This window comes from Lentzea tibetensis, assembly GCF_007845675.1.
GTDB lineage: Bacteria > Actinomycetota > Actinomycetes > Mycobacteriales > Pseudonocardiaceae > Lentzea > Lentzea tibetensis.
The window spans coordinates 229191-343743 of record NZ_VOBR01000002.1 but is presented as its reverse complement, the minus strand read 5'-3'; the positions used below and the strand labels follow the sequence as shown (position 1 = coordinate 343743).

The following is a 114553-nucleotide window of genomic DNA, read 5'->3' as shown; positions in this document are numbered from 1 at the left end:
CCGAGCCCATGTCCGGCACACCGCCGCCGGTGATCACCTTGGCGCCCTCGTGTTCGGCGAGCGCGAAGTAGCCGAGCACCTTCTGCCGGTGCAGCTGCGAGATCAGCGGTCCCGTCGTGGTGGCCTCGTCGGACGGGTCGCCCAACCGGAGCTCGCGGGCGCGGTCGGCAAGCCCGGCCGCGACGTCGTCGAAGATCCGGCGGTGCACGTAAACCCGTTCCGTGCACAGGCACACCTGGCCGGTGTTGGTGAACACCGCCCGGCTCAGGCCGGTCACAGCCTCGTCGAGATCCACGTCGTCGAACACGATCGCGGCGTTCTTGCCGCCGAGCTCGAACGACACCGGCCGCACTCGCGGCGCCACGGCTCGCATCACCCTGGCACCGGTCGCGGTCGAGCCGGTGAACGTGACCCCGTCGATGCCGGGATGCCCCGTCAGCAGCTCACCGGTGACTCCCCCGCCGTGCACCACGTTGCACACACCTGCCGGCAGCCCGGCTTCGGCGAGCGCCTCGGCGAACAGCGCGGCCGTCGAAGGCGTGAGCTCACTGGGTTTGACGACCACCGCGTTGCCGCACACCAGTGCGGCCGCGACCTTCCAGGTCAGCAACAGCAGCGGAAGGTTCCACGGGACGATCACCGCGACCACGCCGAGCGGTTTGCGCACGGCGTAGTTCAACGCCCGCCGACCACCGGGCAGCTCGGTCAGAAACGACTCCTGCCCGGCCGTCGAACCGACGTCCGCGAAGGCCCGCACGTTGGCCACCGCCCTGGACACGTCCAGTTCACGCGCGAGTGCGACGGGCTTTCCGGTGTCGGCGACCTCGGCCGCCACGAACTCCTCGAACCGGGCCTCGATCCGGTCGGCGACCCGGCGGAGCAGCTCGGCCCGTTCCCGGACCGGCGTCCGGGCCCACGGGCCGGCAGCCTCCCACGCCGCGGTCACCGCCTGATCCACGGTGGCCTCGTCCGCTTCCTCGACCTCCGCGAAGGTGACACCCGTCGCCGGGTCCACGTTGTCGAAGCGGCGGCCGTGGTCGAGCTCGACGAACTTCCCGCCGACGAAGTTGCGGATCGTTCTCATAGATCCACTGTTGTCGGCCCAGCCATTCCCGACAAATGCACATCTGGGCCCGCGCCATTGTCATATGGGTATATCGGGCGGCGCGGTGTCAGACCGCTGGGGTGTTCCAGCCCGAGACGAACCTCCGGACCGCTCCGGTCGCCGGGTCGTACAGCCGTCGTTCGATGGTGCCGATGTCGGCCCCGTAGACGTGGATCCCGACAGTGGGTATGTCGCCGACGGCTGCGACCGCGTGGACGTCGTCGTCGGTCGTGCAACACACGGTGACCTGTCCGCGCTCCCACACGTGCTCGCCTGCTGGTGTGAGTGGTCCGCCGGACTCGGCGGGTTTGATGTAGCGGATCTCGCGTTCGGCCCCCGAGTAGATGCCGACGACGCCCCAGGTCTCGTGTCCGTGCACGGGCGTGCGCTGACCCGCGTTCCAGACGACGGAGGCCAACGACCACCCGCTGCCGGGAGCGATGTGGAGCGGGTAGTTGACGTGGTGCTCCTCCGACGGCCGCGTGAACTCGGGCGGGAGCCGGTAGCCGCTGGCCAGCAGAGCGGACAAGAGCTCCGCGACCCGCTCGGTGATCTCGTGCTCGTCGTCGGTGGTGCCGACCACGAGCTCCACGTCGTCGATGAAGGTCTGCAGGGCGCCGCTGGGTTCCATGGTCCGCCTTCCGGGTCAGGACAGCACGCGGTAGATCAGGTGCGTGACCGAGGTCGCGGCCCGCGCCGTCACCTGCTCGAGGTTCAGCGGCGGGACGCCGTCGAACAGCCGCGTGCCCGCGCCGAGCACGAGCGGCGCGACGTGCAGCCGGATCTCGTCGATCAGGCCGGCGGCGAGGTACTGGTTCACGGTGGTCGCACCGCCGTGGATGGAGATGTCGCCGTCCCCGGCCGCTTCGCGTGCGCGTTCGAACGCGGCTTCGATTCCGCCGGTGACGAAGTGGAACGTGGTGCCGCCGCCCATCGGCTGCGGGTCGCGCGGGTGGTGGGTCAGCACGAAGACCGGGCCGTGGTACGGCGGATCGTCGCCCCACCAGCCGTTCCACGGCCGGTCCCACTCACCGCGCACCGGGCCGAACATGTTGCGCCCCATGATGAACGCCTTCGCCGTCATCATCCGGGCGAACTCGTCCGGGTGTTCGTCGGGGCCTTCGCCGTACCAGGCGTGCAGCTTGTCGCCCCAGCCGTCGCCGCCGTCGTCGCCGAACGGGCGCTGCTCGGTCTGGTTGAGCCCCGCCGCGTATCCGTCGGCCGAGATCGTGAGGTCACAGGTCACCTTGCCCATGCGGCTCAGCCTGGAGCAGGCGTGGCATGACGTCCAATGCCAGTTCGGCGCAGAACACATTGATATCGTCTATCAATGCTCAGCCTGGTCCACCTCAAGGTCCTGGCCGCGGTGGCCCGGCACGGGTCGGTGACCGAGGCGGCGAGAGAGCTGCACTACTCGCAGCCGTCCGTGAGCCACCACCTGTCCCGCCTGGAGGCGGCCACCGGCGTCAAGCTCCTTCAGCGGGTCGGCCGCGGGGTCCGGCTGACGCCGGAAGGACGGCTGCTGGCCAACCGGGCCGCCGAGATCATGGGACGGGTCGACGCGGCGACCAACGAGCTCGCGGCGCAGGTCGGCCTGCAGGCCGGGCGGGTCCGGCTGGCCGCCAACGCATCCGCGCTGAGCACGATCGTGCCCAGCGCGGCTGCCGAGCTGGCGCGGGCACACCCCGGAGTCGAGCTGAGCCTGTTCGAGCAGCATCCGGTCGAAGCGTTGCAGATGCTGCGGCACGGTGAGGTCGACGTCGCACTCGTCTTCCGCCACGCCGACGCCCCGGTCGAGGACGAGGGATTCCGCCTCCTGCACGTCGACGACGACCCGATCTACCTCATCAGTCAGCACCCTGACGACAGTCTTGCCAACCACCGCCACTCCGCCTGGATCGGCGGGTGCGAACGGTGCCAGAACGAGCTGAAGGCCGTGTGCCGGCACGCGGGTTTCACCCCCCGCATCGCCTCGTTCAGCGACGACATGGTCGTCGTGCAGTCACTGGTGGCCGCCGGCATCGGCGTGACCACCCTGCCCGGACTCGCGCTCCGAGCCCATCGCCGGCCCGATGTCCACGCCACCGAGCTCACCGGCTTCCACCGCCGGATCTACGCCGCCACCTACGGCGACCCACCCGACCCGCCCGCCGTCGCCGCCGTGCTCGCCGCACTCACCGAACACGCTCCTTTGTAGACGCGGCTCGAGCGGCAAAGGTTTTCACCGGACGACCGCGACTGCTCCCCGCGAGTGGACATCGGACCGGGATTTCCGCGGGCCTATGCACTGAAACGTGTTCTAGTTACCCTACAACGCATGATCGCCACAGTGGTGTGGGGCACGGGAAACGTCGGACGTGCCGCCATTCGTGCCGTCGAGGCCCATCCGGCGCTGAAACTGGCGGCCGTGGTCGTCCACAACCCCGACAAGGTCGGCCGTGACGCGGGCGATCTCGCCGGGCTGGACCAGGAACTCGGGATCACGGCGACGAACGACGTCGACGCGGTGCTGGCCGCGAGTCCGCGTGCCGTGGTGTACGCGGCGTCGGGCGACATCCGGCCGGACGACGCACTCGCCGACATCGCCAAGACCATCCGGGCGGGCGCGGTGGTCGTCACGCCCTCCCTGTACGCGCTCTACGACCACCGCAGCGCCCCGCCCGAGCTCAGGGAACCTGTTCTAGCGGCCATCGCGGAGGGCGGCGGCTCGCTGTTCGTCTCCGGCGTCGACCCCGGCTGGGGCAACGACGTGCTGCCGCTGCTGATCAGCGGACTGGGCAGCGAGGTGGACGCGATCCGCTGCCAGGAGATCTTCGACTACTCCACCTACGACCAGCCCGACGCGGTGCGGTGGCTGATCGGCATGGGACAGCCGCTGGACTACCAGGCGCCGATGCTCATGGCGACGGTGCCGACCATGGTGTGGGGCGGGCAGATCCGGCTGATGGCCAGGGCGCTGGGCGTCGAGGTCGACGAGATCCGCGAGACCGTGGACCGGCGCGCGCTCGACGCCGCGGTGACGACCAGGACCATGGGCGACTTCGAGGCGGGCACCCAGGGTGCGATCCGGTTCGAGGTGCAGGGCATCGTCGGCGGCGAGCCGCTCATCGTCATCGAGCACGTCACGCGCATCCACGCGTCGTGCGCGACCGACTGGCCGATGCCGCCCTCCGGCGACGGCGCGCACAAGGTGATCATCGAGGGACGCCCGCGCATCGAGGTCTCGGTCGAGGCCACCGACGAGGGCGAGAACCGTTCCGCTGGCGGCAATGCGACCGCCGTCGGTCGTCTCGTCAACGCCATCGACTGGCTGGCGCAGGCGGATCCCGGACTCTACGACGCGCTCGACGTCCCGTTGCGCCCCGCGGCCGGCAAGCTCGGAAGGAGCACGCGATGAACATCGACATCCCGCAGGGCAAGGACCCGATCGGGTACGTGTGGGGCGAGATGGTGCCCGGCATCGGTGTCGCCGCATCGAAGTTCTCGCTGGCGGTGTACGCCCACACCACACTCGGGCTCCGCGAGTTCGAGGCCGCGCGGCTGCGGATCGCGCAGATCAACGGGTGCGTCTTCTGCCTGGACTGGCGGACCGAAAGGGACGGTCAGAAGGTCGAGGACGAGTTCGCCGACGCGGTGACCCAGTGGCGCACCACCGACGCCTTCGACGACCGCACCAGGTTGGCCGCGGAGTACGCCGAGCGGTACGCACTGGATCACCACGGTCTCGACGACGAGTTCTGGTCTCGGATGACCGCGCACTACAGCCAGCTGGAGATCGTGGAGCTGAGCATGAGCATCGGCGCGTGGCTCGCGTTCGGCAGGCTGAACCACGTGCTGGGCCTCGACACCGCCTGCGTGCTGCCCCGGCTCCGAGCCGGGGCTCCACATCGGACTGTCGTCACAGGTCGGTGGCGATGATCTTCTCGATGTTCCGCTCGGCGAGCGCCGTGATGGTGACGAACGGGTTCACGCTGGTGTTGCCGGGAATCAGCGCTCCGTCGATGACGTACAGACCGGCGTAGCCGTGCAGGCGACCGTAGTTGTCGGTGGCCTTGTTCAGCACCGCGCCGCCGAGGGGGTGGTAGGTCAGGTGGTCACCCCAGATCTTGTAGACGCCGAAGAGGTCGGTCCGGTAGATCGTCCCCTCCTTCGCGTTGATCTTGTCGAAGATCGTCTTGGCGGCGGTGATGGACGTTTGCTTCCAGGCGGTCTGCCAGCTCAGGTCGACCTTGCCCGCGGCGGCGTTCCAGGAGAACTCGGCGCGGTTCGGGTTCTTGGTGATCGACAGGTAGAACGACGCGTAGGTCTCGATCCCGGTCGGCAGCGGCGCCACCTCGGCGAACGCGCCTCCGCTCGCCCAGTTGTCGATACCGGCGGTGGGTATGGACGACTGGAGCGGGCCGGTGGGGTCCCACAGGTGGTTGGCGCGGCCGCACATGACGTTCCCGTTGTCTCCCCAGCCCTTGCCGACCTCGTTGTTCAGGTTCGGCAGCACGCCCGTGGACCTCAGCTTGACCAGCAGCTTGCTGGTGCCGACGCTGCCCGCCGCGAAGAACACCTTGGCCGCGGTCACGGTCTTGGTGGTCAGCGTGTCGCCGGTGGTGTTGATCTGGTCGATGGTCACCGCGTAGCCGCCACCGGCCGCCGGCGCGACCGAGGTGACCTTGTGCAGCGGCGAGATGGTGACCCGGCCGGTCGCCTTGATCTTCGGGAGGTAGGTCTTCTGCAGCGACTTCTTGCCGTAGTTGTTGCCGTAGAGGATCTCGCCGGCCAGCGCCGACTTGGGGACGGTCCCGGCCGCCTCCTGTTTCATGTAGTTCCAGTCGTACACCGTGGGCACGAAGACGAACGGGAAGCCGGACCGCTGGGCGTGCTTGCGACCGACCCTGGCGTACTGGTAGCACGCCGTGGTGTCGAACCAGGCCGGGTCGATGAGGCCGACCCCGAGCTCGGCGTTGGCGCGCGGGTAGTAGACGTTGTACATCTCGTCGGCGTTCACCGAGGACAGGACGTCACTGAAGTGCTCGCGCCTGGGCGTGACCGCCATGCCGCCGTTGACGAGCGACCCGCCACCGACGCCGCGGCCCTGGTAGACGGTGATGCCGCTGAACTCCTCGGCGTCCAGGATCCCGGTGCAGCGCGGGATCGCCTTGTCGATCGGGAACCCCAGGAAGTTGCTCAACGGCTGCTTCGTCCTGGTCCGGAGCCAGAAGGACCGCTGGTCAGGGGTCGTCGTGTTGGCGAAGATCTTGCCGTCCGGGCCGGGGGTGTCCCACGACATGCCCATCTCGACCATGTGGACGTCGACACCCGCCTGCGCGAGGCGCAGCGCTGCCACGCAACCGCCGTATCCGGTACCGATGACCAGAGCAACGACTCCCGCCCCGTCGGCGATCTGAGTGGACGCGGAAACGGCCTCCGCTGGTGCCGCAGAGGCATGGCCGGCGAGGGCCGTGCCGACCAGAATAGAACCTGTTCCTGCAATGAAGGTGCGCCGGGAGGGACCCTTGAAACCGTTGTCACACGTCCTTGTGTGGGTCATGTGATGATCCTCACTCTTGCCGTATGAGAACAAGTTATACCTGGGCTTGCTGAGCAAGTCACTAGTTGGTAGTACCGGTTCATTCCGGGATCCGAGCGGGTGGCGAACAGGCCCCACCCCCGACGTGAAACAAGGCTGATTGCCGGAGGTCTTGTCGCTCTCCGGCGCGCGCGCGTAGTGTGATGTCCCTGCCGCCTGGTAAGCGCTTTCCCGTGCCGTGGAAACACGGCCGAAGCCACGAGGTGGTGGGATGTCCAGACGGTCTTTCCCGGTGCTGGTCGCCACTCTAGTGCTGACGGCCTCCTCGCTGATCCCGGCCGCGGCTCAGCCCGGCCCGGTCTCCGACCCGATCCCCGCGCCCGCACCGTCGGGCCTGGGCGTGACGCTCAAGGAGATCGCGACGCTGCCGAAGTCGGCACCGAGCCCCGCTCCGTCGGACTCACGTCTGAAGCAGTACAACCGGGTCAACTACCTCGGTGAGATCCCGGACGGCTCCGGGCGGTTCTACGTGCCCGACATGAACGGCAAGATGTACACGCTGAACCGCGACGGCAGCGGCCAGCGCACCTATCTCGACATCAAGGCCACCGTCGGCGCTGACAACCACAACCACAAGGGCCTCGGCAGCGGGTTCGGCTTCGTCACGTTCCACCCGCAGTTCGCCACGAACGGCAAGTTCTACACCGTGCACACCGAGGCGGGCAACGCGCTCAAGAACAAGAAGACCGACCTGCCGTCGCCGTCGAACATGGTGGTGCACGGCGTCGTCACCGAGTGGACGGCGACCAACCCGAACGCGGCGACGTTCGCCGGCTCGCGGCGGGAACTGCTGCGCATCGGCTTCGCCATGTACCTGCACGGGTTCCAGGAGATCGGGTTCAACCCGACGGCGCAGCCGGGCAGCGGCGACTACGGCCTGCTGTACCTGGCGGTCGGCGACGGCGGCATCGGGTACAACTCAGGCGTTCCGCAGGACACGAAGGTGCCGCAGGGCAAGATCCTGCGCATCGACCCGGCGGGCACCAACAGCGGGAACAAGAAGTACGGCATTCCCCCGTCGAACCCGTTCATCGGCAGGCCGAACACGCTGGGCGAGATCTACGCGATCGGCCTGCGCGACCCGTACCGGTTCAGCTGGGACCAGGGCGGCACGCACAAGATGTTCCTCGGCCACATCGGCGAGAAGGTCATCGAGTCGGTGTACGAGGTCAAGCCCGGCGCGAACTTCGGCTGGAGCAATCGGGAAGGGCACCTCACCTACAAGAAGGGTGACGCGAAGTGCCAGCTCTACCCGCTCCCCGCGGACGACGCCAAGAACGGCTACACCTATCCCGTCGCCGGCTTCGACCACGCCCGGCCGAACGGCGGCTGCGGTGACAGCGGCAACGCGCTGATCGGCGGGTTCGTCTACCGAGGTTCGGCGATCCCGGCGTTGCAGGGCAAGTACATCTACGGCGAGGGCGTCAAGGGACTGATCTACTACGCCGACGAGAAGGACATGCGCGCGGGCTCCGCGCTCGCGAAGACCTTCGAGCTCGCGGTGTACGACTCGGCGGGCAAGCGCACCACGTTGAAGACGCTCACCGGCAAGAGCCGGGTCGACCTGCGGTTCGGTCAGGACGCCGCGGGCGAGCTGTACGTGCTCGCCAAGGCCAACGGCCGGATCTGGAAGATCACCGGCACCGTCCAGACGTTCGAGGCGTGCGACACCGGCGGTGACACGGTCAGCGGCGTCACCGGCAAGGGCGACTGGAAGGCGATCACGCCGTCGCGGTGGCAGTTCCCCGGCAGCGAGGTCGTGCTCTCGAAGGCGGGCACGCAGCGGCCCGGCCCGCGCAGGCCCAACGAGTACGCCGTCGTCACCAAGGGACCGGTGTTCGGCTCCACGGTCATCGACGCGCAGGTGCGGCTGGACACGCCGGTCTCGCAGAAGGACCGCGACGTGATCATCGTCTTCGGTCACCAGTCGGACACGAAGTTCTACTACGTGCACCTGTCGACGGACAACAGGATCTATCCGCACAACGGGATCTTCCTGGTGAACAACGCCGACCGGCTGCGCATCGACGACCAGTGGGATCCGGAGAACTCGGTCGGCGCGCCGCCCGCGATCAAGGACGCCAAGTGGCACAGCGTGCGCGTGCAGCACTGCGCGGAGACCGGTGACATCGCGGTGTACGTGGACGGAGCCTCGACGCCGTTGATGACCGCGACGAACAAGGTGCTCACCACCGGCCGGGTCGGCTTCGGCTCGTTCGACAACATCGGCCGCGTCCGCGACCTGAAGATCACCGGGAAGGGACAGTCGTGAAGAGGAAAATGCTGCCGGCAGCGGGATTGGCGCTGATGCTGGGCACCGCGCTCGCGGCTCCGGCGCAGTCTCAGCCTCCGTCGGAGGTGTTCCCCGGCATCGCGTCCGCGGTGGTGCACCACTACGACTTCGAACACCCGGTCGCCGGCGACGCGGCGAAGGAGCAGGACCTCGGCCGCACGGGGTCCTCCACCCCGATCCAGCTGATCAACGGCGGCGCGGCCATGCGCACCGCGGACGGCGCGTTCCCTGGCAGCAAGACGTCGATGCAACTCAAGCAGGTCCGCCCGAACAACAAGAGCAACGACGACTGGAAGGCCGGGGTCTACGACTCCAAGGGCGTGTCTTCCATGAAGGCGTTCAACAAGGTGCGCGGCCTGTCGATCATGACGTGGATCAAGGTCACCGGCGAGGCACCCGCCAGGAACTCCAACAGCTCCGGCACGGGCGACTTCTACGGCGCGATCGGCTTCGCGGGCGTGCTGTCCGGCGACTCCGACGGCCACGCCGCGCGCGCACTGCTGGAGACCGAGAACGACAAGGGCGCGATGCGGCTGATCGCACTCGCCCGCCGCGTGGACGGCAGCGACAAGCAGTACTTCCTGTCCAACGCCGACTGGAAGACGCTGGTGCCGCCCAACAAGTGGGTGTTCATCGCGGGCACCTTCGACTTCGACACCGGCGCGATCGGCCTCTACGTCGACGGGAAGCCCGTCGACGGCTACTTCGCGGTCAAGGGCGACCCGTGGAAGATCGTCGGCCCGCCGGAGCCGGACTTCTCGTCCGCGACCAACCCGCGCGGCATCAAGATCGGCGGCAGCCACCCGCAGAACAACCGCGAGACCAACGCCTGCAACTGCCGGATGGACGGCCTGATGTTCCTCGACCGGGCCGCGACGGCGGACGAGGTGCGCGGCCAGTACGAGTGGGTGACCAAGCAGCCTCGATGACGGCGCACTGACCGATCTACAGGAAACTGCCAGGAAACTCGCAGCCCTCCTACAGCTTCACGGGCCACGATCTCAGCCCATGACACGTAGACGCACGCGCCGTGCGTGGATCATCAACGGACTGCTCGCTGTGGTGCTCCTCGGCGCGGGCGTCGCGGGCTACCTGGTGTTCTTCGGCTCGTCCGGGAGCGCCCAGCCCGCGACCACGCGCACCGCGGCGGCGGCCAACCGGGACGTCGCCGAGGTGGTGACCGCGGCTGGGACCGTGCAGAGCTCCTACACGGCCGCGGCGTCGTTCAGCGCCAGCGGCACGGTGACCAAGATCGACGTGAAGGTCGGCGACACCGTCACCAAGGGGCAGCCGCTCGCGAAGCTCGACAGCAGACAGGCCCAGCTGCAGGTCGACGTCGCGCAGGGCAACGTCGACGCGGCGCTCGCCAAGGGCACCGGCACGACCGCGCTGCTCACCGCCTACAACCAGGCGCAGCTCGCGCTCGCCCAGGCGCAGGACGCGCTGGCGGGCACCACGCTGACCGCGCCCGGCGACGGCACGATCACCTCCATCACCGGCTCCGTCGGGCAGAAGGTCGGCAGCGGGAACAGCAGCAGCTCGAGCACCACGACCACGACCGCCCCGAGCGGGTTCGTCGTGGTCACCGACCTGAAGAACCTCGTGGTGCACGCGAACGTCTCGGAGAGCGACGTCAGCAAGCTCAAGGGCGACCAGGCGGCGACCGTGACCGTCAACGCGATGCCCGCGCAGCCCATCCAGGCCAAGGTCACGCAGATCGACCTCACGCCGACGACCTCCAACAACGTCGTGCAGTACGGCGTGACGCTGGCGTTGACGAGTCCGCCCGACGGCCTCAAACCCGGCCAGTCGGCGAGCGTCGAGATCACGGTCAACCAGGCCGCCAACGCGCTGGCGGTGCCCGCGGCCGCCGTGCAGACGGTCGGCGGCGCGAGCTCCGTGCAGGTGCTGGAGAACGGTCAGGAGACGCGCAAGACCGTCGAGGTCGGGGTGCGCGGCGACCAGTACGTGCAGATCACCTCGGGTCTCAACGCCGGTGAGGAGGTCGTTCTCCCCCAGGTCACGACGAACCAGAACACCAACCGCCCCACCGGGACCGGCAACTTCCCCGGCGCCGGGCGCAACGGCGGTTTCGGCGGCACCGGGAACGGGCGATGACCCCGGTCATCGAGGTCGAGGGTCTCCGCAAGGTCTACGGCGCGGGCGACACGGCCGTGCACGCGTTGCGCGGCCTCGACCTGACCGTCCAGCGCGGCGAATACATCGCGATCATGGGTGCCTCCGGGTCGGGCAAGTCGACGCTGCTCAACATCCTGGGCTGCCTCGACGTGCCGTCCGCCGGCACGTACCGGCTCGACGGCATCGACACGAGCGACTTCGCCGAGCAGCAGCTCTCGTTGCTGCGCAACAGGAAGATCGGGTTCGTCTTCCAGTCCTTCAACCTCGTGCCGCGCACGACGGCACTCGCGAACGTCGAGCTCCCGCTGGTGTACGCGGGAGTTCGACGTGCGGAACGCAAGGCACGTGCGCTGGCCGCGCTGGAGCTCGTCGGGCTGACCGACCGGAGCACCCACCGGCCCAACGAGCTGAGCGGCGGCCAGCAGCAGCGCGTCGCGATCGCGCGGGCGCTCGTCACGTCACCGGCGATCGTGCTCGCCGACGAGCCGACCGGGAACCTCGACACCGACTCCAGCCGTGAGGTGCTGGGCATCTTCGACCGGCTCAACGCCAGCGGGCGCACAGTCGTGCTGATCACGCACGAGGACGACGTCGCGGCGCACGCCACGCGCACGGTCCGGGTCGTCGACGGCCGGGTCGCGGGGGTGCTCGTATGAGGCTCTTCGAGATCGCCGCGTTCGCGGTGCGCGGCCTGACCGCGAACAAGATGCGTTCCGGCCTCACCACGCTGGGCATCCTGATCGGCGTCGCGTCGGTGATCCTGCTGATCGCGGTCGGCAACGGCGCGTCCAGCGCGGTGCAGCAGAGCATCGCCGGGCTGGGCACGAACATCCTGACGATCAGTCAGCAGCGGGCGCAGCAGGGCAGTCCGGTCAAGCCGTTGACGACGGCCGACGCGGCCGCGCTCGTCGGTGCCGACTCCCCCGGCATCAGGCACGCCTCGCCGGTGGTGTCCGCTCAGGCGACCGCCAGCTTCCAGGGCACCAGCTACGCCATCGGGCAGTTCCTCGGCACCGACCCGCGCTACTTCGAGACCACGAACAGCGGTGTCGCGCAGGGGAACCTGTTCTCCGACAACGACGTCCAGCAGGCGCGCAAGGTCGTGGTGATCGGCGCGACCGTCGCCACCCAGCTCTTCCCCGGTCTCGACCCGGTCGGGAAGTCCGTGCTGGTCAACAACATCCCGTTCACCGTGGTCGGCGTGCTCACGTCCAAGGGCTCGAGTGGACTGCAGGACGCCGACGACATGGCCGTGGCGCCGCTGACCACGACGCAGAACGCGTTGACCGGGTACGGGAGCCTGAACCAGATCGTCGTCCAGGCGGTGTCGGCCGACGCGCTGCCACGGGCGCAGGCGGAAGCCACGACGATACTGAACGGCCGGCACCGCATCGGCGAGGGCGCCACCGCGGACTACCGGATCCTGAGCCAGGACCAGCTGCTCACCGCCCGGACGGCGACGACCGAGACGTTCACCGTGCTGCTCGCGTCGGTGGCCGCGATCTCGTTGCTGGTCGGCGGCATCGGCATCACGAACATCATGCTGGTCACGGTCACCGAGCGGATCCGGGAGATCGGCATCCGCAAAGCTGTCGGCGCCCCGAGGTCGTCGATACTCGGCCAGTTCCTCATCGAGGCCACGCTGCTGAGCCTCTTCGGCGGCGCGCTCGGCGTCGCGGCGGGTGTCATCGGCAGCCAGTTCACGATCGCGGGCATCCAGCCGGTGCTCGTGCCGTCGTCGGTGCTGCTCGCGTTCGCGGTGTCGGCGCTGATCGGCCTGTTCTTCGGCAGCTACCCGGCGTCCCGCGCGGCGAAGCTGCGCCCCATCGAAGCCTTGCGGCACGAATAGGAGATCGACGTTGAACCCCCTCGACCAACCGCTGAACCAGGGCGACATCACCACCGAGCTGAAGCAGGCGAAGAGCGGCATCGGCAGGACCACGATCATCCTCGGGGTCGCCGTGCTCGCCGTCGTCGCGTTCGTCGGCGGCATCCTGGTGCAGAAGTCCTTCGGCTCCACCGCCAACTCGGCACGCCAGAACGCGTCCGGCCGCCAGTTCCCGCAGCGGGGTGACGGCAGCACGCCGCCGTCGGGCGCCAATCGCGCGGGCGGTTTCGGCCGCGGCACGGTGGGCACGATCGACCACGTCGACGGCGCCACGATCTACGTGAAGACGCAGAACGGCACGGTCGTCAAGGTGTCCACTTCGGACAAGACCCGGGTTCAGGTGACTCAGGATGGGAAGCTGGGCGACCTCAAGGCGGGCACCCAGGTCGTCGTGCAGGGCCAGCAGGGCGACGACGGTTCGGTGACCGCGCAGACCGTCACGCAGCGGCCGCCGACCGGCTGATGCAGGATCGTGGCGTGGACCGCGGCCAGCTGCTCGTCGTCGAGGACGAGCCGAGCATCCGCGAACTGCTGTGCGCCAGCCTGCGGTTCGCGGGGTTCGCCGTGGACAGCGCGGCGACCGGCGGCGAGGCGCTGCGCGCGGTGTCGTCCCACGCGCCCGACCTGGTCCTGCTCGACGTGATGCTGCCCGACCGGGACGGCTTCGAGGTGCTGCGCCGCCTGCGGACGGCCGGAACGCAGGTGCCGGTGCTGTTCCTGACGGCCCGTGACGCGTCCGACGACAAGATCACCGGCCTGACCATCGGCGGCGACGACTACATCACCAAGCCGTTCAGCCTGGAGGAGGTCATCGCCCGCGTCACCGCGGTGCTGCGCCGCACCCGTCCCGATTTCACGGGTGAGCGGCTGCACTGCGCGGACCTGTCGCTCGACGTGGAGAGCCACGTCGTGCGGCGCGGCGACCGGATCGTCGACCTCTCGCCGACCGAGTTCAAGCTGCTGCACTACCTGCTGCGCAACACCGGCCGCGTGCTGTCCAAGGCGCAGATCCTCGACCAGGTGTGGAGCTACGACTTCGACGGCGAGGCCGGTGTCGTCGAGTCCTACATCTCCTACCTGCGCCGCAAGGTCGACACGGTGGAGCCGCGGCTGATCCACACCGTCCGCGGCATCGGGTACGTGCTCCGCCCATGACGCTGCGCCTGCGCCTGGTGATCGTGCTCGTGGCCCTCCTCGCCGCGGGCCTGTTCGGCACGTGGCTGGTCGGCTCGCAGGTGATGGAGCACTACCTGCTCGGCCAGCTCGACGCCCGGCTCGACCGCCTCGCGTCCGCGCCCCGCTGGGTCCCGACCCGCGACACGGTCGTGCTGCGGGACTCCTCCTCCGTCCTCTCCGGCACCGCCTTCGCGGGCCTGCCCGCCTACGGCACGCTGACGCCCGGTGAGCACGTCACGGTCGGCTCGTACCGGGTGCTGATGCGCCCGATCGGCGACGACGAGCTGATCGTCGCATTAGATCAGTCCGATGTGGACGCCGCCGTCGACGACCTGCGCATCACGTTCCTGTTGATCAGCCTCGGCGCGCTGGCACTGGTGGCTGGCCTGGGTTACGTGCTCGTGCGGTCGTCGACGCGGGCGCTCGAGGAGGTCGAGTCGGTGGCGCAGGAGATCGCCGCGGGCGACCTCTCCCGCCGAGTGCCCGTGCGCAGGCCGGGCAGCGAGGTCGGCAGGCTCGCGTCGGCGCTGAACGTGATGCTCGGCCAGATCGAGCAGGCGTTCGCCGTGCGCGTCCGCTCGGAGTCGCGCATGCGCCAGTTCGTCGCCGACGCGTCGCACGAGCTGCGCACCCCGCTGACGTCGATCCGCGGTTACGCGGAGCTCTACCGCCAGGGAGCCGCGGCCGACCCGGCTCTCGTGCTGCGGCGGATCGAGGACCAGGCGGCCAGGATGGGCCTGCTCGTCGAGGACCTGCTGCAACTGGCCCGCCTGGACTCCGACCGCCCGCTCGCGCTGTCGCCGGTCGACCTCGTCGTGCTGGTCGTGGACGCGGTGGAGGACGCCCGCGCCATCGCACCCGACCGGACCGTGTCGGTGCGGCTGCCGTCCGGGCCCGTCGTGGTGCTCGGCGACGAGGCCAGGCTGCGGCAGGTGCTGAGCAACCTGATCGACAACGCGGTGACGCACACACCCGGCAGCTCACCGATCGACGTCCGGCTGCTCGACACGGCGGTCGTCGAGGTGGCCGACCACGGGCCGGGGCTGGCGCCCGAGCAGGCCGAGCGCGTGTTCGAGCGGTTCTACCGGTCCGACTCCGCGCGGAGCCGGGAGAACGGCGGCACCGGCCTCGGTCTCGCGATCGTCGCGGCTCTCGTGGCGGCGCACGGAGGCCGGGTCGAGCTCGACACGGCGCCGGCCGAGGGCGCGGTGTTCCGCGTCGTGCTGCCGGGCGTTCGTGACGAGGACCACTGACGTCGTCTGCCCGATCGGCCAGTACTCCCGCCCGAAGGGACATCACGCGCTCGTGCTTGCCGCCCCGGTGCCGCGAGACGTGGTACCGATGATCACGCGCATCAGCTCAGCGGGCATCTTGCTCGCCCTCACCGCGTTGCTCTCGGCCTGCACCTGCCAGCACAACTCGGCACCCTTACCCACGAGCACCCGAGCTCGTCCACCGCGGCGACGCCACCTGCCTCGTCGTCATCCGCGTCCACCGGCGACGTCAACTGCAGCACGCTGGGCGGGAAGGTGGGACCGGTCGGCGGCACCCAGGTGCCGGAGTCACAGCTCAGCCAGTCGGGTGTGAGCTCGTGAGCCGTCCTGCTGGAGCCACGCCGCGAACTCGTCGGCGGGCAGCGGCTTGCTGAGGTAGAAGCCCTGGACGATGCCGCACCCCAGTTCGGCGAGGGCGGCCCACGTTTCGCCGTCCTCCACGCCCTCGGCGACGACCTGCAACTCGAAGGCGTGCGCGAGCTCGAGCAAGGTCCGCACGATCGCGTTGTTGCGGGGGTTCGAACACAGCTCGGTGACGAAGAGGCGGTCGAGCTTCATCTCGTGCACCCGCATGCTCTGCAGGTAGGCGATCGAGGAGTAGCCCGTGCCGAAGTCGTCGATGGAGAGCGACACACCGCTGTCGGCGAGCTCGCCGAGCACGAGGTTGGCGCGCGCGGGGTCGGCGACGATCGCGCTCTCGGTGATCTCCAGCGTGAGCATGTGCGGGGGCACCTGGTGGCGGTCGAGCAAGCCGGCGACCTGGTCGGGGAACGTCGGGTCGAGCAGGCACTGGGCGCCGACGTTGACCGAGACGGGCATGGTGCACCCGTCCATCAGCCAGGCGTGGCACTGGCGCAGCGCCGAGCTCAGCACGTACCTGGTCAACGATCCGATCAGACCGTTCTCCTCGGCCGCCGGGATGAACTCGCCGGGGCCGAGCAGTCCGCGCCGCGGATGCTGCCACCGGGCGAGCGCCTCCACGCCGCAGATCGCGCCGCTGCACGTCACGGCTTTCGGCTGGTAGTGCAGCACCAGCTCGCCGTGGTCGATCGCGCGGCGAAGCTCGCTGACCACCGCGAGCCGGGCGGTGGAGTGCTCGTCGAGGCTGGGCTCGTAGCGGGCCACCCCGAGGTGGTTGCGCTTGGCGGCGTACATCGCGATGTCGGCGTACTTGAGCAGCTCGTCGGCGTCCGTGGAGTCCAGCGGGTAGACGGCGATGCCGATGCTGCCGTCGACCTCCACGGACAGCCCGTCCAGATCGACCGGACCACCGAGCGCCGCGTGCATTCGCTCAGCCACCTCCGCCGCGCCCGTCACCGAGCTGATCCGCGGGAGCAGCACTGCGAACTCGTCGCCGCCCAGGCGCGCCACGGTGTCGTCCTGCCGCACCGCGTCCGCGAGGCGAGCCGCCACGCGCTGCAACAGCCGGTCGCCGCACACGTGCCCTAGCGTGTCGTTGACCTCCTTGAAGCGGTTGAGGTCCACCAGCAGCAGACCGACCGGTTCGCCGCTCCCCCGAGACCGCTCGATGGCCTCCTCGGTGCGTTGCGCCAGCAGCGTGCGGTTGGCCAGGCCGGTCAGCGCGTCGTGCAGCGCCTCGTGCTCGTTTCTGGCGACCTGCCGGAGGATCCTGCGCCGATAGCTGATCAGGACGGCCGCGCACAGGCCGACCAGGCCGAGGTTGAGGCCGAACGCGGCGAAGGTGGCGACCTGCAGGCCGCGGTTCTTCTGGTCGGCCTCGTCGAGGTACTCCGCCGTGTGCACGCGTTTGACCTGGATGATCGCGGACAGCTGCTTGCGCAGTGAGATCAGGGCGAGCTTCGCCTCGTCGCCCTGGAGCTCCAGCCTGCCGAGGTCCTGGCGGTCACCGGACGTGAGGATCTCCTGCTGGATCGTGGTGTAGGTCCGGTACAGCTCGCGCACCCGCGTGACCGTCGCGACGTCATCGGGCGCGCCGTGGGATTCCAGCCACGCCAGGTGTTCCAGCGCGGAGCCCGCAGCTGACGCGAGGGGTTGCCGCAGCACGTCGTTGCCGCGGGACCGGAGGTAGTCGCTCATCGCGTGGTCTTCCACGTCGACGCGCTGGAGTATCTGGTTCCACTGGTCGCTCACGTCGTTGAGCGCGTCGAGCCGCGACGTCGCCCGCTGCATGCTGATGTTGCCCCACAACGACAACCCGGTCAGGCCGATGAGTCCGAGGGCGAGGCCGACCACCGCTCCCCGTGCGATGCTCCGTGCCTCGAGCATCTTCGTCAGCATCGTGCCGCTCCGCCGTTAGAGGGCCTCCGTACTCCGATCCGTGATCGGAGATCGGGCTCAAACAATCTAGATAGCGCTTTCCCGCAGGTCAACGAAAATCATGGATCAAGCACAGATCGAACATCACGTCACCGAACCGGACGTGTCTCGTAACAGTCCGGTTCGGCGAACGTCAGTACCTGGCCTGGTCGAGTGGCCGCACGAGCTGGGCCGAACCGGTGATCTGCTGGGTCTGCGACCTCAACCACGCCTGCTTGTCGGTGTCCGAGGACTGGCGCCGCATGATCTCGTCCACATTGGACGAGGTGATCACCAGGCCGGGGGTGGCCAGCCACCCCTCCGGCAACGGCCGGGTGCCCTTGGCGTGCTCGGCCAGCAGCCACCCGGTCATGGCTCCCTTGAGGAGGTGCTCCGGGGACACCGCCGCGAACATGTGGCCGTCCTTGACGTTCTGCAGCACCTGTGACGCGATGCTGCACACTCCGGCCAACCAGGTGCCCTTGGTGCTGATGCGCACCTTGGCGATGTTGGCCGCATCGGTGTCACCGGTGCCCAGGAACGCGACGGCGTCCGGGTTGGCCGCGACGAGCAGCTGCCAGGCGGCCAGGTTGGACGCTTCCTCGCGCTGCGTGTCGAACGGCCCCAGCACCCGCACGTTCGGCAGTCGTTTGACGAACTCGTCGCGCATGCCCGTCGCCCGCTGGGCCAGCGCGGGGTGAGCCGGGATGTCGGCGCCGAGGACGACCTTGCCCGCGGTGTCCGGCGGCAGCCGCTTGATCGCCTCGGCGGCCAGCATCTTGCCGAGCTCGTAGTTGTCGTTCTCGACGAGCAGCTTCACCTGCGAGGACGGCAGGGGGCGCGCGGCCGACACGAGCAGCGGGATCCCGGCGGCGGACGCCTCGGCGAGCGGGCCCGCGAACATCGCCTGGTCCGAGGCCGACACCGCGATGCCGCCCTTCGCGCTGGCGGTCAGCTCCTTGAACATCTCGATCTGCTTGTACACGTCGTTCGTGGGCGGGCCGGTCACGTCGGTGTCGACGCCACCGGCGATCTGCGCACCGGCGTGGAAGCCCGCACCCATCTCCCGCGCGAAGTGGAACGTGTTGTTCGACAGCACGTAGCCGATCTTGGGGCGCTCTTCCGGCGCCCCCGCACATCCGCTCGCTCCGAGCGCGAGCACCAACTCGAACGACAAGGCCGCGGCCAAGACGAAGCGAGGAGAGCGTCTCATGATCACCTGATCCTGCTTGCCGGTGAAATCCTTGCGGCAGCACCGAACGGTGGCGCGAACGGACGAGAAGCACGCGCACGCTGTTGATCTCGTTTGGCGCTGAGCGGGCCGGAGCCTAGCAGGCGCCCGACCTCACCGGCTCACGGAATCGGCGACCGGCACGCCGATGTCGAGCAGGAGTGCGACCGCTTCCTGCCGGTAGCCGCGGCCGGCCGCGGTGTGCCGGAGCGCGTTGCCGAGCACCAGGAGTGCCTGGGCCTGGCCGAGGCGGTGGCCGGTGCCGCGGTGGACGGACAGGGCCCGGCGGGCGTGCCGGACGGCCCGGTCGGTGTCGTGCTGGGCGAGCTCGATCGCGGCGAGAACCGTGTGCGCCTTGCCCTCCAGCACGCGGTAGCCGACCTCACCGCTGATCACGAGTGCTCGGCGGGCGTGGTCGCGGGCCCGGTCGAGCTGGTCGAGGCACAGCCCCGCATCGGCCAGTCCGATGAGTGCCTCGGCCTCGGGGTACCGGGTCTCGGTCTCCTGCGCGACGCTCAGCGCGAGCCGGTACTGCTCGACGGCTCGACGGTGCCTGCCGAGCCGCAGGTGAATGGAGGCAACGGTGTTGAGCGCGTCCGCTTCGAGGCGTCGTTCGCCGGTCTCGCGGGTCATGGCCACCGCCGCGGTGGCGAGCTCGTCCGCGCGCGGGTAGTCGCCGCGGTCGCGGTGCACGGCGGCGAGAACGTCCAACGTGCCGGCTTCGTTGCTGCGGTCGCCGACCTCGCGGTGCAACGCCAGTGCGCGGGACAGGTGGTCGAGTGCGTCGTCGAACCGGCCGAGGTCGTGGCAGATCTTGCTGAGGTTGCACAGGTTGACCGCCTCCCCCATGCGCGTCCCGCACTCCCGGAACAGGGCGAGTCCTCTGCGCGAGTGGTCGGCGGCCTCGGCCAGCCGCCCCAGCTGGCGGTAGACGATGCCCAGGCTGTCGAGATTGGCGGCCTGGTTCGCGCGGCGGCCGGTCCGCTGGTCGAGAGCAAGAGCCTCCGCGAAGTTCTCGGCGGCGTCGGTCAACCGTCCCGACCACCAGCCCACGTTGCCCAGCTGGCTGAGCACCGTCGCCTGTCCTTCCAGCCAACCGATCCGCCGGGTCAACGCCAGCACCACCCCGTACTGCTCGGACGCCTGCCCGTACCGGCTCAGTCCACTGTGGAAGTTGCCGAGGCTGAGCCTGGACGCGGCCTGGGCGTGCAGGTCGCCCTCCGCCGTCGCGGCCGCCAGACCGGCTTGCGCGATGGTCAGCCAGTCGACGGTGTGCATGCCCGTCCACAGATAGCCGCGCAGGATGTCGGCCAGCAGCCATGCGACGCGCTTCGGCCCGTGCAGGGCGGTGTGCTTGACGATGGCGAGCACGTTGACCCGTTCCGCGTCCAGCCACGCCAGCGCCTCGTGGTGGCTCTCGAAACCGAGTGGACGGGTCGTGCTCGCGGCGGCGGGAAGTGGCAGCCGGAGCATCTCCGGATACAGCAATCGCGCCGCCGCGGCCCCTGTTTGCACGTACCAGTCATAGAAACGTTCGATGGCTGCTTCGCGTTCGGTCTCCGTTTCCTCGTGGAGGGCGTGTTCGGCCGCATACAGGCGAAGGAGGTCGTGCAGGCCGTACCGGCCGGGCGAGTGGTGGTCGACCAGGTGTGCGGCGGCCAGTCCGTTCAGCAGCGACGTCGCCCGCTCCGCAACGATGTCCGTCAGCGTCGCGGCGGATGCCGGGGTGAAGTCCACCACCGGTGCGGCCCCCAGCAGCCGGAACAACCGCTGGAGCTCGGGCGGCAGCCTGGCGCGGGAGAGGTCGAACGCACCGCGCACGGCGCTCTGCTCGTCGCCGTCGACCGCCAACGAGGTCAACCTGTCCCCCTCGCGCAACTCGGTCACGTAGTCGGCGATTCGGGGACGGGTGCCGTGGACGAGGTTGGCGGCGGCGATGCGCAGTGCCAGCGGCAGAAAGGCGCACAGCCTGGCGAGTTCCGCGGCGGCCTGCGGTTCGGCTTCGACGCGGTCGTGGCCGATGATGCTCGCCAACAGCTCCCGCGCTTCGGACGCGCTGAGGACGTCCAGGTCGAGGCTGACGGCACCCTCGCGGGCGGTCAGACCGGTCAGGCGGTGCCTGCTGGTGACGAGCACGAGGCAGCCGGGACTCGCCGGCAGCAGTGGACGGACCTGGTCCGCGCTGGCGGCGTTGTCCAGCAGCACCAGCACCCGCTGGTCCGCCAGCAGGCTGCGGAACCGGCCCGCTGCTTCCTCGACCTCGATCGGCACCTGATCGGCCGGAACCCCCAGCGAGCGCAGGAACCGCGCGAGCGCCTCGACGGGCGGCACCGGCGGGCCGGTGTCGTAGCCGCGGAGGTTGATGTGCAGCTGGCCGTCGGGAAACCGATCGCGGACGCGGTGCCCCCAGTGCACGGCGAGGGCGGTCTTCCCGATTCCCGCGGCTCCGGCGATCGCGGAGATCACCACCGCCCGAGCGGAGCGGGCACCGCCGGGCAGCAGGTCGTCCAGTGCGGCCAGCGACGCGGCTCGTCCGGTGAACGTCGCGACGTCAGCCGGCAGCTCCGCCGGGGACGACGGCCTCGGCGGCGCTACCCAGTCCAGAGCTGGGTCCTGGCGCAGGATAGCGCTTTCCAACTCGCGGAGAGCGCCGTCGGGTTCGATGCCGCGGTCTCCGGCCAGCAGTGCGTACGTCGTGCGGTAGACCTCCAGCGCTTCGGCCTGCCGTCCACTGCGGTACAGCGCCAGCATCCGGTGCGCCGACAACCGTTCCCGCAGCGGATGCTCGGCGACCAGCACCTCGAGCTCGCTCAAGAGTTCACCGTGCCTGCCGAGCCCGAGGTCCGCCTCGACGCGAGCCTCGATCGCCGCCTGCCGCAGCTGTTCCAGCCTGGCGCAGTGCGCTCTGGCCCAGGACTCCCCCGCCAGGTCGGCCAAGGCGGGGCCGCGCCACAACCCGAGCGCCGCCCGCAGCACCGAGGCTGCTTCGCCGGGATCACCGCCCTGCAACGACCTGCGGCCGTCGGCCAGCGCGCGTTCGAACCTGTCCGCGTCGACCTGGTCGGGTTCGACCTCCAGCTGATAACCCGACGGCCGGGTGATGAGCGGACCCGGCGTCGCAACACCGCAGTCCGTCAACGACTTCCGCAGGTGCGACACATATCCCCGCAACGTGCTCTCCGCCGCACGCGGCGGGTCACCGGCCCACAACGCGTCGACCAGGCGATCGACCGGCACCACCTGTCCCGCGTTCAACAGCAGCAGGGCCAGCACCGAACGCTGACGCGGCCCGCCCAGCCGCACCGCCCTGGCACCCACCATCACTTCGAACGGTCCCAACACGTTGAGCTCGAGACGTTCCTCCGGCACGTGGCGCACGAACCCACGCTATCGACACATTCGTCGTGAGTTCCAACAGATCTCCAACCGCTCTCCAAGATCTACATGATCACCTTGCGCCGCTCGACTCAGGCGATTTGGGAGGAATCAAGTGAAACTACGAGCATTCGCGGTCGCGGTGTCCGTGCTGGCGCTGGTCGCACTGGCCGGAACCGGTGTGGCGGCAGCACAACCCACCATCCCGGGTGAGGTGTCGACGCAGTCCGCGGCGTTCAGTCAGCCACCCCAGTTCACCGGCTACTTCCAGTGCTTCAACGGCCACGTGTTCGCCGACTTCACCGACCCCGACGGCGACGACACCCGGCTCAACGCCACGCTCGCGGTCTGGAGAGCCAGTGCCGGAGGCTGGACCCTGCACCCGATGACCAACACCGGCGACACCGTGCACGGCGTCTTCTTCTTCATCAAGTTGTCCGACCACGGAATCAACGCGGCGGACGTCGACTGGTACGCGGTCGGCGCAACCGACCAGGCGGGCGACTGGTCCGGCTGGAGCATGGCGGATCGCAACTGCAAGCTCCTGTAACGGAATCCGGCACCCAGGCCGAGCTCTCGGCCTGGGTGCTAGTCGAACACGAGCCCGAGCTCCTCGCTCAGCCGCCGCGCCTGCTCGGCGGACGCGAGCACGTACACGCTGTCGTCACCGGACTCCTGCTGCGGCATCGAGTGGAACGTCCGCTCGTCGTCCGGTTCCAGCAGGTGCACGAACTCGAAGCACGCCAGATGGTCGAGGTAGGCGTCGGACAGGTGCTCGACGTGCCACGACACCGGCTCGCCGTCCCGCCGCCAGTGCAGCTCGCCGCCGTCGAGGCGGATGTCGTGAATCCGCACGCCGGCGACCCGGCCCGCGTCCTGCAGGACGCTCCGATAGCTCTCCTCGAGGTCGTCGACGTCGTAGCCGGGCACGACGAACGCCACCCCAAGATCGGCGAGCGTCTCACCGATCTCGTCGTCCTCGACGGGCTGGTCGACGTCCGCCCCCGCCACCCTCGCGCTCGCCTCCTCGAAGGAGAGCACGCCCACCTCGACGAGAACCTGTGCGATACCGCGGTAACTGTTCCCCACGCGGGAATTCTGACAGCCCGCCGATCACCGCGTCCCGGAAACGGATCACGTCACGCGGCGGTGCACCGCGTGCGAGGATGACCGCGATGGCGTCATACGTCGAACGCCCGCCGGTGCCGGAGTTGGCAGGGGTGGTGCGAACAGTCTGGATCCAGCGCACAGGTGAGGCGCCGTACGTGCAACGGCACCTGCCGACGGGCGGGGTCGAGATCCACTTCCCGATCGGTGGTGATCCCCAGCTGGTCGGTCCGCTGACCGGTCCGGAGATCGAGGTCATTCCGGCGCACACCACCGTCGTGGGTGTGCGGTTCCAGCCGGGGACGGCGCCGCCCCTCCCGGCGGTGCTGGACGACCTGGTGGACCAGCGCCTGGGTCTGGCGGAGCTGTGGCGCGGTTCGGCGGACCGGCTCGTGGAGACGATGGCCGTGGCCGCGACGCCCGAGCGGGCGCTCATGCTGTTGCAGACCCACCTCCTGCGGGAGTTCCGGAGTTCGGTCCGGGTGGATCCGCTGGTGGGGGAAGCCGTGCGGGCGCTGATGCCGTGGCACCCGGTCAGCATCGACGCGCTGGCCACCCACCTGGCGCTCTCGGCGAGCCAGCTGCGCCGCCGTTGCCTGCACGCGGTGGGGATGACTCCCAAGGTTCTCCAGCGGACGTTGCGGTTCCAGGGCTTCCTCGCGCTGGCCCAGGCAGGCGCCACCGCCTCGGGCCGCCGTGGTGCGGACGGCATGGCGGGACTGGCGGTCGACCTGGGCTACGCCGACCAAGCGCACCTCAGCCGGGAGTGCCTGCGCCTGACCGGACTCACCCCGCGCCAGCTCCTCGGCGGCGACATCGACCGATGCGCCTGCGGTCACGAGCACTCCGCCTCCTACCAGCCGTTCCTCGCCACCCGCGGCAGGCCGCCGCTGCGGCTCTGACCCTGCGCGATTCGTTCAAGACCCCGGCGGCACACCGCTCGTAGGTTCGACGTCGTGACCGATCTGACCGCGTTCCGCACCTCGCTCGACGGTGAGGTGTTCAGCCCTGACTCGGCGGGCTACGAAGCGATCCGCCGGCCGGTCAACCCCAGGTACGCCGGGGTGCGTCCCCGGCTCGTGGTCCGGTGCCGTTCGGTCTCGGACGTCGCCCGCGCCGTGACGTACGCGGCGGCCACCGGGGACCGCATCGTCCCTCGTGGCGGCGGCCACTGCTTCGCGGGTCGGTCGTCGACGGACGGGATCGTGCTCGACACGTCCGGCCTCGACGGCATCTCCGTGGCGGAAGACGGGATCGCCACGATCGGAGCCGGTGCCCGCCAGGGACGGGTGTACGCGGCGCTGCACGCGTCCGGCCGGACCCTGCCCGCCGGGTGCGGCCCCACCGTCGGCATCGCGGGCCTCACCCTCGGCGGTGGGATCGGCCTGCTCGGGCGCGGGCACGGGCTGACCTGCGACCGCCTCGTCGGCGCGCAGGTCGTGCTGGCGGACGGCAGCGTCGTGGAGTGCGACCACGACCGCCAACCGGACCTGTTCTGGGGTCTGCGCGGCGCGGGCGGCGGCCAGTTCGGCGTGGTCACGTCACTGCGGTTCGACACCGTCCCCGAGCCGATCACCACCCGCGTCGAGGCGCACTGGTCGGACGTCGATGCCGAACGACTGGTCTCCGCCTGGCAGGACTGGGCACCGGACGCCCCGGACGAGCTCACCGCCGACCTCACCCTGGTGGCCGAGCCCGGCGCGCCGGTCCAGGTGACCCTCTTCGGCGCTTCCACCGCCGGCGAGCGACCGACCTGGGAGCTGCTGCGGGAGTTCATCGATCAGGCTGGCGCGGCTCCCGCGATCGAGTTGCGCGCCGACCTGCCGTACCACCATCTGAAGGGCACCTTCGCCGACTCGCCGGACGTACCCGAACGCGCCCTGCGGTTCAGGTCGGAGTTCTTCTCCCGCTCGATGGCCGAGGGCACCCTCACGTCGCTGCTGGCCCAGCTCGCCGACCCGAGGACCACGGGCCGGCGGGAGATCACCTTCATCGCGATGGGCGGGGCGTACAACAGGGTCGCCGAGGACGCCACGGCGTTCGCCCATCGCGGCGAACGCTTCCTGCTGCAGCACATCGCCGGCGCGGCCGACCCCTGGATCGACCGCTCCTGGGCGACCGCCCACGCCGACGGGTCGGGGCGCGTCTACCCCAACTTCCCCGACCCCGAGCTCGACGACTGGGCCGCGGCGTACCACGCGGGCAACCACCCCCGGCTGGTCGCGGTGAAGAGAGCCTACGACCCGCACCGGTTCTTCGACTTCCCCCAAGCCATCTGAGCGAAGGAGAGCAATGAGCAAGGTCATCGCCGCCCACGCCGTCTCGGTCGACGGCTACATCAGCGGTCGCACGCCCGACGGCGAGGAGGAGTTCGGACGCGGTCTCGGTGACGCTCCCATGCTCTTCGACTGGTACTTCAACGGGGACACGCCGAGCCGGGTGTTCGACGGGTTCAAGCTCAGCGAGCCCAGCGCCCGGTTCTTCGACGCACTCGCCGCGCGCGACGGAGCGGCGGTCGCGGGGCGCACCACCTACGAGCACTCCAGCCGCTTCGGCGGCGGCAGCCCGCACCCGACGGCACCGCTCGTCGTACTCAGCCACGGGCCCTTGCCCGAAATCAGCGACGCGCAGACCCTCGTCACCACCGGCATCGAGGACGCCATCGCCGCGGCCCGGAAGATCGCAGGCGACAAGGACATCGGCCTGATGGGTGGCGGTGTGGCCACCGAGGCGCTCAAGGCCGGGCTCGTCGACGAGCTCGTCCTCCACCAGGTCCCCGTCCTGCTGGGCGGCGGCCGCAGGTTCTTCAACGAGCTCCCGGAACACGTGCATCTCCGTCTGCTGCAGGCGATCCCGGCACCCGGCGTGACGCACCTCCACTACGAGGTGATCCGATGATCCTCGTCACCGGCGGGCTCGGCATGATCGGCGCCCACACCGCACGCGCGCTCATCGACCTCGGACACGACGTCGTCGTCACCGCACACCGTCGCGGTGAGATCCCGTCGTTCCTCGTCGGCAAGGTCACCGTGGAATCGCTCGACGTCACCGACCGGGATGCCTTCCTGGCGCTCGGCGAGCGCCACGACATCAGCGACATCGTCCACCTCGCGGGCAGCATCCCCGGCTCCGACCCGGTCCGCTTCTTCCGCACGGACACGACCGGTCTGCTCAACGCTCTGGACGCCGCCGGCGCCTGGCGCGTCCGCAGGTTCGCCGTCGCCAGCAGCCTCGGCGTCTACATCGGCCGGTCCGAGAACCCGTGGCACGAGGACCTCGCGCTGCCGACCGCGGCGCTGCCGCACCTGATCATCGCCTTCAAGAAGGCCGTCGAACCACTGACCACGCACAGCCTCCAGGGCAGCGGCGTCCAGCCGGTCGTGCTCAGGATCGGGACCATCTGGGGACCCCTCGTCGATCCGGAGTCGCCGTTCTTCCACATCCCGCCGTACATCAGCTCCGTGCTCCGCGGTGAGCAGCCGCGGCCGCTGCACGCCGACGACGGCGGTGACTGCTGCTACGCACCCGACGCCGGGCGCGCGATCGCACTCCTCACCACCGCGCGGACCCTGCGGCACGACACCTACAACGTCTCCAGCGGCCGGCCGTTCACCAACCGCGAGTTCGCGGACGCGCTGCGGACGATCAACCCCGGCGTGCAGCTCGATCTGCTGCCCGGACGGCAGAATGGCCCTGGCGACGACCCTTACCTCGACATCACCCGGCTTCGCCGCGACACCGGCTTCGCGCCGGCTTTCGACGTCGCGGCGGCGGTCGCCGACTACGTCACGTGGCGCGCCGACAACCCTCGCTGAGCAGCCCGCGGAAATGTATGCACGCGGTCGCTACCCTGCCGCGGGTGTCTCGATCTTCCTTTGTGGACCCGAACCTCGGTCTTGCCGTCCTCCAGTCCCTGATCAGCGAGAAGGTGGTGACCGCACCGGACTGGGAGGCGGTGACGGCGGCGCATCCGCCAACCCGCAGCCACCCCAACGAGCCCGCGCGGGCCGCGCTGCTGGACGTTCTGGCCGGGTACTCGGCGGACGTGTCGGGCCTGACCCGCCTGCGGCTGAACAGGTGGACGTACGCCATGACGTCGGCCTGCTCCGGCCAGTACTCGTCCGGCTTCGGCCAGGTCTTCGACCTGACGTCGCTGGCAGGCATCGAGCTGTGCCCTGAGCTCCGGTCCATCGAGGTGGCGTCGGCGTTCCGGGTGGCCGACCTGGAGCCGCTGACCGGACTGGGGCACCTGGAGTCCATCAGCATCGAACACGCCCCGGACGTGACCGACTGGAGTCCGCTGCTGCGCATCCCGGCGCTGCGCAGGGTGACGGCGCCGGTCGACGCCGAGGTGGCGGCGCAACTCGTCGAGCGCGGCGTGGAGGTGTCCCGACCCGGTTGGCTGGCCCCGCTGATGGCGCACCCCGGCTGGCCCGCGGATCCGGTGCAGGCCGCGAAGCTGCTGAGGGTGCCCGCTGCCGACGGCGAGCACACGTCGGATCCGTTCCCGGACGACAACCTCGGGCTCGCCGTCCTCCATTCGCTGATCATCGAAGGGCGGGTGTCCACACCCGACTGGGGTGCGCTGAAGGCGGCGAACGCCGACTTGGACGACGACGACGAGTACGACGAAGACGAGGACTACGACAGCGACTACGAGCTCAACACCGGTGTCCTCATCGACGTCCTCGGCCTGCTCGCCGAGCAACGAGCCCTGTTTCCGGACCTGACGGAACTCACCTGGGAGGCGGCGCAGGACATCCAGTTCGCCTGCTACACCTACTGGAACGGCGAGTGCGACACGTTCCACCTCAAGTCGCTGGCCGGCATCGAGCAGTGCTTCGGCCTGCGCTCACTCGACCTGGAGCTGTTCGGCGTCGCGGACCTGGAACCGCTGACCCGGCTGCCGCGGTTGGAGAAGGTCCAGATCGACTACGCCCCGAACGTGACCGACTGGAGTCCGCTGCTGCGGATTCCGACCCTGCGCGTGGTGAAGGCATCGCTGGACGAGGCCACCGCGGCGGAGTTGCTCAGCCGGGGTGTGCGGGTATTGGACGACTTCGGTCTGCTCGTGGGCACCGCGGATCCCCGGCTGGCGGAGCTCCGCCTGAGCAGGCTCGAAGCCGGTCTGCTCCACAAGGAGCCCGACGACCAGCAGGAGTGGATCCGGGTCCACGACCGGATCGACGCGCCCGCCGACATCGACACCGCCGAGGCGGTCGTGGTGGCGCGGTACCGGCTGGCCGAGGAAGGCGCGGAACCGCGGCTCGCCGACGCGTTGGTGCGGCTCGGCACCATGCAGGCCGCGCGGGAGCACTGGTACGCCGCCGAGCCCGCGCTGCGACAGGCGATCGAGATCCTCCGCCGGCTGACGGAAGCTGATCAGGTCACCCGCGGTCCGGAACTCGGTGCGGCGCTGGAGGCGCTCGGCGAGCAGTACTGGCTGCGGGACGAGGCATGGGGTGAGGCCATCGCGGTGTACCGCGGGCTGGCCGACATCGACCTCCCGCGGTTCGGCCCGCGGCTCGCCGACCTGTGCGGCAGGCTGGCGGCCGGCCGCACGACGGCGTTCGCCCTCGAGCGCGTGGAGGTGCTGCGCCGACTGGTCGCCGCCGATCCCGAGTACACCGCAGACCTCGCCGCCTCCTGCGACGCGTTGTCCGAGGTGATCAGAACGTCCAGCCGCGACGACGAGACGATGGCCGCCCATAGCGAACTGCTGGCGACGTACCGGTCGCTGGCCGACGCCGACCCGGACGGCGACCACACCAAGCTGGTCGACGAACTGCTCCGGCTCGCCCAGTGGCTGACCCCTCAGGGCCGCAACGAGGAGGCCCTGGCCGCGCAGACGGAAGCGGCGGCCGTCTGCCAGCGGCTGGCCGACCGCGACTTCGCCCGGCACGCGGGCACCCTCCGCTCGGTACTGGCCCGCCTCGGCGTCATGTTGAGCGAGTTCGGCCACCCCGACGAGGCGCTGGCCACCCAGGAACGGGTGGTCGCGGTCTGCCGGCGCAACGACTCCACTGAACCGGACACCGAACTCGACCAGGCCCTGCACACTCTCGCCAACCGGCTGACCGATGTGGGCCGCCACCAGGACGCGCTCGCCGTCCAGGAGCACCGGGTGACCACCCATCGGGAGTGCGCGAACGACCAGAACGATCTCGCGTCCGCGTTGACGGCGTACGGCCGCTGCCTGGCGCACCTGGGGCGTGCCGACGACGCGATGGCTGCCTGGCAGGACTCGCTGGCGATCTGGCGGCGGCTGGCGGAGCTCGAACCTGATCGGTACCGCGACAACCTGGTGTCGGCCTTGATCAGCGTCAGCGTGGGCCTGGGCGAGCTGGGGCGCGAGGATGACGCGCTCCCGTTCAAGGTCGAGGTGGTGGACATCCTCGACCAGCCGGAGCAGGACTCACCCGGAGTGCTCGGTCTGGCGCTGAACAACCTCGCCTGCGGACTGTCCGACCTCGGCAGGCACGACGAGGCGCTGCCGACGAGCACCCGCGCGGTGACGGTGCTGCGCGGGGAGGAGGGCGCGGCGTCGCCGAACAGGTTCACGCTGGCACTCGCGCTGGCCAGTGCCGCCGAGGTCCGCCTGGCGGCGCGGCGCGATCTCGACGCCGCACTCGACTCGGTGACCGAGGCGGTGACGATGTACGAGGAGTTCGCCGTCCGCTGGCCGGGCCGGTTCAGCACAGGCCTGGCCGAGCGCCGCGCCACCCTGGCCGGTGTGCTCGACGCGCTCGGACGTGGCGAACCGGTCGGTCAGCGCTAGTACTGGATGTACCGCTTGATCGAGGCGGCGCGCTCGGCACCGGCGAAGCGGGACACCAGGTGCAGGGCCATGTCGATGCCCGCGGACACGCCGGCAGCGGTGATGACGTCGCCGTCGTCGACGAAGCGGTCGTCCTCGCGGACCTCGATGGTGGGGTCGATGACCTCGAGGAACTCCAGCGTCGACCAGTGCGACGTCGCCGGGCGGCCGGACAGCAGCCCGGCGGCGGCGTACACCAGGGAGCCCGTGCACACGCTGGTCATCAGCGACGCCGTGGCGCGCTGCGCGCGCACCCAGTCGAGGTGCTCCTCGTCCTTCACCAGCAGTTCGGTGCCCTCACCGCCGGGGTGGACCACCACGTCCCACGCGGGCGCGTCCGCGAACGAGTGCTGCGGAGCAAGGGGCATGCCCTTCGCGCACGTCACGGGCTCGCCGTCGCGGGAAACAGTGGCCACGCGGTAGCCGTCGGCCGGATGCTGCTGCGTCCACGCGGCGAGCACCTCCCACGGGCCCACCACGTCGAGCTCCTCCACGCCGTCGAACAACAGGATGCCGATGTTCATGCCGGACAGGATGCCGCCGAGCGGTTACGTAACCGGATGAGAACCGGGCGTTCCTACGGTCGTCGGCATGAGCAGCCCGAAGATCGTCGCCATCCACGGTTCCGAGCGCAGCCGCGGCAACACCGCCGACGTGCTCGAGTTCGTCGGCAAGGTGCTGGCGGCCCGCGGCGTCGAGCTGGAGGTCATCCGGCTCGGCGACCTGCGCATGTCGCCCTGCGGACCCTGTGGCGACTGCAACTCGCGAACCACCCCGTGTGAGCTGCGGGACGACGTTCCCGGTGTCGTGGAACGCATGGCGCGGGCGGACGGGATCCTGTACGCCGCGCCGGTGCACGGGTTCGGGACCGGCGCGCTGATGCAGGCGTTCATCGAACGCTCCGGCGTGGGCTACATGCGGTTCGACCGGCCGCTCACCAACAAGGTCGGCGGCGTCATCGTCATCGGCAGGCGGTACAGCCACACCGAGGTCTACAGCCATCTCGTCACCAACGTGCTGCTCAACCGCATGATCCTGGTCGGCAGCGGGTTCCCGTCGATCGTCTACGGCAACCAGCCCGGCGACGTGCTGCACGACGACGAGGGGCTGCAGATGGTCGAGCGCATGGTGAACCGGATGGCCGACATGATCGACGTGCTGCGCGAGCACCGGGAGCTCACCGGGCGCGACGGCATGGACACCGAGCTGGCCAACGAGCGCGACGACAAGTGGTTCGCCGCGCGCCACTCCCCGATCGGATGAGCCATGGACCACCAGGAGCTGTGCCGCCGCTACTACGCCGACCAACTGTCCGAAGTGGACTGGCAGGACTGGTACGCGGAACGGTTGTCGACGGTGCTGCGGCACGTCCGGAAGAAGTCCGACTTCTACCGCAGGCACCTCGGCGACCACACCGAGTTCGGCGAGCTGCCGTTCACCACCAAGGCCGATCTGCGCCGGGAGATGCACGCCGTGCTGAGCGGCGGTGTCGACGAGGCCGCGATCTACTACGAGACCACCGGCACCACCGGCCCGCCGACGCCGTGTCCGCGCAGCGCCAAGGACATCGAGTGGAGCAACCTCCACGTCGAACGGTCGTGGCGCGACATGTTCGCGCACCACTTCGGTGAGCGCATGCCCGTCATCGGGCTGATGGGACCGTCCGAGCTGTACGCGTTCGGCGACACGTTCGGCGACGTCGCACAGCGCCTCGGCGCCTGTCACGCCAAGATCTGGCCGGAGTCGAGCCGGGTCGGCTTCGCGAAGGCGTTGCGGCTCATCAAGGAGCTGAACGTCGAGGTGATCGCGTGCGCGCCCACGCTGTGCCTCAACCTGGCGAAGGCCGCGCTGCACCACGGGTACGACCTCGGCGAGTTCGGCGTGAAGATGTTCCTGGTGCTGGGCGAGATCTGCACACCGGAGTTCGCCGCCAACGTGAAGTCCATCTGGGGCGCGGACGTCCTGCCCGGCCTGTACGGCTCGCAGGAGGCGCTCGCGATCGCGACCGGGTGCGTGCGCAACCGGCTGCACCTGTCCGATCCCAACTACCTCGTCGAGGTGATCGACCCGGACACGCTCGAACCCGCCGGCGGCGCGGGCGAGCTGTGCCTCACGATGCTGATCGACGGGATCAAGCCGCTGATCCGCTACCGCACCGGCGACCTGGTGCGGGTCGGCGGATCGTGCGACTGCGGCATGCCCGGCAGGCTCGTCGAGGTGATCGGGCGGGTCGACGACCGCATCGCGCTGGGCGGCGGGAGGTTCCAGCCCTCCGAGATCGAGTCCGCGGTGCTGAACGGGGTCACGGGCTGTCTCGGCTACCAGGTCGAGATCGACCCCGGTGACCGCGTGACGGTCCGGCTGGAGCTGCTCGACGGCGACGCGACCGGGGCCGTGCGGGGCATCGTCCGGCGCCTGCGGGAACGGTTCGGCGTGGGCGCGGACATCGCGGTCGACGCCGAGCTCGACCCGATCACCAACACCGGCGCGTTCGTGAGCTGGAAGGCCGCGCGCATCAAGGACAACCGCATCGGACCGGACCACGTCGTCGAGGCCGCCCGCGAAGCCGCGGCACGGCATTCGTACACCACCTGATCGGGAGGCCGCGATGGTGTCCACCGAGCGCCGGGCGTTGCCGGCACTCGACCCGCTGACCGCCTACCTCGCGCTCGCCGAACGGTTCGGCGACGACGAGATCTACCTGCTCGAGTCCCCGTCCGGACCAGCGACCGACCGCCGCCACGCGGTGGTCGGTTTCGGTGTGCTGCTGACCATCTCGGTCACCGGCACCGACGTGCGGATCACCGGGGAGCCGGACGTCGTGGCCGCCGTGCGGGCACGCGTCTCGTTGCCGCTGACCGACCGGCGCGGGGTGTGGGACCTGTTGCGCGACGCGCAGAGCGCGTTCCCGCGGACACCGGGCTTCGGCTTCCTGTCGTTCTTCGGCTACGACACCGCGCACTACGTCGAGGACCTGCCGAGGACCATCCCCGGCGAACCGGGGGCACCGGACGTGTGCGTGGTGCTGCACCGGGGCCGGATCCGGTTCGACGTCGCGTCCGGTGAGGCCGAGCTCCTGCTGCACCACAGCGAGCTGTGGCCCGACCTGGAGCCGGACGCCGTGCTGGACGCGCTTCGCGTCGCGCCGGAACCCGCCGACGCGCGGGTGCCGCCCGCTGTCTGCGTCGACGAGACCGACGAGCCGACGTTCCGGCGCAACGTGCGCCGCGCGCTGGGCCACATCGCGATCGGCGACATCTACCAGGTGCAGATCGGGCACGAGCTGCGCATCACGAGCGAGCTCGCGCCCGTCGACGTCTACCGGCGACTGCGGGAACGCAACCCCTCGCCGTACATGTACCTCGCCCGGCTCGCCGGCGACACCGTCATCGGCGCGAGCCCGGAACTGTTCGTCCGCTTCGAGGACGGTGTCGCGACCATGCGCCCGATCGCGGGCACGATCCCGCTCGACGCCGGACCGCAGGCCGCGGCGAGACTGCGCGCCGACCCCAAGGAGATCGCCGAGCACGTCATGCTGGTCGACCTGTGCCGCAACGACATCGGCCGGGTCTGCGACCGCGACACGCTCGACGTGCCCGACATGCTGGCCGTTGACCGCTACTCGCACGTGGCGCACCTCGTGTCGACGGTCGTCGGACGGGTGTCCGAAGTGGATTCCTACGAAGTGGTGCGCGCGCTGTTCCCGTCCGGCACGATGACCGGCGCGCCGAAGATCCGCGCCATGGAGATCATCGAGTCGATCGAGTCCAGCCGCCGCGGCCTCTACGCGGGTGCGCTCGGGCTGATCGACTTCGACGGCGCGCTGAACCTCGCGTTGTGCATCCGCAGCCTCACGCACGCCGGGAACACCTACCGCACCAGGGCGTCCGCCGGCGTCGTCGCGGACTCCGATCCGGGCGCCGAGTGGCGGGAGACCCTGGCCAAGATGAGCGCCGCCTACTGGGCGGTCACCGGGAAGGAGCTGGTCTCGTGAGGACGCTCGTGATCGACGCGTACGACAGCTTCGTGCACATCATCCGGCAGTACCTCGACTCGGTGGACGCCGGACCGAGGGTCGTCCGGTCGAACGAGCTGACGCACGACGACATCAGCGCCGTGCGGCCGGACCTGATCGTGCTCGGTCCCGGACCGGGGCATCCGGCGGCGTCCGGGCACGTCGAGCTCGTGCACCGGTTCGCCGATGAGGTGCCGATGCTCGGCGTGTGCCTCGGCCACCAGGCGATCGGGCTGGCGCACGGCGCCGACGTCCGGCCGGCCGCGCATCTCGTGCACGGCAAGACGAGCCCGGTCCGCAACGACGGCAAGGGCGTGTTCCGCGGGCTGCCCAACCCCTTCGACGCCACCCGCTACCACTCGCTGATCGTCGTCGAGGACACCGTTCCCGACTGCCTCGAGGTGACCGCGCACGCGGAGGACGACGGCTACGTCATGGGGCTGCGGCACCGCGTGCTGCCCGTCGAGTCGGTGCAGTTCCACCCCGAGAGCATCACCACCGACCACGGCCCGCGCCTCTTCGCGAACTTCGTCAGAACGTGGGCGGCAGCGCGAATCGCATGACGAAGGGGGCGGCTCCGCGGAGCCGCCCCCTTCTCCGTCGTCTCACACCACCTTGACCGGCATGTGCTTGGTGCCGAGCATGAAGTTGGACCGCAGCCGCTCGATCGGGCCGTCCAGCTCGAACCGCACTCCGCGCTCCCGCAGGTGCTCGAACAGGATCGTGATCTCCTGACGGGCCACGGTCTGGCCGATGCACCGGTGGTTGCCCACGCCGAACGCGATGTGGTGGTTCGGCGTCCGCGTGACGTCGAACCGGTCTGCGTCGGGGAAGACGTCCTCGTCGCGGTTCGCCGAGGCGTTCCACAGGGTCAGCTTCTGCCCCTTCGCGATCGGCACGCCCCTGATCGTCGCGTCACGGGTCGCCGTGCGCTGGACGTAGGCGTTCGTCGACGTCCAGCGCAGGATCTCGTCCACGGCCGTGGGCAGCACGGACGGGTCGGCGTAGAACCGGTCGGCCTGGTCGCCGAACTCGGCGAACGCCGCGACGCCCGCGCACGCGGTGTACGGCGTGGTCTCGTTGCCGCCGACCACGACGTTGAGCGTGTTGTAGAGGATCTCCGCGTCGCTCATCGGACGGCCGTTGACGCACGAGCTCAGCAGCATGCTCACCAGGTCGTCACCCGGCCGGTCCTTGCGCTCCTCCGCCAGGTCGGCGAGGAAGTCGAAGATCTCCACCTGCGCGGTGACCAGTGCGAGCTCGCCCTCCCGGTACTCGCCGTCCTCGGACCCGATCATGTTGCGGGTCAGTGCCAGCAGGTGATGCGCGTCCTCCGCGGGCAGGCCGAACATCGCGGCCAGCACGCCGGCCGGCAGCTCGGGCGCCACCTCGACGGCGAAGTCGCCACCTCCCTGCGCCACGATGCGGTCGACGGCGCGGTGCGCGTAGCGGCGCACGCTCTCGCCGATCACCTTCAGCATGGCGTTGGCGAAGCCCTGCTTGACCTGCTGACGCAGCAGGCGGTGCTCGGGCGGATCGGCGCAGATGAGCATCTGGCCGGTGGCGGTGTCCTGCTCGCTGCCGAACGACCCGCCCATCACGGTGCCCTGCTCCGAGCTGAACGTGCCCGGATCGACGTACACGTCGTGGATGTCGGCGTACTTCGTCAGCGACCAGAACCCGCTGTCACCCGAGGGGTTCCAGTGCACCGGCTCGGTGCGGCGCAGGTGCGCCCACACCTCGTGCGGGTCGCCGTGCACGAACAGATCGGTGTCGGTGAGATCGATCGGCCGGGTGGTGGTCACGAGATCAGCACCTCCTCACGCGTGCGGTCGACCAGCTGCGCCAGCTCCTCCAGCACGCTCGACTCGAACACGGCGCGGGGCTTGAGCTTCACGCCGAGCTCCTTGCGCACCACCGACCGGACCCGCACCGCCAGCAGCGAGTGCCCGCCCAGCACGAAGAAGTCGTCGTGCACGCCGACGTGCTCCACGGTCAGCAGGCGCTCCCACAGGTCGGCGAGGTAGCGCTCGGTCTCGGTGCGGGGCTCCACGAAGTCGGGGCGCTGGCGCATCCGGGTGGACGCGGTGTGCCCGAGGTCCTCCCAGTCGCGCTTGCCGTGCGCGTCGGTCGGCATCGCCGGCAGCACGATGAACTCGCTGGGCACCAGGAAGTCCGCGACCCGGCGTTCGAGATCGGCCCGCAGCTCCTTGAGCGACAACGTGTCCACGGCGGGCACGAGGAACGCGACGAGCCGCTTGTCGCCCACCTCGCCGACCGCGATCACGGCCGCCTCGCGCACGTCCGGGTTGGCGCAGATCGCCCGTTCGACCTCACCGGGCTCGACCCGGTAGCCGCGGATCTTGACCTGCGTGTCGACCCGGCCGAGGTACTCCAGCACCCCGTCGCCGCGGTCGCGGACGCGGTCGCCGGTGCGGTACATCGCGCCGCCCTCGCCGGAGAACGCGTCCGGCACGAACCGCTCCGCGGTCAGCTCCGGCCGGTTGAGGTAGCCGCGGCTGACGCCCGCACCGCCGACGTACAGCTCACCGGGTTCGCCGACGGGAACCCGCTTGAAGCCGGCGTCCAGCACGTACAGGTGGTAGCCGTCGAACGCGCTCCCGATCGGCACGCTCTCCGCGTCGTCGTCGATCCCGGTCACCTCGTGCGCGGTGCAGGCCGTGGTCGTCTCCGCCGGGCCGTACAGGTTGAACAGCCGCCCGGAGAACCGGCCCGCGAGCAGGTCCCGGCACGTGGACGGCAGCAGCACGTCGCCACCGGAGTGCAGGATCCGCAGCGGCGCGAACGAGTCGCGGTCGACCTTGACCGCGTGGTTGATCGCGATGGCGGGCGCCAGCATCACGGTGATCTTGCGGCGCTTCAGCTCGCGCTGGATGTCCGAGTCGAGCAGCTCGGGGATCGACGGCAGCACCACGAGCTCGGCGCCCGCGGCCAGCGTGCACCAGATCTCGAAGTTGGCCGGGTCGAACGAGATGCTGGCCACCTGGGCGGTGCGGTCGTCCGGCGTGAGCTCGGGCAGCACGGGGTTGAGCGTGAACGCGATCATCTGCCGGTGTTCCAGCACGATCGCCTTGGGCTGCCCGGTGGAGCCCGACGTGTAGAGGACGCACGCGGCGTCGTGCGGCGCGGGCGGCGGCAGCGGCTCGCCTGCCCGCTCCGCGGGTTCGCTGCGCCAGCGCAGCACGTCGTCGGGTGGCAGGTCGTCGGCGAGGTCGGGTTCGGTGATGACCAGCCGCACCCGCCCCTCGGTGATCATGTAGTTCCGCCTGCCCTCGCCGTACCGCGTGTCGATCGGCAGGTAGGCCGCACCGGCTTTGAGCACGCCGAGCACGGCCACCACGACGTCCACGCCGCGGCGCAGGTGCACCGCGACCCGGTCCTCCCGCACGACTCCGAGCTCGACGAGCCGGTGCGCCAGCGCGTCCGACCGCGCGTCCAGCTCGCGGTAGCTGAGCTGCTGCTCGTCGTCGGTGACCGCTGCCGCGTCGGGGTGGGACCGCACGCTCTGCGCGAACAGTTCCACGAGCGTCTTGCTGCTCACGATTTCCGCCTCATTCCTTGAAGTCCCGTGCGATGACGTCACGAAGTTCCGTCGGCGCGCTGAGGAAGTCGAAGAAGTCGCCCTTCAGCACGTGGTGGGTCACAGCGCCGTACTCGGTCCACTCCCCCATGTCGGTCGCGGGCACGATCGTGTCGCCCGCCCACCCGATCGTCGTGATCGGACACTTCACCGGCCGCGCGGGCGGCGCGTACTCGAAGCACAGGTCGATGTCGTTGCGCAGCAACATGACGGAGAGCTCCAGCAGTTCCGGCAACGGATCCGGGTCGCCGAGCCGGACGGAGATGGCGCGCAGCTCGCCGGACAGCTGGTCGTCGCTCATGTCCGGGTGGAACGGCTTGGAGACGCCGAGGTACGGCACGTACGACGACGACACGAACAGCCGTTGCGGCTTCCGGTCGAGCCGGTCGGCGACGGCGTGCGCGAGCAGTGCTCCCATGCAGTGGCCGAAGAACGCGAACGGCCGGTCGAGGTAGGGGTCGAGCTCCCGGACGGCGTCCTCGGCGAACGCGTCGAAGTCGGTGTACGCGGGCTCGCGCATCCGGTTCTCCCTGCCGGGCAGCTGCACCGGGCAGATCTCGATGTCACCGATCCGCCCCGGCCAGTCGCGGAACGCCGCGGCGCCCACGCCCGCGAACGGGAAGCAGAACAGCCGCTTGGTGGCGTCCGGATCGGGTTCCAGCAGCAACCAGCGTCCCATCGATCACTCCATTCCCTCGCTGCGTTCGTCCTCAACGGGGCGCATGTCGCGCCACAGTTCGGCAACCTGGTTCAGGCACGCCTGCCTGGTGCCGGAGAACCCGGTCGGGCGCCATCCCGCGGGCACGGCGACGTCGGTGGGCCAGATGCTGTAGCGGCCTTCCTCGTTCACCACGACACGGAAGTACAAGCCGCAGTCGGCCTGTGCCATGAGACCTCCCGAACCTGCGTGGCAGCAGAACCTACGAGCGGTGGGTTAGCACGGGGTTATGCCTGGCCGGGCGTAACCCCGTGCTAACTGGGCGTCCGTAGGTTCCGTTGCTCACCGACCCGGCTCACCGGAGGAACGCATGTCGCAACGGACCAAGTGGCTGCTGCGCGATCCGTCGCCCGAGGCGGAAGCCCGGCTCTTCTGCCTGCCCTACAGCGGGGTGGGCGCGTCGGTGTTCCGCAGGTGGCCGTCGCACATCGGGCCGCTGGAGGTCTGCCCGCTGCAACTGCCCGGCCGGGAGAACCGCATCGGGCAACCGGCGTACGGGGACTTCCCCGCGTTCGCGGCCGACGCGGCCGACGCGCTGGCGGACCACCTCGACCGGCCGTACGCCGTCTTCGGTCACTGCATGGGCTCGATCCTGGCCCACGCACTGGTCACCGAGCTGCGCTCGCGCGACGTCCGGCAGCCCGAGCGGCTGTTCGTCTCGTCGTCACGGGTCCCGCACTGGCCGCCGGACAGGCGGTACCGGATGCCGGCACCCGGCGCGGTCGGCGTGTACCACCCGTCGATGACCGAGGAGCAGCTCGCCGACGAGGTGAGCCGGGTGTCGCGCACGGTCGGCGGCACCGACCTGCACCCGGACCTGCTGCCGCTCGCGTTGCGGGTGCTGCGCTCCGACCTGGAGATGTGCTTCGGCTACGCGCCCGCACTGGCGCCGACGGGCTGTCCGATCAGCACGATCGGCTGGTCCGACGACGCCGACGTGCCGCCCGCCGAGATGGGAGTGTGGCAGGAGTGCGGGCCGGTCACGCACCACGTGCTGCCCGGAGACAAGTTGACGTTCCTCGAGGCTCCTGCCGAGCTGCAGGAGGTCGTCGAGAAGGACTTCAGGGGTTGACCATGACTCAGACGCTGGACATCGAACGCGAGCTGTGCGGCCACGCCGCGGTCGGCGAGGCGGCGGTCACCGTGGACGGCGACCGCGTGGTCGCGTTCGTCGTGCCCGCCGGCGGCGGCCTCTCACTGCGCGAGCTCCGGGCGGAACTCGGCACCGAGCCGGACGAGTTCGTCGTGCTCACCGCGTTGCCGCTCGCCGAGGACGGGCAACCCGACTGGGCCGAACTCTCCCGTTCCCGCAAGGACCTCACGCGCAGGCGCATGCCGTACACCGCGCCGCGCACCGACACCGAGCGCTACCTCGCCGCGTTGTGGGAGGACCTGATCGGTGTCGAGGACATCGGCGCGGACGACGACTTCTTCACGCTCGGCGGGCATTCACTGCTGGCCGTGCGGATCCGCATGCGGCTGCAGCGCGACCACGGCGTCACGGTCGCGCCCGAGGCGTTGTTCGAGAACAGCGTGCTGTCCGAACAGGCCGCGGTCGTCGACCGGACGCGGGAGGCGTGAGATGACCCGCACGCTCGACGACATCGACCTCACCGACCGCGTCCTGCACTCCACCGAGGACCTCTCGGAGTTCTGGCGGGACCTGCGGCACACCAAACCCGTGCACTGGCACCAGCCCGCGGACGGCGGCACCGGCTTCTGGGTGCTCACCGCGTACGAGCACATCAGCGCGGTGTACCGCGACACCAAGCACTTCACGTCCGAGCGCGGCAACGTGATGGACGCGCTGCGCGCGGGCGGCGACTCGGCGGCGAAGCGGATGTTGTCGCTGACCGACGGCCGGCGCCACACCGACGTCCGGTCGATCCTGATGAAGACCTTCTCCAAGCGGGGTGTCGAGCAGGTCGGGGAACGCATCCGCGGCATCACCCGCGGTCTGGTCGAGCAGGCACTGGAGCGCGGCACGTGCGACTTCGCCATGGACGTCGCGGCGCCGATCCCCTTGATGGCGATCTGCGACCTGCTGGGCGTGCCGGAGGAGGACCGCTGGCGCATCTTCGACCTGACGTCCTCGATGGTCGCCTCCGAAACCCCTGAGCACACGCAGAAGGACGCGTGGCGCAACAAGAACGAGGTCCTGTTCTACTTCGCGAACATGGCTGAGGGACGCCGTGTCGAACCGCGCGACGACATCGTCAGCCTGCTGACCGGCGCGCAGATCTCCGGCTCGGGGCTGACCGAGGACGAGATCATCTTCAACTGCTACAGCCTGATCCTCGGTGGCGGCGAGACGACGCGGATGTCCATCGGCGGCGCGGTGGTCGCTCTGGTGCAGCACCCGGACCAGTGGCGTGCACTGAAGAACGGCGACGTGTCCGTGGACTCCGCGGTCGAGGAGGTGCTGCGGTGGACGACGCCGTCCATGCACATGGCGCGCACCGCCGTCGCGGACGTCGAGATCGGCGGGTCGTCGATCCGCGCGGGCGACATCGTGACGCTGTGGAACGTCTCGGCCAACCGCGACGAGAAGGCCTTCGAGCTGCCCGACGCGTTCAACCTCGCCCGGTCGCCCAACAAGCACGTCACGCTCGGCGGCGGGTCGCACTTCTGCCTCGGCGCACACCTGGCCCGCCTCGAGATCAACTCGGTGCTGACCTCGTTGCGGGACCTCGTGTCCGAGATCGAGCCCGTCGGCGAGCCGCGGCGGATCTACTCCAACTTCCTCGGCGGCGTCTGCCACGTGCCGGTGGCGCTGCGTTAGTGCTCCTTGTGCTCCATGACAGAACGCACCGACGCCACCAGGGTCTTGGTGTCGACCACTCCCGTCGACACCAAGGCCCGCTCCAACGCCGTCAGCCAGTGTTCGTAGTACCGGTATGGCGCATCGGGATCCCGCCCGGCGATCGCGTCGACCAGCTCGGCCCGGAAGTCGTCCCACTGCAACGCGCCGGCATCAGCCAGCGCGACGGCAAGACCGAAAGCCCTGCTCTCCCAGGGGAACTCGAACAGCAGCTCGCCGTTGCTCCTCGGCACGTCCGCAGGCAACTCGGTCGTCACAGCACCGCCACCCCCACCATCGACTCGCGGGTCACGATGCCCGCGAGCCTTTCCTCGTCCCAGTCCTCGGTGCCCGCGGGTCGTTGCGGCAGCGTGAAATAACGCACCTCGGCGCTCGAGTCCTGCACGCGGATCTCCACGTCCTCACCCAGCGGAAGGCCGAAGTCCTCGGCCAGCACGCGGCGCGGTTCGGCGACCATGCGAGCGCGGTATTCGGGGCTCTTGTACCAGTTCGGCGGAATTCCCAGCACCGGCCACGGATAACACGAGCACAACGTGCACACGACGACGTGGTGCACGGTGTCGGTGTTCTCCACCGCGACCAGTTTCTCGCCTTGCAGGCCACCGATGTCGAGTTCCCAGCACGCGGCCGTGGCGTCGGCGAGCAGGCGTTCCCGGAATTCCTCGTCCACCCATGCTCTCGCGACCACCTGAGCCCCCAGCAGCGGCCCGATCTCGGACTCGTAGACCTCCACGATCTGGTCGACGGTGTCCGTGCCGATCAGGCCTCGTTCGACGAGCAGGGACTCCAGCGCTTTCACCCGTGCGCGGAGCTCGGCGTCGTCCGACACGATCCCCTCCCCCGAGAAGTCGGTTCAGTCAGCGGGTTCCAGGTAGCTCTCCCAGACGTCCACCCGAACCTCGTGATCTCCCTTTTCCCACAAGTCATGAGCGTTAAACGCGACGTTGTAGGTGTGTTCCGGGTGCTCGCCCTCGTGGTGCGCGTTCGTGTCCGGCAGCACGAACGCCGGGTCGACGCGGCGCACCACGCCGAGATGGCCGCGCACGTACGCGGGCAGCCTGGTGTGGCCCGGTTTCGCCGACGAGACCGCGCGCACGTGGTCTCCCACGGCGTACCGCGGTGGGGTCGGCACGGGGCGGTCCAGCGAGGCGCCGAACTCCAGCGTGTCGCGGAACAGCTCGAACAGGTCGGGTTGCGCCTTGCCGCGCACCTCTTCGTCCGGCGCGGCCAGGAACTCCTCGACGCGGGCGCGCAACGTCGCCGCGTCCAGCACGCCGAGCTCGGTCAGGTTCGTCTCCATCGCGACGAGCCACTGCTCGAAGTAGCCGGTGGCGCGATAGTCCGCCGCCGGCATGCGCTCGCGGGCGTGGCGGTTCTCGTCGCGGTTGTAGAGGCCGATCGTCGACGTGGCCATCGTGAGACCGAAGACCTTGCGCTGCCAGTCGTGGTCGAACAGGGGTTCGTCCGGATCGAACCGCACGGGTCCGAAGCCGGGCGCACCGCCCAGGTCGTGGGGACCGTCCATCACCCCATCGTGGCACCGCGCGGTTACGTGGCGAGCCCGATCCGGTCCGCTTCGGTGAGCCACAGGTCGTCCGGCCTGGTGAAGCCGGTGGTGAACGCGTCGAGCAGCTTCGGCAGCAGCGGGTGCTCGCGCCCACGCGGCCACACCAGCGACCACGGGTACGCGGGCGTCGGGTCGACGATGTAGACGACGTTCGCCCGTTCAGCGGACGGCAGCTCCATCCTGCTGCCCACCAGCGTCGCCACGTCCGGGCGTGCGCCGACCTCGTCCACCAGGTAGTCCAGGCTCAGCGCCGGCCCGGAGAAGTCGAGGTCGAGCCGCCACGCCGCCGCGAACTCGCGCAGGAACTCCGCCCACTCCCCCACGGCACCGCCGATCGGCACCCACAGCGGGACGCCGCGCAGGTCGTCGAGCCGGATGGACTCGGCCGCGGCGAGCTCGTGGTCCCGGCTCACCAGCAGCGCCAGCGGTTCCAGCAGCACCAGGCGGTGCGCCAGCTCGGCGAGCGCGGACGCGGGCAGCGAGTGCACCCGCCCGAACGCCGCGTCGGCCTCGCCGGTGCGCAGCGCGGGCAGCGTGTTCGGCAGGCCGTGCCGCATGCTCACCTCGAGCGGGACGTCCTCCAGGTGGCGAACGGCGTGCCGCACCAGCTGCATCGGCGCCAGGCGCTCGTCCAGCACGTCGATCCGGATGGTCTGCGTGGTCTCGCGGATCGACGCGATCGCGGCGTCCGCAGCGGAAAGAGCGTCAATCGCATAAGGGAGAAAACGCTCACCGACCGGTGTCAGCTCAACCTTTTGGGTGGACCTGTCGAACAGGCGTGCCGACAACGTCTCCTCGAGCTTTCCGATCCGCTTGGAAAGTGCTTGCTGGCTCAGGTAAAGGCGTTCGGCAGCACGTCCGAAGTGCAGTTCTTCGGCCGCGGTGACGAACGCACGCACCTGCGCCATGTCCAGTTCCATTGGTTCATCTTGGGTAACAACCGTTGGTTGTCAAGTGAGGAGTGATTGTTGTTGGACGGGGTAACCCCGGGGAGGTTTCCTGGAGTAGACCCGTTTTTCAACAGTCCCACGGGAGTCCAAGATGTCCACTGTGGAGAATCGTCGCCGCGAGAGGGAGACAGCCCCCGAGGCGAATCCTCGCCGGTGGCAAGCGTTGGCCGTACTGGCGCTGGTGCAGTTCATGATCGTCATCGACAACACGATCGTGAACATCGCCCTGCCGTCGATCCGGAACGATCTCGGGACCTCGCAGGCGGGTCTCGCCTGGGTGGTCAACGGCTACCTGCTCACCGCCGGTGGTCTGCTGCTGCTCGGCGGTCGCTTCGCCGACCTGCTGGGGCGCAAGAAGATCTTCGTCATCGGTACCTCCGTCTTCGCGCTCGCGTCGCTGACCAGCGGTGCGGCCTGGAACTCGGGTGTGCTGATCGTCAGCCGGTTCATGCAGGGCGTCGGTGAGGCACTGGCCTCACCCGCGGCGCTCGCGCTGATCGTGCTGATGTTCACGACGCCCAAGGAGCGCGCGAAGGCGCTGGGCATCTGGGGTGGTCTGGCCGGTCTCGGCGCCACCGTCGGTGTGCTTCTCTCCGGTGTGATCGTCGACTTCGCGAGCTGGCGCTGGGTGTTCTTCATCAACCTGCCGGTCGCCGCGATCGCGCTCGTCCTGTGCGCCAAGCTGGTTCAGGACGCGCCCGCCGTCGGCGTCAAGCGCAAGCTCGACATCCCCGGCGGTCTGCTGGTCACCGGTGGTCTGATCCTGGTGGTGAACGGCCTGCTGAGCGCGGCCGAGCACCCGTGGAGCAGCTTCGGCGTGTGGGGTTCCTTCCTGGCCGGCTTCGTGCTGCTGGGCCTGTTCGTGCTCGTGGAGTCGCGGACCGAGGACCCGATGATGCCGCTGCGGTTCTTCGCGAACCGGACGCGCGTGTCGGCGAACGCCACGACGGTCCTGCTGACCAGCGCGATGGCCGCGATGTTCTTCATCGTGACGCTGTACGTGCAGCAGGTGCTCGGGTACTCGCCGCTGCAGTCCGGTCTGGCTTACCTCCCGTTCTGCATCGCGTTCATCCCCGGCATGATCCTGTCGACGCAGCTGGTGACCCGGTTCGGTCCGAAGACCGCCATCATCATCGGCTTCGTGGTGAGCGCGGTGGGCATGTTGCTGCTGGCCCGCATCGACGCGCAGGGTTCGTTCTGGGGCCAGCTGGTTCCGGCGACGATGGTGCTCGCGTTCGGTCTCGCCATCGGCCTGCCCGCGCTGCAGAACGCCGCACTGCACGAGCTGTCCGGTGAGGACGCCGGTCTCGGTTCCGGTGTGCAGACCTCGGTGCAGCAGCTCGGTAGTGCGCTCGGCCTCGCGGTGCTGACCACGGTCGCGTTGACGCACACCACCGGCGTGCTGGCGACCGGCGTGCCGCAGAACGAGGCCATCGTGTCCGGTTACCGCTTCGCGTTCGTCATCGCGGCGATCGTGCTGGCCGCGGGTGCGGCTCTGGTGGCCGTGTTCATGCAGAAGGTGAAGGCGCAGGATCCCAACACCGTTGGCGCGCCTGCGTGAGTCCACGAACAAGAAGGGGGAGCCGATCGGCTCCCCCTTCTTCTCGTTGTCTCACATCGATGCGCGGTACATCGCGGCTATGTCGTCCACAGTGGCCTCGAACCTCCAGTTGGCGCGCACGGGTCCGTAGTGCAGTGCATCGCAGGCGAGTTCGTCCGGGTCGCAGACGGGCAGACCGAGTGGGACGCCGACGCGCTCGAGCAACAACGTGAGGCCGTCGGCGAACTCCGGTGCGCCAAGGCATTCCGCGAGGTCGCTGTCCCGCTGTTCCTGCGCGTGCCTGCTGGCCCGCAGCACCGCGGGCGCGACGAGGGCGTTGGCGATGCCGTGCACGACGCCGTGCCGTTCGGTGAGCGGGTAGCCCAGCGCGTGCACGAGGCCGGCGTTGGCCTGTGCCATCGCCAGGTTCGCCTGCAGGCAGCCGAGGCTCAGCTCGTGGCGATCCAGCGACGGCAGGGCCGCCGCGATCCGGCGCACGCCCGGCAGCGCCAGCGCGTCGCTGAACGGCGTCGCGGCGCGGGCCAGGTAGGCCTCGGCGCCGTGCATCAACGCGTCGAGCGCGCACGCGACCGTGGCGTCGCGCGGTAGGGACTCGGCCAGCGTTGGATCGATGACGGCCGCGCGCGGCACCAGGCAGGCTCCGCTCACGGCGTGCCGCTTGCCCTGATCGGTCACGACCGCGTGGGAGGAGACCTCGCCGCCGCTGCCCGGTGTCGTGGGCACCGCGATGACCGGTAGGGCCGTTCCGAGCACCCTGTCGAGTCCGTAGACGTCCTGGAGCCGTGTCCCCGCACTGCGCAGCGCCACCGCCGCCTTGGCGACGTCGATGACGCTGCCCCCACCGACGGCGACGACCCCGTCGGCTCCGTCCAGCGCAGAGCCGCACGCGGTGACCTGGTCGGCCGTGGGTCGCCCAGCGACGAAGACGTCGTGCGGGACGTCGAGCTCGGCACGGACCCTCTCCACAACACCAGCGGCGAGCACTCCGTGGTCGGTGACCACGAGTGCTCGCCGCACACCGCACTCCCTCAGGGAGTCGGAGAGGTGGGTGATGGATCCGGCGCCGAACCGCACACTGGGCGGCAGGCGCAGTCTCATCGCACTCGACCTCCCGAGACCGCGAGCCGGGTGTTCGCCGCGGCGGGTCGCTCGAACCCGCTGACCGCCCAGTCCAGCGCGGTCAGGATGTCGAAGATCGGCACGGGGACACCGGCCCGCACGTCGTCCAGCACGGCGGGCAGCATCGTGCACTCGCAGACGATCGCGCCGAGCTCGGGTTCGCGCGCCAGCATGTCCTCGACGACGGCGAGCAGGTCCGCGCGCATCCGTTCACGCAGCCGCGGCGTGACCTCCTTGGTCTCCAGGAACTCGAGCCACGACGCGTGTTCGCCGACGCCACCGAGCACGACCGGGATGTCGGCGGAGCTCCAGCCGCTGGCGCGGAAGTTGCGCTCTCCCACCGCCGAGGTGAAGAACGTGAGCACGCCGACCGGCCGCTCGCCGACCAGTTTCCTGATCGCCGGCACCATGGTCAGGCTGGACGTCACCACGGGCACCCGGACCGCGGCCGCCAGCTCGTTCTGCAGCAACGCGATGAGCCCGCAGTTGGCGGTGATCACCGTGGCGCCCTCGGCCTCCAGCTCGCGCGCCGCCGCGACGTACAGCGGCAGCATGGCTTCGGCCTCCTCCTGGCTGCGCGGCGTGCGCGAGCCCCGCACGACGTGGCGGATCACGGGGTACGGGAAGGTCTCCGCCGACGCCATGCAGCCCGGCACGTCAGCCATCTTCCCCTCCAGCATGAGGATTCCTAGTACGCCCACGCCCGCACCTCCCGCTCGATCCCGGCCGCGTCCAACCCGTGGCGCCGCAACTGTTCGGCGTAGTCGCCGATCTCCTTCACGAAGGCGTCCGGCAGCCCGATCATCCGCAACGGCACCGGCGCGTCCTCGGCCAGCACCTCCGCGACCGCGCTGCCCAGCCCGCCGATCGTCGAGTGCTCCTCGACCGTGACGACCCGGCCGGTCCGCTCGGCCGACTGCCTGAGCAGCTCGCGGTCGATCGGCTTGATCGTCGGCATGTCGACGACCCGCACGTCACCGAGCCGGTCGGCAGCGGCGAGCACCTCCGGCACGATCGTCACGCCGCACGTGACGATCGTGAGCGATCCTCCTTCGCGCAGCACGCGGCCGCGGCCGATCTCGAACCGGTCGTGGCCCGCGTAGACCTGGGGGCCGGGCTCCACCCCGAGCCTCAGGTACACCGGCGCGTTGTGCTCCAGCGCGGCCCTGGTGGCGTCGTAGGCCTGCAGGGCGTCCGCCGGTGCGATGACGGTGAGGTTCGGCAGCGCCCTGGCCACCGAGACGTCCTCGATCGCGTGGTGCGTCGGGCCGGAGAACCCGGCCGCGATGCCGGTGAACATGCCCGCGATCACCACCGGCGCCCGGTGGTAGCAGATGTCGAGGCGCACCTGTTCGGCCGCGCGCATCAGCGCGAACGTGCCGAACGTGTTGAGGAACGGGCGTTTGCCCGCCATCGCCAGCCCCGCGGCCGCGCCCACCGCGCTCGCCTCGGCGATGCCGAAGTCGAGGAAGCGGTCCGGCAGGGACTCGCGGAACTTCAGGCCCCAGCAGTCGCCGAGGTCGGCCTCGACGGAGACGATGCGCGGGTCCTCGAGCGCCAGGTCGAGCTGCGCCATCCGGCACGCCTCGAACGCGGTCGTGGTGGCCGGGTCGAACCGCAGCCCCTCCCGGATGTCGGCCAGCGCCGTCATCGCACACCTCCCAGCTCCCGCAGCGCCTGCTCCTTCAGTTCCTCCGAGAGGTGCCCGTAGTGCCAGGTGTTCGTGTTCTCGGAGAACGACAAACCCTTGCCCTTCACCGTCTTCGCGATGACGACCGTCGGCCTGCCCCAGGTGAGCGGCACCTCGTGCAGCACGGTGCTGAGCTCACCGACGTCGTGCCCGTCGACCTCGACGGTCGCCCAGCCGAACGCGCGCCACTTGTCGGCGAACGGCTCCAACGCCATGATCTCCTCGGTCGGCCCGTCCTCCTGGATGCCGTTGCGGTCGACGATCACGACCAGGTTGTCGAGTCCGTAGTGGGCGGCGGCCATCGCGGCCTCCCACATCGAGCCCTCCTGGCACTCGCCGTCGCCGACGATCACGAACACCCTGCCGGGCGAGCGGTCGGCCGACGCGGCCATGGCGAGGCCGACGCCGACCGGCAGGCCGTGGCCGAGTGAGCCGGTGGCGAGCTCGACACCGGGAATGCCGGTGTGCGGGTGGCCGGCGAGCCTGCTGCCCGTCTTCTTGTAGGTGTCCAGTTCGGACACCGGGAAGAAGCCCGCCTCGGCCAGCGCGGCGTAGTAGGCCGCGCTGGAGTGGCCCTTGCTGAAGATGAGCCGATCCCGGTCGGGAGCGGACGGGTTGGCCGGGTCGACCCGCAGCACGCCGTCGAAGTACAGCGCGGTCAGGATCTCCACGGCCGACATCGAGCCGCCGACGTGCGCGCCGGGCGAGTCGGCTGCCAGGTGCACGACGTGCTTGCGCAGCATTCGTGCCTTCTCGGCGAGGTCGTTCACCATCGCGGGTTCCTCCCGTGTGCTCCGGCCGCCCGCAGCAGCGAACGGTTGATCTTCGAGGTGGGGGTCATCGGCAGTCGGTCGACGACGTGCACGCGGTGCGGCACCTTGAACGCGGCCAGGCGGGTGCGGCACCACGCCAGCACGCCGTCCTCGTCGAGCCGGGAACCGGGCAGCGGCACCACGAACGCGGCCACGTCCTCGTCGGACAGCTCGGTCGGCACGCCGACCACCGCGCCCAGCAGCACCTGCGGGTGCTCGGCCAGCGCCTCCTCGACCTCGGCCGGGTCGATGTTCTCGCCGCGCCTGCGGATGACGTCCACGCGGCGCGCGGCGAAGTGCACGTGCCCGTCGTCGTCCATCCAGCCGAGGTCGCCGGTCCGCAGCCAGGACGACGCCAGCGCGGCACGGGTGCGTTCGGGGTCGCGGTGGTAGCCCTTCATCAGGCCCGGCCCGCGCACCTGGATCTCGCCGATCTCCCCCGGAGTCGCCGCCACGCGCACCTCGGCCGGCGGCAACGGCGTGCCCATGGAACCGGGTCGTGGCAGGTACGGATCACCGCACAGCACCGTGTTCGTCTCGCTCATCCCGTAGCCCTCGACCACGGTGACGCCGAACCGCGCGGTGAACTCCCGCGCCACGTCGGGGCGGGCGCCGCCGCCGTACACGAGGCGCAGCCCGTGCCCGGCGGGCGGCGTCACCGGGCTGCGCAGGATCAACGTCAGCATCTCGCCGAGGTGGCGGAACGCGGTGGCGCGGAAGTCGTCGACATGTCCCCAGAAGCCGGACGCGCTGAACCGCGGGACGACAGCGAGCGACGCGCCCGCCTGCAGCGCGCTGACCGCGAACGACTGCCCCGCCATGTGGAACAGCGGCAGGCACGCGAGCAGCCGGTCATCCGCCTCCAGCCCGAGCCGCGTCACGAACGCGGGCGCGGGCGCGGTGTACGAGGTGTGGCTGAGCACGCATCCCTTGGGCGATCCGGTCGTGCCGGACGTGTAGAGGACCGTCACCGGATCATCCGCCCGGACCGACGCATGCGGCGCCGACGAACTGGTGGCGGCGAGCATCGAGGGAGCGACGACCCGGTGACCGGGGATCGGCCGGTCCGCGACGACGAGCACGGCGCCGGAGTGCGTGAGCAGTGGCGCGAGCTCCGCGTCACGTAGCGCCGGGTTCAGCGGCACGAACACCGCTCCCAGTTTGGCCGCCGCGAGCCACAGCGTCAGCACCAGCGGAGAGTTCGGCAGCACCGCCGCCACCGCGTCTCCCCTGCCGACACCCATGTTCCACAGCACGCAGGCGCATCCGTTGACGCGCGAGGCGAAGTCCGCGTACGAGACGTCGGGGCCGAGCAGCAGCGGCCGGTCGCCGAACCGGTCGACGGCGGTGTCGAACAACGCGCCGAGCGTCATGACCGACCTCGGTGCAGCACGTAGGTGGGCGGGGCACCGCGTTCGTGCACCCGGAGCCCGACGGCCCGGTAGCCGCGGCCGAGGTAGCCGCCGAGCAGGTCGCGCCCGGTGTGCCGCCACGAGATCGCCAGCTCGCGGTCGCGGGCGCTGATCGCGTAGACGTCCCACGGCACCTTGAGCAGCACGGTGTGGTCGTCGCAGTCCGGTGTGGACCACGCGGGCACGGGGAGGTCGTGGCGGTTGAAGCGGATGTCGTTGACCGGTGTGCCACCGCCCTGGTCACGTTGCCGCGGCACCGGCGGAACGTGCCACGCGACGAGCAGCCGGTCGGTCTCCAGTCCCGCGTTCAGCCCGAGTCCGACACCGTAGGCGTTCACCACGTAGTCGACGCCGACCGCGCCGAGCTTGTTGAGGTTGAACACGACGTTGCGCCCGGAGAGCGGGTCGAACGTCCAGGTGATCAGGCGGAACCCGTGCCGGGCGGCGAGCCGGGCCTGGTACTGCTTGAGCTGGTAGCCCAGGCCGAGGTTCTGGAACTCCGGCGCGACCGCGGCGAGCACGGAACACTGCTTGACCTCGCCGTCGGAGGTCACGCCGGGGAACGAGAAGACGAACCCGGCGAGGTCGCCGTCCGCGGTGAAGGCGCCGAGCACGTACCCGCCGTTCTCCTGCGCCGTCACCATGTCCAGCAACGGCACGCGGGCGATGTCCTCCTCTCCCCAGATCCTGCGCTGCAGCTCCTCGCACGCCTGGTACTCGAGGTGCCCGTGCACGCGGCGCAGCAGGATCCGTTCCGCGCCGACCGAGATCACCTCGAGGTCGGCGGCGACAGGCGTGATCGTCATGGCAACTCCGCGAGTTCGAGGCCGGACAACGCGGTCACGACCCGGCCGAGGCGGTCGAGCCCCTCGGTGAGCAGGTCGACCGGACGGGCGTAGGAGATCCGGACGTAGCCGGGTGCGCCGAAGACGTCACCGGGCATCAGCAGCAGCCGCTCGCGGTCGAGCAGCTCGGTGCACAGGTCCCACGACGACGTGCCGGGCAGGTCGACGCGGCAGCACACGTACGGCGTGCCCTGCGGCGGCAACGGCCGCAGCTGGGGGTGGTCGGACGCCCAGTCGCGGAACACCCGCCAGCCGTCGGCGAGCCGCTGCTGGTAAGCCGCGAGGTAGGTCTCGCGCCTGCCCAGCACGGCGAGGCCCAGGTCCTCGAGCAACGGCGAGTTGCTGATGGTCGTGTAGCGCCGGTAGTTCACGCACTTCTCGACCACCTCGGGCGGGCCGACGAGCCAGCCGAGCCGCAGTCCGGGGAACCCGTACACCTTGGACAGCGAGCTGACCGAGCACGATCCGGGCACGTGGTGCACGACGCTGCGGCCGAAGTCGGTCAGGTACTCCTCGTCGTTGACCACCAGGGTGTCCGTCGCGGCGAGCGGTTCCCACTGGTGGTCCGCGAACGTCAGCCCGGTGGGGTTGTGCGGGCTGTTCAGCACGACCATCCGCGTCCGCGGCCCGACCGCCTCCGCGACCCGTTCGCCGCCGCGCGCGTCGCCGTCGGTCAGGTCGTAGTCGACCGACACCGTCGTGGCGCCGAAGCGCGCGGGCAGGTCGAGCGTCTGCTGCCAGCCGGGCGCGCGGGCGACGACCTCGTCACCCGGTTCGAGCAGCGCCGCGTACAGCAGGTACAGCGCCTCCTGGGCACCGTGGGTGATCAGCACCTGCTCGGCGGGCACGCCGTAGCACTCGGCCACGGCCGCGCGGAGCTTTCCGGCGCCGCGGTCGACGTCGTAGCCGGCCTTCGTGGTCATCTCGGGCAGCAACGGCTCGACGCTCTGCGACTCCATGCCGCTGACGGCGAGGTCGACGTCGTACCGGCCCGCGGCCACGTCGAACAGCCATTCCTGGGACCGGTAAGGGGGAACGGGCATTGCTACCTCCTTCAGGCGCGGGACCGCAGCCGCTGCAGGGCGGCGGCGACCTCGTCGTCGGACATCCGCTCGACGGTGCCGGCGAGATCTGGCGTGTCCTCCGGCGCCTCGTCGGGTTGGTCCTCGATCACCTTCGCCAGCGACGCGACCGTGCTGGCCTGGAAGAGCTCGACGACCGAGATGCGGGAACCGAGCCGCGCGTTGATGTCGTTCACCAGCTCGGTGGCGAGGAACGAATGGCCGCCCAGCCCGAAGAAGTCGTCGTCGCGGCCGACCCGGTCGACGTCGAGCCTGCTCGCCCACAACGCGGTCAGCTCGTCCTCCAGCGGCGACACCTCGTCCGTGCTGCGGCGGGCCTGCTCGGGAATGGACTCGTCGGGCTCCCACCGCGGCAGCTCGGGCGCGGGCAGCTTCGACAACGGCAGTTCGGGCGCGTCCACGGCCGCGGCGAGAATCTCCTGGTACGCCGCGCAGATCAGCTCGGCGCTGCGCCGGTCGATCCAGTCGGCGTTGTACTCGAAGCGGGCGCACAGTCCTTCGGGCTTCTCGTCGAGCACCAGCTCGAAGTCGAAGCGCACGGTGTCGTTCGACATCCCGTCGCAGCGCAGCCTGGCGTTCGGCCCGAACGCCGTCTCACCGCGCATGAGCGGTGTGCCGCCGTAGCTGAAAATGGTCTGCGTGATGGGGTTCGACTGACCGTTGCGCGCGGGCCGCACCACCTCGACGAGCTTGCCGAACGGCAGGTCCTGGTGCTTCAGCGCGTCGAACGTCACGTCCCGCACGCGGTCGACCAGCTCGCCGAACGACGGGTCGCCGTCGAGCGCGGTGCGCAGCACCACGGTGTTCGTGAGCGATCCCGCGACCCGCTCGAACTCGGGCCGGTCGCGGCCGGCGAGCGGCGTGGCGACCGCGATGTCGTCCCGGCCGCTCAACCGCATGAGCAGCACCTGGTAGGTCGCGAGGAGCACCATGAACGCCGACGAGCCGCGTTCTCTCGCCAGCTCGGTGATGCGGGCGGCGACCGTCGGTGCGACCTGGAACGTGACCGTGCGGCCGTCGAGCGCGATGCCGGGCTGCTTCGGGTGGTCGTAGGACAGGCCGAGCCCCGCGTAGCCGTGCACCTGGTCGCGCCAGTAGGAGAGCAGCTCGGCGACCCGGTCGTCGGTGAGCCACTGCCGTTGCCACGCCGCGAAGTCGCCGAACTGCACGGGGTTCTCGGTGAGCGTCGCCTGCCTGCCGGTGACCCGGCCCGCGTAGCACGCCGCCAGCTCGGACAGCACGACACCGATCGAGCCGCCGTCGGCAATGGCGTGCGAGGCGATCCACACCAGCACGTGCCGCCGCTCGGACAACCGCTGCAGCTCAACGGTCCACAGTGGACCTTCTTCGAGGTCGAACACGGCGCGCGCGAGGTCGAAGGCACGTGCGTCGGCCAGTCCGTCCGGGTCCTCATACCCGCTGAGGTCGCGCACGGCGAGCTCGCGACGGTCGTGCGGACGCACGATCTGCCGCAGACCGTCCGGCGCGGCGGTGAGCGTGGTGCGCAGCACGTCGTGGCGTGCCACCACGTCGTTGAGCGCGGCGGTCAGCGCCTCGACGTCGAGCGGCCCGTCCAGTGCGAAGCGGAACGGGACGTTGTAGTTCGGCACACCCGGCGCCAGCCTGCTCAGGAACCACAGCTGCTCCTGCGCGAACGACGCGGGAATCGGCCCGCTCGGATCGACGCGCGGGACCAGGCTCCGCGGTGGCGGCGTGCCCTTTCGAGCTCGGGCGACCAGTCGCGCTCGCTGCTCCGGTGAAAGGCGGGCGAGCCTGGCGACGGAATCGTTCACGGTTCCTCCTCGGCCAGTTCTGCTCAGTGGCTGCGAACCTAGGCGTGCGGAGTTAGGGACCGGTTACGGCACAACGACTTCGGCTGGCAGCTGGGTACCGAACAGCACGTGCGCGCCGATCTGCGCGGATGCCCGGTCCCGCGTCGTCCGCAACGTCTTGAAGGCGGCGGCGAAGTCGCCGTCCGCCAGCTCTCGCAACAGCTTCCGGTCCGCGTCACCCGGTTCCCTCGCAGCCAGGTTCCTGGTGATGGACTCGACCTGCTGCGGGTTGTGGACGGGTATGTCGGTGACGACGCCGGGTGTGGCGCTCGTACCGAGTTCCGCCAGTGCCGCGCGCGCCCACAGGAGGTCCTTCGCGACGGCGTCGGCGGTCGCGATCACGGTGGCGTCCGGGTCGGCGAGCAGCGTGTTCAGCAGGTCTTCGTTCGGGTGGTGCCTGCCGATTCCGGGCAGCGAGATCGGCTCGGCGTGGCCCGCCGCGCACAGCTCGTCGAGGTACCGCTGCGCGGCCTCGTCGTGCGGTTGCCCGGTGCGCAGCGAGACGCCCTGTTTGATCACCGGTGGCGCAGGCCACGTCGCGGGGTCGGCCGTCGGTGGCTGGTCCGCCAGGGCGAACCGCACCGGCAGGCCGACCTCGCGGGCGAACTCGAGGTCGACCTCCGAGTGGGCCGGGTTCACGACGACCGCGCCGGTGCCGAAGTCCGGTTTCACCCAGTCCGTCGTCCACACCGGCAGGAGATCGCCGGTCAGCGGATGGCGGGCGAACCGTCCCGTGAACCCGTCGCCCGCCAGCTCGTGTCCGGGGTGGACGGCGATGGCGCACGCCCCGGGCAGCGGCGACCAGTCGGTGATGAAGGTGTCGACCGCGCCGCCGCCGACGAGCGGGAAGTGGATGATGGCGCCGGGGATGCGGCGGATCGCCTTGCGGTGCTTGGCGTCCACCCTCTCGCCCCACGACGGGCCCGCCATTGCTCGTTCGATCGCCCGCCAGCCCGGCGTCACGTCGGCGGGAGCGCGCGGCGGCTCCTTCGGTCCCGATGCGCGGAACAACGCCTCGCGACGCCGGTGCGCGTCGGCGAGTGCGCTCATCCGGCTCCGGTGCGCGTCGTCGGACGGTGCGCCGACGGTGATGACAGCCATTGCTCTCCCTCCAAGCGTTCCAGCATCGCCGCGAGCCACGCTCCGCGCCTCGGGATGTCGCTGAGCACCACGTGTTCGTCCACGCTGTGCGCGCCACCCCCGGCAGCGCCGAGCCCGTCGATCGTCGGCACGCCCGCGGCCGCGGTGACGTTGCCGTCGCTCACGCCGCCGACCGCCATCTCGGTGATCGGCCAGTCCGCGCAGGAGTCCGCCAGCTCGACCAGCGCCGCGACCACGGGGCCGCGTTCCATCGGCGCCTTGTGCACGCCACCGCTGATGGTCAGCGATGCCCGCGGGTCAACCGCACGCAGCCGCCGCACCGCGCGGTCCACCTCCGCGCCTTCCTCCGCCGTCCAGAACCGGCTCTCGAACAGCGCGGTGGCCCGTTCCGCCACGACGTTGCGCCCGGTGCCGCCGGTGATCCTGCCGACGTTCACGGTCGTCTCGCCGTCGGTCAGCGCGGCGATCTCGGTGACCTGGTGCGCCAGCTCGACCACGGCGTTCACGCCCGCGGCGAAGTCGAGTCCCGGATGGGTGGCGCGGCCGGCCACCTCCAGCGTGTACATGCCGATGCCCTTGCGCCGCGTCTTGAGCGCTCCGCCGGGACCGCACGGCTCCAGCACCATGGCGCACCTGCTCCGCTCGGCCTCCCGCATGATCAAGTCTTGCGAGCCTGGACTGCCCAGCTCCTCGTCGGCGTTGAGCAGCACGGTCACGTCCGGCTGGTCGAGCGCGGCCAGCGCGGTGACGATCTGCACCAGCCCGGCCTTCATGTCGAAGCAGCCGGGACCGGTGGCGACGTCACCGTCCACTGTGAACGGACGTTCTGCCAGCGTGCCCTTGGGCCACACGGTGTCGACGTGCCCGAGCAGCAGCGCGGGTGCGCGCTGGGCGCCGAACCGCGCGATCAGGACGGGTGTCCCGGTCGTGCCGGTGACGCGCTCGACGCGGCCGCCCGCCTGCCGCAGGAGGTCGCCGAGCACGTCCTGCACGGCGAGGCAACCGAAGTGGTCGTCGGACGGCGACTCGAGCTCCACCAGGCGCCGCAACAGGTCCGTGGTCGTCATCGCAGCCTCCCGATGATCCCGTCGTACACGTCCGACGCACCGAGCCCGTGCAGGTCGAGGATCTGCTCGTAGTCGTCGCTGCGCGTGCAGAACACGTCCGGCACGCCGAACCGCAGCACCGGCGCGGGCGCGTGCTCGAGCACCACGCCGGCGACCGCGCTGCCGAGACCGCCCAGCGCGTTGTGGTCCTCGTAGGTGACGACCAGGCCGGTCTCCCGCGCGGCGGCGATGATCGCGGCCGTGTCGAGCGGCTTGATCGTGTGCATGTTCACCACGCGGCAGGAGATCCCGCGTTCCGCCAGCCGGTCCGCGACCTCCAGCGCGCGCGGCACGATCAGGCAGCCGGTCGCGATGATCGTGACGTCCGAGCCTTCGCGCAGGGTCACCGCCTCACCGATGCGGAAGTCGTACTCCTCGCGGTGGACCATCGGCGTGTCGCCGCGGCTGGCCCGCAGGTACACCGGGCCGTTGATGTCGGCGGCGGCCTTGGTCGCGAGGAACGCTTCGTAGGCGTCCGCGGGCGACAGCACGGTGAACCCCGGCAACGCCCTGGTCACCGCGATGTCCTCGGTGCTGTGGTGGGTCGGCCCGGCGAAGCCACCGGAGAGTCCGGTGTAGTAGCCGACGACCTTGACTCCTGCCTTCGGGTACGACAGGTCGACCCGCAGCTGCTCGCACGCGCGCATGGTGGCGAACACGGCGAACGTGTTGACGTACGGGATGCGCCCGGACTGCGCGAGCCCGGCGGCGACGCCCATGAGGTTGGCCTCGGCGATGCCGATCTGCCGGTAGCGGTCGGGGAACTCCGTCCCGAACGGCACCGACGGCAGCGCGAGGTCGTTCTCCAGCGAGAGGATCCGGTCGTCGGAGCGAGCCAGCTCGAGCTGGGCGACGCGGCAGGTGGTGCGGCTCGACGTGCCGTGCTCGGCGACCCAGGTGTCCAGTGTCATCACGACCTCGCAAGTGCGGTGTGCAGGATGCGGCGGGTGTCGTCCACCGTGACCGGCACGGGGTTGAGCCCGAGGTGGAAGCCGTCGGACTGGACCTTGTCCACGAGTGCGGGCACGTCGTTCTCCGTCACGCCGATCGCGGGCAGGGTCGGGATGGGGCAGTCGGCGACCAGCGAGCGGACGACCTCGATGCCCGCCCGGCCCAGCGCGATCGCGTCGTCCGTCGCGGACCGCACGCCGAGTGCGCGCGCCACGACGGCGAAGCGGTCCGGCATGTGCGGCAGGTTGTGCTCCATGGCGTCGGCGAGGAACAGTGCGACGCCCACGCCGTGGTGCACGTCGAAGAGCGCGTTGACGGCGTGGGCGAACGCGTGGTCCGCGGCGCCGCCGCCCTTCATCGAGATGCCCGCGGCCAGCGCGCCGGTCATCATCTGGTCGCGTGCGCGCAAGTCGTCCCCGCGCGCCACCGCGTCGGGCAGCCAGCGGCGGATCAGCGCGATCGCGTGCACCGCCATGGCGTCGGCGAGCGGCTGGCGTTCGCTGGAGGTGTAGGCGCCGATCGCGTGTGCCAGCGCGTCGATCCCGGAGGCCGCCGTCGGCCCCGCGGGCAACGTCAGCGTCAGCTCGGGGTCGCACAGCGCGACCTGCGCGGGCACGGCGACGACGTGCATCTTGAACATCCGGCTGCTGTCGGTGATGATCGCGCCCGCGACGACCTCGCTGCCGGTTCCCGCCGTCGTGGGCACCTGCACCAGCGGCGGAGGCGTCCCGGTCACGGCACGCGCACCGTCCTCGTAGGACGTGATGCGGCCACCGTCGGCGATGATCACGGCCGCGGACTTGGCCACGTCGAGCGAGCTTCCGCCGCCGACGCCGAGAATGCCGTCGCACCCGACGGACTGGTACAGGTAGGCCGCCGCGGCGACGTGCTGTTCGGTCGGGTTCGTGCGGAGGTCGGAGAAGACCGTGAACGCGATGCCCGCGTCCTTGACCGACTTCAGCACCGGGTCGATCACGCCCGCGTCCAGCACGCCCTGGTCCGTCACCACCAGCACGTGGCGGACACCGAGATCGCGCAGCGCGGCACCGGCCCGCGTCGCCGAGCCGGGTCCGTAGTGGACCTGCGGCACGAGGTGGAAGAAGTTCACCACAACCTGCTTTCCCGCTGCCACGGCTCGACGTAGTCGATCGTCGACGCGTACTCGCGCAGCTCGTCGATGTTCGAAAGGACCTTGGTGAACGCGTCGCGGTAGCGCTCGACGGAGTCCGGGTCGCGCAACGACGCCATGCACAGTCGTTTGCCGACCACGAGCGAGGACCGGATGACCTCCAAGGTCTCCGGGTAGTCCTCGACGCGGTAGGTGTGGTCACGGGTCGTCTTGCCGCACGTCCACGGACAACCCTGCCCGTAGCCGGTCTTCTGCTGGAACAGCGTCTGTCCCGGCAGCGGCCGGTTCTGGTACTCGGTGACCGGGACGCCCTCGGCCAGCAACGCGTCGTGGACGGCCTGGCGGAACACGCCGTTCGGCAGGCCGGCGACCGCTCCGTCCAGCAGCACGCGGAAGTGGTGGTAGACGTGCGTGCGGTCGTCGGGCACGTGCGGTGGCGCCACACCGGGCACGTCGGCCAGCGCCTTGGTCAGCGCCCGCGCGCCCTCTTGAACCTCGGCCGTGTAGCCGTCGAGCCGGTCGATCTGCGTGCACGTGAACGCGGCGACGATCGAGCTGAGCCGGTAGTTCCAGCCCATCGTGTGCGCGTTGTAGTCGCGGCTGCCGTCGGCGCCGATCCTCTCGCCGAACATCTTCACCGCGTCCGCGCGGTTGCGCAGGTGCGCCGACGACGTCGTGAGCAGACCGCCTTCCCCCGCGGTGGCGAGGTTCTTGCCGGCCATCACGCTGAACGCCGCCAGGTCGCCGAGCGATCCGGTGCGGCGGCCGCGGTAGGTGGCGGCGTGCGCCTGCGCGGCGTCCTCGATCACGACGAGGTCGTGCTCGCGGGCGAACCGCACGATCGGGTCCATGTCGGCGGGCAGGCCGTGCAGGTGCACCGCGATGATCGCCTTCGTGCGGTCGGTGAGCTTCTCCCCCAGCTTCGCCGGGTCGATCGTGAACGTGCGGGGGTCGATGTCCACGAACACCGGGATGCCCTGGTGGTGCAGCACGCACGACGCGGAGGCGAGGAAGCTCAACGAGGGCACGAGCACCTCGTCGCCCGGTCCGACGCCCGCGGCGGCCACGGCCGCGTGCAGCGCCGCAGTTCCGCTGTTCACCGCGATGCAGTGATCCGCGCCGACGTAGTCCGCCCATCTCCGTTCCAGCGCGGGCACCCTGGTGTCGTTGAGCCAGCTCAGCTGTCCACTGAGGAGCGTGTCGGTGACCGCCTCGACGTCGCTCGGCTCGACCATCGGCCAGCGGCTCTCGTCGACGCCGTCCGGCACGGCCTGCCGGCCACCGAGCACGGCGAGCGCGCTCACGACAGCACCTGCAGCTCGCGCGGCACCCTCTTGTCCGTCAGCACCTCGCAGCCGTTCTCGGTGACGACCACGGTCTCGCTGAACCCGACGTGGCCGTTCAACTCGGGCACGATCAGCGACGGCACCAGGTGGAAGACCATGTTGGGCCGCAACACCGTGTCGTCGCCGGGGTGCAGGTTCATGATGTGGCTCTCGTTCCAGCCGGGCGGGTAGCACACGCCGATCGAGTAGCCGGTCTCGTGCGTGTGGTCGCCGAAGCCGTGCGCGCCAATGGCCTTGCGAGCAGCCGCGTCCACCTCTCCGGAGGTGGCGCCGGGCCGGATCGTGGCGATCGCGGTCTCCAGCGCGTCGACCACCGCGGTGGCGCGGCCCGTCACCGACTGCGGCGGCGTGCCGAGGAACGCGGTGCGCATCATGGCCGCGCTGTACCGCTTGACGCAGCCGGAGAACTCGAGGAACACGATGTCGCCGTCCCGCAGCTCACGACCCTCCCAGGTGCCGTGCGGCAGTCCGGAGCGCTCGCCGCTGATCACGTACGGCGGGCTGCCCGGATACTCGCTGCCGTGCCGCAGCGTCGCGGCGTAGACGGCCGCGGCGACGTCGTTCTCCGTCTTGCCGGGACGCGCTTCGGCGAGCGCGTCGACCATGCCCGCCATCGTGGCGGTGGCCGCGCGGCGGATGAAGCCCAGCTCGGCGTCGGACTTGACCAGCCGGGCGGACTCGACGAGCCCGGTCCCGTCGACCCACCGCACGTCGCCGAGCGACTCGACGAGCCTGCGGTAGGTGCGGATCGGGAAGAAGTAGCCGCCCTCCTCGATGGAGAGCGTCCTGCCCGCGACGCCGAGGCCGCGCACGGTGTCGACGGTAACCGCGATCGGGTCGTCGGTGACCGTGTAGTCGACGTGCCTGTCCAACCAGGACAAGCGTTCGACGTTGATGCGCTCCTCGCGGTAGGTGAGCAGCAGCGGCTCGTCGTCGATCGGCACCATCAGCACCTGGTACATGTAGTACCCGAGCGTGGTGTAGCCGGTCAGGTAGTAGATGTTCTCCGGAACGCTGACCAGGGCGATGTCGACACCCCGCTCGGCCATTCCCTTGCGCACGGTGTCCAGCCGTTCCCGGTACTCGTCCACGGTGAACGCCAGGTTGTCGTTGTCGCGCATGCCAGCCTTCCCTGTCAGATCCTGCTGAACTCAAGAAAGTTGTGTCGCGGTCCGTCGCGCCGGACGAACTGCTCGTCCTGCCACTCCCACACCCAGCCCGACCGCCTGCGCCCGCCGTAGGGCGCGAGCGGGTGCCTGCGCCGCTGCGACAGCCAGGTCTGTTCGGCGAACACCTGGCCGTGGCTGTGCACCAGCCGTTCCGCGACGCCTTCGACGCGGCCGAACGTCGTCGCGGACAGCCCGTACGGCGAGTCCTCGGCGAGCTCCAGCGCCTCGTGGATCGACGCCGCGCGCTGGATCGCGATGACCGGGCCGAACGTCTCCTCGCGCATCAACGTCATCCGGTGGTCGGTGCCCGCGACGACGATCGGCGGCACGAGGACGCGTTCCTCGCCGTTGACGGTCATCGGGCGGGCCATCCCGGTGTTGAGCACCACGGCGCCCTTGCTGATGGCGTCGCGCACCTGTGCGTCGAGACGGTGTGCGACAACGGGAGCCAGCGGCCCGATCTGGGTCTGCGGGTCGTCGGGATCGCCGACGTTCAGCTCCCGCACCAGGTCGATGACGCGTTCCACGAAGTCGTCGTAGGCGGCGGGCACGACGTAGAAGCGCTCCGGCGAGGTGCACGCCTGTCCGGCGTTGAACATGCCCGCCTCGACCGCGGCGCGCGCGGCCTCGTCGACGAGTGCCGGGCACAGCACGAGGAACGGGTCCTTGCCCGGTCCCTCGAAGACGAACTTCGTCCCCGTCGTGCGGGCCACCATCTCGTAGTCCGCGGCCCAGCTGTCGTCGCCGAACACCATGATCGCGTCCACGTCGGGCTGACGCATGGCGTGGTCGATGAACCCGCTGCCGCCGAAGTCGACGAACTCGGCGGCCTCGCCGACGAGCGCGCTGAGCACGGCCGCCCATTCACGCCGTTGCCGCGGCATCCGCACCAGCGTCTTGTTGCCCGCCAGGTGCGAGGCCGCGATGGTGGCGAGCGGATTGCTCAGAATCGCGTTGCCGGGCAACGCGAGCGCGACCCTGCCGAGCGGCCTGCGCCCGGCCAGCCGCGGTGTCACCGTCGCGAACGCCTCCAGCCTGCTCGCCGCCAGCGCCAGGTCCGCGCGGATCACCTGCCGCGGGAAGGGAAGCAGTCGCACGGCGGCGTCCTCCAGATCAGCCGCCCGGTCCAGCACCCGTTGGCAGATCGTGGAAATGACGTCCAAGCGAGAGGCCGTGTCCAGTGTCGGGCTCACGACCACCACCTCCTCGTCCCTCGGCTCGTAGCCGGACCGTAGGAGCTCGCAGTTAGCCAGGGGTTATGGGCCTGAGGCGTAACCCGGTGCTAACTGGCCGGATCTACGTTGCGCCGTCACTGGTATCCGTGTGCGGAAAGGTGGACATGTCGTGCCGGAACGACAGCTGTACTTCCACGAGCTCGTAGAGCAGGCGGCCCGCCGTGATCCCCGCGCGGTCGCCGTCGAACAGAACACCGGCCACGACAAGGCCGCGATCGACTTCGCCCACCTCGACGGGTTCGCGAACCGGCTCGCGCAGCACCTGCGCGCGCTCGGTGTGACCGCGGGCTCCCGAGTCGGACTGTGCCTGGAGCGCGGCACCGCGAGCCTGGTCGCCCAGCTCGCGATCTTCAAACTCGGCGCCGCCGTCGTGCTGCTCGATCCCGAGTACCCGGAGGCGCGGCTGGCGTTCATGCTGGACAACGCCGAAGCCGTCGCGCTGGTGACCAGGGAGGAACTGCTCAACAGGATCAGCCTGGACCGCGAGTTCCCGGTCGTGCTGACCGAGAGCGACGAGTGGCGCAACGCCCCCGAGGTGAACCCCGGCGCCGATGTCGACGACGACACGGTGTGCCACGTCGCCTACACCTCCGGCTCCACCGGCGTCCCGAAGGCCGTACTGCTGCGACACGGTCCACTGAGGACGCTCATCGGCACGCTCGTCGACCAGTGCGGCATCACCGATCGCACGCGCGGCACGTGGCTCTCCTCCCCCGGTGCCGGACTGGTCGAGGTCGACTGCTTCCCCGTGCTCGCCGCCGGCGGCACGGTGTGCATCCCCGCGTCCGACATCGCCGCGAAGGCCGACGCGCTGCAGCAGTGGCTCGTCGCCGAGGAGGTGACGCACGCGCTGCTGCTCACCGCGACCGCGGAACGCACCTGGACGCTGGACTGGCCCGCGGAGACCGAGCTGCGCAACGTCCGCATCGCGGGTGAGCGGCTGCGCTCGTGGCCGCCGGACCACCTGCCGTTCGAGGTCGTCAACGTCTACGGCTCGTCCGAGGCGACGGTCGTGACGACGTGCAACCTGTCCGCCATCGGCCGCACGCTCACCGCCGACGAACGCGCGCACCGGGCCCCTCCCGTCGGTCTGCCGGTGCCCGGCGTGCGGGTCCACGTGCTGGACGACGAGTTCCACCCCGTGCCCACCGGCACGCCCGGTGAGCTGTTCGTGTCCGGCGCCAGCCTGTCGCAGGGCTACCTCAACCGGCCCGACGCCAACGACGAGAAGTTCCTGTCGAACCCTTTGGACGACGACCCGAACCCGGTGCTCTACCGCACCGGTGACGTCGCGCGCCGCTGGCCGGACGGGATCATCGAGGTCGTCGGCCGCACCGACAACGAGGTGAAGATCCGCGGCTACCGCGTGCACCTCGGCGAGATCGAGTCCGTGCTCTCCCAGCAACCCGGTGTGCGGCAGTCCGCCGTGACGGCGTACGAGCACGTCGAGGGCGAGCGCAAGCTCGTCGGCTACGTCGAGCCGGACCGCACCGCGCCGCCGCTGCTCGCCGCGGTGCGCAAGGCGTTGCGCCAGCAGCTGCCGCACTACATGGTGCCCGCGGTGCTGGTCGTCGTCGACGACATGCCGATCTCGGCCAACGGCAAGATCGACCGCGCCGCGCTACCGCCGCCTCCGCGCACGCGCCCCGAGCTGGACGTCGAGCTGGTCGAGCCGCGTGACGACCTCGAACGCGCGCTCGCCGCGGTGTGGGGTGACGTGCTGGCGATGGACGAGGTCGGTGTGCTGGACAACTTCTTCGACCTCGGCGGCGACTCGCTGAACGCGATCAGGCTGCTCAGCCGGATCACCGACGAGCTGCACGTCGAGCTCGGCCTGACCGATCTCGTGCAGGCGCCGAGCATCGCGCAGGTGGCGCGCAAGGTCGAGACGCTGCGCGCGCAGGGCATCGCGCCCGAGGAGTTCCCCACCGTGCGGGCCGACGAGTCCGCTCGGTACGAGCCGTTCCCGCTCACCGAGACCCAGCAGGCGCTGTGGATCGGCCGCGGCAGCGCGGTCGACTTCGGCAACGTCGGCTGCCACGGCTACTTCGAGTGGGAACGCGACGGGCTCGACGTCGACCGGTTCCGCGCAGCGTGGCGGAAGCTGGTGCGCCGCCACGACATGCTGCGCGCGGTCGTGCTGCCCGACGGCACGCAGCGGGTGCTGCCCGAAACCGACGGCGAGGACATCCGCGTCGCCGACCTGCGTGATCTGCCCGCGGACGAGGCCGAGGCGCACGCGCTCGCGACCCGCGAGGAGATGTCACACCAGGTGCTCGACTCCGACCGCTGGCCGCTCTACGACATCCGGCTCACCCTGCTGGACGACGAGAAGGTCCGCCTGCACGTCGGCATCGACCTGCTGATCATGGATGCCTGGAGCGCGTTCCAGGTGCTCTTCCCTGACCTGATCGAACTCTACGAGAACCCGCCCGCCGAGGCGAGTACCCCAGCCGAGGCGGCATCCAACTCCGATGAACTACCGCCGTTGGACATCACGTTCCGCGACTACGTGCTGCAGTCCAAGGCGGCGCTGGAAAACTCCGACGCCTACCGCAGGTCGCGCGAGTACTGGGTGTCGCGGGTGCCGAACCTGCCCGCCGCGCCGGACCTGCCGATGGTGACCAACCCGCGGGGCGAGGTGAAGTTCGACCGGCGCGCGCACGACGTGCTGCCGGACGAGTGGGACCGCTTGAAGGAGCGCGCGAAGAAGGCGGGCGTGACGCCGTCGGGCATCCTCGTCGCGGCGTTCGCCGAGGTGCTGCGGACGTGGTGCAAGAACGACCGCTTCACCATCAACTTCCCCATCTTCGACCGGCTGCCGATGCACGCGGAGATCGACCGGTTGCTCGGCGACTTCACCAACACGCTGCTCGTCGCGGTCGAGAAGACCGACGGCACGTTCGCCGAGCGGGCGCGCGACATCCAGGAGCAGATGTGGAGCGACCTGGAGCACCGGCACTTCAACGGGGTGCAGGTGCTGCGGGAACTGGTGCGGCAGCGGCAGTTCGCCGGGCTGCGGCCGGCCATGCCGATCGTGGTGACGAGCCTGCTGGGCCACCCACCGCGACGCCAGGTGTCCGCGCTGGGCAGGGAGACCTACGGCATCTCGCAGACCCCGCAGGTGCTGCTGGACTTCCAGATCCGCGAGATCGACGGAATCCTGCACCTCAAGTGGGACTTCCTGGACGCGATGTTCCCGCCCGGCCTGATCGACGCGATGTTCGCCGCGTACGTGCGGCTGATCGAGCGGCTGATCCACGACGAGGCGCAGTGGCACGTCGAGCAGCCGGAGCTCGTGCCGGGTGCGGACCTCGCCGTGCGGGCCCATGTGAACCGGACCGCCGCCGAGGTGCCATCCGTGCTGTTGCACGAGTTGCTGCCCTCGTCCGGCGGGCCTGCGGTGATCGCCGCGGATCGCACGCTGACGTTCCCCGAGCTGCGCGGGTGCGCCACCCGGATCGGCCGCGGCCTGCGGGAGGCGGGTGCACGGCCGAACGAGCTGGTCGCGATCGTCATGGAGAAGGGGTGGGAGCAGTACGCAGCGGTGTACGGCGTGCTCACCTCCGGCGCGGCCTACCTGCCGATCGACCCGGCCGTGCCCGACGAGCGGCTGCGCTTCCTGCTGCGTGACGGCGACGTCCGGTTCGTCCTGACACAGCGGGGTTTGCGCGAGTTCCCGCAGGACGTCCGGACGTTCACCGTCGACGACTTCACCGGCTTCCCGGAGGAGGAGCTGGAGAGCGTCCAGTCCCCCACCGATCTCGCGTACGTCATCTACACCTCCGGCTCGACCGGCAGGCCCAAGGGCGTGATGGTCGACCACCGCGGTGTGGTGAACATGCTGTCCGACATCAACTCCCGGCTCGGGGTCGGGCCGGACGACCGCGCGTTCGCCATCTCCGGGCTGCACTTCGACCTGTCCGTGTACGACCTGTTCGGCGTTCTCGCCGCCGGTGGCTGCGCCGTGGTGCCGGAGTCGAGCGAACGGCCCGATCCCGCGCGCTGGCTGGAGCTGGTGCGCGGCACCGGTGTCACCTTCTGGAACTCGGTGCCCGCGCTGGTCGAGTTGCTCGTCGACGACGCCTCCCCCGGAGACCTGGACTCGCTGCGCACGGTCGTGATGGCGGGCGACTGGATCCCGTTGACGCTGCCGGACCGGCTGCGCGCGCTGGCGCCGGACGTCCGGGTGATCGGCTCCGGCGGGCCGACCGAGACGATCTGCTGGTCGGTGATCAATCCGATCGGCGAGATCTCGCCGGAGTGGACGTCGATCCCGTACGGCAGGCCGATGACCAACCACCGCTACCACGTGCTCGACCAGCGCTGGCAGGACCGTCCGACCTGGGTGCCGGGCCAGATCGTGGTCGGCAGCGACGTCGGTCTCGCGCACGGCTACTGGCACGACGACGAGCGGACCAGGGAGAAGTTCTTCCGGCTGCCGTCGACGGGCGAGCGGGTGTACGCGACCGGCGACCTCGGGCGCTACCTGCCGGACGGCTCGATCGAGATCCTCGGTCGCGACGACTTCCAGGTCCAGGTCAACGGGCACCGCATCGAGCTCGGTGAGATCGAGGCGTGCGCGGAACGCCACCCGGACGTGCAGTCCTGCGTCGTGGTCGCGCCCGAGTCCGCGAGCGGGGCGAGGCGGCTGGTGTGCTTCGTCGTCGGGTCGCCGGAGATCGAGGAGTTCCTGCGGTCGCAGCTGCCCGGCTACATGGTGCCGGCGGACGTCCGCGCGCTGGACGCGTTCCCGTTGACCGGCAACGGAAAGGTCGACCGGCTCGCGCTCACCTCGCGCGCCGCGCAGGTGGCCGTGTCCGAGACCGCGGTGGCGTGCGGGCCGCTGGAGGCACTGGTGACCGGGGTGTGCGCCGAGGTGCTGGAGCTGCCCGCGGTCGGCGTGCGGGACAACTTCTTCCAGCTCGGCGGCGATTCGCTGACCGGGACGCGGTTCGCGAACAAGCTCAACGAGACGTTCGACGTGGCGTTGTCCGTGCGGGACGTGTTCACCACGCCCACCTGCGCGCAGCTCGCCGAGGAGCTGGCGCGGGACCCGCGGATCGTGGACTTCGCCGAGGCCGTCGCGGATCTGGTGGACGAGGAGTTCGAAGGCGTTCCCGTCGCCGGGAACTGACCCCTGCCGGGAAGGCGGTCCTCACACGTCGGTGAGGACCGCCTTCGCGACTTCGGAGCGGGCGTCGTCCAGGTAGAAGTGGCCGCCGTCGAAGAGCCGCAGCCGGAACGCGCCCGAGGTGTGCTCGGCCCAGCTCGCCACGGTCGCCGGTGGCACCTCCTCGTCGGCGCGCCCGCCGTACGCGGCGATGTCGCACGGCAGCCGCGGTTCGGGGTGGTGGCGGTAGGTCTCGACGACCTCGAAGTCCGCCCGCAGCGTGGGCAGGAACATCCGCAGCAGCTCGGGGTCCGCGAGCAGCTCGTCCGGCGTGCCCGCGTACCCGCGCAGCCGTCGCACCAGCCGGTCCTCCGGCAGGTCGTGCACGAATTCGTACCCCGGCGGGTACGGCACGTGCGGCGCGGGCCTGCCGGACACGACCAGCTTGTCCGGCAGCCTGGCTCCGGTGCGGCGCAGGTGCCTGGCCAGCTCGAACGCCACCAGCGCGCCCATGCTGTGCCCGAAGAACGCGAGCCTTCGCGCGCCGACGTCCAGGCACGGCGCCAGCTCGTCCGCGAGCGCGGGCACGAGCTCACCGAGCTTCCGGTGCGGTTCCTCGGCGATCCGAGCCTCGCGGCCGGGCAGCCGCACGATCGTCAGCTCGACCTCCGGCGCCAGCAGCGGCGCGAACGCGCGGTACGCGGCCGCGCCGGAGCCCGCGTTGGGGAAGCACACGAGCCGCACCGGCGCGTCCGGATTCTCCTTCGGTGTCAACAGGTTCATCGTGCGGGTGTAGCGCGGCGCGGTTACGTAACCGGTGACGAACCGCGTTCGGTGACCCTGGTGGCGTGACTTCGTCCGACGAACGACGCGAGCTGCTCGCGCTGCTGACGGCGCGCAAGCCGACGACGCCGGGACAGCTGCGCTTCTGGCGGCTGAACCAGGCCGACCCCGCGGACCCGGCGTACAGCTGGCCGTGGGCGTTGCGGCTGCCCTCGCCCGTGGACCTGACTCGGCTGCGCCGCGCGGTGCACGAGGTGCTCGACCGGCACGACGTGCTGACCTCGGCGTTCGGCTGGGACGACGGCGCGTTGTGGCACGAGTCCTGTGGTCACACCGAGCTGCGCGTCGTCGACACGGACGTCCAGACGGCGCTGCGCGAGGACAACCTGCGGCCGTTCCGACTCGATGAGGAGCCGCCGATCAGGGTGGGCCTCGTGGACGACGTGCTGCTGGTGAACATCCACAACATCGCCAACGACGGCTGGTCGATGCGCGTGTTCGTCGACGAGCTGACCCGCGCGTACCGGGGCGAAGCGCTGCCGGAGGCGCCGCTGCAGTACCACCAGCACGCGGCGCGTCTGGGCAGGTGGCTCGGCTCACGCCAGGCCGAGCAGCAGATCGCGTACTGGCGGCGCAGGCTCGACGGGCTCGAACCCCGCAGCGGCAGGTCGTGTCAGTCCACTGTGGAGCGGGTGCGGATCCCTCAGGAGACAGCGGATCTCGTGCGCTCACTGGGACGACGGTTCCGCGCCACGCCGTTCATGACGTTGTTCGCCCTCTTCGCCCGCCTGCACGGCACGCGGACCGGCCGGGACGACGTCGCCATCGGCACATCGGTCTCCGGCCGCTCCCCCGACGTGGAGCGCACCATCGGCTACTTCGTCAACCGGATCGTGCTGCGCATGAACACCAGCGGCACGGTCGAGGACCTGGTCCGCCGCGCCCGCACGACCGCGCTGGAGGCGTTCGCGCACAGCCAGGTGCCGTTCGAGCACCTCGTCGAACGCCTGTACCCCACCGAGTACCTGGCGGCCGCACCGCTGGTCGACGTCATGTTCGTGCTCGACTCGGGCACCGGCCCGGTGGTCGAGCCGGAGTACCGCACCTCGAAGTTCACCTTGGTCGTGAACGTCCAGCCGGACGCAGGCGGCGGCCTGGTGATCGAGGCGCACCACCCGGCCGGCGCCGAGCACGGCGTGCTGCAGGACTACGCCCGTCTACTGAAGGGTTTGACCACATGATCGTCATCATGCTGAGCGAGGCGTGCGCGCCCGTCGACCGGCGCCGGATCATCGACCTCGTGCAGTTCGCGGGCACCGGCCTGCGCGTGCACACCCCGGCACTGCTGTCGTTGTCCGGCAACCGCGACGAGATCGCCGCGCTGCTGGCCGACGAGCCGTGCGTGCTGGACGTCGCCAAGCTCCCGGCCGCGTACCCCCGTTCCGCCCGCCTCGCGGGCCGCCCCGCCGTCACGCCGGTGCCTCTAGGGTCCGCCGAGATCGGTGGCCCGTCCTTCACCGTGATCGCGGGCCCGTGTTCGGTGGAGAACCGCAGCCAGCTGCTCACGATCGCCTCCGCGGTGCGCGCATCGGGAGCGGATGCGTTGCGGGCAGGCGCTTTCAAGCCGCGCACCTCGCCGTACTCGTTCCACGGCCTCGGCGTGCCGGGCCTGCGGCTGATCGCCGAGGCCCGCGAGCTCACCGGCCTGCCGGTGGTGACCGAGGTCGTCGACGTCCGCGACCTGGACGTGGTGGCCGAGTCCGTCGACATGATCCAGATCGGCGCGCGCAACATGCAGAACTACACGCTGCTGCGCGAGGCCGGCCGGACACGGGTGCCGGTCCTGCTCAAGCGCGGTCTGGCGGCGACGGTCGACGAGCTGCTGCTCGCGTCCGAGTACCTGCTGGACGGCGGGAACACGCAGGTGGTGCTGTGCGAGCGCGGTATCCGCACGTTCGAGACCAGCTACCGCTTCACGCTGGACCTCGCCGCTGTCACCGTGCTGAAGGAACGCACGCACCTGCCGGTGATCGTCGACCCGAGCCACGCGGCGGGTGCGCGCGGACGCGTCGTGCCGCTGGCGCTGGCCGCGGCCGCCGTCGGCGCGGACGGGATCATCGTGGAGAGCCACCACGATCCCGCTTCGGCGTTGTGCGACGGGGCTCAGGCGTTGCCCGTCGAGGAGCTGCCCGACCTGATGCGACGGCTCGAGCACGCGTGCGCGGCGGCGGGCCGCACCACGCGGACCGGCGCACCGCTCACTGCGACTCCAGGCCGCTGATCAGGTTGGCCGCGGCGGCCTTCTTGATGGCGTCGACCCGCGAGACGGCGTCGAGCTTGCCGTAGATGTTGGTGAGGTGGCGCTTCACCGTGCCCTCGCTGATGAACAGCGCGGCCGCGATCTGCGCGTTGCTCATCGCCTTGGCCACCAGCCGCAGCACGTCGAGCTCGCGGGCCGACAGCGGGTTCTCCTGCGCCTCAGGGGGTTCCAGCGCGTCCATGGTCTCGCGCGGGATGGACAGCACCACGTTCTCCCGGTTGCGGCTCACCGAGCGGACCGCCGCGACGAGCTGGTCCCGTGCGATGTTCTTGACCAGGTAGGCCGCGGCGCCGCTCTGCAGCAGGTCGCGCACCATTCCCGCGCCCTCGTGCATGGTCAGGACGATCACGTTGATGTCCGGATGTCCCGCACGCAGCGACTGGATCACCGCTTTCGCGCCGGGGCCGGGCATCTCCACGTCGAGCAGCAAGACATCAGGGTGGTGATGGTCGACGAGCGCGATCGCCTCGTCGCCGCTGGCGCCCTCACCGACCACCTCGAAGTCCGGGTCGGTGGACAGCAGCTCGCGCAGGCCCTCGCGGAACAGGGTGTGGTCGTCCGCCAGGACGATGCGCACCTTCATTCCGCGTCCAGCCAGGGCAGTGAGACCGTGACCGTGGTGCCCGCACCGGGTGCGCTGGCCACGACGAGCGTGCCGCCGAGCAGTTCCACCCGTTCCCGCATGGAATCAAGGCCCATGCCCTCCGCCCGGTCCACGCCGTCCACGTCGAACCCGCACCCGTCGTCCCGCACGCCGGCCCGCACCGATGTGTCGCCCACCTCGATCTCGACGTCGACGCGTTGCGGCGCCGCGTGCAGCAACGCGTTGCGGGCCGCCTCGCGCAGCACGAGGTACAGCTCCTCGACGACCTCGGCGGGCAGTCGCAGCACGGTGCCGTGCACGAGGACGGTGTGCACCATGCCGAACGGCGCGTGCGCGTCGAGGTAGTTCGACAGCGCGACCTCCAGGCCGCCTGCCTCCACCGCGGACTCGCGCAGCTCGGTGGCGAGGTGGCGGATGACGTCGAACGCGTCGTTCAGCACCTCCTGGGCGGCCTTGAGCTTCGCGCGCGCCCGGTCCGGGTCGTCCAGCACGTACACGTCGTGCAGCTGCAGGTGCTGCAGCGCGTTGCCGACGGCGTGCGCGACGCGGTCGTGCAGTTCGCGGGCGATGCGGTGGCGCTCGTCCTCGTGCGAGCTGTTGACCTTCTTCAGCAGGTAGCTCGCGTACGACACCGAGCCCTGCGCGATGCGCGACATGATCGACCGGTGCAGTGCCGTGCCCGCCGCGAGCAGCTCCGTCTCGTCGTGGCCGCCCGCGCGCAGCTCGTCGATCACGACGGGCAGCGCGACCTCGAACAACGCGGTGGCGGCGCGGACCGATTCGATGGGGTGAATGGCGTGCAGCGCCCGGTTGACGCCGATCTCCCGCATCAGCACGGGCTGCGGCGCGACGGGACGTCTGGTGACGGCGGCTTCCACGTCGGCGAGCACCGTCGCGGCCTGGCGGACCAACTGCTCGCGGACATCGGACAGGACAATGAGCGGACTGCGTTCCCGGTGAAGGCGAGCGGTAAAGGCTTCAACTACTTCTTGATGCACTTCAGCGCGAAACCCCCGACGCTGTTCCTCTAATCGACCGTCCGTCACCGCCGGACCTCCCCCAGACAATCCGTGGCCGCCCCACCACTCTGCGTGACACCGTCATCGTGCGACGCCCGTCACACTAACATCGGAGATTGCTATTTCAAGATCATGGACATCAGCAGCACCAGATGAGCGGCGTACTGGGTAATCATGAAGACGCGGTACGGACGCCGGCGGGAGAAGCGATCCCCCTGACTCACCGCGCTGGTCACCACGATCGCGAGCACGATCGAACCCGCGCACACCACGAACCCGGCCTGCGCGAGCGACGGCATCCACAGCAGACTCGCGAGGAGAAATCCCCACCCGACCAGACTCGCGCCAATCGCCATCGCGGCACGTGCGGCCCGATCGCCGAGCACCACGGGCAACGTGCGACGTCCGGCAATTTGATCCCCGGCCGTATCGGAAAGATCCTTGGTGGCGCCGCCGAACCCCATCCAGAGCGACATCGCCGCTCCGAACAGCACCAACGGCGCGTCGACGTGACCAGCTCCCGCGGCATACCACCCGGCGAGATAGGTTAGGCAACCCAAAGCGACAACCGCGCCGAAAAAACCCGGCACATTTCCCTTGAGCGGACGCGGTCCCATCGAGTACGCGTATCCCACCGCGAGCAAGGCCAGGACCAGCGCGCACACCACCGGAGAGATGAGCGCCGCTGAGCCGATTGCGAGCACGCAGAGCGCGCTCGCAACGGCCTTCGCGGAACGCAGCGGCAGAACACCCTGTGCAATGGGACGGGCGGAGCCGTTTTCGCGATCCTCGACGATGTCCGCGATGCCGTTGATGACGTACACCGCCCACATGGCCGCGATCCAGCACGCCATTACCGCGATCACGCGCGGCCAAACTACTCCATCAGTGTGATAATCGGCGAGCAGTGCGCCGCAGATGAACCTCAGCGTGAAGATGCCCTGCACCGCGGGCCGCGCTTCGAGCCAACTCAGCCAGATATGCTTGGCCGCGACCCGGTCTGCCACCCGAATTTCGTGTTCCACTAGCATGTGGACCCCTCTGGTTCGGCTCGGCCGGGGTAACGGCGCCGCCTCTCGCAGCCTATCCAAATGAACTGGTCAGGCAACCCGGGACGTATTCGACAAATACTGTTGCGACCTAGGTCGTAGTGCTGCTACGACCTTCCGCACATCATCAGCCTTCCAGTGGAACCCCACTTGAGCAGCAGTGACGCACGCCATAACGTCGAGGAAAACATCAGCTCGGCAGGAAAGGCGTCGCCACAATGCTGCAGAAAACGACAGGCCCCGCCGTGGCAGCACGATTCTTCGGCGATTTCTCGGTGCACGTGGGCGGACGCCCCGTCGAGCGCTGGCGGGCGGGCAAGGCCCGGAGCCTGTTCCAGTACCTGCTGGTCAACCGGGGTCGCGTGGTGCCGAGGGACAAGCTGTACCAGGTGTTGTGGCCGACGCAGGAATGGTCACCGACCGGCAGCTCCCTCAAGGTGGCCATGCACGGCGTGCGCCAGGTCCTGCAGTCGTTGCCGCCCGATTCAGCGCACCCCGCGGTGGAAATCGTGAACCGCGATCACGGCTACCTGCTGAAAGCGCACGACGTGTGGCTCGACCTCGACGACTTCTCGTCCGCGATAGACACGGCACGAGCCGCCGAAGTCGCGGGCGACCACCCGAACGCGCACCGCCACTACACCCGTGCGGTCGAGCTGTACTGCGGCGACTTCCTGGCCGTCGAGTCCGCCGACTGGATCGACGAGCAGCGCGCGTGCAGCAAGGCACTCGTCCTGCAGGCGCTGAACTACCTGCGCGCGGACGCGTTGCGCCGCGGCGATCACCTGGCGGCCGTGCGGCTGTGCCAGCAGCTGCTCGCGGTGGACCCGTACCAGGAGGAGCTGTACCAGACGCTGATGCTCGTGCACGGCAAGCAGGGACAGCTGGGCCAGGTGCGGCTCTGGTACGACATCTGCCTGCGCCGCCTGCACGACGAGCTCGACGTCGAGCCGACCGACACGACCTACCGCATCTTCGCGCGCGCCGTCCGCGGCGAGCTGCGCGACCGCGCGCGACTCAACCTGGTGGCATGAAACGAGGAGGATGATGACGATGAACACGGAGCCCGTGCAACCGGACACCGCCGAGCTGACCATCCCGCACCAGATGACCGACCTCGAGGGCTGGGCGCTGTCGGGTCACCTGCTCGGCGCGGAGACCGAGGCCGATCCGCACATCCTGCGCGGCATCGAGTAGTTCCATCTCAGTGGGGTTCAAGTCGCGGACGACTTGAACCCCGTTCTCGTGCTGGGGATCGTCATGATCGGTGCGCTAGCCTTCGGCATGCTGGCTCGTCGATCCCTCCCCGGTGATTTCGTGCTCGGCGGGACGCTGCACCTCCGGGGCGACCGCAAACTGTGGCTCAAGATCTCCCTGCTGTCGCTGCCGTGGGGAGTCGTGTCGGTCGCCGGTATCGCGCTGCTCGCCTCGCTCGTTCGCCCGCAGGGCTGGGTGTTCGACGTCGAGCACGTGTCGGCCCCGGTGATCATCGGGATCCTCGTCGGCGGGCTGATCGTCACGTACGTGCTCACGATCGTCGTGCACGAGGCCGTGCACGGAGTGCTGCTGTGGCTGTTCACCAGGACGCGTCCGGTGTTCGGGTTCAAGGGCTGGTACGCGTACACCGACGCGCCGGGCTGGTACCTGCCGCGCTGGCCGATGATCGCGGTGCTCGCGGCGCCGATGACGGTCCTGCCGGTGCTCGGCCTGCCGGTACTCGCTTTCGCGCCGGCCGGGCTGTCCTCGTTCGTCCTCCTCGGTCTGATCATGAACTCGGTCGCCGCCGTCGGCGACGTGTACATGATCGGTATCGCGCTGCGGGTTCGCGGACCGGTCTACTTCGGCGACGCACCGGAAGCCGCGCCGGGCGAGGCAGGCAGCTGGTACGTACTGGCCCCGTGAAAGTCGGCCCTGAACAGCTCGATCGTCCTATGTGGACAAAGAGCTCAAGTGAGTTGTCGCTGCCGCGGTGTCGTGGGACAGTGCGCCGTGCTGTCACACCGGGAGCAGGTGAACCAGGCTCGGCGGATCGCGGTGCGCGCGCTGACCGAGTATCCGCTGACCGATCCGACGTTGCGGTTCGTCGCACACGGTGAGAACACGACGTTCCAGGTTCGTGCGCGGACCGACGGGGGCGCGGTCGAACGGTTCCTGCTGCGCGTGCACCGGCCGATGCGCCACGGGCGGTTCATCGACTCCACCGCCGCCATCGCCTCCGAGCTGCGCTGGTCGATGGCGTTGCGGGCGCAGGCAGACCTGTTGACACCCCAGCCTCTGCCCACCCGCGAGGGTGAGCTGACCACCACGACCTCGGCTCCCGGTGCACCGCAGCCGCGCACCTGCTCGGTCCTGCGCTGGATGGACGGCCGCAGACACACCCGCTCACCCCGGCCGGTGCACCTGCACCGGCTGGGCGCTGCCATGGCCCGGCTGCACAACCACGCCGACACCTGGCCGCACCCCGCGGGCTTCGTCCGGACCCGGTGGGACTGGGAGACCTTCTTCGGCGACACCATGCAGTACGGCGGGATCAACGCCGCCCAGGTCTGGGACCTGCTGCCGGACGATCTCCGCCGAGCCTTCGACCGGGTCGCCGCGGCAGCGCGGCGAGCCATGACGCAGCTGGGCGAAGGTCCCGAGACCTTCGGCCTCATCCACGCCGATCTGCACCTGGACAACGCGCTGTTCGCGGGCGACGTGGTCAAGCTGATCGACTTCGACGACTGCGGGATCGGCCACCGCATCTACGACGTCGCCGTGGCGCTGTGGGAGCTGCGTCATCGCGGCGACTACCCGGCACTGCGGACCGCGCTGATCGACGGCTACACCGCGCACCGGCCACTGCCGCAGGCCCACCTCGACCACCTGGACATGTTCATCGCCATCCGCGAGGTCGCGTTCGGACTGTGGTTCGTCGGCACCGCGCAGACCAACCCCGTCTTCCAGGACAAGCTCCCCCGCGAGCTCGGCGCCATCAGAAGGTCGTTGGAGACTCTGCAGTCGCTCTGACCAGTCGGGCCACGACTACGCCACGGCGTCCGGTGCGAAGTAGTCGCGGATCAAGGAGATCTGCCCGTCGCGCAGCCGGAAGATCTGCACCAGCGACATGGTCGTGGGCCCGCTCGGCGTGGTGAACGCGGTGTCGATCTCGACGATGAACACGTCCGGGTCGGCGGTGTCGTGCAGCACGTACCGGGACTTCTCGAAGTCGACCTGGCGTTCCGTGTCGGCGGGCCGCAGGTAGTACGCGGCGAGCTGCTCGCGGATCTCCCCGCGCCCCTCCATGCGCGTGGGGAAGGCTCCCCCGGCGGGCACGAGCGGCGCCTCGATCACGCCGTCGTCGGTGAAGAGCCCGGCCACCGCGTCGGCGTCCTGGCTGATCGTGGCCCTGAGGTAGCGCTTGTACAGGTCGTCATGAGATGTGGACACACTTCAATGATCCAGGAATCGGTCCATCAGCGCGTTCGAATTCACGAGCTGCGCAGTGACCACGCGGCGATCTCGGTCCTGGTGCGCAACCCCAGCTTGGCCAGGACACTGCGGACGTGCGTCTCGACGGTGCGTTCGGACAGCACGAGGCGGCTCGCGATCTGGCGGTTGGTGAGCGCCTGCGCGATCAGCTCCACGACCTCGGACTCGCGTGGTGACAACGGATCCGAGGTCCGCTCTTCGGTACCGATGCGGCGCAGCAGGCGGTCGGCGGCGGCCAGCCGGACCGGGAGGTCGAGCGCGCGGAACTCCGCCGCTGCCTGGGTCGCGAGTGTCCGGGCGGCGGGGAGGTCGCCCTCGGTGACGAGGGCCTGCGCGAGCCCGAGTCTGCTGAGCGCCAGGAACGGACGGGCGCCGATGCGGGCGTTCATCTCGACGGCCGTGCGGTAGTGGTCGATGGCCACGGCGGTTCGGCCGCAGGTCATCGCGAGGTCGCCGAGCAGGTGCGGTGAGGCGGCCCGGCAGAACACGACGCCCGACCCGTCCGCAGAGAAGTCCGGGTCCAGTGTGGACAGTCTGCGGTAGACGAGGTCGGCGGTGGCCGCGTCGTCGAGCATGCAGGCCACCTCACCGATCTGGCTGAGCAGCGGAGCCCACATCGGCCCGACCTCGACGGCGTCGGGCATCGCGCGGAACTCCTCGAACGTGGCGCGCGCCTGGTCGAGGTCGCCGAGCAGGGCGTGCACGAACGGCACGTACACGCGGGCCAGCGCAACGTCGCCGACCAGGCTCAGCACGGCGAGCGACTCCTCCGCGGACGCGGCGTCGATGGTGCCGCTGATCTGCGCCAGCCCGTGCCGGAACGCGTGGTACATGCCCTTCGCCGCGGGTGCGCCGATCCGCTCGGCCAGCGCGCGGGCGGTCTCGTTGTGCTCCCGCGCGGCGTCCAGTTTGCCGACCAGTGCCGCCTTGGTGGCCCGCAGCCGGTGCAGGTGCCACCAGGCCACGGCGTGCTGCCGCGCTGCGGCGAACTGCTCGATCAGCGCCAGCTCGCGGTCGACGGCGGCGAGGTCGCCCGCCTGGAACGCCGCGTCGACCAGCCACACGTGCCCCCACAGCGAGGCGTGCGGTTGCCGGGCGGTGTCGGCCAGCGCCACGGCCCGGTTGGCGAGTGCCACTCGTTCAGCGAGGAACTGCGGGGCGCACAGCGCGAGGTGGCGGGCGTGGATGCCGTCGAGCTCCGCGTCCGGGTCTCCGCTGCGCTCGGCGAGGTCGAGCGCGTCGGCGGACAACTCGCGGGCGAGGTCGAACGCACCCGCGGCGGTCACCGCCATGGCGCGGCGGGCGAGCAGCCGGGCGCGCGGAGCGGTGGCGTCCGGCGGGAGGTGCCGCAGCGCCGTCGTGCACAGCTGCCCCACCGCGGTGAGCAGCACCGGGTCACCGAGTCCGGTGATCACGAGCGCCGCGTCGGCGATCAGCTCGGGCGCCTCCGCGTCCTCGGCCAGCCGGGCCACCGCGCGGCAGTGGTCGAGGCTGGCGTCCACCTCTCCGGTCAGGAACTCGGCCCTGGCCAGGTCGAGCGTGAGCACGGCGCGGTCCCGCACGGGGGCGTGCTCGGCTGCGGCTAGGGCGAGCGCAGCGAACCGGAGTGCCTCGTCGTAGGCGAGCTCGGCGGTGGCCGCGCGTGCGGCGACCGTCGCCCACCGGGTGCATTCGCCGGCGGCGTCCGGTCCGTCCGCGCGCCGCCAGTGGGTCGCGATGCGGCCGGGGGCACCCCCGGTGGCGGCGAGGGCCAGCGCGCACCGCCGGTGCAGATCGGCACGGGCGGAGGGCGCCAGCTCCTGGTAGGCCGCGTCGCGGACGAGCGCGTGCGTGAACGCCAGTACGTCGCCGTCGACCTGCAGCGCTCGGGCGGCGACGGCCTCGTCGAGCAGTGCGGCGGGCTCCTCCCCGGTGACGGCCGCGAGCAGCGCCGGTTCGATCCGCTCCCCCAGCACGCTGGCCGCGTCGAGCACATCCCGTGCGCGCAGGCTCAGGCCGTCCAGCCTCGCCAGCATCAGCCGGTGCAGCTCCGGGTGACCGGTGACCTCGCCGCTGTCGGTGATGCGGTCCAGCAGCATCCGCACGTAGAGCGGGTTGCCGCCGGTTCCGTCGGTGAGCCGGGTCGCCAGCTCGTCGGGGTCGGCGACGCTGGTGGTGCGCCGCACCCAGCCCGCGACGTCCTCACGGGTCAGGCCGGCGAGCCGGACCGTGCGGGTCGCCGGGGCGCGCACCAGGTCGGGCAATGCGTCCGCGAACGCGCCGTCCGCGTCGCGGTAGGTGGCGACGACGAGGATCCGGGCGGTGTCGAGCTCGCTCGCGACGTGGGCGAGCAGCCGCAACGACGTCCGGTCCGCCCAATGCATGTCCTCCAGCACGACCAGCAGACCGGTGGACGCGGCCGCGGCGACCAGCGCGTCGGTGGCGTCGGCGAGCATGGCGAACCGCGCTGTCGCCGAGCCTTCCGCGTCAGCCGGGTCGAAGCGCGTGTCGGTGAGGACTCGGTGCAGTGCGGCTACGTCACGGGCGAGCCTGCGCCACGGCCACAGCGGCGGCATGCCGGGGTCGTCGACGGCCTGGCCGCGTGCGACCGGGACGCCGTACTCGGCGGCCATGGCCGTCGCGGCGACCGCGAGCCGCGTCTTGCCGATGCCCGCGTCCCCGCCGACCAGCACCAACCTGCCCGAGCCACCCGCCGCCGCCACGAGCCCCGCGCGCAGTTCGGCGAGCTCGCGGTCGCGTCCGACGATCGGAGCCTCCACCTCAGGAGTATCTCCGATCAGTGGCGATCCGGTACCGCACTGCGTACTGGCACTGATCCGCGCCGGGCCCGCCCGGCCAAGACTCGGCGGCGACACCAAGTCCGCACGAAGAGAGGAGACGGGCCATGCACGCGCAGCTCACGTACTTCGACCGGCCACGCACCCCGGAACAGCTGGCGGCGGCGGACTTCGCCGCACAGGAGCGGATCAAGCCCGCGGCCACGTCGGTGCCCGGCAACATCAGGACCTACGTGCTGCGGCGACCCGACGGCTCGGAGGTCGTCGTGTCGATCGCCGAGTCCGAGCAGGCGCTCATCGACACCCAGAAGGCGATCATGAGCACCTCGTTGCTGCCCGGTGAGGACCCGGCGCTGCTGCCGGGTGCCGACCGGGTCGAGATGTACCCCGTCCACGAGGTTTTCGACCACACCGGAGCGCAGTCATGACCACCACCACCAAGACGCTGGCCGCCGGCACCTGGCGGGCCGACCTCACGCGCTGCACCGCGTCGTTCAAGATCGGTAACCTGGGTCGCGTCGCCAACGGGACCGTGCCCGTCACCGCAGGAACCGTCGAGATCGGCGCGGACGGCGCGCTGCTGGCCGTGCACGGCACCCTGGACCTCAGCGCCATCGACACGGGGATCGCCAAGCGCGACCTGGATCTGCGCAAGCCGAGCCTGCTCGACCTGGACCGGCACCCCACGATGACGTTCACCGCGACGTCGGCGTCTCCCGTCGAAGGCGGCTGGCAGGTCGCGGGCACCCTCACCGCGAGGGGCACCTCCACCGAGCTGAGCGGCGTCGTCGAACTGTCCACCGCGGACGGCGAACCGGCGATGACCGCGACCGCACGGCTGGACCGCAGGACGCTGGGCATCCGCGCGCCGAGGTTCATGATCGGCCGGTACGTCGACATCACCGTGACGGCCGTCATTCGGTCCACCTAGTGGCGTTGTCGACGGAGCAGACCGGTGAGCGTGCCGACGGTGACGAAGTTGGCGATCATCAGCCAGCCGCGCTCGTCCTTCGCGTCGGTGAGAGTCGCGTAGGTAGGCGGACGGCCGGGAATGATCGCGGCTCGCGAGGTGTTGATCGTGGGCATGGCAGACGTTGAGCTCAGCCCCACCGAGTGGGTGCAGAACCAGACGCGGAAGATCCTCGAGACCGGGACGACCGAGGGCATCAAGGTCCTCGGCAAGCCGATCGTGCTGCTCACGCTGCGCGGCGCGAAGACCGGCAAGCTGCGCTACACCCCCGTGATGCGGGTGGAGCACGACGGCAGGTACGCGGTCGTGGCCTCCAAGGGCGGTGCTCCTGAGCACCCCACCTGGTACTACAACATCGAGGCGCACCCCGAGATCGCGCTGCAGGACGGGACCGTGACCGGTGACTACGTCGCCCGCGAGGTCGACGGCGCCGAGCGGGCCGAGTGGTGGGAGCGGGCCGTCGCGGCCTACCCGTCCTACGCCGACTACCAGGAGAAGACCGACCGGCAGATCCCGGTGTTCGTGCTCGACCCGAAGTGACGGACGGGGAGTGCTTATCCAGCCCGTATTCGCGGCTGGATTCACTCCCTCCGTGACTGATCTCAATCGACGCGCCGTGATCCGCGGCGGCGCCGCTCTCGCGTTGCTGACCACGTTCAGCGGTGGCCTGCCGACCTGGGCATCGGGCCGGATCGGCCCGGACACGCCGGTGCGGCCTCCGGACTTCGACTCACCGGTGTGGCGCGCCCTGCCCTTACCGGACCGTCAGTTGTTCACGATCCTGAGCCAGATCCACTCGACGTTCAGCGAGCACTCAGGGCAGATCTGGAACGGCTACCGGCCCGACCGCGGCCCCATGATCTGCGGTCACTTCCCCGGTGCGGACGCCCCGGTCGACTACGCCTACGTGCTCAACTCGCGCGACCCTGCGAAGGTCGGCGACGCACAGCCGGTGGATCTTCCGCGAGCGCTGTGCCTGCCGCGGGTGCACCGCATCACGCGCGGTCCGGGCGTCGAAGCGGCGCAGGATCCGGGCGGCACGGTCGGCGCACGGGAGGTCGCGGGCGAGCTGACCTGGCTGGTCGGCTTCAGCACCGCGGTGGGCTGGGTGCTCGATCCGAGCACGTGGTTGTTCGGCCGCATCGCGGTCCACGAGGCGTTCCACGTCCACCAGGCCGGGTGGGACCACGGGGACGGTGTCCAGTACTGGCCGAACGACTACCCGCGCGACGTCGAGAACGCGGCGCTGGCCCTGCTCGAGGACGCGGTGCTCACCCTGCCGCCCGGCCAGCGGCCTTCGACCGCGCGCACGGCCCTGCTCACCTATCTCGCGATCCGCGCCACCCGCCACGACCGGCTGCCGGAGACCCGCAAGCGCGAACACATGTACCACCTCATCGAGGGCACGGCCCGGTTCGTCGAAGAGCGGTACGTGCGGCTGGGCGGGCACGGGCCACTGGACCGCTCGCTGGACCTCACGGTCGGCAAGCTGTTGCTGGTCTGGATCGCCAGGTCACGCGGCTACCGCGCCGGCGCGGACTGCGCTGAGCTGCTGGACTCCGCCGCCGGGCCGGGCTGGCGCCTGCGGGCTCCGCAGGGCAAGGCTCCGGCCGACGTGGCTGGCGAGGTACTCGGCGTGCCTGGCGGGGAGGAACGCGACCGGTTGGTCGCGAAGGCCAAGGCGGACTTCGACTACGCGAAGCTGCTGGCGAAGGTCGAACGGGCCGACCTGCCCCACGCCGTCTACCCGTAGCGAGGCAAGGGGGCCTGCGCCTTCCGCGGGCCCCCTTGCCGCCCTGTTCAGAGACGCCGCAGAACCGTCACCACTTTGCCGAGGATCGTGGCGTCGTCACTGTCGATCGGCTCATGGTCGCGGTTGTGCGGCGACAGCCACACGTGCCCGTCCTCACGCTTGAACGTCCTCACCACCGCCTCGCCGTTGATCACCGCGGCGGCGATCTCGCCGTTGTCCACGGTCGGCTGCCTGCGGATGACGACCCAGTCGCCGTCGGCGATGGCCGCGTCGACCATCGAGTCACCGACGACGCGCAGCAGGAACAGCTCGCCCTCACCGACGATCTCGCGCGGCAGCGGGAACACGTCTTCGATCGACTCCTCGGCCAGGATCGGCCCCCCGGCCGCGATGCGGCCGAGCACCGGTACGTAGGCGGGCGTCGACTTGGACGCGGGGGCGACCTCTGCGGGCAGCATGCCGATCGCGCGCGGCTGGTTCGGATCACGCCGCAGGTAGCCCTTCCGCTCCAGTTCCCGCAGTTGAACGGCAACTGAGGACGTCGAGGTCAGCCCGACCGCCTCGCCGATCTCGCGCACGCTCGGCGGGTAGCCGAACCTGTCGACCCAGTCCCTGATGACGTCCAGGACCTTCCGCTGGCGCAGCGTGAGGCCCGCGGTTACCGGATTCACGGTGACCAGCAATGGCAAGGCCGATGTTTGATAAGCCACCGGACGACGTGCTGAGACGGTCAGCCCGGTGTCGAGGTGTAGGTCTTGCTCGTCTGGTGTGTCGTCCGGTTCGAAGGCAGGCGCCTCGTGCTGCTCAGAAGTCGACATCTGGCCCTGTGCAGCCACGTCGATGTCCATTCGGGCCAGTTCCTCGATGATGGCCGGCGTGCGCCTGCCGGTCCTGCGGTCCAGCACGACCCGGAGACGCGCGGCGGCGACCTGCTCGGCATCGGGATGCAGTGACTCAGTCATCGCGACCTCGCCCCTCGTCATCCGGGAGCTCCGGCGTTGCCGAAGCAAGATCGTCCTTCTCGATCTCGCGAAGGAGTGGATTCAGCACACGGTCGGTCAGTGCGTACATCAGCTTGCGCTCATCCGGGCCCGCGAGCTCCGAGTCGGCCAGCGCCGCCAAGAGCTCGAGACCCGCGGTGCGCTTGCGCGGAGACTCGTCAACGGCGTAGGCGAGGATCTCGAGAAAACGCTTGGACCACTCCTCCCGGCGCCCCTGCGCTTCGCGTTGCTCGGTGGCGCGATCGCCGGCACCCGTGTTCATACGAGCTCCGAGGAGCGCACCCCCTGCGGTGCAGACCGCGGCCAGCAGCGCCGCGGCGACCGGCAACCACGGATTCATCCACACCTTCCTGCGCCGAGGATCGGCATCCGCCGAATGGTAGGCACAAGCACGCGGGCCGAGGGGTGGCACACGTCCAGAGATACCGGTATGTAGCAACGCCCAGTGGCTGGTTGAATCGGTGGTGTGCAGGCTGAGCACGTGAGTCGCGTGTGGACGCGGGAGCCGGGGTTGTTGCCGCCCCAGCTGCCCGTGCCCTCCGTCGACCTCGTGCGGTTGCCGGACGGGTCGTTCCTGCTCACCGGGCCGGAGACGGTGGCACGGCGCGGGATGCTGCCGATGCCGCTCAGCGGGTTTCACCTGCGGCCGGGGGCGTGCCGGGCGTTGTTCGGCATCGCGGCCGACGAGGTGCCGGTCGACGGTGTGCCGGTGTCGTCGCCCCGGTCCGCCGAGCTCGAACCGGACGCCGTCGTGGCTCGCGCGATCGCGGCGATCCGTGCGACGCCCGGTGTCGCGATCACCGAGCTGGCGGGGCTGGTGGGGCTCTCCGAACGGCAGTTGAGGCGGCGGTTCGCGGTCGAGGTCGGGTTGCGGCCCAAGGAGTACGCGCGGGTCGTCCGGCTGCACCGGGCGGTCGCGTCGCGGGGGCGATGGGCCGACATCGCGGTGCGGTGCGGGTGCTACGACCAGGCGCACCTGCTCGCGGAGTTCCGCAAGGCCGGGTGCTCGCCCGCGGATGTCCGTTTTCTCCAAGCCGCAGGCAAAGCGAGCGGATCAGGCTCGACGCATGATCTTCGAATGGCACGAGCGGACGGCGCGCGAAGGACTGCGTGACCCGGTTCGCCGGGAGCACGGCGCGTGGTTCGTGCACCGGTACGCCGACGCACGACGAGTGCTGACCGACCACGACACGTTCTCGTCGGACGAGCTGCGGTACAACCCGCAAGCACCGCATGCCGCGAACCCCGTGCTGCGCAGCCTGATCGCGACCGACCCGCCGAGGCACGCGGCGCTCAGAGCCGTGGTCGCCCAGCAGTTCACCAAGAGGGTCCTCGATCGAACTCGCGAGAGGATCGGTCACGACGCCGCCCAGCTCGCGAACGAGCTGCACGAAGGCGCGGACTTCATCGAGACGTTCGCGCGTCCACTTCCGACCCGCACGATCTGCCACCTGCTCGGCATCGAGCCCGACCCCCGCTTCGCCCGCTGGACCGACGCCGTGACGACGTTCATCGGCACCCGCGCGACCCACGACACGCAGCGGACGTTCGCCGAGATCGCGGACTACTTCCGCACGTGGCGGCGCACCAGCGACACCCCGTTGGCGCGCAGCGACCTCACCGACCAGGAGGTCGCGGACTTCTGCACCCTCCTCCTCACCAACGGCACCGAAACGACGACAACCCTGCTGGCGAGCGCCGTTCTCGTCCGTGACCGCTTCCCCGGCGCACCGGACGACGTCGAAGAACTGCTGCGACTCTTGCCACCGGCCGGAGGAACGGACCGCTTCGCCACCCGCGACACCACCATCGGTCGCCACCGGATCCGACGCGGCGACCGCGTCGTGGCGATGGTCGTCTCGGCGAACAGGGACCCCGACGTCTTCGCCGATCCCCACGTCCACCGGCCGGGACGAAACCCCAACCCGCACCTCGGATTCGGGCGCGGCACCCACTTCTGCCTCGGCGCACACCTCACTCGCGCACAGGTCGCCGTCGCGCTCGCCCAACTCCCGCGCACATGGCGACCGTTGGATCTCAAGGTCGACGGCACCCCGGTCGGGCCGCAGATCGCGGCGCTCAGGGTCACCTCCGGGAGCTGAACTACCCGGCCATGCGGCGGGTCAGCCAGCGCTGGTACACGCCCGCCCTGGCGGCGCTGTCCCAGTAGCCCGCGTCGGCGGCCTCCAGCAACGCGGCGGTGTGCACGGCCACCGGGCTGTCCGCGGCGATGGCGAGCACGTGCCGCAGCTCGGTCTTCACGTCGGCGATGGGCAGCACGGCCACGCCGTCGCCGAATGTGCTGGTGGCCTGCGCGAGCGCCACGGCCAGCCCGCGCCGCAGGACGTCACGCGCGGTGAAGCCGCCGAGCCGGTAGCCGATGGTGGGCGTGAACCCGGCGCGCTGGCACACCAGGTGCAGGTACTCGGAGCACTGCACTTCGAGTTCCTCGGGCAGGATCCACGACTGCTCGGCCAGGTCGGCGAGCCTGATCTCGCTGCGGTCGGCCAGCGGGCCGGTCGCGGCCATGGCGACGAACAACGGCTCCGTGACGATCTCGTGCAGGACGACGCCGTCCGGCCGGGGCAGCGGGAGCTCCGGGTGTTCGAGCACCGTGGCGAGCTCGAGGTTGCTGGCGGCTATCAGCTCCAGGATCTCCCGGCCGCTGCGCTGCTGGCGGACCACGAGCTCGCTGCCGGGCAGCAGCTCGCCGAGGCGCTGGACCACGGGCGCGGCCACCGGGGACGGCTGGGACGCCATCCGGACCAGGCTGGGCACGTCCGCGCCGGTCTCGGTGCGCAGGCGGGTCTCGCTGACGAGCTTGTCCAGCGACGGCAACAGGGTTCGCGCGTAGTTGAGCACCAGCTCACCGAGTGCGGTGGGGCGGGTGCCGCGCCGGTCGCGCACGAACAACGCACCGCCGAACATGCGCTCGGCGCGTTGCAGCTGGTAGGTCAGCGCGGGCTGGGTGATGTTCAGCTCGGCCGCGGCTCTCGTCATGCTGCCGGACTTGACGATCTGGCAGATCATCCGCAGCTGACGTACCTCGACCTCCATGTCACCGCAGCCTACGCGATGTTGTTTGGTTTTAAACTACCTGCGCGCGCGTCAACCGTTGACATCAAGAACCTTGATGACCTCCTTTTATTAGACAACGCATTGTGGTCGTTCGATACTTCAATCGTGACGGAAGAACGCACAGCACGCAGAATCCTGTCCATTCTTCTCACACATCGGCGCCGCGCACGCCATGGCGGCGAATGTTTCTCCGAACACTGCCCCGACTGCCTGCGACCGCACCTTGACCAGGTTGTTCAGCAGGTCCGCGACGGTCGCCCGGTAGAGCTGTCGCTGCCCGCTTTCCCGGCGAAGTCGCCGAACCGGAACAAGGTCCTCGGCCCTCTTCCGGACAAGGCCGAAGAAATCGCGGTGCGTTTTCTCGCCGGGCTGTGCGACCAGATCTCCGCGGTGTACGAACCGGGAGCGCGCATCACGATCTGCGCGGACGGGCGGGTTTTCGCCGATCTGATCGGGGTGCCGGACGCCCACGTCAGCGCGTACCAGCGGGCGATGGCTCGGCTGGTGGCCCGCGAGGCACCGGACGCGCTGCGGCTGTTCACCCTCGACGACGCGGCGGCCGGGCTGTGCCCGGACCAACTGCGGCGTGACCTGGACAGCCGGTACAGCGAGAGCCTCGAGCAGCTGCGCGCGGAGATCCGCGCGAACGAGAACACCAGAGCGACCTATCTGGGCATCGTGCGCTTCCTCGTGGAGGACCGGCTCGGCCCGGACTACCAGGGCACCCGCTCGGCGCTGCAGCGCGAGAGCCGGGACCGCGCCTACGGCGTGGTGGCGCGCAGCCGTGCGTGGGGCCGGCTGGTCGGCGACCGGTTCCCGCACGCCGTGCGGCTGTCGATCCATCCGCAGCCCTGCGGCTCGGCCAAGCTCGGCATCCTGCTCGGCGGCGGAGCTGACAGCTGGCTGACGCCGTGGCACTCGGTGGCCGTTCAGGGCGGCGGCCGCTTCCAGCTGATGAAGCGGGCCGAGGCCGAACGGCTGGGCGCCGTGCTCGTGCTCGACCGCGGCCGGCCGAGTCACTTCGTGCTGACCAACTCCTGCACCTGACCAACTTCTGCACCTGATCACACTCTGGGCGTGAAAGAGGCTGTTGATGATCCACCTGGAACCGTTCGGCGCGCGGGTCTCCGCCTCCTCGCTGACGCACCGGCAGGTGCGTGAGCTGGTCCGCGAACACCACATCGTCGTGCTGGACGACTTCGGCGCGCCCGGCAGCGCCGAGGCGTTCAGCACCTGGTGCGAGGGACTCGGCGAGATCATGATGTGGCCGTTCGGCCCGGTGCTGGAGCTGGTCGAGGCCGACTCCCCCACCGACCACATCTTCGACCACAGCTACGTGCCGATGCACTGGGACGGCATGTACAAGCCGCTCATCCCGGAGTTCCAGGTCTTCCAGTGCGTGAGCGAGCCGGGGCCGGGGCACGGGGGCCGCACGACCTTCTGCGACACGACGAGGCTGCTGCGCGAACTGGACGAGCAGACGCTCGCCAGGTGGCGGGAGATCGTGGTGACGTACCGGATCCAGAACGTCGTGCACTACGGCGGCAAGGCGGTGTCCCCGCTCGTCGTGCCGCACCCCAGGACCGGCGAACCCACCCTCCGGTACAACGAACCGCCCGTCGACGGCGACGAGTCGTTCCTGAACAAGCCGCTGCACGAGTTCGCGGGCGTCGAGGACGTGGTGGCGCTCAAGGAAGAGCTGCGCAAGGCGTTGTACGACCCGCGCTACTTCTACGCGCACGACTGGCGGGCCGGGGACGTGGTCATCACCGACAACTACGGGCTGCTGCACGGACGTGAGGCGTTCACCCACCGGGCACCGCGGCACCTGCGCCGCGTGCACGTGCTGGGCGACCCGCACTTCGTCAACCCGGCTGTCACCTCGTGACGCGGTGGCTGGTCGCCGGTCTCACCACCTTGGCGTTCGCGCTCGCGTACTGGGCGGTGGGCCAGGTGGACCCGCACTACTACTACACGGTCGCGGTGCGGGCGATGAGCACGAGCTGGCACGATTTCCTCTACGGCGCCTACGATCCGGCCGGGTCGATCTCCGTGGACAAGATTCCCGGAGCGCTGTGGGTGCAGGCGTTGTTCGTGCGGGTGCTGGGTTTCCACCCGTGGGTGGTGCTGCTGCCGCAGGCACTCGCCTTCGCCGCCACGGTGCCGGTGCTCTACGACGCGGTGCGGCGGTGGTCGGGTGAGCGTGCCGCGATCATCGCGGCGGTGGCCTTCACACTGACGCCCATCTCCGTGGTGCTGGCGCGGGTGAACATCCCGGACACCCTGTTCGTCCTGTTGCTCGTCTGCGCGACGAACGCGATGACCAGGGCGGTCGCCGACGGCCGCTGGCGGCCACTGCTGCTGGCCGGCCTCTGGGTCGGGCTGGCGTTCCAGGTCAAGATGGCGCAGGCGTTCCTGGTGCTGCCGGGGTTGTTCGCCGCCTACCTGCTCAGCGCGCACGGCACCCTGCTCGCCAGGATCGGCCGGACCGCGGTGTCCGCTGTCGTCACCCTGGTGGTCAGCGGCTCGTGGATCCTCCTGGTCGCGATGACGCCTGCCGGCGCCCGGCCGTACGTCGACGGCAGCACGCACAACTCCGTGTGGGAGATGGTGTTCGTCTACAACGGGTTCGGACGCCTGTGGCACGGCGACGCACCCAGCGGCCAGCTGACGAGCATGCTGACGGACTTCGGCGGGCCGCCCGGCCTCGGCCGGGTCCTCAGCCCCGGAGTGGGCTGGTTGTTGCCGGTGGCGTTGATCGCGCTGGTGCACGGCCTGGCGCGTGGCGGCCGCGCCGAACGACCCGGCTGGGTGTTGTGGGCCGGCTGGCTCCTCGGGCACCTGGCGGTCTTCTCCGCGGCCACCGGCATCCACCCGTACTACACGGCGGCACTGGCGCCCGCCGTGGCGGCCTTGGCCGGTGCCGGACTGGCCCGGTTGCCATCGCCTCGCTGGGCGGTCGTGGCCACCGCGCTCGTGCTGATCGTTCCGGGCGGCCTCGCCGTGACCGCGTCCGCCAAGCCGATCGACGGCCTGGACGGCATCAATCCCGTGGTGGGACAGGCGGTCGCATTGCCCGCCGCGGGCATGGCCGCCATGCACGGGCTGCCGTCCGACGCGAAGATGCCGCCCGGCCTCGGTGACATGCACATGCTCACGCCGAACCAGGCGCTGCTGGATCACGTTCGCGCACACCACCGGTCGGAGCAGTACCTGATGGCGGTGCCGACGGCGAACACCGCCGCGCCCTACCTGGCCGCCGGCGAGTCGGTGCTGCCGATGGGCGGGTTCACCGGCGCGGCACCGTTCCCCTCCACGGACCAGCTCCAGTCCCTTGTGGACAGCGGCAGGCTCCGGTTCGTGATGGTGGGCGGGTTCCACGGGATGATGGGCGGCCCCATCGCCCAGGAACGCCAGGCGTGGGTGACCGCGCACTGCAAGCCGGTGGACGTTCAGGCGCCACCTGAACAACTCTTCGACTGCGGGTGAGCGGCATGCGCGTGGGACTGGTCGTGGCCGGATCACTGGCGCTGGCGGCGGTGGTGTCGGTGTTGCACCACCACGTCACCAGCTACCTGGTGATGAGCGGGTTCCTCGACCTCGAGGTGTACCGGGCGGGCGCGCAGGCGTTCCTGGCCGGGCAGCCGCTCTACGACGGCAAGATCGCGGGTGGCGCGTTCGCCTTCACCTATCCGCCCTTCGCCGCCGTGCTGTTCACCCCGCTGGCGCTCGGACCGGTCCAGCTGTGGCAGGCACTGGTGTTCCTGGCCAACCTGGCACTCCTCTGCACGGCCGTGCGGCTGTGCCTGCGCACAGCGCGGCGTCTGGAAGTGCTGGGGCTCAGCGCGGTGCTGTTCTGGCTGGAACCGGTGTCCTGGACCGTCTACCTGGGACAGATCAACCTTCTGCTGCTGGTGCTCCTGTTGTGGGACCTGGGATCGGACCGGCCGGGCCGCTGGCGCGGCATCGGCGTGGGCATCGCGGCCGGCCTCAAGCTGACTCCGCTGATCTTCGTGGTCTACCTGCTGGTGACCCGACAGTTCCGCGCGGCGCTGGTCGCTGCGGCGACCACGGCCGTCACCGTCCTCATCGGACTCGTGTTCGCCCCCGCGGACACGCTTCGCTACTGGTCGGGGACGTTCCTGCGGGCCGAGCGGGTCGGCGAGGTGGCCTCGGCCATGAACCAGTCGATCAACGGCGTGCTCGCCAGGCTGCTCGCGGTGCCGCAGCCGCCCACGTGGCTCTGGCTGGCCGTCGCGGTGCCCGTCGCCGTGCTCGGGCTGCTCGTCGCCGCACGGGCACACCGCGGTGGCGACCAGTTGCTCGCGATCACGGTGTGCGGGCTCACCGGCGCGGCTGTGTCCCCGATCTCGTGGAGCCACCACTGGGTGTGGTTCGTGCCGCTGGCGATCCTGCTGTACCAGCGTTCGCCTCGGCTGGCCGCGGGGCTCGTGCTGGTGCTGTTCGCCTGGCCGGTGCACTTCCTGACCGGGCACCGGATGGACGTCCCCGCGCTCGGATTGATCGGACTGCCCGCGTGGCACGGGCTCGAGCTGATCTGGGCCAACCTGTACCTCTTGGTGCTCGGCGCCACGTTCTGGATGGTCCGAGGTTCCACGTGGCAGGCCCGGCGGGGGTCACCCTCGGCCACGAGCACCGCGCAGCCCTACCTGGACGCCTGAGTCACCGGCGCCGCATCGCCTTCAGCGTCCTGTGTGGACTCGTGCCGGTCCAGCCACGCGACGAACTCCTCGGCGGGGAGCGGCTTGCTGAGGCAGTACCCCTGCACGATGTCGCACCCGAGCGCCGCGAGCACGCGCCACGTCTCGTGGTCCTCCACGCCCTCGGCGACCACCTCGAGCTCGAGGTTGTGCGCGAGCCCGAGCAGGGAACGCGTGATGGCGTTGCTGCTGGCGTCGGTGAGCATGTTCGTCGTGAACGAACGGTCGATCTTCATCTCGTGCACGGGCATGGTGCGCAGGTAGGCGATCGAGGAGTAGCCGGTGCCGAAGTCGTCGATCGACAGCCGCACGCCGAGGTCCCGCAGCCTGCCGAGCACCTCGGTCGCGCACTGCGGGTCGGCGATGATCGCGCTCTCGGTGATCTCCAGCGTGAGCGTCTCCACCGGTCGTCCGTAGCGCGCCAGCACCGCCTCGACCTGGTCCGGGAACGTCCGGTTGTGCAGGCACTGAGCGCCGACGTTCACCGAGACCGGCACGTCCCAGCCGCTCGTGTGCCAGGCGTGGCACTGCGCGAGCGCCCGATCGAGCACGTACTGGGTGAGCGGTTCGATCAGGCCGCTGTCCTCGGCCGCCGGGATGAACTGGTCCGGTCCGAGCAGGCCGCGCTGCGGGTGCTGCCAGCGCGTCAGCACCTCCACGCCGCAGACCGCACCGCTGCGCACCGTCGCCTTGGGCTGGTAGTGCAGGACCAGCTCGCCGTGGTCGAGCGCGTGCCGGAGATCGCTGATGACGGTGAGCTGGGCGGTGCTGTACTCGTCGAGCACCGGTTCGTAGACCGCCGTGCCCAGCCGGCCGCGCTTGGCCGCGTACATCGCGATGTCGGCGTGCTTGAGCAACTCGTTCGCGTTGACCGAGTCGGCCGGGTACACGGCGATCCCGATGCTGCCGCTGACCTCCAGTGAGAGCCCGTCGAGGTCGACCGGGGACGCGAGCGCCTCGTGCATCCGTTCGGCCACGCGCACCGCGTTGGCCACGGCGTGCACCCCCGGCAGCAGCACCGCGAACTCGTCGCCGCCCAGCCGGGCCACCGTGTCGAGGTCGCGGACCGTCGTCGTCAGGCGGGCCGCCACGTGCTGCAGCAGCCGGTCGCCGAACGAGTGGCCCAGCGTGTCGTTGACGGGCTTGAAGCGGTCGAGGTCGATCAGGAGCAGTGCGAGCGGGTGGTCGTCGTCGGCGCGCTGGATGGCCTGTTCGGTGCGTTGCGCGAGCAGGGTCCGGTTGGCCAGCCCGGTCAGCGAGTCGTGCGTCGCGTCGTGCTCGCTGCTGGCGGCCTGCCGCAGGACCTTGCGCCGGTGGCCGAGCAGCACCATCCCGCACAGGCCGACCAGTGCGAGGTCGACGACGGACGCCACCAGCGCGGCCAGCCGCAGCTGGTGGTTCCGCCGGTCGGCCAGCTTGAGGTACTCGGTGGTCTCCAGCCGCTTCAGCTGCACCACCGAGGCCAACTGCTTGCGCAGCGACCCCGCGGTGAGCTCGGCCTGGGCCGCGTTCAGCCGCAGGCCCTCGGTGTCGCCGCGGTCGCCGAGTGCGAGCATCTCCTTCAGCAGGGTCGTGTAGTCGCCGTACAACCTGCCGATCTTCGCCGACGCCCTGACATCGGACGGCGTCCCGTTGTCCGCCAGCCAGCGCAGGTTCTCGTCGTCCGCACCAGCCGCCGTGGCGAGGGGTTCGCGCATGATGTCGGTGCCTGCGAGCAGGTAGTCGCCCATCGCGTGGTCCGCGACGTCGACGCGCTGGACGACCTGGCCCCAGCGGTCGCTGGTCTCGGTGAGCTCGCGGAGGTGGGCGTTCGTGCTCTGCATGCTCATGCTGGTCCACAGAGCCACACCGGCCAGTACGACCAAGCCGATCGACAGACCGGCCACCGCTGCCCGCGCGGTGGCCCGAGCCTCGATCCACTTCCAGAGCATCTGTTTGATCCCGTGTCACGCGGACATGGACGCGTGATCGTAGCAACTCGGCGCAATACGGCGCCCGTTTCGCCGCGCGGCTAGCCGGAATCGGGGAATGGCAGCCGAATCTCGTCACTCGTCGTGGTCGAGTACCGTCGGCCGCCGCGAACAATCAGGATTGGCGGCTGATGACGCTTCATTCACGTTCCGTCGCGGTAACTGTTTCGTCCGGCCTGGTGCTGGCACTCACCCTGAGCGGATGCGGCGACGAGAAAACATCCAATGATCGGCCCACGATCGGTTTCGTGTCCCAGAACACGAGCCGGGACTTCTCGAACGAGATGAGCGACGGCTTCACCGCGGGCGCGCAGATCGCGGGTGGAGTCGAGTTCGTGGTGACCGGTCCGCCCACCCACGACGGACTCAAGCAGGTCGAGCTGTTCCGGGAGCTCACCACGAAGGCGAAGGGCGGGATCGGCGTCTCGGCGGTGGCGCCGGAGCTGCTCGCGGCCCCGATGGGCAAGGTGACCGAGAGCGGCATACCGGTGATCGCCGTGGCAGGCGGTCAGATCGCGCCGGGAGCGGGCGTGAAGCTGCTGCTCGAGAACGACAACTACGAGCTCGGCCAGATGCTCGCCGACGAGGCGATCAAGCGGCTGCCCGCCGCCAGCACCGGCAAGGTCGTGCTCGGCAGCAACTCCCCCGCCCAGCCCGCGCTGGACCAACGGGCGCAAGGCATGCGGGACCGGTTCGCCGAGAAGCTGCCGTCCGTGCGGGTGATCGGCCCGCTGGACACCCAGCGCGACGCGCCGCCGAACCTGGTCGCCTGGCGGACGCTCGCCGACGCCAACCCGGACGCCGTCGCGTTCCTGGGCACCGGTGACATCGACGCGGTCAACCTCGCCACCGTGCGCGCCGACACCAAGGGGAAGTGGCTGGCAGGCGGGTTCAGCCTCGACCCTCGTGCATTGCAGGGCATCAAGGACGGCAACCTGTTCGCGTCGGTCTCCGCCGAGCACTTCGTCAAGGGCGCGGCGGCCGGGTGGCTGCTGGCCCAGCACGCGAAGGACGTCCGGCAGCTGCCCGAGGGCTGGCTGGTCACGCCCGGTCTCGTGGTCTCTTCGTCCAATGTGGACGAAATCGCGCAACGTCAGGCGGCGAAGGACAAGCAGTCGTGGTTCCGGCCGCAGGTCGACGCGGTGATCACCGACGTCGAGAAGCATTTGCGACCACTGGACCAAGTCAGATGATCATGACGCATACCTCTGCCGGTTAGGGTGCGGGCACACGTGTGCCGACTCCCCCTGACAGAGGTGGCAGATGATCAACCGCAGGACTCTGACGAAGGCGCTGGGCGCGGCGGCCGTGGTCACCACGGCGAGCGGAGCGGGCATCGCACAGGCGGATCCCGCTCCGCACGAACCACCCGGCCGCCGGGGCAGGTACCTCATCAAAGGCGGATCGGTGGTGACCGTCGATCCGGCACTCGGGACCCTGCCCCGAGGTGACGTCCTCGTCGACGACGGCCGGATCGAAGCCGTCGGCCGCAACTTGCCCGCACGCGGCGCCAAGATCATCGACGCGACGGACATGATCGTCATGCCCGGCTTCGTCAACACGCATTACCACATGTGGAGCGCGCTCGGCCGGAACTACATCGCGGACGGATTCGGTTACTTCGCGGCGAAACGGGCCACGTCGACGCATTACGAGCCGCGCGATTTCTACAACAGCGTCCTGCTCGGCCTCGTCGAACTGGTGAACGCGGGCGTCACCACGGTGCACAACTGGTCGAACAACACCCGCACACCGGCACACGCGGACGCCGAGTTGCGCGCACATCGGGACGCGATGGTGCGCGCCCGGTACTCCTACGGTCACATCGACCAAATGCCGCGGGAACAGCCGGTCGATTTCACCGACCTGGACCGGGTGCGGCGGCAGTACTTCCCCGGCGGCACCGCGTTCGACGGCCTCGTCCATTTCGGCATCAACCTGCGCGGACTCTCGCAGAGCACCGAGGCCGCCTTCATCACTGACATGGAAGCGGCGATGGGGCGCGGGCTGCCCGTCGCGATCCACGCGGGCCAGGCACCACCCCGGATCGTCGACGCCGCCGACTACGAGCGACGCGGGTGGCTCGGCCCGAACGTGCTGCTCTGCCACTACATCACCGCACTCGACAGCGACATGGAGATCCTGGCCAGGACCAGGACGCCGCTGGCCTGGTCCACGCACTCGGAGTTCCGGCTCGGCAGCGCGGGCGATCCCCGCGACACGCTGCTGCGCCTGCGCAGGGCCGGGGTCAGCGTCTCCCTGTCGTCCGACGCGACCTCGATCGCGCCGCCCGACATGTTCGAGACCATGCGGCTCACCTGGAACACCGGAATCCCGTGGCAGGGCACGCCGTCCGCGACGCTGCCCGAGATCGGCTTCCGGGACGTCCTCACCATGGCCACGATCAACGGCGCGCGGGCGCTGGGACTCGGCGACGCGACGGGGTCGCTCACCGTCGGCAAGCGCGCGGACATCATCCTCATCCGCACCAACGACGTGAACATCGCGCCGATCGCCAACATCGAGACCACCGTCGTGCAGTCCGCCACGCCGGCGAACGTCGACACCGTCCTCGTGGACGGCCGCATCCTCAAGCGCGGCGGCAAGCTCGTCGCCTACGACGTCGACAAGCTGGTCCGCAACGTCAAGGCGTCCTCGCTGCGCATCCGCACGGCGGCGGGCGGCATCCTGACACCACCACCGGAGGCCTGACCGCAAGGCGGACAACGAGGTCCAGCCCGCGCGGGCTGGACCTCGTCGCGCCCGACGGCGGTCAGGAATCGAACGACGGTGGTGCGTCGGCGGGCGAACTGCCCCACGACGTGTTCGGCTTCGACCCCAGTGTGAAGCCGACCGTGCCACCTCTCTGCACCAGCGACTCGGGCAGCCACGCCTTGGTCGACGCGGCCCCGTTCACCGCCAGGCTCTGGACGTACTTCGTGTCCGCCGACGCCCCCGGAGCGGTGATCGTCAGCATGACGCCGTTGCTCCGCTTCACGACGATCCGCTCGAACAGCGGGCTCGCCAGCAGCATCTCGGCGCGGCCGGGGGTGAGCGGGTGCATGCCCATCGCGCCGAAGACGTACCAAGCGGACATCGCGCCGAGGTCGTCCTGGCCGGGAATGCCGCTGGGAGCCGCCGACCACAGGGTGTTGACGATCTCGCGGATCGTCTCCTGGGTCTTGTACGGGCTGCCCGCGAAGCTGTACATCCACGGCGCGGTGATCGACGGCTCGTTGGCCATCTCCGCCTTGAGCCCGCCCTTGCCGCTCAACGCCCAGGTGCCGTCGACGTTGTGGAAGAAGTTGTCCAGCCTGGCGGTCGCCTCGGCGTTGCCTCCCATCATGGTGATCAGCGCCTTGCCGTTGTGCGGCACCATCCACGTGTACTGCGCCGAGCTGCCCTCGGCGAAACCGGCTCCGCTCGCCGGGTCGTGCGCGGGCCAGGTGCCGTCTGCCTCGCGGTTCTGGACGTACTTGCGCGCCGGGTGGAAGACGTTCTTCCAGTACTGGCCGCGCTTGATGAACTCGGAGTACCGGCCGGTGTCACCGAGCTTGCGCGCGAACTGGCTGAGCGAGAAGTCGGCGATGGACTCCTCCAGCGTCTCCGCCGCGCCGCCCCACGCGTTGCCGTTCGCCGGGATGTAGTGGATCGACAGCCACTTGTCGAGCGACGGGCGTTCCCCGACGACCATGACGTTCCAGCCGTCGCGGCTCAGGTCCTCGGGGGTGACGGTGGTCGCCGAGTGCACCATCGACGCGAGCGCGGCCCGCGTGTCGAAGCGGGTGCCGCCGAACGCGTGGATGCTGGGCAGCGCGGCGTGCGCGGGGTCGCCGTTCATGACGTGCGTGCCGCCCTGGTTGTGCGTCCACCTGTCCCACACGCCGTTGTTCTGGGTGGCCTGGTTGAGCAACGACTGCGCGATGTCGGAGCCGGCGTCCGGACGGAGCAGTGTCACCAGCTGCAGCTGGCCGCGGTAGACGTCCCAGCCGGAGAAGTTCGCGTACTGCGCCCGCTGCCCGGCGGACACCGTGTGCACCTTTTGATCCATGCCGGTGTACTGGCCGTTGACGTCGCTGAACACGTTGGGGTGCAACAACGAGTGGTACGCCGCCGTGTAGAACGTCGTCAGCTGGGCGGGGGTGCCGCCGGTGACCTCGAGCCTGCCCAGCTCGGTGTTCCAGGCGGTGAACGCTCGCTGCTTGACCGCGTCGAACGTCGTGCCCGCCGGGTTCTCGGCCGCGAGGTTGGCCCGCGCGTTGGCGGCGCTGACGTACGAGATGCCCACCCGCGCGTTGACCGTGCGACCGGAGCTGAGGTCGAACGTCACGTACCCGCCGGAGCCCTTGCCCGGTTCCGGCCAGCCCGCGGTGCCGTAGGTCGTGCCACCGGAGGCGCTGGTCGTGCCCGGCCGCACCACGTCGTTCTCCCACGTTCCCGTGGTGGAGAACGGTTTGTCGAAGGTGACGGTGAAGTGCAGCGTGTAGTAGCTGCGCCTGCCGATCGGGTTGATGTAGCCGCAGAAGTTGCCGCTGGTGACCGAGCCGCTGATCGTGCGGGTGGCCGGGTCGATGCTGGTGACCGCGGCGCCGCTGCCGACCTCGGAGCTGGATGTGCGCAGCAGCATGCTGGCCGTGCCCGCCGGGTAGGTGAACCGGCCGGAGCCCGTCCGGGTCGTCGCGCTCAGCTCGACGTCCACGCCGGAGTCGAGCTTCACCCGGTAGCTCCCGGCCTTGCCGGACTCGTTGGCGTGCGCGAAGTTCGTGGCGTAGACGGCATCGGTGGTGTCCGCCGTCGGCGACGTGGTCACCGTGCCCGCGTACGGCAGGAACGGGATGTCGCCGGACGCGCCCGCGCACCCGGTGCCGGACAGGTGGGTCAACGCGAACCCGCGGATCCTCGTGGCCTTGTAGTCGTAACCACCCGGCGAGGGCGTGCGGTTCTGGTTGCCCCTCGTGTTCTCCGGGCTCCACTGCACCATGCCGAACGGGGTGTCCGCGCCCGGCCACGTCTCGCCACGGCCCTCGGTGCCGATGAGCGTGTCGACGTAGCTCGCGGGGTTCGCCACCGGAGCCGCCTGTGCCGGCACCGGAACAACGGTCCCGGCGACCAGAGCGCTGATGGCGATCGCCTGCCGGAGCCGGGTCCTGAAACGCGCGGGCATGCGTTTCCGCCTCTCGTCGTCCGCGACGGGCGGCGGTGCGCGCGGGTACAGGTAGGTCCTACTCCTTCGCGGCGCCGCGAACCGTTCCGGAGTTTCGGATGTTGACGCGGGGGCCGGCGCCTCGAAGACTGGATCTTTCGGCCTGGTGCTGGTTTCGCGGTGGCCAGAGGGTGCATGATCGGTCGCGTGCCGGGGCCGTTCCACGTCGTGCTGCGGGAGGCGATCCACCAGCGTGGCCTGCCGCTCGAACGGCTGCGCTCACGGTTGGCGCAACAGGGAATCCGGGTCGGCCTCGCCACGCTCAGCGACTGGCAGCACGGCCGCACCTCACCGCGGCGGCCCCACTCGCTGAAGGCCGTCGGCGCGCTCGAGGAGATACTCGAACTGCCTCCCCGGACGCTGACCGGACTGCTCCGCGCGCCCCGGCTGGGCGTCGACGAACGCAGCGGCGCGCTGGGCGAACTGCTGCAGGCCGTGCCCCGCGCCTACTCCTGGGACCTGGAACCGATCACCGTCGAGCACACCGTCACCGTCGGCGCGGACCGCCGCACGGCCACGCTCGGCATCCGAAGTCTCGTCCGCGCCCGCCGCGACGGCGTGGACCGCACGACCCTGCGGTACTTCGGCGCGCAGGACGGCGTCATCGACCAGGTCGCCGTGCGGCCGGTGCGCAACTGCGCCACCGGCAGGCTGCTGCGGCACGACCCCGGTGGCGCGCTGGTCGTCGAGGTGCTGTTCGGTCAGCCGCTCGCGGCAGGCGAGACGTGGCTGTACGAGTGCGAGGTGCACAACCCTGCGGCGAGCACGGACTTCGCGCACGGCTTCCGCCAGCCGGAGGGCACGTTCCTGCTGGAGGTCCGGTTCCACCCCGACGCGTTGCCCGCGGTCGTGCGCGGGTACTACCGGGCGGACCTGTACGACGGCAGGCACCGGGTCACCGAGCTGCCGCTCAACACCCACCACGCCGTGCACATCACGGCCGAGGGCATGGCGGCGGGCGTCGTCGGCATCAACTGGGAATGGCAGAGGTCGCCGGACGGCGACCCCTGATCCCATCCGCGGTGACTCAGCGGGCGAGCCAGTCCGCGAGGCTCGTCGACGAGAGCTCGGCACCGTCGCCCGGCACCAGCGAGTCCTGCTCCAGCAGGGTGCCGAAGTACTGCGCGCTCGGGTCCGTGACGACCTGGCGCGCGTCGGCGCGGGCGGTGAGCACGGTGCGGATCCACTCGTCCATCCCGAAGACCTCCGGGCCGCCGATCTCCAGCACGCCGTCGAGCGGCGCACCCGCCGCGGTGCGTCCCACGACCGAGGCGACGTCTTCGGCCGCGATCGGCTGCACACCACCGTCGGGCAACCGCACGACGCCGTCCGAGGTCGCCGAGTCCGCGATCCTGACCGCGAACTCGAAGAACTGGGTGGCGCGCACGATCGAGTGACGCAGGCCGGACTCCTCGATCAGCTTCTCCTGGACCACCTTCGCGCGGAGGTACCCGGAGTCGGGCAGCCGCTCGGCGCCGACCACCGACAGCGCGACGTAGTGGCCCACACCGGCGCTGCGAGCCGCCTCGACCAGGTTGCCCGTCGCGGTGCGGAAGAAGCTCATGACGTCGTCGTCCGCGAACGAAGGCGAGTTCGACACGTCGACCAGCACGTCCGCGCCCTGCAGCACCTCCTTCACGCCCTCGCCGGTGATCGTGTCGACGCCGCTCGCCGGGGACGCGGGCACGGCGTCGTGGCCGTGCTCGCCGAGCCTGGTCACGACCTGCGAGCCGATCAGCCCGGTGCCGCCGATGACAACGATCCTCATGGTCCGTCCCTTCGTGGGCCCGCCGGTGCGCGGGCGTTCACGAGCTGAGACCGGACAGCGGGCGCAGGTGTGACAGGACCTGCGTCACACGGTGCGGAACGCGCCGATCTTGGCGGGGTTCACCAGCCACATCACCTGGTCGATGCCTTCCGCCGACGCCGTCACGGTCACCAGGGCGTGCGTGTCGCCGTCCCGGCCCACCGCGACGGCGGCCAGCCCGTTCACCTCGACGAAGGACACGTCCGCCCCGGTCCAGAACTTCGGTGCCCACGAGGCGAACACCCTCGCCAGGTTCCGCGCGCCGACCAGCGGGACCCGCGCCGCGCGCGCCACGCCACCGCTGTCGGAGTAGCTGACCACGTCGTCGCTGAACAGCCGCTCCAGCTCGGCCAGCTCGCCCGCCTGCGCGGCGGCCACGAACGCGGACAGCAGCCGCCGCTGCTCGGCGGAGTCCACCGGCGCCCGCCGTTCGTCCGCGAGGTGCTTGCGCGCCCGGCTGACCAGCTGCCGTGCCGCGACCTCGGTGGTCCGCACGATCTCGGCGATCTCCCGGTACGGGTAGTCGAACGCCTCGCGCAGCACGTACGCGGCCCGTTCGGTCGGGGTGAGCTTCTCCAGCAGCATCAGCACGGCCAGCTCCAGCACCGCGCCCCGCTCGGCACCGAGCTGCGGGTCCGCGGCGGTGTCCACCGGCTCCGGAAGCCACGGCCCCACGTACGTTTCGCGGCGCGCCCGCGCGGTCTGGCTCTCGTTGATCGCCAGCCGGGTGATCGCCGTCGCCAGGTACGCCTCCGGGTTGACCACGGCTGCCCGGTCCGCGGTCTGCCAGCGCACCCAGACCTCCTGCACGAGGTCCTCGGCGTCGGCGACGCTGCCCGACATCCGGTACGCGATGCCGAACAGCCTCGGCCGGGCCGCGGTGAACTCGGACTCGGCGTGGTCCAGCTGCGACATCAGCCACTCCGTTTCTCTCCACGGCCACCGTAGCGCCGGACGGCGCCCGGCTAGTCGGCGACTAGCGCCGTCGAACCTCCGTGGTACCAGGTCGTCGAACCGAGCAACGGGTACCCCACCCGGCCGGAGGTGCGGCGTTCCCGCTGACGCCGCACCAGCCACCGCCCCGGCGCGACGCCGGTGCCGCCGTGTTCCGGGTGCACCAGGTAGACCGGCGCGGAGTTCTCGAACACCGCGATGCCCAGCCCCGCCGCGTCGTGCACGTTCTGGTGGTACCGGCAGATGTCCGGGTCGGCGACGAGCGTGTGCGGGTTGTTGCCCGCGGCGCCGCGGACGAGCTCCGCGCCGCTCGGCGGGACCGCTCGCCAGCCGGCCGCTCGGACCTGCGCGGTGGTCATGTCGAGCGGGATGACGACGAGGTCGCCCTGCCCCTGCAGGCCGTCGATCACCGGGATGGTCAGTTGTCGTTCCAGGTGGTCCACGGCGTCCATGCCGGACCGGTCGAGCAGTTGCGCGAGATTCACGTGATCACCTCGTGAGGTCAGGTCCGGCGCCGCAGCTGGGCGTACTGGGCTCCGCTGAGCCCGTACGTCCAGCCCGCCGCGTCGATCGGGTTGTCGAAGTGGGACGGGACGAGCAGGCCGTAGCGGCGCCGCGTGCCGTCCCGTTCGAAGGAGCCGTTGACGGCCAGCAGGAGTCGCGTGTGGACACCCCACACGTCCGACGGCAGGTCGTACAGGAGCAGTGCGCTGTCGGGGTTTCCGGGATCAGCCGACTGGCCGGCGAGCCGCAACGAGGCTCCGTCGATGAACGCGGCCCAGCCGATGTGCTCGATCGCGCACCGGCGCACCTCGACGTTGCGCTCCGCCGCGATGCGGTCCACGGTCGGTGCCTCGACGACCCAGCCCGGCACCGGGGTGCCGTGCCAGGCGTACACCGACCAGCCGTCCGGGAACTCGATCGCCTTGCCGTGCAGGCGAATCTCGTCGTCGAACGTGCCGGGCACGGGTTCGGTGCCGAACGCCGACGGGCGTTCGGCGATCACGCACACGTCCTCCCGCGGCCACCACCAGCCGCAGCTGCGGGCGACCGTCGCCCACAGCTCGAACTGGGCCTCGTCCTCGGGATCGTGGCGCGCGCCGAGCACCCTGCGGTGCACGTCGTGGTGCGCGATCCAGTCGGCTTCCTGCTGGCCGTACCAATGCAGGCCGAGACCGTCGCGCAGTTCGGAGCGGATGCGGCGCGTGATCGGTTCCAGCTGTGCGCGCAGCACCGTGCGGACTCCCCCGCGTTCCGGCCACAGGTTCGGTGCACCGCGGATGCCGTGGTCGAGCCGGTCCCGCAACGCAGACCCCAGCGTGGCCAGCTCGCTCTCGAACGGCCACGGCCCGTCCGCGGACAGCGCGTTGACCGTCGGTGGCACGAGTGACGCGGCGATCGCGGGCGAGCCGGTCCAGTCGAACCGGGGCTTCGGCCTGCCGGCCAGTGCGTAGAGGGAGGTGATGGCGCGTTCGGCGGCCTCGCGGTCAGCCGGTTCGGCGCGCAGGGCGTGACCCTGCCATTCGGTGCGGATGTCGACGGCGGTGAGCCACAGGTCGAGTGCTCGGGCCGGATCGGCGACGTGCCGGGACGTGCGCCGGCGACGTGCGCTCATCGCGCGAGGGCGAACACGCCCTTTCGATCGGTGGACATGCCCCCATGATCACAGCACGGCCCGCGTTCGCGCAAGGCCGTGCCGTGATCACCGGGTTCGGCGCTACTTCTTGGTCGCCTGGTAGTTCCGGAAGTTGATGTACGTCGTGAGGATGTCGGACGAGGCGCTCTCGACCGAGCGGTAGATGCCCCACTTCGGCCGGATGTAGTCACCCTCGTCCGGGATGCGCACGTCCGTCCGCCTGCCCTGCGCGGCGATCGGCGCGTTCGCACCCGTGCCGTTGCGGATCACGAACCCGACCGTGCCCTTGGCGCCGGGCGTGATCGTCCACTCGACGGTGACCCACTTGTCGCGCAACGGGGCCAGGTCGGTGGACGCGATGTCCGGCGCGCCGGACGTGCTGAACGCCCGCGCCCGGATGGTTTCCTTGCTGCCGCTGCGGCCGAGGGACAACGTCGTCCACGGGCCGCCGTTGGTCTTGGGTGTCTTCGTCTGGAAGATGTGGGTGAACTTGCTGGTGCCGTGCAGGGTCGACGGCATGAACATCTCGTAGGAGATCGTCCAGGTCTCGCCGTTCTTCAGCTTCAGCGCCGCCCCGTTCGCCACCATGCCCTTCGACTCGGTGCGCTGGCGGTCACCGCCACCCGTGGTGTCGCGGTCGTCCTTCCAGATGTTGAACTTCCAGTGGTCGCCTTCGATGACGACGTACTTGCGTTCCGGGTGCTTTCCACCGCGGTCGGCCTCGATCCCCTCGAAGGCCTTCAGGCCGTCGACCGCGGGGTTGGGCTGCCACTGCGGGGCCAGTGCCTGCGGCGCCGCTCCCGCGGGTGCCACCGACGCGAGCACGAGTGCCGCGGCCGCCGCGGTCTGCAGGGCGGCCCGCCTGGTGAACCTGAGCTCCACCATCGTTTCTCCGTGTGTCCTTCCTGGCGGCGATTCGACAGGGGTGCACAGCGACGGCGGTATTCGGAACGTAGATGCAATCGGTTTCATTTGTCAACGAAGGAACATCGTTCCTGTCGGGCTCCTTGCGTCGCTGTTCGATCAAGCCGGCGGAAATTGTCGGACCTCTGCCGTACGGTCCCGCACAACATCGGATCGACGTGCAGGAGGTAGGCGAACGTGCGCAGGTGGGAGCTGGTCGACGGTGGCTCGGCCAAGTTCTGGGAGATCGGTCGCGACGACGTGGACGTGACCGTCCGGTTCGGACGGCTCGGGACCGACGGGCAGACGAAGGTCAAGTCGCTCGCCGACGTCGCCGCGGCCGAGTCGCACGTCGCCAAACTGGTGGCGGAGAAGGAGAAGAAGGGCTACAGACTCGTCGGCGACGCGGTCGAGACGGCACCGGTCGCGCCCGTGGTTCCCACCGCACCCGCCGAGCCCGGCCGCGACGAGGACGCGTTCGTCATGCCGCCCGCGTGGCGGCGGCACGCGTTACCGCGGCGCGACCGAGGCGAGCCCGTGTTCCGGCCGGACGAGGCCCGGATCGCCTCCGGGGCCAGGTTGCTGGCACACGGTCGCCCGCGCGCGGAGAAGATCCTCGCCGACCACCGCTCCGAGAAGAAGCTGGCGGCGGCCGGGCGCGAGTACCTCGCGGGCAGGCCGACCCCGCTCGGCGCCGCGGTCGTGCGCCTGGCGTCGATGCAGGACAACTACCACCGGCCGGACGTGGCGGCGGTACCGCACCACTGGATCGCCGAGCACGGCCCGGTGTTCGCGGCCGAGGCGATCATGCGGTGCGCCGAGGTGCACACGACCATCGACGACGAGGCGGAGGTCAACTGGGGCAAGGGTGAGCGGCCCGACTGCTGGGTCGTGCCGCAGACCGACGACCTGCCCATCAACCACCACCAGGTGCTCCCCGGTGCCGACGCGGTCAGGGCGGCGCTCGCCGCGGCGAGCGACGAGGAGTACGCGGCGGCCGAGGAGGCGCTCGAACCGCTCGGCGCGGACTTCACGCCGAACGTGCTGCGGGCGTACCTGATGCCGACGCGCGCCGACTGGGTCGCCGAGTCGCTCGACGAGGACATCGACCACGTGCACTGGGCGCTCACCGCGTGCAGCATCAGCAGGCCCGCCGACCTCGACGTGCTCGACCGCTCGCACGGCTTCATGTGGGACCAGGAAGTCGTGTACACGCTCGTGGGCGCCGTCGGCACGGCGATCGCGCCGCTGCTGGCGCAGGAGCTCGACTCCGCCTACAACCACGCCGAGTCGCGCAAGCGAGCGCTCACCATCCTGGCCGGGCTGCCGACCGACGAGGCGTTCACGATCCTGCTGGACCGGCTGGAGCAGAACAAGGTCCAGCCCGCGCTGCTCGAAGCGATGAAGGCGTTCCCGAACCGCGCGGCGCGGTTGCTCGCGGCACGGGCGCTCGGCGACGAACGGATGCGCGGGCTGTTCGACGCGCACCTGCGGGCGCACCCCGAGCTGACGCTGTCCGACGAGGTGCGGGCGGTCGCGGACCAGCTGACGAGCGGAGCGGGCCTGTTGCCCGTCGCACCCGACGAAGCGTTGCCGGAACTGCTGGTGCGGCCGCCGTGGACGCGGCGGATCAAGCCGGTGAAACCCGTTGTGGTCGAAGGGCTTTCGGCACCTGAACCGTCGGTCACCTGGGCCGCGGGCGAGCAGGACGCGTGGCTGCGGGAGACCGGGTACTGGGCGAACTGGGGCAACGAGAACTGGGAGGAATCGCGCGACCAGATCCTGAACGACAAGACCAACGGGCACGACGAGACGTACTTCTTCGCCAAGGGGCCGGAGGACATCGTCCGGCCGATGCTCGCCGGCTGGACGCCGACGTATTCCTACTACGGCGACGAGTGGGGCAAGGTGGTCGCCGCGAGGTACGAGCTCGACGCGCTGGCCCCGTTGGCGCGCTACGCCGGGACGAGTCCCCAGTCCCTCGGCGTGCTGCTCGTGCCGTTCGCCTCCGCCGAGGTCGCCGCGCTGATGGCGGACTGGTTCTGCCGCACCAAGTCCGCGCGCAAGCACGCCGTCGAGTGGCTCGTCCGGCACGGCGCGACCGCGGTCCGGGTGCTGCTCCCCGCCGCGCTCGGAGAGAAGGGGCCGGAGCGGAAGAACGCCGAGGCGGCGCTGCGGTTCCTCGGTGCGCAGGAGCACGACCTGGTCGCGATCGCGGCCGAGTTCGGTGCCGCCGCACGAGAGGGTGCGCACGCGCTGGTGAGCGTCGACCAGACCGAGGTACTGCCCGCGAAGCTGCCCGTGGTCCCCGCGTGGGCCGACCCGCACCTGCTGCCGCAGATCAAGGTCCGGGACGAGAAGCAGGCGCTGCCGCCGAGCGCGGTCACGCACCTGCTGACGACGGCCGCGCTGTCGAAGCCGGGTGAGGTGTACGCGGGCCTGCCGATCGCCGCCCAGGCGTGCGATCCCGCCTCGCTGGCGTCCTTCGCGTGGACCGTGTTCGAACGGTGGGTGCAGGCGGGCGGGCCGTCGAAGGACGGCTGGGTGCTCGCCGCGCTCGGCTGGTTCGGCGACGACGAGACGGTGCGCAGGCTGTCGCCGCTGATCCGGCAGTGGCCGGGTGAGAGCCAGCACCAGCGTGCCGTGACGGCGCTGGACGTGCTCGCCGAGATCGGCTCGGAGGTCGCGCTCGCGCACCTGAACGGCATCGCGGAGAAGGTGAAGTTCAAGGGGCTCAAGACGAAGGCGCAGGAGAAGGTCGCCGCCATCGCCGCCCAGCTGGGGCTGAGCCGCGAGCAGCTGGCCGACCGGCTCGTGCCGCGGCTCGGTCTCGACGAGGCGGCGTCGCTGACGATCGACTACGGCGCGCGCACGTTCACCGTCGGGTTCGACGAGCAGCTCAAGCCGTACGTCGTGGACTCCGACGGCAAGCGCCGCAAGGACCTGCCGAAGCCGGGCGCCCGCGACGACGAGGAGCTCGCGCCCGCGGAGCACCAGCGGTTCGCCGCGTTGAAGAAGGACGTCCGCACGGTCGCCGCGGACCAGATCCACCGGCTGGAGGCGGCGATGGTCACCCAGCGCGCGTGGACCGCCGCCGAGTTCCGCGACCTGCTGGCGGGGCACCCGCTGCTGTGGCACATCGTGCGCAGGCTGGTGTGGGTCACCGACGGTGGTGCCTCGTTCCGGCTGGCCGAGGACCGCACGCTCGCCGACGTCGAGGACGGCGAGCTCACGCTGCCGGACGACGCGCAGGTGCGGCTCGCGCACCCGGCGACGCTCGGCGCGGACGTGCTCGCGGCGTGGGGCGAGGTGTTCGCGGACTACGAGATCCTGCAGCCGTTCCCGCAGCTCGGCAGGCCGGTCTACGCGACCGAGCCCGGCCAGGCGCTGGACGTGGCGCTCAAGCAGTTCTTCGGGCTGGAGACCCAGGTGGGCAAACTGCTCGGCCTCACCAAGCGCGGCTGGGTGCGCGGCGAGCCGCAGGACGCGGGCATCGAGTGCTGGATCACCCGGCCGCTGCCGAACGGCGGCGCCGTCGTCGCGTCGCTCGATCCGGGCATCGCGGTGGGCCTCGTCGACGAGTTCCCGGACCAGCAGCTCACCGAGCTCTGGTACTCCCCCAGCGGCCACGGTTCGTGGTCGTCGCCCAAGGACGCGGCCCACACCACCGAACTGGACCCGGTGACCGTCTCCGAACTGCTGTCCGAGCTCGCCTCGCTGACGAGCTGAGGCGTGCGGGCGGACGCTCGGCCGAGCGTCCGCCCGCACCGGTCAGCGGGGGAGCTTCCAGATACGGATGGTCTTGTCGTCGCCACCGCAGGCGATCCTGGTTCCCTTGGCGTCGAACACCACCGACTGCGGATTGCCGGCAGCGCCGATCAGGACGGCGCGGATTCTTCGGGACGCCACGTCCCAGAGCTGGATGGTGTTCCCCAAGCCCCAGGCGGCAACGGTTTTGCCGTCCGGGCTGAACAGGACGGACGCCAGAGTGATGTCCTCGGTCCGGTCGAAGACCGCCTTGCTCTGCCCCGTGGCGACGTCCCAGAGCCTGAAGCTGTTCTTCCCATCGGCGTCGGGCACCGCGAGTGTCTTCCCGTCAGGCGAGAAGGACACGTCACTGCCGGTCGCGTCGTCGATGGCGCGGACGGTGCGTCCGGTCGCCGGGTCGGACAGCCGGACCTCCGTGCCCTTGACCCCGCCGTTGGCCAGCAGCGCGCCGTCCGGGCTGAACACCACGTTGCGCCCTCCGTCGCCGTCGGGCAACCCGATCTTGACCTGTCTGCTCGACACGTCCCACAGCTTGATCGAACCGGTGTGGGTCACGCCGGCCACGGTCTTCCCGTCCGGGCTGAACGCGAGTGACTTCATGATGGAGCGGCTCTGGTCGAGCGGGCCGACGAGCTTCCGGTCCGCGACGTTCCACAACCTGGTGCTGTCGCCGAGGAAGTTCCCGCCCGCGGCCAGCAGCTTGCCGTCGGGGCTGAACGCCACGGCACCCGCCGAAGCGCCACCGGTCCCTGGTGGGCCGACGAGAGTGGCCAGGGGTTTCCCGGTTGCCGCGTCCCACAACCGCACTGTGGGAGCCTTGTCGAGTCCGCCGTCGCCGCTCGCGAGCATGGAGCCGTCCGGGCTGAACGCCACCGACGTGATGCGTTCGTCGTGCCCGGTCAACTGGATGTGCTCGGTGATCTCGATCGGCCTGCCCGGCTCGGCCGGGGCGCTCGTGCCGCCCTGCCCGGCTGCGACGTCCTTCGCCGGGGCACCGGTCGAGTTCTCGTTGGGAGACGCCCCGGACGCCTCGCCCGAATCCTTGTTCTTCAACAACAGCACCGAGGAGATGCCGATCGCCGCGAGCGCACCGCCGCCCGCGAGCAACAGCGTGCGTCGGGGCACACCGCCCCGGCCACCCTTCGACTCGGCCGCCGGTAGCGGCGAACCCGTGCCTGCCAGGAGGTGCGCGACCTGGTCCGCGGTGGCGCGCTCGGCCGGATTCTTGCGGAGCAACGCGTTCAGCACTCCGGTGAGGCGTCCGGCGCGCTGCGGAGGCCGCGGTTCGCTGGTGAGCAACGCCGCCAGCGTCGCCATGAAGTCCGGGCCTTCGAAGGGAGGCCTGCCTTCCAGGGCCGCGTACAGCGTGGCACCCAGCGACCACAGGTCGGTCGCCGGCGTGATGGGCGCGCCGGTCCCCTGCTCGGGAGCCATGTACGCGGGCGTCCCGATGATGGTGCCGGATGAGGTCAGCTGGACGTCGCCGGTCAGCCTGGCGATGCCGAAGTCGGTGATCACGACCCGGTCCCCGGACAGCAACACGTTGGCGGGCTTGAGGTCTCGGTGCACGATCCCGGCCTGATGCGCGGCCCGCAACGCGGTGAGCATGGCCGTACCGATGTACGCGACCTGTTCGACGGGCAGCCCGCCCTGCGTCCGGATGACGTCGGCCAGCGACCCGCCGCGGACGAACTCCATCACGATCATCGGCGTGCTGTTGTACTCGACGACGTCGTGCACGGTGACGATGCCGGGGTGGTTGAGCCGGCCGGCGAGCTGCGCCTCCCGCATCGCGCGCTGGCAGAGCATCGCCCGCTGTTCGCCGTCGAGCCCGGCGGGCAGCAGCAGCTCCTTGATCGCCACCTCCCGGCCGATCAACTCGTCACGGCCGAGCCAGACCCGGCCCATTCCACCGGAGCCGATCACCTGGGCCAGCCGGTACCTCTGGGCAACCAGAATTCCTGTCGCGTCGGTCACGGGGGTGCAGCTTAGGTGTGATCGAGCGCCCGCAAGTGAGAACCCCTCAATCAGAATTCATCCGTCGAAAATGGACATACGAGGCGCACTGTTCGTTGCATGTCGACTGCGCGTCCACATCGGACGGTACGGCGGCCGGGTGCGCACCTCCTGGCGCAACACGCGCAGGTGCGCGTCCCGCAGCACCGGGCCGGGATGCACGCCGAGCTCGCGGTCGAGCCTGTCCCGAAGCCGCTCGTACAGCTCCAGCGCCACGCCCTGCTCACCACATCCCGCCAGCGCCAGCATCAGCCGGGCGTGCAGCTCCTCGTGCAACGGCTCGTCGGGCACCACCGCCTCCAGCCGGTGCCGCGCCTCCTCGAGCCGCCCACCGGTGTCCGCGTGGTCGATCGTCACGGCCACCCGCTGCCGCGCCAGCGCGAGCGCCGCGGGGTGCTGGCGCACCCGGTCCGGCAGGTCCGCCAGCACCGCGCCGCGCCAGCAGTCCAACGCCCGCGCGTGCTCCCCCACCTCCACAAGAGACGTGAACCGCGCCGTGTCCAGCCCCACCCGGTCACCGTTCAACCGGTAGCCCGCACTCGACGCGGCGTCGACCGCACCACTGCCGAGCACCTTGCGCAGCCGGGAGGCGTGCACGTAGATCAGGTCCCGGCAGGTCCGCGGCGGGTCGTCGCCCCACAGCACGTCGATGATCTCGTGCTGCGGCACGACCTCGTCGGCCCGCAACGCGAGCAACGCCAGCAGGCTGCGCTGCTTCGTCCCCTCCACCGCCACCTCAACGGACCCGCGACGCACGACGAGCGGCCCGAGCACCGAGACGGCGACCCCGCACGGTTCGTCCAGCCCGGTGGCCGCGGCGAGCACGCGCAGCGAGGCGGGGTGCGGCCGGCACACCTCACCGCACTCGATGCCCCGGACGGTGCGGACACTGACACCTGCCTCGGCGGCCAGCTGCCGCTGGGTCAGCCCTGTCCTCTTCCGGTACGCGCGCAGGGCGGCGCTGAACACCGCCAGTTCCTGATCCACGATGACGCTCCCCCATGCGGTGATATTGCCTCCCACGGCAATCGTCGAGACCGTACTTGGCAACATAAGCGCAGGTCACGCGCTATATCGCCGCGAGAAAGGTTTTCGAAAAGGTCCCCTCCCTAGGTTCGTCTGCGGTAGTGATCTCCACAGGAGGGGCCAGCTCATGAGAAAGATGTTCGCCGCACTGGCGGCGGTTCCGTTCACGTTGACCCTGATGTCGTCCACCGCCTCGGCGACCGAGGAGGACGTGGTTCAGACGTTCCAGAACGTGTACACGGGAGCGTGTGTCGACGACAGCTCCTACGGTCTGCGCGGCTACGGCTGCAACGGCAAGGTCTTTCAGGACTGGACTGTCCACGTCTGGAACGACGGGACCCGCCAGTTCCGGAGCAGGGCCACCGGCGAGTGCCTCTACGACGACGGGTACACGCTGGACACCAGGCCCTGCAACTCGTCGCGGGAGCAGAGCTGGTACGTCGACAAGAACAACGGTGGCGCCCAGTTGCAGAGCCAGGCCACGCTCGAATGCCTGGACGACAGCTCGTGGGGACTCCGCACACTTCCGTGCAGCCCGAACTGGAACACCCACCAGCGTTTCAAGTGAAACTCGGTGCGGGGCGGCCCGTCCGCCCCGCACGGTCACCGGGCCGTGGCGAACGCGCGCATCGCGAGCGCGCCGACCAGCGGGCCCGGCACGAGCAGGAGGAACGCGTACCGCCACCCGACGGCGTCGGCGAGCACGGGTACGAGCTGGATGCTCACCACGGTGAGCGCGAAGCCGATCGCGGTCTGCGCGGTGAGCGCGGTACCGACGTACCGAGGGTCGGCGGCCTCGCTCAGCGACGCGGAGAACACCCCGGAGTCGGCGATCACCGACGCGCCCCACACGACGCAGAACACCAGCAGCACGACCGGACCGGCCAGGAACGCCAGCGGTGACAGCAGACAGCAGGTGCCGCTGACCGCCAGTGCCGTCACCGCGGCCGGGGAGCGGCCGAAGCGGTCCGCGCCCCAGCCGCCGAGCAGGCACCCGAGGAAGCCCGCCACCCCGATGACCAGGAAGACCACCGTCCCGGACGCCACGGGTGAGCCCGCGGCGAGCAGGAACGTCGGAAGCCACGTCCAGAGCGCGTACAGCTCCCACATGTGCCCGAAGTAGCCGAGGTTCACCAGCCGCGGCCGCCGGGACAGGAACATCCGCACGGCGTACCGCGGCTCCGGCACGAACGACGCCGCCAGGTGCGGGCCCGGCCGCACCACCCACCCGGCGATCACCGCGGCCAGCAGGCCGACGCCCGCCGCGGCGACGAGCACGCCGCGCCACGGCAGTCCGCTCAGCCCGGAGATCACGTGCGGCAGCGCGGACCCCAGGGTGAGCGCGCCGACCAGCACACCGAGGGCACGCCCTCGGCTCGCGGACGACGACCAGGACGCCATCAGCTTCATCCCGACCGGGTACACACCGGCCAGCGCGACGCCGGTGAGGAACCGCAGCGGCACCGCGCCCGCCATGCCGTCCACCACCAGTGCCAGCAGGAGGGTGCACGCGGCACCGGCGAAGGCGCTCAGCGCCAGCAGGTGGTGCGGCCGCACCCGGTCGGCCAGGTTGAGCGCGGTCGAGCCGACCGCGCCGGTCACGAAACCGAGCTGCACCGCGGCGGTCAGCCAGACGGCGGCGTACGCGCTGATGCCCCACTCGTGGCGCAACGTCGGCACGACCGCCGACATCGAGAACCACACCGCCAGGCCGAGCACCTGGACCACCGCGATGGCCGTGCGTTGCGTGATCATGTGTCTGGGATGGTCCCGGCGGCACGACACCCTGTCAACGCTTCCCACGACATGTGAGCAGGCCTCACCGATCCACAGTGGACTCAGCGAAGACGAGCAGCGCTCGGAAACCTTTCCCACACTGCGGACCTGAGATCGCGCGTCTTCACGCGACTCCGTCAACGCACCATCATCGTTTTCGTGCTCATGTGCGTGAACGAGTGGACACTGCGCCGGTTTCCGGAGCTCAACCAGGCGATCCTGACGGGCGAGCCGCACCCCGCCGATCTGGTCCGGGCGTTGCGCGCGGAGGTGTTCCCGTCACTGCCCGAGCCGGACGCGTGCGACGAGACGCGAGCGCGGCAGATCGTCACCCTGCTGGGCATGTGGGGCTCGGCGTGCGTGCGCCACCACGTCCAATGTGGACTCGCCAGCGCGACGGACCCGCGCGCGGTTTTCGACGCGCTCGACGTTCGCGGCGAACCGTTCCGCTCCTACTTCGCCAGGGTCGCCGTCCGCACGGGCACCGGGCATCCGGACCGCGACACGTACGTCTCGTACTTCCACTGGAACCCGCCCGCGATTCGCGTGCACTGGAGCGGGGTGACGCGGACAGCGCCGGGCGCGTTCGGTGACGGCGAGGTCCGCACCTACACCGGCGACCCGCGAGAGCGCGAGCTCGTGCTGTTCGTCAAGACGGCCGAGGCCGTGGAGAAGGCGGCCAACGAGACCGTCGAACCGCTCACCCGCGACTTCACCGGCGACGCGGTCGACCGCATGGTCGCGGGCGCCGGTCTGCTCAACGCGGTGCACCGGATCTTCGCCGAGTTCACCCGGCTCCCGCCGGACCGCGCGATGAACGCCGAGTTCTTCAGCGACACCTGGCGGCAGTACACGAACCACTGGGAGCCGGGTGACTTCCCGCCCAGCGGCGTCGCGGACACCGAGTTCCTCGCCCGCGACCTCGTCCTCGGCATCGACGTGCCCGACTACGCCTCCCACGTCCGGCACGTGCACCCCGCGCTGCTGCCCGCCGACCGCGGCCGCCTCACCAGCTTGATCGGACGCGTCCCGCTCCCCACTCAGATCCTGCGGCGTCTGGGCATCACCCGGTTGCCGACCGACACCGGCGACCTGCTCGCACTCGCCACCGCGCACCCGGAGCTCGCCGCGTGCTACCTGCTGCTCGCCGAGAACGTCCGGGTCGCCTCGACGCACCTGAACTTCACCAAGCGATACGTCTTCGACCTGCGACGGGATCGCGACGCCGCAGGCGTGCCCGACACTCCCGTGGTGAGCGGCCGCGCCGGCAGCACCGGTATCCCGGAGGCGATCCTGGAAAGACTCAAGCGCGGGCGGCGCAACCATCCGCTCACCGCGTTCGAACGCGTGCCCCGGTCCGCGCTGACGGCGATCGCGGGCATGCCGCCGGCCCCGCCGCTCGGCGAGGTCGTCAGCGTGGCCACCCCGACCGACGACTGGACGTCGTCCCCCGCCTGAGCCGCGCCATAATGGCAAGGTTCCGCGAGAAGGAGGACCAGTGGCACGAGTACTGGTGGTCGGCCTCGACCCCGCCAAGATCGAGGGCTGGGACCCCGAGCCGGTCCTGGCGGCGATAGCCCGCGGTCAGGCCCGTTTCGACGATCTCGGCATCGACGCCGACCTGTGCCTCGTGACACTCGACGAGAACCCCGAGGGAACGATCGCGGAGGCGTTGACCCGCGAGGACTACGCCTGCGTGGTGATCGGGGGCGGCATCCGCAAGCACGAGCCCTTGCTCGAGCTCTTCGAGAAGGTGGTCAACCTGGTCCGGCAGCACGCGCCCGACGCGGCCATCGCCTTCAACAGCGGTCCTGACGACAGCGCGGACGCGGCCCTGCGGTGGCTGCGCTAGCGATCCCGCGCACGCCTGCGTCGACCGTCCAAATGAGACCAAACATCCCGGCGGGGATTTCCTTCGGGAGAAGTGCTGGACGTCACCCGGATTGTTGTTTGAGCACGAACATGTTCTCGCTCCAGGCAAGTCGCCGACCCGCGAGCCGACCCGCGACGAGCACCGTTCACCCGGCCGTGTCCCCTGTGGACCACCAGGGTTCACTGCGTGACGTCCCGTATGGAGACGGAGCCTTTGGCTTTCATCCTGCCACGCCTTAACTTTCGCCCTCATGGAGCACACAACAGACCCGTCGCGCGGACGGCTCGGCGCGCCGATCCGCGTACTCACCAAGCTCAGCCCGCAGGTGCCCGCGGCGGGCACCGGGCTGCGCCTCGCGCTGTTCCAGGGTGAGGGCCAGGCCGGCGCCGAGTCGGCGAAGAAGGCGAACCTGGACCGGGCCGCCGACGCCGTCGAACGCGCCGCCGACTTCGGCGCGCACCTCGTGGTGCTGCCGGAGATGTGGACCACGGGCTACAGCCTGGACGACGGCGTGATCCGCGCGCTCGCCGAGCCCGCCGACGGGCCGTCCGTCGAGGAGGGCCGCCGGATCGCGCGCGAGGCGGGCACCGGTCTGGTGCTGCCCTTCCCCGAGCTCGACCCCGCGACGGCCCGCGTG

At 70.3% G+C, this 114553-nt stretch carries 103 protein-coding genes (2 of these 103 only partly in view); 50 read left to right on the top strand and 53 right to left on the bottom strand.

Annotated elements, in window-relative coordinates; translation table 11 throughout:
* The 3 genes from FKR81_RS03555 to FKR81_RS03545 form a co-directional block, all read right to left on the bottom strand.
* Window positions 1-1084 carry the 5' portion of a 2-hydroxymuconic semialdehyde dehydrogenase gene (locus FKR81_RS03555; protein WP_146349441.1) on the bottom strand. Its footprint begins 368 nt before the window's first position, so 1084 of the gene's 1452 nt are visible here — the first part of the coding sequence; it begins with the start codon at window positions 1082-1084; its stop codon lies beyond the left edge, outside the window.
* Window positions 1085-1172: 88 nt separating this feature from the next.
* Window positions 1173-1736, bottom strand: coding sequence for a cysteine dioxygenase family protein (locus FKR81_RS03550; protein ID WP_146349440.1), 564 nt, complete (start codon window positions 1734-1736; stop codon window positions 1173-1175).
* Between the two features lie 15 nt (window positions 1737-1751).
* A complete protein-coding gene (locus FKR81_RS03545) occupies window positions 1752-2360 on the bottom strand; it encodes a dihydrofolate reductase family protein (RefSeq protein WP_146349439.1) in 609 nt (202 codons plus the stop codon).
* A gap of 75 nt (window positions 2361-2435) precedes the next feature.
* Between FKR81_RS03545 and FKR81_RS03540 the strand changes: the two genes are divergently transcribed.
* From FKR81_RS03540 to FKR81_RS03530, 3 genes are all read left to right on the top strand, one after another.
* On the top strand, window positions 2436-3302 hold the full coding sequence (locus FKR81_RS03540) for a LysR family transcriptional regulator (protein WP_146349438.1): 867 nt from the start codon (window positions 2436-2438) through the stop codon (window positions 3300-3302).
* Between the two features lie 120 nt (window positions 3303-3422).
* Window positions 3423-4502 carry an NAD(P)H-dependent amine dehydrogenase family protein gene (locus FKR81_RS03535; protein WP_146349437.1) on the top strand — a complete coding sequence of 360 codons (1080 nt, stop codon included), beginning with the start codon at window positions 3423-3425 and terminating at the stop codon, window positions 4500-4502.
* Entirely contained in the window at window positions 4499-5023 is a 525-nt protein-coding gene (locus FKR81_RS03530; protein WP_146349436.1) for a carboxymuconolactone decarboxylase family protein, read from the top strand. Before FKR81_RS03535 ends, FKR81_RS03530 begins: the two co-directional genes overlap by 4 nt.
* Here FKR81_RS03530 and FKR81_RS03525 read toward each other — a convergent pair.
* Window positions 5004-6443: a GMC oxidoreductase gene (locus tag FKR81_RS03525; protein ID WP_235921256.1), complete on the bottom strand. Its 1440-nt coding sequence runs from the start codon at window positions 6441-6443 to the stop codon at window positions 5004-5006. The genes FKR81_RS03530 and FKR81_RS03525 overlap by 20 nt on opposite strands.
* A gap of 454 nt (window positions 6444-6897) precedes the next feature.
* Between FKR81_RS03525 and FKR81_RS03520 the strand changes: the two genes are divergently transcribed.
* The 8 genes from FKR81_RS03520 to FKR81_RS03485 all read left to right on the top strand — a co-directional run bounded on the left by FKR81_RS03520 (window position 6898) and on the right by FKR81_RS03485 (window position 15435).
* Window positions 6898-8958 (top strand): PQQ-dependent sugar dehydrogenase, encoded by a 2061-nt coding sequence (locus tag FKR81_RS03520; RefSeq protein ID WP_146349434.1) that lies wholly within the window; start codon window positions 6898-6900, stop codon window positions 8956-8958.
* 8 nt (window positions 8959-8966) lie between these two features.
* A complete protein-coding gene (locus FKR81_RS03515; protein WP_146349433.1) occupies window positions 8967-9908 on the top strand; it encodes a LamG-like jellyroll fold domain-containing protein in 942 nt (313 codons plus the stop codon).
* A gap of 79 nt (window positions 9909-9987) precedes the next feature.
* Window positions 9988-11097, top strand: a complete 1110-nt coding sequence (locus tag FKR81_RS03510; RefSeq protein WP_146349432.1) for an efflux RND transporter periplasmic adaptor subunit — start codon at window positions 9988-9990, stop codon at window positions 11095-11097.
* Window positions 11094-11774 (top strand): ABC transporter ATP-binding protein, encoded by a 681-nt coding sequence (locus tag FKR81_RS03505; protein ID WP_146349431.1) that lies wholly within the window; start codon window positions 11094-11096, stop codon window positions 11772-11774. Before FKR81_RS03510 ends, FKR81_RS03505 begins: the two co-directional genes overlap by 4 nt.
* Window positions 11771-12967, top strand: a complete 1197-nt coding sequence (locus tag FKR81_RS03500; protein WP_146349430.1) for an ABC transporter permease — start codon at window positions 11771-11773, stop codon at window positions 12965-12967. Before FKR81_RS03505 ends, FKR81_RS03500 begins: the two co-directional genes overlap by 4 nt.
* Window positions 12968-12977: 10 nt before the next feature.
* On the top strand, window positions 12978-13469 hold the full coding sequence (locus FKR81_RS03495) for a cytochrome c maturation protein CcmE (RefSeq protein WP_146349429.1): 492 nt from the start codon (window positions 12978-12980) through the stop codon (window positions 13467-13469).
* Window positions 13469-14161 (top strand): response regulator transcription factor, encoded by a 693-nt coding sequence (locus FKR81_RS03490; RefSeq protein ID WP_146349428.1) that lies wholly within the window; start codon window positions 13469-13471, stop codon window positions 14159-14161. Before FKR81_RS03495 ends, FKR81_RS03490 begins: the two co-directional genes overlap by 1 nt.
* Window positions 14158-15435 carry a sensor histidine kinase gene (locus tag FKR81_RS03485; RefSeq protein WP_146349427.1) on the top strand — a complete coding sequence of 426 codons (1278 nt, stop codon included), beginning with the start codon at window positions 14158-14160 and terminating at the stop codon, window positions 15433-15435. Before FKR81_RS03490 ends, FKR81_RS03485 begins: the two co-directional genes overlap by 4 nt.
* A 42-nt stretch (window positions 15436-15477) precedes the next feature.
* Here FKR81_RS03485 and FKR81_RS43280 read toward each other — a convergent pair whose 3' ends face one another.
* The 4 genes from FKR81_RS43280 to FKR81_RS03470 all read right to left on the bottom strand — a co-directional run bounded on the left by FKR81_RS43280 (window position 15478) and on the right by FKR81_RS03470 (window position 22342).
* A complete protein-coding gene (locus FKR81_RS43280; protein WP_186762737.1) occupies window positions 15478-15624 on the bottom strand; it encodes a hypothetical protein in 147 nt (48 codons plus the stop codon).
* A 120-nt stretch (window positions 15625-15744) separates the two neighbouring features.
* Complete coding sequence (locus tag FKR81_RS03480) at window positions 15745-17715, bottom strand: putative bifunctional diguanylate cyclase/phosphodiesterase (protein ID WP_146349426.1); 1971 nt, start codon at window positions 17713-17715, stop codon at window positions 15745-15747.
* A gap of 172 nt (window positions 17716-17887) precedes the next feature.
* Entirely contained in the window at window positions 17888-18946 is a 1059-nt protein-coding gene (locus FKR81_RS03475; protein ID WP_146349425.1) for a sugar ABC transporter substrate-binding protein, read from the bottom strand.
* 132 nt (window positions 18947-19078) lie between these two features.
* Window positions 19079-22342 (bottom strand): AfsR/SARP family transcriptional regulator, encoded by a 3264-nt coding sequence (locus tag FKR81_RS03470; protein WP_146349424.1) that lies wholly within the window; start codon window positions 22340-22342, stop codon window positions 19079-19081.
* A 112-nt stretch (window positions 22343-22454) separates the two neighbouring features.
* On the opposite strand from FKR81_RS03470, the gene FKR81_RS03465 reads away from it, so the two are divergent.
* Entirely contained in the window at window positions 22455-22889 is a 435-nt protein-coding gene (locus FKR81_RS03465; RefSeq protein WP_146349423.1) for a hypothetical protein, read from the top strand.
* A 38-nt stretch (window positions 22890-22927) separates the two neighbouring features.
* Here the strand turns inward: FKR81_RS03465 and FKR81_RS43275 are convergent, their stop codons facing one another.
* On the bottom strand, window positions 22928-23428 hold the full coding sequence (locus tag FKR81_RS43275) for a hypothetical protein (protein WP_186762736.1): 501 nt from the start codon (window positions 23426-23428) through the stop codon (window positions 22928-22930).
* A gap of 86 nt (window positions 23429-23514) precedes the next feature.
* Here FKR81_RS43275 and FKR81_RS03455 point away from each other — a divergent pair, with 86 nt between their 5' ends.
* Genes FKR81_RS03455 through FKR81_RS03435 form a run of 5 tightly spaced genes read left to right on the top strand, consistent with a single transcriptional unit; the run spans window position 23515 to window position 30224 of the window.
* Window positions 23515-24348: a helix-turn-helix domain-containing protein gene (locus FKR81_RS03455; RefSeq protein ID WP_146349422.1), complete on the top strand. Its 834-nt coding sequence runs from the start codon at window positions 23515-23517 to the stop codon at window positions 24346-24348.
* Window positions 24349-24402: 54 nt separating this feature from the next.
* On the top strand, window positions 24403-25725 hold the full coding sequence (locus FKR81_RS03450; protein ID WP_146349421.1) for an FAD-binding oxidoreductase: 1323 nt from the start codon (window positions 24403-24405) through the stop codon (window positions 25723-25725).
* A gap of 13 nt (window positions 25726-25738) precedes the next feature.
* Window positions 25739-26344 carry a dihydrofolate reductase family protein gene (locus FKR81_RS03445; RefSeq protein WP_146349420.1) on the top strand — a complete coding sequence of 202 codons (606 nt, stop codon included), beginning with the start codon at window positions 25739-25741 and terminating at the stop codon, window positions 26342-26344.
* On the top strand, window positions 26341-27261 hold the full coding sequence (locus FKR81_RS03440) for an NAD-dependent epimerase/dehydratase family protein (protein WP_146349419.1): 921 nt from the start codon (window positions 26341-26343) through the stop codon (window positions 27259-27261). Before FKR81_RS03445 ends, FKR81_RS03440 begins: the two co-directional genes overlap by 4 nt.
* Window positions 27262-27305: 44 nt before the next feature.
* On the top strand, window positions 27306-30224 hold the full coding sequence (locus FKR81_RS03435; RefSeq protein ID WP_186762735.1) for a tetratricopeptide repeat protein: 2919 nt from the start codon (window positions 27306-27308) through the stop codon (window positions 30222-30224).
* On the opposite strand, the gene FKR81_RS03430 is transcribed toward FKR81_RS03435, so the two are convergent.
* Window positions 30221-30787: a DJ-1/PfpI family protein gene (locus tag FKR81_RS03430; protein WP_146349417.1), complete on the bottom strand. Its 567-nt coding sequence runs from the start codon at window positions 30785-30787 to the stop codon at window positions 30221-30223. The two genes, FKR81_RS03435 and FKR81_RS03430, sit on opposite strands and share 4 nt — an antisense overlap.
* Window positions 30788-30854: 67 nt before the next feature.
* Between FKR81_RS03430 and FKR81_RS03425 the strand changes: the two genes are divergently transcribed.
* From FKR81_RS03425 to FKR81_RS03410, 4 genes are read left to right on the top strand one after another with little or no spacing between them, the layout of a single operon-like run.
* Entirely contained in the window at window positions 30855-31526 is a 672-nt protein-coding gene (locus FKR81_RS03425) for a flavodoxin family protein (protein ID WP_146349416.1), read from the top strand.
* 3 nt (window positions 31527-31529) lie between these two features.
* A complete protein-coding gene (locus FKR81_RS03420) occupies window positions 31530-32858 on the top strand; it encodes a phenylacetate--CoA ligase family protein (protein WP_146349415.1) in 1329 nt (442 codons plus the stop codon).
* A gap of 13 nt (window positions 32859-32871) precedes the next feature.
* Window positions 32872-34257 carry an anthranilate synthase component I family protein gene (locus FKR81_RS03415; RefSeq protein ID WP_146349414.1) on the top strand — a complete coding sequence of 462 codons (1386 nt, stop codon included), beginning with the start codon at window positions 32872-32874 and terminating at the stop codon, window positions 34255-34257.
* Window positions 34254-34841, top strand: coding sequence for an anthranilate synthase component II (locus FKR81_RS03410; RefSeq protein ID WP_146349413.1), 588 nt, complete (start codon window positions 34254-34256; stop codon window positions 34839-34841). The genes FKR81_RS03415 and FKR81_RS03410 overlap by 4 nt, the downstream gene beginning before the upstream one ends.
* Before the next feature lie 42 nt (window positions 34842-34883).
* Here FKR81_RS03410 and FKR81_RS03405 read toward each other — a convergent pair whose 3' ends face one another.
* Genes FKR81_RS03405 through FKR81_RS03390 form a run of 4 tightly spaced genes read right to left on the bottom strand, consistent with a single transcriptional unit; the run spans window position 34884 to window position 38768 of the window.
* The gene (locus tag FKR81_RS03405; RefSeq protein WP_146349412.1) at window positions 34884-36083 is read right to left on the bottom strand and encodes a cytochrome P450; all 1200 of its coding nucleotides are present in this window, start codon (window positions 36081-36083) and stop codon (window positions 34884-34886) included.
* Window positions 36080-37840, bottom strand: a complete 1761-nt coding sequence (locus FKR81_RS03400) for a non-ribosomal peptide synthetase (RefSeq protein ID WP_146349411.1) — start codon at window positions 37838-37840, stop codon at window positions 36080-36082. Before FKR81_RS03400 ends, FKR81_RS03405 begins: the two co-directional genes overlap by 4 nt.
* 10 nt (window positions 37841-37850) lie before the next feature.
* Window positions 37851-38558 (bottom strand): thioesterase II family protein, encoded by a 708-nt coding sequence (locus FKR81_RS03395; RefSeq protein ID WP_146349410.1) that lies wholly within the window; start codon window positions 38556-38558, stop codon window positions 37851-37853.
* A 3-nt stretch (window positions 38559-38561) separates the two neighbouring features.
* Window positions 38562-38768 carry an MbtH family protein gene (locus FKR81_RS03390; protein ID WP_146349409.1) on the bottom strand — a complete coding sequence of 69 codons (207 nt, stop codon included), beginning with the start codon at window positions 38766-38768 and terminating at the stop codon, window positions 38562-38564.
* Between the two features lie 139 nt (window positions 38769-38907).
* On the opposite strand from FKR81_RS03390, the gene FKR81_RS03385 reads away from it, so the two are divergent.
* The 3 genes from FKR81_RS03385 to FKR81_RS03375 are packed head-to-tail and all read left to right on the top strand — an operon-like array spanning window position 38908 to window position 41379.
* The gene (locus FKR81_RS03385) at window positions 38908-39669 is read left to right on the top strand and encodes a thioesterase II family protein (RefSeq protein WP_146349408.1); all 762 of its coding nucleotides are present in this window, start codon (window positions 38908-38910) and stop codon (window positions 39667-39669) included.
* 2 nt (window positions 39670-39671) lie between these two features.
* Complete coding sequence (locus FKR81_RS03380) at window positions 39672-40178, top strand: phosphopantetheine-binding protein (protein WP_146349407.1); 507 nt, start codon at window positions 39672-39674, stop codon at window positions 40176-40178.
* Between the two features lies 1 nt (window position 40179).
* Entirely contained in the window at window positions 40180-41379 is a 1200-nt protein-coding gene (locus FKR81_RS03375) for a cytochrome P450 (RefSeq protein ID WP_146349406.1), read from the top strand.
* Here the strand turns inward: FKR81_RS03375 and FKR81_RS03370 are convergent.
* Genes FKR81_RS03370 through FKR81_RS03355 form a run of 4 tightly spaced genes read right to left on the bottom strand, consistent with a single transcriptional unit; the run spans window position 41376 to window position 43905 of the window.
* A complete protein-coding gene (locus FKR81_RS03370) occupies window positions 41376-41675 on the bottom strand; it encodes a nitrile hydratase accessory protein (protein ID WP_146349405.1) in 300 nt (99 codons plus the stop codon). The genes FKR81_RS03375 and FKR81_RS03370 overlap by 4 nt on opposite strands.
* The gene (nthA, locus tag FKR81_RS03365) at window positions 41672-42250 is read right to left on the bottom strand and encodes a nitrile hydratase subunit alpha (RefSeq protein ID WP_146349404.1); all 579 of its coding nucleotides are present in this window, start codon (window positions 42248-42250) and stop codon (window positions 41672-41674) included. Before nthA ends, FKR81_RS03370 begins: the two co-directional genes overlap by 4 nt.
* Window positions 42251-42271: 21 nt before the next feature.
* Complete coding sequence (gene nthB / locus FKR81_RS03360; protein ID WP_146349403.1) at window positions 42272-42943, bottom strand: nitrile hydratase subunit beta; 672 nt, start codon at window positions 42941-42943, stop codon at window positions 42272-42274.
* A gap of 23 nt (window positions 42944-42966) precedes the next feature.
* On the bottom strand, window positions 42967-43905 hold the full coding sequence (locus FKR81_RS03355; protein ID WP_146349402.1) for a LysR family transcriptional regulator: 939 nt from the start codon (window positions 43903-43905) through the stop codon (window positions 42967-42969).
* A 193-nt stretch (window positions 43906-44098) separates the two neighbouring features.
* Here FKR81_RS03355 and FKR81_RS03350 point away from each other — a divergent pair, with 193 nt between their 5' ends.
* Window positions 44099-45496: an MFS transporter gene (locus tag FKR81_RS03350; RefSeq protein ID WP_186762734.1), complete on the top strand. Its 1398-nt coding sequence runs from the start codon at window positions 44099-44101 to the stop codon at window positions 45494-45496.
* Between the two features lie 51 nt (window positions 45497-45547).
* Here the strand turns inward: FKR81_RS03350 and FKR81_RS03345 are convergent, their stop codons facing one another.
* The 15 genes from FKR81_RS03345 to FKR81_RS03275 form a co-directional block, all read right to left on the bottom strand.
* Window positions 45548-46594, bottom strand: coding sequence for an iron-containing alcohol dehydrogenase family protein (locus FKR81_RS03345; RefSeq protein WP_146349400.1), 1047 nt, complete (start codon window positions 46592-46594; stop codon window positions 45548-45550).
* Window positions 46591-47316, bottom strand: coding sequence for an aspartate/glutamate racemase family protein (locus FKR81_RS03340; protein WP_146349399.1), 726 nt, complete (start codon window positions 47314-47316; stop codon window positions 46591-46593). Before FKR81_RS03340 ends, FKR81_RS03345 begins: the two co-directional genes overlap by 4 nt.
* Window positions 47304-48266, bottom strand: a complete 963-nt coding sequence (locus FKR81_RS03335; RefSeq protein WP_146349398.1) for a transketolase family protein — start codon at window positions 48264-48266, stop codon at window positions 47304-47306. Before FKR81_RS03335 ends, FKR81_RS03340 begins: the two co-directional genes overlap by 13 nt.
* Window positions 48263-49078, bottom strand: a complete 816-nt coding sequence (locus tag FKR81_RS03330) for a transketolase (RefSeq protein ID WP_146349397.1) — start codon at window positions 49076-49078, stop codon at window positions 48263-48265. The genes FKR81_RS03335 and FKR81_RS03330 overlap by 4 nt, the downstream gene beginning before the upstream one ends.
* Window positions 49072-50490 (bottom strand): class I adenylate-forming enzyme family protein, encoded by a 1419-nt coding sequence (locus FKR81_RS03325; RefSeq protein WP_146349396.1) that lies wholly within the window; start codon window positions 50488-50490, stop codon window positions 49072-49074. Before FKR81_RS03325 ends, FKR81_RS03330 begins: the two co-directional genes overlap by 7 nt.
* Complete coding sequence (locus FKR81_RS03320; RefSeq protein WP_146349395.1) at window positions 50487-51335, bottom strand: hypothetical protein; 849 nt, start codon at window positions 51333-51335, stop codon at window positions 50487-50489. The genes FKR81_RS03325 and FKR81_RS03320 overlap by 4 nt, the downstream gene beginning before the upstream one ends.
* Window positions 51332-52417, bottom strand: coding sequence for a pyridoxal phosphate-dependent aminotransferase (locus tag FKR81_RS03315; RefSeq protein WP_146349394.1), 1086 nt, complete (start codon window positions 52415-52417; stop codon window positions 51332-51334). The genes FKR81_RS03320 and FKR81_RS03315 overlap by 4 nt, the downstream gene beginning before the upstream one ends.
* A gap of 11 nt (window positions 52418-52428) precedes the next feature.
* A complete protein-coding gene (locus FKR81_RS03310; RefSeq protein WP_146349393.1) occupies window positions 52429-54249 on the bottom strand; it encodes a condensation domain-containing protein in 1821 nt (606 codons plus the stop codon).
* 63 nt (window positions 54250-54312) lie between these two features.
* Window positions 54313-55389 carry a class I tRNA ligase family protein gene (locus FKR81_RS03305; protein WP_146349392.1) on the bottom strand — a complete coding sequence of 359 codons (1077 nt, stop codon included), beginning with the start codon at window positions 55387-55389 and terminating at the stop codon, window positions 54313-54315.
* Window positions 55335-56456: a M20 family metallopeptidase gene (locus FKR81_RS03300; protein ID WP_146349391.1), complete on the bottom strand. Its 1122-nt coding sequence runs from the start codon at window positions 56454-56456 to the stop codon at window positions 55335-55337. Before FKR81_RS03300 ends, FKR81_RS03305 begins: the two co-directional genes overlap by 55 nt.
* Window positions 56453-57406, bottom strand: a complete 954-nt coding sequence (locus tag FKR81_RS03295; RefSeq protein ID WP_146349390.1) for a transketolase family protein — start codon at window positions 57404-57406, stop codon at window positions 56453-56455. The genes FKR81_RS03300 and FKR81_RS03295 overlap by 4 nt, the downstream gene beginning before the upstream one ends.
* A complete protein-coding gene (locus FKR81_RS03290; RefSeq protein WP_186762733.1) occupies window positions 57406-58554 on the bottom strand; it encodes an iron-containing alcohol dehydrogenase in 1149 nt (382 codons plus the stop codon). The genes FKR81_RS03295 and FKR81_RS03290 overlap by 1 nt, the downstream gene beginning before the upstream one ends.
* Window positions 58551-59879, bottom strand: a complete 1329-nt coding sequence (locus FKR81_RS03285; RefSeq protein ID WP_146349388.1) for a DegT/DnrJ/EryC1/StrS family aminotransferase — start codon at window positions 59877-59879, stop codon at window positions 58551-58553. The genes FKR81_RS03290 and FKR81_RS03285 overlap by 4 nt, the downstream gene beginning before the upstream one ends.
* Window positions 59876-61042 carry a M24 family metallopeptidase gene (locus FKR81_RS03280; RefSeq protein ID WP_146349387.1) on the bottom strand — a complete coding sequence of 389 codons (1167 nt, stop codon included), beginning with the start codon at window positions 61040-61042 and terminating at the stop codon, window positions 59876-59878. Before FKR81_RS03280 ends, FKR81_RS03285 begins: the two co-directional genes overlap by 4 nt.
* A gap of 14 nt (window positions 61043-61056) precedes the next feature.
* Window positions 61057-62283, bottom strand: a complete 1227-nt coding sequence (locus FKR81_RS03275; protein WP_186762732.1) for an aldehyde dehydrogenase family protein — start codon at window positions 62281-62283, stop codon at window positions 61057-61059.
* A gap of 151 nt (window positions 62284-62434) precedes the next feature.
* On the opposite strand from FKR81_RS03275, the gene FKR81_RS03270 reads away from it, so the two are divergent.
* Entirely contained in the window at window positions 62435-67462 is a 5028-nt protein-coding gene (locus FKR81_RS03270) for a non-ribosomal peptide synthetase (protein WP_146349385.1), read from the top strand.
* Window positions 67463-67483: 21 nt separating this feature from the next.
* On the opposite strand, the gene FKR81_RS03265 is transcribed toward FKR81_RS03270, so the two are convergent.
* The gene (locus FKR81_RS03265) at window positions 67484-68221 is read right to left on the bottom strand and encodes a thioesterase II family protein (RefSeq protein ID WP_146349384.1); all 738 of its coding nucleotides are present in this window, start codon (window positions 68219-68221) and stop codon (window positions 67484-67486) included.
* A 65-nt stretch (window positions 68222-68286) separates the two neighbouring features.
* Here FKR81_RS03265 and FKR81_RS03260 point away from each other — a divergent pair, with 65 nt between their 5' ends.
* Together FKR81_RS03260 and aroF are read left to right on the top strand one after the other, a co-directional pair.
* Window positions 68287-69462 (top strand): condensation domain-containing protein, encoded by a 1176-nt coding sequence (locus tag FKR81_RS03260; protein WP_146349383.1) that lies wholly within the window; start codon window positions 68287-68289, stop codon window positions 69460-69462.
* Window positions 69459-70502, top strand: coding sequence for a 3-deoxy-7-phosphoheptulonate synthase (gene aroF, locus FKR81_RS03255; protein WP_146349382.1), 1044 nt, complete (start codon window positions 69459-69461; stop codon window positions 70500-70502). The genes FKR81_RS03260 and aroF overlap by 4 nt, the downstream gene beginning before the upstream one ends.
* Here the strand turns inward: aroF and FKR81_RS03250 are convergent.
* From FKR81_RS03250 to FKR81_RS03240, 3 genes are all read right to left on the bottom strand, one after another.
* On the bottom strand, window positions 70480-71124 hold the full coding sequence (locus FKR81_RS03250) for a response regulator (protein ID WP_146349381.1): 645 nt from the start codon (window positions 71122-71124) through the stop codon (window positions 70480-70482). The two genes, aroF and FKR81_RS03250, sit on opposite strands and share 23 nt — an antisense overlap.
* Entirely contained in the window at window positions 71121-72035 is a 915-nt protein-coding gene (locus FKR81_RS03245; protein WP_146349380.1) for a sensor histidine kinase, read from the bottom strand. Before FKR81_RS03245 ends, FKR81_RS03250 begins: the two co-directional genes overlap by 4 nt.
* Before the next feature lie 248 nt (window positions 72036-72283).
* Window positions 72284-73195 carry a UbiA family prenyltransferase gene (locus tag FKR81_RS03240; RefSeq protein WP_146349379.1) on the bottom strand — a complete coding sequence of 304 codons (912 nt, stop codon included), beginning with the start codon at window positions 73193-73195 and terminating at the stop codon, window positions 72284-72286.
* A gap of 263 nt (window positions 73196-73458) precedes the next feature.
* On the opposite strand from FKR81_RS03240, the gene FKR81_RS03235 reads away from it, so the two are divergent.
* From FKR81_RS03235 to FKR81_RS03225, 4 genes are all read left to right on the top strand, one after another.
* Entirely contained in the window at window positions 73459-74247 is a 789-nt protein-coding gene (locus FKR81_RS03235) for an AfsR/SARP family transcriptional regulator (RefSeq protein ID WP_186762731.1), read from the top strand.
* Between the two features lie 19 nt (window positions 74248-74266).
* Window positions 74267-74410, top strand: a complete 144-nt coding sequence (locus tag FKR81_RS43270; RefSeq protein WP_186762730.1) for a hypothetical protein — start codon at window positions 74267-74269, stop codon at window positions 74408-74410.
* A gap of 63 nt (window positions 74411-74473) precedes the next feature.
* Window positions 74474-75115: a DUF3267 domain-containing protein gene (locus FKR81_RS03230; RefSeq protein ID WP_146349377.1), complete on the top strand. Its 642-nt coding sequence runs from the start codon at window positions 74474-74476 to the stop codon at window positions 75113-75115.
* 87 nt (window positions 75116-75202) lie between these two features.
* Window positions 75203-76222: a phosphotransferase enzyme family protein gene (locus FKR81_RS03225; RefSeq protein WP_146349376.1), complete on the top strand. Its 1020-nt coding sequence runs from the start codon at window positions 75203-75205 to the stop codon at window positions 76220-76222.
* A gap of 15 nt (window positions 76223-76237) precedes the next feature.
* Here the strand turns inward: FKR81_RS03225 and FKR81_RS03220 are convergent, their stop codons facing one another.
* Complete coding sequence (locus FKR81_RS03220) at window positions 76238-76642, bottom strand: nuclear transport factor 2 family protein (protein ID WP_146349375.1); 405 nt, start codon at window positions 76640-76642, stop codon at window positions 76238-76240.
* Window positions 76643-76683: 41 nt separating this feature from the next.
* Entirely contained in the window at window positions 76684-79443 is a 2760-nt protein-coding gene (locus FKR81_RS03215; protein ID WP_186762729.1) for an ATP-binding protein, read from the bottom strand.
* 125 nt (window positions 79444-79568) lie between these two features.
* Here FKR81_RS03215 and FKR81_RS03210 point away from each other — a divergent pair, with 125 nt between their 5' ends.
* Together FKR81_RS03210 and FKR81_RS03205 are read left to right on the top strand one after the other, a co-directional pair.
* Window positions 79569-79889 carry a hypothetical protein gene (locus FKR81_RS03210; RefSeq protein WP_146349373.1) on the top strand — a complete coding sequence of 107 codons (321 nt, stop codon included), beginning with the start codon at window positions 79569-79571 and terminating at the stop codon, window positions 79887-79889.
* Window positions 79886-80392, top strand: a complete 507-nt coding sequence (locus FKR81_RS03205) for a YceI family protein (RefSeq protein ID WP_146349372.1) — start codon at window positions 79886-79888, stop codon at window positions 80390-80392. Before FKR81_RS03210 ends, FKR81_RS03205 begins: the two co-directional genes overlap by 4 nt.
* Here FKR81_RS03205 and FKR81_RS43265 read toward each other — a convergent pair.
* On the bottom strand, window positions 80389-80547 hold the full coding sequence (locus FKR81_RS43265) for a hypothetical protein (protein ID WP_186762728.1): 159 nt from the start codon (window positions 80545-80547) through the stop codon (window positions 80389-80391). The genes FKR81_RS03205 and FKR81_RS43265 overlap by 4 nt on opposite strands.
* Here FKR81_RS43265 and FKR81_RS03200 point away from each other — a divergent pair.
* Together FKR81_RS03200 and FKR81_RS03195 are read left to right on the top strand one after the other, a co-directional pair.
* The gene (locus FKR81_RS03200; protein ID WP_146349371.1) at window positions 80546-80971 is read left to right on the top strand and encodes a nitroreductase family deazaflavin-dependent oxidoreductase; all 426 of its coding nucleotides are present in this window, start codon (window positions 80546-80548) and stop codon (window positions 80969-80971) included. The two genes, FKR81_RS43265 and FKR81_RS03200, sit on opposite strands and share 2 nt — an antisense overlap.
* 52 nt (window positions 80972-81023) lie before the next feature.
* Window positions 81024-82184 (top strand): hypothetical protein, encoded by a 1161-nt coding sequence (locus FKR81_RS03195; RefSeq protein WP_146349370.1) that lies wholly within the window; start codon window positions 81024-81026, stop codon window positions 82182-82184.
* 47 nt (window positions 82185-82231) lie between these two features.
* On the opposite strand, the gene lexA is transcribed toward FKR81_RS03195, so the two are convergent.
* Window positions 82232-82873: a transcriptional repressor LexA gene (gene lexA, locus FKR81_RS03190; RefSeq protein ID WP_407936497.1), complete on the bottom strand. Its 642-nt coding sequence runs from the start codon at window positions 82871-82873 to the stop codon at window positions 82232-82234.
* 265 nt (window positions 82874-83138) lie between these two features.
* A complete protein-coding gene (locus FKR81_RS03185) occupies window positions 83139-83525 on the bottom strand; it encodes a hypothetical protein (RefSeq protein WP_146349369.1) in 387 nt (128 codons plus the stop codon).
* 141 nt (window positions 83526-83666) lie between these two features.
* Here FKR81_RS03185 and FKR81_RS03180 point away from each other — a divergent pair, with 141 nt between their 5' ends.
* Complete coding sequence (locus tag FKR81_RS03180; protein WP_222598164.1) at window positions 83667-84299, top strand: helix-turn-helix transcriptional regulator; 633 nt, start codon at window positions 83667-83669, stop codon at window positions 84297-84299.
* On the top strand, window positions 84253-85287 hold the full coding sequence (locus FKR81_RS03175; protein ID WP_186762727.1) for a cytochrome P450: 1035 nt from the start codon (window positions 84253-84255) through the stop codon (window positions 85285-85287). The genes FKR81_RS03180 and FKR81_RS03175 overlap by 47 nt, the downstream gene beginning before the upstream one ends.
* Window position 85288: 1 nt before the next feature.
* On the opposite strand, the gene FKR81_RS03170 is transcribed toward FKR81_RS03175, so the two are convergent.
* Complete coding sequence (locus tag FKR81_RS03170) at window positions 85289-86242, bottom strand: LysR family transcriptional regulator (protein ID WP_146349367.1); 954 nt, start codon at window positions 86240-86242, stop codon at window positions 85289-85291.
* Between the two features lie 18 nt (window positions 86243-86260).
* Here FKR81_RS03170 and FKR81_RS03165 point away from each other — a divergent pair, with 18 nt between their 5' ends.
* The 4 genes from FKR81_RS03165 to FKR81_RS03150 are packed head-to-tail and all read left to right on the top strand — an operon-like array spanning window position 86261 to window position 90945.
* Complete coding sequence (locus FKR81_RS03165; protein WP_146349366.1) at window positions 86261-87310, top strand: L-tyrosine/L-tryptophan isonitrile synthase family protein; 1050 nt, start codon at window positions 86261-86263, stop codon at window positions 87308-87310.
* 46 nt (window positions 87311-87356) lie between these two features.
* Entirely contained in the window at window positions 87357-88151 is a 795-nt protein-coding gene (locus FKR81_RS03160; RefSeq protein ID WP_146349365.1) for a TauD/TfdA dioxygenase family protein, read from the top strand.
* Window positions 88148-89752: an ArnT family glycosyltransferase gene (locus FKR81_RS03155; RefSeq protein WP_146349364.1), complete on the top strand. Its 1605-nt coding sequence runs from the start codon at window positions 88148-88150 to the stop codon at window positions 89750-89752. Before FKR81_RS03160 ends, FKR81_RS03155 begins: the two co-directional genes overlap by 4 nt.
* A gap of 5 nt (window positions 89753-89757) precedes the next feature.
* Entirely contained in the window at window positions 89758-90945 is a 1188-nt protein-coding gene (locus tag FKR81_RS03150) for a glycosyltransferase 87 family protein (RefSeq protein ID WP_146349363.1), read from the top strand.
* Here FKR81_RS03150 and FKR81_RS03145 read toward each other — a convergent pair.
* Window positions 90930-92915, bottom strand: a complete 1986-nt coding sequence (locus tag FKR81_RS03145; protein WP_146349362.1) for a putative bifunctional diguanylate cyclase/phosphodiesterase — start codon at window positions 92913-92915, stop codon at window positions 90930-90932. The two genes, FKR81_RS03150 and FKR81_RS03145, sit on opposite strands and share 16 nt — an antisense overlap.
* A gap of 287 nt (window positions 92916-93202) precedes the next feature.
* Here FKR81_RS03145 and FKR81_RS03140 point away from each other — a divergent pair, with 287 nt between their 5' ends.
* Entirely contained in the window at window positions 93203-94147 is a 945-nt protein-coding gene (locus tag FKR81_RS03140) for a sugar ABC transporter substrate-binding protein (RefSeq protein WP_186762726.1), read from the top strand.
* Between the two features lie 70 nt (window positions 94148-94217).
* The gene (locus tag FKR81_RS03135) at window positions 94218-95666 is read left to right on the top strand and encodes an amidohydrolase family protein (RefSeq protein WP_146349360.1); all 1449 of its coding nucleotides are present in this window, start codon (window positions 94218-94220) and stop codon (window positions 95664-95666) included.
* Between the two features lie 61 nt (window positions 95667-95727).
* Here FKR81_RS03135 and FKR81_RS03130 read toward each other — a convergent pair whose 3' ends face one another.
* Complete coding sequence (locus FKR81_RS03130; protein ID WP_146349359.1) at window positions 95728-98118, bottom strand: GH92 family glycosyl hydrolase; 2391 nt, start codon at window positions 98116-98118, stop codon at window positions 95728-95730.
* 174 nt (window positions 98119-98292) lie between these two features.
* Between FKR81_RS03130 and FKR81_RS03125 the strand changes: the two genes are divergently transcribed.
* On the top strand, window positions 98293-99168 hold the full coding sequence (locus FKR81_RS03125; protein ID WP_146349358.1) for a hypothetical protein: 876 nt from the start codon (window positions 98293-98295) through the stop codon (window positions 99166-99168).
* A 16-nt stretch (window positions 99169-99184) separates the two neighbouring features.
* Here FKR81_RS03125 and FKR81_RS03120 read toward each other — a convergent pair whose 3' ends face one another.
* From FKR81_RS03120 to FKR81_RS03100, 5 genes are all read right to left on the bottom strand, one after another.
* Window positions 99185-99925 carry an SDR family oxidoreductase gene (locus tag FKR81_RS03120; protein WP_146349357.1) on the bottom strand — a complete coding sequence of 247 codons (741 nt, stop codon included), beginning with the start codon at window positions 99923-99925 and terminating at the stop codon, window positions 99185-99187.
* Window positions 99926-100009: 84 nt separating this feature from the next.
* Complete coding sequence (locus FKR81_RS03115; RefSeq protein WP_146349356.1) at window positions 100010-100879, bottom strand: RNA polymerase sigma-70 factor; 870 nt, start codon at window positions 100877-100879, stop codon at window positions 100010-100012.
* A 50-nt stretch (window positions 100880-100929) separates the two neighbouring features.
* Window positions 100930-101403 (bottom strand): hypothetical protein, encoded by a 474-nt coding sequence (locus FKR81_RS03110; protein ID WP_146349355.1) that lies wholly within the window; start codon window positions 101401-101403, stop codon window positions 100930-100932.
* Between the two features lie 17 nt (window positions 101404-101420).
* Window positions 101421-102533: a DUF6745 domain-containing protein gene (locus tag FKR81_RS03105; RefSeq protein WP_146349354.1), complete on the bottom strand. Its 1113-nt coding sequence runs from the start codon at window positions 102531-102533 to the stop codon at window positions 101421-101423.
* Window positions 102534-102635: 102 nt separating this feature from the next.
* On the bottom strand, window positions 102636-103439 hold the full coding sequence (locus FKR81_RS03100; RefSeq protein WP_146349353.1) for a hypothetical protein: 804 nt from the start codon (window positions 103437-103439) through the stop codon (window positions 102636-102638).
* Window positions 103440-103655: 216 nt separating this feature from the next.
* Here FKR81_RS03100 and FKR81_RS03095 point away from each other — a divergent pair, with 216 nt between their 5' ends.
* Entirely contained in the window at window positions 103656-107186 is a 3531-nt protein-coding gene (locus tag FKR81_RS03095; protein WP_146349352.1) for a DUF4132 domain-containing protein, read from the top strand.
* A gap of 42 nt (window positions 107187-107228) precedes the next feature.
* Here the strand turns inward: FKR81_RS03095 and FKR81_RS03090 are convergent, their stop codons facing one another.
* Together FKR81_RS03090 and FKR81_RS03085 are read right to left on the bottom strand one after the other, a co-directional pair.
* Complete coding sequence (locus FKR81_RS03090; protein WP_146349351.1) at window positions 107229-109202, bottom strand: WD40 repeat domain-containing serine/threonine protein kinase; 1974 nt, start codon at window positions 109200-109202, stop codon at window positions 107229-107231.
* A 57-nt stretch (window positions 109203-109259) separates the two neighbouring features.
* Window positions 109260-110228, bottom strand: coding sequence for a BTAD domain-containing putative transcriptional regulator (locus FKR81_RS03085; protein ID WP_186762725.1), 969 nt, complete (start codon window positions 110226-110228; stop codon window positions 109260-109262).
* Between the two features lie 166 nt (window positions 110229-110394).
* Here FKR81_RS03085 and FKR81_RS03080 point away from each other — a divergent pair, with 166 nt between their 5' ends.
* Entirely contained in the window at window positions 110395-110835 is a 441-nt protein-coding gene (locus FKR81_RS03080; protein ID WP_186762724.1) for an RICIN domain-containing protein, read from the top strand.
* Between the two features lie 35 nt (window positions 110836-110870).
* Here the strand turns inward: FKR81_RS03080 and FKR81_RS03075 are convergent, their stop codons facing one another.
* Window positions 110871-112022 (bottom strand): MFS transporter, encoded by a 1152-nt coding sequence (locus FKR81_RS03075; protein WP_146349349.1) that lies wholly within the window; start codon window positions 112020-112022, stop codon window positions 110871-110873.
* A gap of 192 nt (window positions 112023-112214) precedes the next feature.
* On the opposite strand from FKR81_RS03075, the gene FKR81_RS03070 reads away from it, so the two are divergent.
* The 3 genes from FKR81_RS03070 to FKR81_RS03060 form a co-directional block, all read left to right on the top strand.
* Window positions 112215-113501 (top strand): hypothetical protein, encoded by a 1287-nt coding sequence (locus FKR81_RS03070; protein ID WP_146349348.1) that lies wholly within the window; start codon window positions 112215-112217, stop codon window positions 113499-113501.
* Between the two features lie 40 nt (window positions 113502-113541).
* Entirely contained in the window at window positions 113542-113895 is a 354-nt protein-coding gene (locus FKR81_RS03065; protein ID WP_146349347.1) for a hypothetical protein, read from the top strand.
* Window positions 113896-114166: 271 nt separating this feature from the next.
* Window positions 114167-114553, top strand: the 5' end (the start) of a protein-coding gene (locus FKR81_RS03060; protein WP_146349346.1) for a nitrilase-related carbon-nitrogen hydrolase. Its footprint extends 585 nt past the window's final position; 387 of the gene's 972 nt are visible here — the first part of the coding sequence; it begins with the start codon at window positions 114167-114169; the stop codon falls past the right edge of the window.

Excerpts from the sequence above, each read along its gene's own strand:
- FKR81_RS03550 (WP_146349440.1), bottom strand. The coding sequence starts at position 1,736 with ATGGAACCCAGCGGCGCCCTGCAGACCTTCATCGACGACGTGGAGCTC.
- FKR81_RS03545 (WP_146349439.1), bottom strand. The coding sequence starts at position 2,360 with ATGGGCAAGGTGACCTGTGACCTCACGATCTCGGCCGACGGATACGCG.
- FKR81_RS03540 (WP_146349438.1), top strand. The coding sequence starts at position 2,436 with ATGCTCAGCCTGGTCCACCTCAAGGTCCTGGCCGCGGTGGCCCGGCAC.
- FKR81_RS03535 (WP_146349437.1), top strand. The coding sequence starts at position 3,423 with ATGATCGCCACAGTGGTGTGGGGCACGGGAAACGTCGGACGTGCCGCC.
- FKR81_RS03530 (WP_146349436.1), top strand. The coding sequence starts at position 4,499 with ATGAACATCGACATCCCGCAGGGCAAGGACCCGATCGGGTACGTGTGG.
- FKR81_RS03520 (WP_146349434.1), top strand. The coding sequence starts at position 6,898 with ATGTCCAGACGGTCTTTCCCGGTGCTGGTCGCCACTCTAGTGCTGACG.
- FKR81_RS03515 (WP_146349433.1), top strand. The coding sequence starts at position 8,967 with ATGCTGCCGGCAGCGGGATTGGCGCTGATGCTGGGCACCGCGCTCGCG.
- FKR81_RS03510 (WP_146349432.1), top strand. The coding sequence starts at position 9,988 with ATGACACGTAGACGCACGCGCCGTGCGTGGATCATCAACGGACTGCTC.
- FKR81_RS03505 (WP_146349431.1), top strand. The coding sequence starts at position 11,094 with ATGACCCCGGTCATCGAGGTCGAGGGTCTCCGCAAGGTCTACGGCGCG.
- FKR81_RS03500 (WP_146349430.1), top strand. The coding sequence starts at position 11,771 with ATGAGGCTCTTCGAGATCGCCGCGTTCGCGGTGCGCGGCCTGACCGCG.
- FKR81_RS03490 (WP_146349428.1), top strand. The coding sequence starts at position 13,469 with ATGCAGGATCGTGGCGTGGACCGCGGCCAGCTGCTCGTCGTCGAGGAC.
- FKR81_RS03485 (WP_146349427.1), top strand. The coding sequence starts at position 14,158 with ATGACGCTGCGCCTGCGCCTGGTGATCGTGCTCGTGGCCCTCCTCGCC.
- FKR81_RS03480 (WP_146349426.1), bottom strand. The coding sequence starts at position 17,715 with ATGCTGACGAAGATGCTCGAGGCACGGAGCATCGCACGGGGAGCGGTG.
- FKR81_RS03475 (WP_146349425.1), bottom strand. The coding sequence starts at position 18,946 with ATGAGACGCTCTCCTCGCTTCGTCTTGGCCGCGGCCTTGTCGTTCGAG.
- FKR81_RS03455 (WP_146349422.1), top strand. The coding sequence starts at position 23,515 with ATGGCGTCATACGTCGAACGCCCGCCGGTGCCGGAGTTGGCAGGGGTG.
- FKR81_RS03445 (WP_146349420.1), top strand. The coding sequence starts at position 25,739 with ATGAGCAAGGTCATCGCCGCCCACGCCGTCTCGGTCGACGGCTACATC.
- FKR81_RS03440 (WP_146349419.1), top strand. The coding sequence starts at position 26,341 with ATGATCCTCGTCACCGGCGGGCTCGGCATGATCGGCGCCCACACCGCA.
- FKR81_RS03430 (WP_146349417.1), bottom strand. The coding sequence starts at position 30,787 with ATGAACATCGGCATCCTGTTGTTCGACGGCGTGGAGGAGCTCGACGTG.
- FKR81_RS03425 (WP_146349416.1), top strand. The coding sequence starts at position 30,855 with ATGAGCAGCCCGAAGATCGTCGCCATCCACGGTTCCGAGCGCAGCCGC.
- FKR81_RS03420 (WP_146349415.1), top strand. The coding sequence starts at position 31,530 with ATGGACCACCAGGAGCTGTGCCGCCGCTACTACGCCGACCAACTGTCC.
- FKR81_RS03415 (WP_146349414.1), top strand. The coding sequence starts at position 32,872 with ATGGTGTCCACCGAGCGCCGGGCGTTGCCGGCACTCGACCCGCTGACC.
- FKR81_RS03395 (WP_146349410.1), bottom strand. The coding sequence starts at position 38,558 with ATGGGACGCTGGTTGCTGCTGGAACCCGATCCGGACGCCACCAAGCGG.
- FKR81_RS03390 (WP_146349409.1), bottom strand. The coding sequence starts at position 38,768 with ATGGCACAGGCCGACTGCGGCTTGTACTTCCGTGTCGTGGTGAACGAG.
- FKR81_RS03385 (WP_146349408.1), top strand. The coding sequence starts at position 38,908 with ATGTCGCAACGGACCAAGTGGCTGCTGCGCGATCCGTCGCCCGAGGCG.
- FKR81_RS03380 (WP_146349407.1), top strand. The coding sequence starts at position 39,672 with ATGACTCAGACGCTGGACATCGAACGCGAGCTGTGCGGCCACGCCGCG.
- FKR81_RS03375 (WP_146349406.1), top strand. The coding sequence starts at position 40,180 with ATGACCCGCACGCTCGACGACATCGACCTCACCGACCGCGTCCTGCAC.
- nthB (WP_146349403.1), bottom strand. The coding sequence starts at position 42,943 with ATGGACGGTCCCCACGACCTGGGCGGTGCGCCCGGCTTCGGACCCGTG.
- FKR81_RS03355 (WP_146349402.1), bottom strand. The coding sequence starts at position 43,905 with ATGGAACTGGACATGGCGCAGGTGCGTGCGTTCGTCACCGCGGCCGAA.
- FKR81_RS03345 (WP_146349400.1), bottom strand. The coding sequence starts at position 46,594 with ATGAGACTGCGCCTGCCGCCCAGTGTGCGGTTCGGCGCCGGATCCATC.
- FKR81_RS03335 (WP_146349398.1), bottom strand. The coding sequence starts at position 48,266 with ATGACGGCGCTGGCCGACATCCGGGAGGGGCTGCGGTTCGACCCGGCC.
- FKR81_RS03330 (WP_146349397.1), bottom strand. The coding sequence starts at position 49,078 with ATGGTGAACGACCTCGCCGAGAAGGCACGAATGCTGCGCAAGCACGTC.
- FKR81_RS03325 (WP_146349396.1), bottom strand. The coding sequence starts at position 50,490 with ATGACGCTCGGCGCGTTGTTCGACACCGCCGTCGACCGGTTCGGCGAC.
- FKR81_RS03320 (WP_146349395.1), bottom strand. The coding sequence starts at position 51,335 with ATGACGATCACGCCTGTCGCCGCCGACCTCGAGGTGATCTCGGTCGGC.
- FKR81_RS03315 (WP_146349394.1), bottom strand. The coding sequence starts at position 52,417 with ATGCCCGTTCCCCCTTACCGGTCCCAGGAATGGCTGTTCGACGTGGCC.
- FKR81_RS03305 (WP_146349392.1), bottom strand. The coding sequence starts at position 55,389 with ATGGCTGTCATCACCGTCGGCGCACCGTCCGACGACGCGCACCGGAGC.
- FKR81_RS03300 (WP_146349391.1), bottom strand. The coding sequence starts at position 56,456 with ATGACGACCACGGACCTGTTGCGGCGCCTGGTGGAGCTCGAGTCGCCG.
- FKR81_RS03295 (WP_146349390.1), bottom strand. The coding sequence starts at position 57,406 with ATGACACTGGACACCTGGGTCGCCGAGCACGGCACGTCGAGCCGCACC.
- FKR81_RS03280 (WP_146349387.1), bottom strand. The coding sequence starts at position 61,042 with ATGCGCGACAACGACAACCTGGCGTTCACCGTGGACGAGTACCGGGAA.
- FKR81_RS03265 (WP_146349384.1), bottom strand. The coding sequence starts at position 68,221 with ATGAACCTGTTGACACCGAAGGAGAATCCGGACGCGCCGGTGCGGCTC.
- aroF (WP_146349382.1), top strand. The coding sequence starts at position 69,459 with ATGATCGTCATCATGCTGAGCGAGGCGTGCGCGCCCGTCGACCGGCGC.
- FKR81_RS03250 (WP_146349381.1), bottom strand. The coding sequence starts at position 71,124 with ATGAAGGTGCGCATCGTCCTGGCGGACGACCACACCCTGTTCCGCGAG.
- FKR81_RS03240 (WP_146349379.1), bottom strand. The coding sequence starts at position 73,195 with ATGCTAGTGGAACACGAAATTCGGGTGGCAGACCGGGTCGCGGCCAAG.
- FKR81_RS43270 (WP_186762730.1), top strand. The coding sequence starts at position 74,267 with ATGAACACGGAGCCCGTGCAACCGGACACCGCCGAGCTGACCATCCCG.
- FKR81_RS03230 (WP_146349377.1), top strand. The coding sequence starts at position 74,474 with ATGATCGGTGCGCTAGCCTTCGGCATGCTGGCTCGTCGATCCCTCCCC.
- FKR81_RS03210 (WP_146349373.1), top strand. The coding sequence starts at position 79,569 with ATGCACGCGCAGCTCACGTACTTCGACCGGCCACGCACCCCGGAACAG.
- FKR81_RS03205 (WP_146349372.1), top strand. The coding sequence starts at position 79,886 with ATGACCACCACCACCAAGACGCTGGCCGCCGGCACCTGGCGGGCCGAC.
- FKR81_RS03200 (WP_146349371.1), top strand. The coding sequence starts at position 80,546 with ATGGCAGACGTTGAGCTCAGCCCCACCGAGTGGGTGCAGAACCAGACG.
- FKR81_RS43265 (WP_186762728.1), bottom strand. The coding sequence starts at position 80,547 with ATGCCCACGATCAACACCTCGCGAGCCGCGATCATTCCCGGCCGTCCG.
- FKR81_RS03185 (WP_146349369.1), bottom strand. The coding sequence starts at position 83,525 with ATGAATCCGTGGTTGCCGGTCGCCGCGGCGCTGCTGGCCGCGGTCTGC.
- FKR81_RS03175 (WP_186762727.1), top strand. The coding sequence starts at position 84,253 with ATGATCTTCGAATGGCACGAGCGGACGGCGCGCGAAGGACTGCGTGAC.
- FKR81_RS03170 (WP_146349367.1), bottom strand. The coding sequence starts at position 86,242 with ATGGAGGTCGAGGTACGTCAGCTGCGGATGATCTGCCAGATCGTCAAG.
- FKR81_RS03165 (WP_146349366.1), top strand. The coding sequence starts at position 86,261 with ATGTTGTTTGGTTTTAAACTACCTGCGCGCGCGTCAACCGTTGACATC.
- FKR81_RS03160 (WP_146349365.1), top strand. The coding sequence starts at position 87,357 with ATGATCCACCTGGAACCGTTCGGCGCGCGGGTCTCCGCCTCCTCGCTG.
- FKR81_RS03150 (WP_146349363.1), top strand. The coding sequence starts at position 89,758 with ATGCGCGTGGGACTGGTCGTGGCCGGATCACTGGCGCTGGCGGCGGTG.
- FKR81_RS03145 (WP_146349362.1), bottom strand. The coding sequence starts at position 92,915 with ATGCTCTGGAAGTGGATCGAGGCTCGGGCCACCGCGCGGGCAGCGGTG.
- FKR81_RS03135 (WP_146349360.1), top strand. The coding sequence starts at position 94,218 with ATGATCAACCGCAGGACTCTGACGAAGGCGCTGGGCGCGGCGGCCGTG.
- FKR81_RS03130 (WP_146349359.1), bottom strand. The coding sequence starts at position 98,118 with ATGCCCGCGCGTTTCAGGACCCGGCTCCGGCAGGCGATCGCCATCAGC.
- FKR81_RS03125 (WP_146349358.1), top strand. The coding sequence starts at position 98,293 with ATGATCGGTCGCGTGCCGGGGCCGTTCCACGTCGTGCTGCGGGAGGCG.
- FKR81_RS03120 (WP_146349357.1), bottom strand. The coding sequence starts at position 99,925 with ATGAGGATCGTTGTCATCGGCGGCACCGGGCTGATCGGCTCGCAGGTC.
- FKR81_RS03115 (WP_146349356.1), bottom strand. The coding sequence starts at position 100,879 with ATGTCGCAGCTGGACCACGCCGAGTCCGAGTTCACCGCGGCCCGGCCG.
- FKR81_RS03105 (WP_146349354.1), bottom strand. The coding sequence starts at position 102,533 with ATGAGCGCACGTCGCCGGCGCACGTCCCGGCACGTCGCCGATCCGGCC.
- FKR81_RS03100 (WP_146349353.1), bottom strand. The coding sequence starts at position 103,439 with ATGGTGGAGCTCAGGTTCACCAGGCGGGCCGCCCTGCAGACCGCGGCG.
- FKR81_RS03080 (WP_186762724.1), top strand. The coding sequence starts at position 110,395 with ATGAGAAAGATGTTCGCCGCACTGGCGGCGGTTCCGTTCACGTTGACC.
- FKR81_RS03075 (WP_146349349.1), bottom strand. The coding sequence starts at position 112,022 with ATGATCACGCAACGCACGGCCATCGCGGTGGTCCAGGTGCTCGGCCTG.